This window comes from Lysinibacillus sp. JNUCC-52, assembly GCF_015999545.1.
Taxonomy (GTDB): Bacteria; Bacillota; Bacilli; order Bacillales_A; family Planococcaceae; genus Lysinibacillus.
In genome coordinates, this window is sequence record NZ_CP065546.1 from 571553 (window position 1) to 686895 (window position 115343).

134 protein-coding genes and 1 other annotated feature (2 of these 135 running past the window's edge) are annotated in these 115343 nt (G+C 34.3%); of the genes, 40 read left to right on the plus strand and 94 right to left on the minus strand.

Annotated features, from left to right (window positions below; translation table 11 throughout):
• The 8 genes from JNUCC52_RS03120 to JNUCC52_RS03155 all read right to left on the minus strand — a co-directional run.
• Positions 1-144: the 5' portion of a hypothetical protein gene (locus tag JNUCC52_RS03120; RefSeq protein WP_173478017.1), read on the minus strand. Its footprint begins 93 nt before the window's first position; the window shows 144 of its 237 coding nt (coding positions 1-144); its start codon is at positions 142-144; the stop codon falls past the left edge of the window.
• A gap of 1 nt (position 145) precedes the next feature.
• Entirely contained in the window at positions 146-2173 is a 2028-nt protein-coding gene (locus JNUCC52_RS03125) for a hypothetical protein (RefSeq protein ID WP_337981368.1), read from the minus strand.
• A 296-nt stretch (positions 2174-2469) separates the two neighbouring features.
• Positions 2470-2751, minus strand: a complete 282-nt coding sequence (locus tag JNUCC52_RS03130; RefSeq protein ID WP_337981369.1) for a hypothetical protein — start codon at positions 2749-2751, stop codon at positions 2470-2472.
• Positions 2752-2938: 187 nt separating this feature from the next.
• Positions 2939-3205 (minus strand): hypothetical protein, encoded by a 267-nt coding sequence (locus JNUCC52_RS03135; RefSeq protein ID WP_337981370.1) that lies wholly within the window; start codon positions 3203-3205, stop codon positions 2939-2941.
• On the minus strand, positions 3193-3492 hold the full coding sequence (locus JNUCC52_RS03140; protein ID WP_337981371.1) for a helix-turn-helix domain-containing protein: 300 nt from the start codon (positions 3490-3492) through the stop codon (positions 3193-3195). Before JNUCC52_RS03140 ends, JNUCC52_RS03135 begins: the two co-directional genes overlap by 13 nt.
• Positions 3493-3668: 176 nt before the next feature.
• On the minus strand, positions 3669-3983 hold the full coding sequence (locus JNUCC52_RS03145) for a hypothetical protein (RefSeq protein ID WP_337981372.1): 315 nt from the start codon (positions 3981-3983) through the stop codon (positions 3669-3671).
• Positions 3980-4759 carry a phage antirepressor gene (locus tag JNUCC52_RS03150; protein WP_337981373.1) on the minus strand — a complete coding sequence of 260 codons (780 nt, stop codon included), beginning with the start codon at positions 4757-4759 and terminating at the stop codon, positions 3980-3982. Before JNUCC52_RS03150 ends, JNUCC52_RS03145 begins: the two co-directional genes overlap by 4 nt.
• 40 nt (positions 4760-4799) lie before the next feature.
• A complete protein-coding gene (locus JNUCC52_RS03155; RefSeq protein ID WP_337981374.1) occupies positions 4800-5033 on the minus strand; it encodes a helix-turn-helix transcriptional regulator in 234 nt (77 codons plus the stop codon).
• 123 nt (positions 5034-5156) lie between these two features.
• Between JNUCC52_RS03155 and JNUCC52_RS03160 the strand changes: the two genes are divergently transcribed.
• The 3 genes from JNUCC52_RS03160 to JNUCC52_RS03170 all read left to right on the plus strand — a co-directional run bounded on the left by JNUCC52_RS03160 (position 5157) and on the right by JNUCC52_RS03170 (position 7336).
• Positions 5157-5609, plus strand: coding sequence for a helix-turn-helix domain-containing protein (locus JNUCC52_RS03160; protein WP_337981375.1), 453 nt, complete (start codon positions 5157-5159; stop codon positions 5607-5609).
• 21 nt (positions 5610-5630) lie between these two features.
• Entirely contained in the window at positions 5631-6071 is a 441-nt protein-coding gene (locus tag JNUCC52_RS03165) for an ImmA/IrrE family metallo-endopeptidase (RefSeq protein ID WP_337981376.1), read from the plus strand.
• 101 nt (positions 6072-6172) lie between these two features.
• A complete protein-coding gene (locus JNUCC52_RS03170) occupies positions 6173-7336 on the plus strand; it encodes a site-specific integrase (RefSeq protein ID WP_337981377.1) in 1164 nt (387 codons plus the stop codon).
• A gap of 358 nt (positions 7337-7694) precedes the next feature.
• Here JNUCC52_RS03170 and JNUCC52_RS03175 read toward each other — a convergent pair whose 3' ends face one another.
• The 7 genes from JNUCC52_RS03175 to JNUCC52_RS03205 form a co-directional block, all read right to left on the minus strand.
• A complete protein-coding gene (locus JNUCC52_RS03175; protein WP_337981378.1) occupies positions 7695-8144 on the minus strand; it encodes a hypothetical protein in 450 nt (149 codons plus the stop codon).
• A 542-nt stretch (positions 8145-8686) separates the two neighbouring features.
• The gene (locus JNUCC52_RS03180; RefSeq protein ID WP_337981379.1) at positions 8687-9232 is read right to left on the minus strand and encodes a collagen-like protein; all 546 of its coding nucleotides are present in this window, start codon (positions 9230-9232) and stop codon (positions 8687-8689) included.
• A 490-nt stretch (positions 9233-9722) separates the two neighbouring features.
• The gene (locus JNUCC52_RS03185; RefSeq protein ID WP_337981380.1) at positions 9723-10157 is read right to left on the minus strand and encodes a GNAT family N-acetyltransferase; all 435 of its coding nucleotides are present in this window, start codon (positions 10155-10157) and stop codon (positions 9723-9725) included.
• Between the two features lie 200 nt (positions 10158-10357).
• Entirely contained in the window at positions 10358-11269 is a 912-nt protein-coding gene (locus JNUCC52_RS03190) for a D-alanine--D-alanine ligase (protein ID WP_337981381.1), read from the minus strand.
• 4 nt (positions 11270-11273) lie between these two features.
• Positions 11274-12722 (minus strand): MocR-like pyridoxine biosynthesis transcription factor PdxR, encoded by a 1449-nt coding sequence (pdxR, locus tag JNUCC52_RS03195; protein WP_337981382.1) that lies wholly within the window; start codon positions 12720-12722, stop codon positions 11274-11276.
• A 410-nt stretch (positions 12723-13132) separates the two neighbouring features.
• Positions 13133-13357 carry a hypothetical protein gene (locus tag JNUCC52_RS03200; protein ID WP_337981383.1) on the minus strand — a complete coding sequence of 75 codons (225 nt, stop codon included), beginning with the start codon at positions 13355-13357 and terminating at the stop codon, positions 13133-13135.
• Positions 13358-13714: 357 nt separating this feature from the next.
• Positions 13715-14128, minus strand: coding sequence for a WapI family immunity protein (locus tag JNUCC52_RS03205; RefSeq protein ID WP_337981384.1), 414 nt, complete (start codon positions 14126-14128; stop codon positions 13715-13717).
• A 305-nt stretch (positions 14129-14433) separates the two neighbouring features.
• Here JNUCC52_RS03205 and JNUCC52_RS03210 point away from each other — a divergent pair, with 305 nt between their 5' ends.
• Positions 14434-15396: an alpha/beta hydrolase family protein gene (locus JNUCC52_RS03210; protein WP_337981385.1), complete on the plus strand. Its 963-nt coding sequence runs from the start codon at positions 14434-14436 to the stop codon at positions 15394-15396.
• Positions 15397-15715: 319 nt separating this feature from the next.
• On the opposite strand, the gene JNUCC52_RS03215 is transcribed toward JNUCC52_RS03210, so the two are convergent.
• The 3 genes from JNUCC52_RS03215 to JNUCC52_RS03225 form a co-directional block, all read right to left on the minus strand.
• The gene (locus JNUCC52_RS03215; protein WP_172771365.1) at positions 15716-15958 is read right to left on the minus strand and encodes a hypothetical protein; all 243 of its coding nucleotides are present in this window, start codon (positions 15956-15958) and stop codon (positions 15716-15718) included.
• 412 nt (positions 15959-16370) lie between these two features.
• Positions 16371-16673, minus strand: a complete 303-nt coding sequence (locus tag JNUCC52_RS03220; protein ID WP_337981386.1) for a hypothetical protein — start codon at positions 16671-16673, stop codon at positions 16371-16373.
• Positions 16674-17175: 502 nt separating this feature from the next.
• Positions 17176-17469 (minus strand): hypothetical protein, encoded by a 294-nt coding sequence (locus JNUCC52_RS03225; protein ID WP_337981387.1) that lies wholly within the window; start codon positions 17467-17469, stop codon positions 17176-17178.
• A gap of 343 nt (positions 17470-17812) precedes the next feature.
• Here JNUCC52_RS03225 and JNUCC52_RS03230 point away from each other — a divergent pair, with 343 nt between their 5' ends.
• The 3 genes from JNUCC52_RS03230 to JNUCC52_RS03240 all read left to right on the plus strand — a co-directional run bounded on the left by JNUCC52_RS03230 (position 17813) and on the right by JNUCC52_RS03240 (position 20249).
• Positions 17813-18331, plus strand: coding sequence for a hypothetical protein (locus tag JNUCC52_RS03230; protein WP_337981388.1), 519 nt, complete (start codon positions 17813-17815; stop codon positions 18329-18331).
• Between the two features lie 587 nt (positions 18332-18918).
• Entirely contained in the window at positions 18919-19212 is a 294-nt protein-coding gene (locus JNUCC52_RS03235; RefSeq protein ID WP_217270104.1) for an ArsR/SmtB family transcription factor, read from the plus strand.
• Between the two features lie 38 nt (positions 19213-19250).
• The gene (locus tag JNUCC52_RS03240; RefSeq protein ID WP_337982175.1) at positions 19251-20249 is read left to right on the plus strand and encodes an NADP-dependent oxidoreductase; all 999 of its coding nucleotides are present in this window, start codon (positions 19251-19253) and stop codon (positions 20247-20249) included.
• A 1385-nt stretch (positions 20250-21634) separates the two neighbouring features.
• Here JNUCC52_RS03240 and JNUCC52_RS03245 read toward each other — a convergent pair.
• The 3 genes from JNUCC52_RS03245 to JNUCC52_RS03255 all read right to left on the minus strand — a co-directional run bounded on the left by JNUCC52_RS03245 (position 21635) and on the right by JNUCC52_RS03255 (position 23093).
• Positions 21635-22480 carry an MBL fold metallo-hydrolase gene (locus tag JNUCC52_RS03245; RefSeq protein ID WP_337981389.1) on the minus strand — a complete coding sequence of 282 codons (846 nt, stop codon included), beginning with the start codon at positions 22478-22480 and terminating at the stop codon, positions 21635-21637.
• Between the two features lie 69 nt (positions 22481-22549).
• Entirely contained in the window at positions 22550-22690 is a 141-nt protein-coding gene (locus tag JNUCC52_RS03250) for a hypothetical protein (RefSeq protein WP_337981390.1), read from the minus strand.
• A 193-nt stretch (positions 22691-22883) separates the two neighbouring features.
• A complete protein-coding gene (locus JNUCC52_RS03255) occupies positions 22884-23093 on the minus strand; it encodes a hypothetical protein (RefSeq protein WP_172771360.1) in 210 nt (69 codons plus the stop codon).
• Between the two features lie 160 nt (positions 23094-23253).
• Here JNUCC52_RS03255 and JNUCC52_RS03260 point away from each other — a divergent pair, with 160 nt between their 5' ends.
• From JNUCC52_RS03260 to JNUCC52_RS03270, 3 genes are all read left to right on the plus strand, one after another.
• Positions 23254-23763 (plus strand): DUF3231 family protein, encoded by a 510-nt coding sequence (locus JNUCC52_RS03260; protein WP_172771359.1) that lies wholly within the window; start codon positions 23254-23256, stop codon positions 23761-23763.
• A 27-nt stretch (positions 23764-23790) separates the two neighbouring features.
• Positions 23791-24648: a manganese catalase family protein gene (locus JNUCC52_RS03265; protein WP_172771358.1), complete on the plus strand. Its 858-nt coding sequence runs from the start codon at positions 23791-23793 to the stop codon at positions 24646-24648.
• 295 nt (positions 24649-24943) lie between these two features.
• On the plus strand, positions 24944-25165 hold the full coding sequence (locus JNUCC52_RS03270) for a gamma-type small acid-soluble spore protein (RefSeq protein WP_172771357.1): 222 nt from the start codon (positions 24944-24946) through the stop codon (positions 25163-25165).
• A 132-nt stretch (positions 25166-25297) separates the two neighbouring features.
• Here JNUCC52_RS03270 and JNUCC52_RS03275 read toward each other — a convergent pair whose 3' ends face one another.
• The gene (locus JNUCC52_RS03275; protein ID WP_172771356.1) at positions 25298-25777 is read right to left on the minus strand and encodes a GNAT family N-acetyltransferase; all 480 of its coding nucleotides are present in this window, start codon (positions 25775-25777) and stop codon (positions 25298-25300) included.
• Between the two features lie 350 nt (positions 25778-26127).
• Here JNUCC52_RS03275 and JNUCC52_RS03280 point away from each other — a divergent pair, with 350 nt between their 5' ends.
• From JNUCC52_RS03280 to JNUCC52_RS03295, 4 genes are all read left to right on the plus strand, one after another.
• Positions 26128-26271 carry a YjcZ family sporulation protein gene (locus JNUCC52_RS03280; RefSeq protein WP_172771355.1) on the plus strand — a complete coding sequence of 48 codons (144 nt, stop codon included), beginning with the start codon at positions 26128-26130 and terminating at the stop codon, positions 26269-26271.
• 224 nt (positions 26272-26495) lie between these two features.
• Entirely contained in the window at positions 26496-26615 is a 120-nt protein-coding gene (locus tag JNUCC52_RS03285; RefSeq protein ID WP_172771354.1) for a YjcZ family sporulation protein, read from the plus strand.
• 340 nt (positions 26616-26955) lie between these two features.
• Positions 26956-27231: a translation initiation factor 2 gene (locus JNUCC52_RS03290; RefSeq protein WP_172771353.1), complete on the plus strand. Its 276-nt coding sequence runs from the start codon at positions 26956-26958 to the stop codon at positions 27229-27231.
• Between the two features lie 566 nt (positions 27232-27797).
• Positions 27798-28268, plus strand: coding sequence for a hypothetical protein (locus JNUCC52_RS03295; RefSeq protein WP_228134483.1), 471 nt, complete (start codon positions 27798-27800; stop codon positions 28266-28268).
• 45 nt (positions 28269-28313) lie between these two features.
• Here JNUCC52_RS03295 and JNUCC52_RS03300 read toward each other — a convergent pair whose 3' ends face one another.
• Both JNUCC52_RS03300 and JNUCC52_RS03305 read right to left on the minus strand, forming a co-directional pair.
• Positions 28314-29054 (minus strand): lysozyme, encoded by a 741-nt coding sequence (locus JNUCC52_RS03300; RefSeq protein WP_337981391.1) that lies wholly within the window; start codon positions 29052-29054, stop codon positions 28314-28316.
• Positions 29055-29163: 109 nt separating this feature from the next.
• Complete coding sequence (locus tag JNUCC52_RS03305) at positions 29164-29982, minus strand: LysR family transcriptional regulator (protein ID WP_337981392.1); 819 nt, start codon at positions 29980-29982, stop codon at positions 29164-29166.
• A gap of 131 nt (positions 29983-30113) precedes the next feature.
• Between JNUCC52_RS03305 and JNUCC52_RS03310 the strand changes: the two genes are divergently transcribed.
• On the plus strand, positions 30114-31067 hold the full coding sequence (locus JNUCC52_RS03310; RefSeq protein WP_172771350.1) for a TDT family transporter: 954 nt from the start codon (positions 30114-30116) through the stop codon (positions 31065-31067).
• 128 nt (positions 31068-31195) lie between these two features.
• Positions 31196-31729 carry a hypothetical protein gene (locus JNUCC52_RS03315; protein ID WP_337981393.1) on the plus strand — a complete coding sequence of 178 codons (534 nt, stop codon included), beginning with the start codon at positions 31196-31198 and terminating at the stop codon, positions 31727-31729.
• 39 nt (positions 31730-31768) lie between these two features.
• Here the strand turns inward: JNUCC52_RS03315 and JNUCC52_RS03320 are convergent, their stop codons facing one another.
• The 12 genes from JNUCC52_RS03320 to JNUCC52_RS03375 all read right to left on the minus strand — a co-directional run bounded on the left by JNUCC52_RS03320 (position 31769) and on the right by JNUCC52_RS03375 (position 40232).
• The gene (locus tag JNUCC52_RS03320; protein ID WP_172771348.1) at positions 31769-32434 is read right to left on the minus strand and encodes an ABC transporter ATP-binding protein; all 666 of its coding nucleotides are present in this window, start codon (positions 32432-32434) and stop codon (positions 31769-31771) included.
• Positions 32435-32542: 108 nt separating this feature from the next.
• Positions 32543-33241, minus strand: a complete 699-nt coding sequence (locus JNUCC52_RS03325; RefSeq protein ID WP_337981394.1) for a hypothetical protein — start codon at positions 33239-33241, stop codon at positions 32543-32545.
• A complete protein-coding gene (locus tag JNUCC52_RS03330; protein WP_337981395.1) occupies positions 33241-34041 on the minus strand; it encodes a hypothetical protein in 801 nt (266 codons plus the stop codon). Before JNUCC52_RS03330 ends, JNUCC52_RS03325 begins: the two co-directional genes overlap by 1 nt.
• The gene (locus JNUCC52_RS03335) at positions 34019-34807 is read right to left on the minus strand and encodes a hypothetical protein (RefSeq protein ID WP_337981396.1); all 789 of its coding nucleotides are present in this window, start codon (positions 34805-34807) and stop codon (positions 34019-34021) included. Before JNUCC52_RS03335 ends, JNUCC52_RS03330 begins: the two co-directional genes overlap by 23 nt.
• A 264-nt stretch (positions 34808-35071) precedes the next feature.
• A complete protein-coding gene (locus tag JNUCC52_RS03340; protein WP_337981397.1) occupies positions 35072-35281 on the minus strand; it encodes a hypothetical protein in 210 nt (69 codons plus the stop codon).
• Positions 35282-35518: 237 nt separating this feature from the next.
• The gene (locus JNUCC52_RS03345; protein WP_337981398.1) at positions 35519-36403 is read right to left on the minus strand and encodes a DUF3298 and DUF4163 domain-containing protein; all 885 of its coding nucleotides are present in this window, start codon (positions 36401-36403) and stop codon (positions 35519-35521) included.
• Between the two features lie 6 nt (positions 36404-36409).
• Positions 36410-36964, minus strand: a complete 555-nt coding sequence (locus JNUCC52_RS03350) for an RNA polymerase sigma factor (protein ID WP_172771342.1) — start codon at positions 36962-36964, stop codon at positions 36410-36412.
• Positions 36965-37059: 95 nt separating this feature from the next.
• The gene (locus JNUCC52_RS03355) at positions 37060-37893 is read right to left on the minus strand and encodes a polysaccharide deacetylase family protein (RefSeq protein ID WP_172771341.1); all 834 of its coding nucleotides are present in this window, start codon (positions 37891-37893) and stop codon (positions 37060-37062) included.
• Positions 37894-38061: 168 nt separating this feature from the next.
• Positions 38062-38409, minus strand: a complete 348-nt coding sequence (locus tag JNUCC52_RS03360) for a YhjD family protein (RefSeq protein WP_172771340.1) — start codon at positions 38407-38409, stop codon at positions 38062-38064.
• Entirely contained in the window at positions 38402-38743 is a 342-nt protein-coding gene (locus JNUCC52_RS03365; RefSeq protein ID WP_172771339.1) for a YolD-like family protein, read from the minus strand. The genes JNUCC52_RS03360 and JNUCC52_RS03365 overlap by 8 nt, the downstream gene beginning before the upstream one ends.
• 11 nt (positions 38744-38754) lie before the next feature.
• Complete coding sequence (locus tag JNUCC52_RS03370; protein WP_172771338.1) at positions 38755-40014, minus strand: Y-family DNA polymerase; 1260 nt, start codon at positions 40012-40014, stop codon at positions 38755-38757.
• Complete coding sequence (locus tag JNUCC52_RS03375) at positions 40011-40232, minus strand: transcriptional regulator (protein ID WP_172771337.1); 222 nt, start codon at positions 40230-40232, stop codon at positions 40011-40013. The genes JNUCC52_RS03370 and JNUCC52_RS03375 overlap by 4 nt, the downstream gene beginning before the upstream one ends.
• A gap of 445 nt (positions 40233-40677) precedes the next feature.
• Between JNUCC52_RS03375 and JNUCC52_RS03380 the strand changes: the two genes are divergently transcribed.
• From JNUCC52_RS03380 to JNUCC52_RS03390, 3 genes are read left to right on the plus strand one after another with little or no spacing between them, the layout of a single operon-like run.
• Complete coding sequence (locus JNUCC52_RS03380) at positions 40678-42198, plus strand: spore germination protein (protein WP_172771336.1); 1521 nt, start codon at positions 40678-40680, stop codon at positions 42196-42198.
• A 16-nt stretch (positions 42199-42214) separates the two neighbouring features.
• Complete coding sequence (locus JNUCC52_RS03385) at positions 42215-43336, plus strand: GerAB/ArcD/ProY family transporter (RefSeq protein WP_172771335.1); 1122 nt, start codon at positions 42215-42217, stop codon at positions 43334-43336.
• Positions 43323-44444, plus strand: coding sequence for a Ger(x)C family spore germination protein (locus tag JNUCC52_RS03390; RefSeq protein ID WP_337981399.1), 1122 nt, complete (start codon positions 43323-43325; stop codon positions 44442-44444). Before JNUCC52_RS03385 ends, JNUCC52_RS03390 begins: the two co-directional genes overlap by 14 nt.
• Before the next feature lie 31 nt (positions 44445-44475).
• On the opposite strand, the gene JNUCC52_RS03395 is transcribed toward JNUCC52_RS03390, so the two are convergent.
• From JNUCC52_RS03395 to JNUCC52_RS03420, 6 genes are all read right to left on the minus strand, one after another.
• On the minus strand, positions 44476-45486 hold the full coding sequence (locus tag JNUCC52_RS03395) for a nucleoside hydrolase (protein WP_172771333.1): 1011 nt from the start codon (positions 45484-45486) through the stop codon (positions 44476-44478).
• A gap of 244 nt (positions 45487-45730) precedes the next feature.
• Entirely contained in the window at positions 45731-48334 is a 2604-nt protein-coding gene (locus JNUCC52_RS03400) for a cation-translocating P-type ATPase (protein WP_337981400.1), read from the minus strand.
• Positions 48335-48727: 393 nt separating this feature from the next.
• Positions 48728-49435 carry an ABC transporter permease gene (locus tag JNUCC52_RS03405; protein ID WP_337981401.1) on the minus strand — a complete coding sequence of 236 codons (708 nt, stop codon included), beginning with the start codon at positions 49433-49435 and terminating at the stop codon, positions 48728-48730.
• A 13-nt stretch (positions 49436-49448) separates the two neighbouring features.
• Entirely contained in the window at positions 49449-50144 is a 696-nt protein-coding gene (locus JNUCC52_RS03410) for an ABC transporter ATP-binding protein (protein WP_337981402.1), read from the minus strand.
• 66 nt (positions 50145-50210) lie between these two features.
• The gene (locus JNUCC52_RS03415; protein WP_172771330.1) at positions 50211-50765 is read right to left on the minus strand and encodes a PadR family transcriptional regulator; all 555 of its coding nucleotides are present in this window, start codon (positions 50763-50765) and stop codon (positions 50211-50213) included.
• A gap of 449 nt (positions 50766-51214) precedes the next feature.
• On the minus strand, positions 51215-51658 hold the full coding sequence (locus JNUCC52_RS03420) for a hypothetical protein (RefSeq protein ID WP_172771329.1): 444 nt from the start codon (positions 51656-51658) through the stop codon (positions 51215-51217).
• Positions 51659-51827: 169 nt separating this feature from the next.
• Between JNUCC52_RS03420 and JNUCC52_RS03425 the strand changes: the two genes are divergently transcribed.
• A complete protein-coding gene (locus tag JNUCC52_RS03425; protein WP_337981403.1) occupies positions 51828-52031 on the plus strand; it encodes a hypothetical protein in 204 nt (67 codons plus the stop codon).
• 603 nt (positions 52032-52634) lie between these two features.
• On the opposite strand, the gene JNUCC52_RS03430 is transcribed toward JNUCC52_RS03425, so the two are convergent.
• The 8 genes from JNUCC52_RS03430 to JNUCC52_RS03465 all read right to left on the minus strand — a co-directional run bounded on the left by JNUCC52_RS03430 (position 52635) and on the right by JNUCC52_RS03465 (position 59908).
• A complete protein-coding gene (locus JNUCC52_RS03430; RefSeq protein WP_172771328.1) occupies positions 52635-53033 on the minus strand; it encodes a hypothetical protein in 399 nt (132 codons plus the stop codon).
• Positions 53034-53108: 75 nt separating this feature from the next.
• On the minus strand, positions 53109-53480 hold the full coding sequence (locus JNUCC52_RS03435; protein WP_337981404.1) for a hypothetical protein: 372 nt from the start codon (positions 53478-53480) through the stop codon (positions 53109-53111).
• 17 nt (positions 53481-53497) lie between these two features.
• Positions 53498-54397, minus strand: coding sequence for an SAR2788 family putative toxin (locus JNUCC52_RS03440; RefSeq protein WP_172771326.1), 900 nt, complete (start codon positions 54395-54397; stop codon positions 53498-53500).
• A gap of 19 nt (positions 54398-54416) precedes the next feature.
• Positions 54417-55112: a S8 family serine peptidase gene (locus JNUCC52_RS03445; RefSeq protein WP_337981405.1), complete on the minus strand. Its 696-nt coding sequence runs from the start codon at positions 55110-55112 to the stop codon at positions 54417-54419.
• Positions 55113-55724: 612 nt separating this feature from the next.
• Positions 55725-56771, minus strand: coding sequence for a phosphotransferase family protein (locus tag JNUCC52_RS03450; protein ID WP_337981406.1), 1047 nt, complete (start codon positions 56769-56771; stop codon positions 55725-55727).
• 11 nt (positions 56772-56782) lie between these two features.
• The gene (locus JNUCC52_RS03455; protein WP_172771323.1) at positions 56783-57559 is read right to left on the minus strand and encodes an SDR family oxidoreductase; all 777 of its coding nucleotides are present in this window, start codon (positions 57557-57559) and stop codon (positions 56783-56785) included.
• Positions 57556-58791, minus strand: a complete 1236-nt coding sequence (locus JNUCC52_RS03460) for an acyl-CoA dehydrogenase family protein (RefSeq protein ID WP_337981407.1) — start codon at positions 58789-58791, stop codon at positions 57556-57558. Before JNUCC52_RS03460 ends, JNUCC52_RS03455 begins: the two co-directional genes overlap by 4 nt.
• Positions 58792-59017: 226 nt before the next feature.
• Complete coding sequence (locus JNUCC52_RS03465) at positions 59018-59908, minus strand: LysR family transcriptional regulator (RefSeq protein WP_172771321.1); 891 nt, start codon at positions 59906-59908, stop codon at positions 59018-59020.
• Between the two features lie 128 nt (positions 59909-60036).
• Here JNUCC52_RS03465 and hutG point away from each other — a divergent pair, with 128 nt between their 5' ends.
• Both hutG and gltS read left to right on the plus strand, forming a co-directional pair.
• Positions 60037-61002 (plus strand): formimidoylglutamase, encoded by a 966-nt coding sequence (gene hutG, locus JNUCC52_RS03470; RefSeq protein WP_172771929.1) that lies wholly within the window; start codon positions 60037-60039, stop codon positions 61000-61002.
• Entirely contained in the window at positions 60999-62183 is a 1185-nt protein-coding gene (gltS, locus tag JNUCC52_RS03475; RefSeq protein ID WP_172771320.1) for a sodium/glutamate symporter, read from the plus strand. The genes hutG and gltS overlap by 4 nt, the downstream gene beginning before the upstream one ends.
• Before the next feature lie 81 nt (positions 62184-62264).
• Here gltS and JNUCC52_RS03480 read toward each other — a convergent pair whose 3' ends face one another.
• The 5 genes from JNUCC52_RS03480 to JNUCC52_RS03500 form a co-directional block, all read right to left on the minus strand.
• Positions 62265-63530: a polysaccharide deacetylase family protein gene (locus tag JNUCC52_RS03480; RefSeq protein WP_337981408.1), complete on the minus strand. Its 1266-nt coding sequence runs from the start codon at positions 63528-63530 to the stop codon at positions 62265-62267.
• Between the two features lie 114 nt (positions 63531-63644).
• Complete coding sequence (locus tag JNUCC52_RS03485) at positions 63645-64202, minus strand: hypothetical protein (protein WP_337981409.1); 558 nt, start codon at positions 64200-64202, stop codon at positions 63645-63647.
• A gap of 10 nt (positions 64203-64212) precedes the next feature.
• Positions 64213-65049, minus strand: a complete 837-nt coding sequence (locus tag JNUCC52_RS03490; protein ID WP_337981410.1) for a D-alanyl-D-alanine carboxypeptidase family protein — start codon at positions 65047-65049, stop codon at positions 64213-64215.
• 123 nt (positions 65050-65172) lie between these two features.
• Positions 65173-65784: a histidine phosphatase family protein gene (locus JNUCC52_RS03495; protein WP_337981411.1), complete on the minus strand. Its 612-nt coding sequence runs from the start codon at positions 65782-65784 to the stop codon at positions 65173-65175.
• 353 nt (positions 65785-66137) lie between these two features.
• Positions 66138-67826: an AAA family ATPase gene (locus tag JNUCC52_RS03500; RefSeq protein ID WP_337981412.1), complete on the minus strand. Its 1689-nt coding sequence runs from the start codon at positions 67824-67826 to the stop codon at positions 66138-66140.
• Between the two features lie 93 nt (positions 67827-67919).
• Between JNUCC52_RS03500 and JNUCC52_RS03505 the strand changes: the two genes are divergently transcribed.
• On the plus strand, positions 67920-68348 hold the full coding sequence (locus JNUCC52_RS03505; protein ID WP_337981413.1) for a DUF5301 domain-containing protein: 429 nt from the start codon (positions 67920-67922) through the stop codon (positions 68346-68348).
• Between the two features lie 133 nt (positions 68349-68481).
• Here JNUCC52_RS03505 and JNUCC52_RS03510 read toward each other — a convergent pair whose 3' ends face one another.
• Together JNUCC52_RS03510 and JNUCC52_RS03515 are read right to left on the minus strand one after the other, a co-directional pair.
• Positions 68482-68922, minus strand: coding sequence for a GNAT family N-acetyltransferase (locus JNUCC52_RS03510; protein ID WP_337981414.1), 441 nt, complete (start codon positions 68920-68922; stop codon positions 68482-68484).
• A 96-nt stretch (positions 68923-69018) separates the two neighbouring features.
• Complete coding sequence (locus tag JNUCC52_RS03515) at positions 69019-69204, minus strand: transmembrane Fragile-X-F protein (RefSeq protein WP_337981415.1); 186 nt, start codon at positions 69202-69204, stop codon at positions 69019-69021.
• Between the two features lie 121 nt (positions 69205-69325).
• Between JNUCC52_RS03515 and JNUCC52_RS03520 the strand changes: the two genes are divergently transcribed.
• Together JNUCC52_RS03520 and JNUCC52_RS03525 are read left to right on the plus strand one after the other, a co-directional pair.
• Positions 69326-69637, plus strand: a complete 312-nt coding sequence (locus JNUCC52_RS03520) for a hypothetical protein (protein WP_337981416.1) — start codon at positions 69326-69328, stop codon at positions 69635-69637.
• A 234-nt stretch (positions 69638-69871) separates the two neighbouring features.
• A complete protein-coding gene (locus tag JNUCC52_RS03525; protein ID WP_172771311.1) occupies positions 69872-70657 on the plus strand; it encodes a hydralysin-2 in 786 nt (261 codons plus the stop codon).
• Between the two features lie 102 nt (positions 70658-70759).
• Here JNUCC52_RS03525 and JNUCC52_RS03530 read toward each other — a convergent pair whose 3' ends face one another.
• Complete coding sequence (locus JNUCC52_RS03530) at positions 70760-71185, minus strand: hypothetical protein (RefSeq protein WP_337981417.1); 426 nt, start codon at positions 71183-71185, stop codon at positions 70760-70762.
• A 94-nt stretch (positions 71186-71279) separates the two neighbouring features.
• On the opposite strand from JNUCC52_RS03530, the gene JNUCC52_RS03535 reads away from it, so the two are divergent.
• The gene (locus JNUCC52_RS03535) at positions 71280-71510 is read left to right on the plus strand and encodes a hypothetical protein (RefSeq protein ID WP_337981418.1); all 231 of its coding nucleotides are present in this window, start codon (positions 71280-71282) and stop codon (positions 71508-71510) included.
• 321 nt (positions 71511-71831) lie between these two features.
• Here the strand turns inward: JNUCC52_RS03535 and tsaA are convergent, their stop codons facing one another.
• The 3 genes from tsaA to JNUCC52_RS03550 form a co-directional block, all read right to left on the minus strand.
• A complete protein-coding gene (tsaA, locus tag JNUCC52_RS03540) occupies positions 71832-72293 on the minus strand; it encodes a tRNA (N6-threonylcarbamoyladenosine(37)-N6)-methyltransferase TrmO (protein WP_337981419.1) in 462 nt (153 codons plus the stop codon).
• 94 nt (positions 72294-72387) lie between these two features.
• Positions 72388-73323, minus strand: coding sequence for a PD-(D/E)XK nuclease family protein (locus tag JNUCC52_RS03545; RefSeq protein ID WP_337981420.1), 936 nt, complete (start codon positions 73321-73323; stop codon positions 72388-72390).
• A gap of 11 nt (positions 73324-73334) precedes the next feature.
• Positions 73335-74075, minus strand: a complete 741-nt coding sequence (locus JNUCC52_RS03550; protein WP_337981421.1) for a sulfite exporter TauE/SafE family protein — start codon at positions 74073-74075, stop codon at positions 73335-73337.
• A 90-nt stretch (positions 74076-74165) separates the two neighbouring features.
• On the opposite strand from JNUCC52_RS03550, the gene JNUCC52_RS03555 reads away from it, so the two are divergent.
• On the plus strand, positions 74166-74669 hold the full coding sequence (locus JNUCC52_RS03555; RefSeq protein WP_172771306.1) for a DUF1648 domain-containing protein: 504 nt from the start codon (positions 74166-74168) through the stop codon (positions 74667-74669).
• 1886 nt (positions 74670-76555) lie between these two features.
• Here JNUCC52_RS03555 and JNUCC52_RS03560 read toward each other — a convergent pair.
• Positions 76556-76804 (minus strand): hypothetical protein, encoded by a 249-nt coding sequence (locus tag JNUCC52_RS03560; protein WP_172771305.1) that lies wholly within the window; start codon positions 76802-76804, stop codon positions 76556-76558.
• A gap of 258 nt (positions 76805-77062) precedes the next feature.
• Between JNUCC52_RS03560 and JNUCC52_RS03565 the strand changes: the two genes are divergently transcribed.
• The gene (locus JNUCC52_RS03565; protein ID WP_172771304.1) at positions 77063-77257 is read left to right on the plus strand and encodes a hypothetical protein; all 195 of its coding nucleotides are present in this window, start codon (positions 77063-77065) and stop codon (positions 77255-77257) included.
• A gap of 76 nt (positions 77258-77333) precedes the next feature.
• Here the strand turns inward: JNUCC52_RS03565 and JNUCC52_RS03570 are convergent, their stop codons facing one another.
• The 7 genes from JNUCC52_RS03570 to JNUCC52_RS03600 form a co-directional block, all read right to left on the minus strand.
• On the minus strand, positions 77334-77696 hold the full coding sequence (locus JNUCC52_RS03570) for a hypothetical protein (RefSeq protein ID WP_337981422.1): 363 nt from the start codon (positions 77694-77696) through the stop codon (positions 77334-77336).
• Positions 77697-78067: 371 nt separating this feature from the next.
• Complete coding sequence (locus tag JNUCC52_RS03575; protein ID WP_172771302.1) at positions 78068-78745, minus strand: ABC transporter ATP-binding protein; 678 nt, start codon at positions 78743-78745, stop codon at positions 78068-78070.
• Positions 78746-78748: 3 nt separating this feature from the next.
• Positions 78749-79534, minus strand: a complete 786-nt coding sequence (locus JNUCC52_RS03580; RefSeq protein ID WP_337981423.1) for a hypothetical protein — start codon at positions 79532-79534, stop codon at positions 78749-78751.
• Between the two features lie 3 nt (positions 79535-79537).
• Entirely contained in the window at positions 79538-80320 is a 783-nt protein-coding gene (locus tag JNUCC52_RS03585) for a hypothetical protein (RefSeq protein ID WP_337981424.1), read from the minus strand.
• The gene (locus JNUCC52_RS03590) at positions 80310-81125 is read right to left on the minus strand and encodes a hypothetical protein (RefSeq protein WP_337981425.1); all 816 of its coding nucleotides are present in this window, start codon (positions 81123-81125) and stop codon (positions 80310-80312) included. The genes JNUCC52_RS03585 and JNUCC52_RS03590 overlap by 11 nt, the downstream gene beginning before the upstream one ends.
• A gap of 83 nt (positions 81126-81208) precedes the next feature.
• Positions 81209-81610, minus strand: a complete 402-nt coding sequence (locus JNUCC52_RS03595; protein ID WP_172771299.1) for a hypothetical protein — start codon at positions 81608-81610, stop codon at positions 81209-81211.
• Between the two features lie 59 nt (positions 81611-81669).
• Positions 81670-82269, minus strand: coding sequence for a hypothetical protein (locus JNUCC52_RS03600; RefSeq protein ID WP_337981426.1), 600 nt, complete (start codon positions 82267-82269; stop codon positions 81670-81672).
• Positions 82270-83026: 757 nt separating this feature from the next.
• Between JNUCC52_RS03600 and JNUCC52_RS03605 the strand changes: the two genes are divergently transcribed.
• Entirely contained in the window at positions 83027-83503 is a 477-nt protein-coding gene (locus JNUCC52_RS03605; RefSeq protein ID WP_172771297.1) for a DUF4871 domain-containing protein, read from the plus strand.
• Between the two features lie 268 nt (positions 83504-83771).
• Here the strand turns inward: JNUCC52_RS03605 and JNUCC52_RS03610 are convergent, their stop codons facing one another.
• The 9 genes from JNUCC52_RS03610 to JNUCC52_RS03650 all read right to left on the minus strand — a co-directional run bounded on the left by JNUCC52_RS03610 (position 83772) and on the right by JNUCC52_RS03650 (position 89656).
• On the minus strand, positions 83772-84011 hold the full coding sequence (locus tag JNUCC52_RS03610; protein ID WP_337981427.1) for a hypothetical protein: 240 nt from the start codon (positions 84009-84011) through the stop codon (positions 83772-83774).
• Between the two features lie 9 nt (positions 84012-84020).
• A complete protein-coding gene (locus tag JNUCC52_RS03615; RefSeq protein WP_337981428.1) occupies positions 84021-84146 on the minus strand; it encodes a hypothetical protein in 126 nt (41 codons plus the stop codon).
• Positions 84147-84525: 379 nt separating this feature from the next.
• The gene (locus JNUCC52_RS03620; RefSeq protein ID WP_337981429.1) at positions 84526-85161 is read right to left on the minus strand and encodes a response regulator transcription factor; all 636 of its coding nucleotides are present in this window, start codon (positions 85159-85161) and stop codon (positions 84526-84528) included.
• A 136-nt stretch (positions 85162-85297) separates the two neighbouring features.
• Positions 85298-85429, minus strand: coding sequence for a hypothetical protein (locus JNUCC52_RS03625; RefSeq protein WP_337981430.1), 132 nt, complete (start codon positions 85427-85429; stop codon positions 85298-85300).
• A 252-nt stretch (positions 85430-85681) separates the two neighbouring features.
• Positions 85682-85849, minus strand: coding sequence for a hypothetical protein (locus JNUCC52_RS03630; protein WP_172771295.1), 168 nt, complete (start codon positions 85847-85849; stop codon positions 85682-85684).
• Between the two features lie 4 nt (positions 85850-85853).
• On the minus strand, positions 85854-86027 hold the full coding sequence (locus JNUCC52_RS03635; RefSeq protein WP_337981431.1) for a helix-hairpin-helix domain-containing protein: 174 nt from the start codon (positions 86025-86027) through the stop codon (positions 85854-85856).
• A gap of 180 nt (positions 86028-86207) precedes the next feature.
• Complete coding sequence (locus tag JNUCC52_RS03640) at positions 86208-87056, minus strand: helix-turn-helix domain-containing protein (RefSeq protein ID WP_337981432.1); 849 nt, start codon at positions 87054-87056, stop codon at positions 86208-86210.
• A 365-nt stretch (positions 87057-87421) separates the two neighbouring features.
• Positions 87422-88645, minus strand: coding sequence for an MFS transporter (locus JNUCC52_RS03645; RefSeq protein WP_337981433.1), 1224 nt, complete (start codon positions 88643-88645; stop codon positions 87422-87424).
• Between the two features lie 6 nt (positions 88646-88651).
• On the minus strand, positions 88652-89656 hold the full coding sequence (locus tag JNUCC52_RS03650) for an ABC transporter substrate-binding protein (RefSeq protein WP_337981434.1): 1005 nt from the start codon (positions 89654-89656) through the stop codon (positions 88652-88654).
• A gap of 618 nt (positions 89657-90274) precedes the next feature.
• Here JNUCC52_RS03650 and JNUCC52_RS03655 point away from each other — a divergent pair.
• From JNUCC52_RS03655 to JNUCC52_RS03680, 6 genes are all read left to right on the plus strand, one after another.
• Complete coding sequence (locus JNUCC52_RS03655) at positions 90275-91141, plus strand: S8 family peptidase (protein WP_217270101.1); 867 nt, start codon at positions 90275-90277, stop codon at positions 91139-91141.
• 15 nt (positions 91142-91156) lie between these two features.
• Positions 91157-91975, plus strand: coding sequence for an SAR2788 family putative toxin (locus JNUCC52_RS03660; protein WP_337982176.1), 819 nt, complete (start codon positions 91157-91159; stop codon positions 91973-91975).
• Positions 91975-92427, plus strand: a complete 453-nt coding sequence (locus JNUCC52_RS03665) for a hypothetical protein (RefSeq protein ID WP_337981435.1) — start codon at positions 91975-91977, stop codon at positions 92425-92427. The genes JNUCC52_RS03660 and JNUCC52_RS03665 overlap by 1 nt, the downstream gene beginning before the upstream one ends.
• A 159-nt stretch (positions 92428-92586) precedes the next feature.
• Positions 92587-93039, plus strand: coding sequence for a hypothetical protein (locus JNUCC52_RS03670; RefSeq protein ID WP_172771287.1), 453 nt, complete (start codon positions 92587-92589; stop codon positions 93037-93039).
• Positions 93040-93192: 153 nt separating this feature from the next.
• Positions 93193-93645: a hypothetical protein gene (locus JNUCC52_RS03675; protein WP_337981436.1), complete on the plus strand. Its 453-nt coding sequence runs from the start codon at positions 93193-93195 to the stop codon at positions 93643-93645.
• Positions 93646-93808: 163 nt separating this feature from the next.
• A complete protein-coding gene (locus JNUCC52_RS03680; RefSeq protein ID WP_172771285.1) occupies positions 93809-94303 on the plus strand; it encodes a hypothetical protein in 495 nt (164 codons plus the stop codon).
• A gap of 165 nt (positions 94304-94468) precedes the next feature.
• Here the strand turns inward: JNUCC52_RS03680 and JNUCC52_RS03685 are convergent, their stop codons facing one another.
• From JNUCC52_RS03685 to JNUCC52_RS03705, 5 genes are all read right to left on the minus strand, one after another.
• Positions 94469-95155 carry an MBL fold metallo-hydrolase gene (locus tag JNUCC52_RS03685; protein WP_337981437.1) on the minus strand — a complete coding sequence of 229 codons (687 nt, stop codon included), beginning with the start codon at positions 95153-95155 and terminating at the stop codon, positions 94469-94471.
• Between the two features lie 124 nt (positions 95156-95279).
• Positions 95280-95558: a CPBP family intramembrane glutamic endopeptidase gene (locus JNUCC52_RS03690; RefSeq protein ID WP_337982177.1), complete on the minus strand. Its 279-nt coding sequence runs from the start codon at positions 95556-95558 to the stop codon at positions 95280-95282.
• Between the two features lie 51 nt (positions 95559-95609).
• Entirely contained in the window at positions 95610-95915 is a 306-nt protein-coding gene (locus JNUCC52_RS03695; RefSeq protein WP_337981438.1) for a hypothetical protein, read from the minus strand.
• A gap of 415 nt (positions 95916-96330) precedes the next feature.
• Positions 96331-97314: a hypothetical protein gene (locus JNUCC52_RS03700; RefSeq protein WP_337981439.1), complete on the minus strand. Its 984-nt coding sequence runs from the start codon at positions 97312-97314 to the stop codon at positions 96331-96333.
• 15 nt (positions 97315-97329) lie between these two features.
• Entirely contained in the window at positions 97330-97602 is a 273-nt protein-coding gene (locus tag JNUCC52_RS03705) for a hypothetical protein (RefSeq protein WP_337981440.1), read from the minus strand.
• A 785-nt stretch (positions 97603-98387) separates the two neighbouring features.
• Here JNUCC52_RS03705 and pdxR (JNUCC52_RS03710) point away from each other — a divergent pair.
• Complete coding sequence (gene pdxR, locus JNUCC52_RS03710) at positions 98388-99788, plus strand: MocR-like pyridoxine biosynthesis transcription factor PdxR (protein ID WP_172771279.1); 1401 nt, start codon at positions 98388-98390, stop codon at positions 99786-99788.
• A gap of 39 nt (positions 99789-99827) precedes the next feature.
• On the opposite strand, the gene JNUCC52_RS03715 is transcribed toward pdxR (JNUCC52_RS03710), so the two are convergent.
• The 11 genes from JNUCC52_RS03715 to JNUCC52_RS03765 all read right to left on the minus strand — a co-directional run bounded on the left by JNUCC52_RS03715 (position 99828) and on the right by JNUCC52_RS03765 (position 110182).
• Complete coding sequence (locus JNUCC52_RS03715; RefSeq protein ID WP_172771278.1) at positions 99828-100142, minus strand: TIGR04104 family putative zinc finger protein; 315 nt, start codon at positions 100140-100142, stop codon at positions 99828-99830.
• Positions 100143-100246: 104 nt separating this feature from the next.
• Positions 100247-101470 carry a GNAT family N-acetyltransferase gene (locus JNUCC52_RS03720; protein ID WP_337981441.1) on the minus strand — a complete coding sequence of 408 codons (1224 nt, stop codon included), beginning with the start codon at positions 101468-101470 and terminating at the stop codon, positions 100247-100249.
• Complete coding sequence (locus JNUCC52_RS03725) at positions 101467-102198, minus strand: AAA family ATPase (protein ID WP_172771276.1); 732 nt, start codon at positions 102196-102198, stop codon at positions 101467-101469. Before JNUCC52_RS03725 ends, JNUCC52_RS03720 begins: the two co-directional genes overlap by 4 nt.
• Positions 102199-102235: 37 nt before the next feature.
• Complete coding sequence (locus JNUCC52_RS03730) at positions 102236-103147, minus strand: DMT family transporter (RefSeq protein WP_172771275.1); 912 nt, start codon at positions 103145-103147, stop codon at positions 102236-102238.
• 58 nt (positions 103148-103205) lie between these two features.
• Positions 103206-103407: a binding site (T-box leader), on the minus strand.
• A 215-nt stretch (positions 103408-103622) separates the two neighbouring features.
• Entirely contained in the window at positions 103623-104018 is a 396-nt protein-coding gene (locus tag JNUCC52_RS03735; protein ID WP_337981442.1) for a VOC family protein, read from the minus strand.
• Positions 104019-104152: 134 nt separating this feature from the next.
• Positions 104153-104707 carry a pyridoxamine 5'-phosphate oxidase family protein gene (locus JNUCC52_RS03740; RefSeq protein WP_337981443.1) on the minus strand — a complete coding sequence of 185 codons (555 nt, stop codon included), beginning with the start codon at positions 104705-104707 and terminating at the stop codon, positions 104153-104155.
• Positions 104708-104898: 191 nt separating this feature from the next.
• The gene (locus tag JNUCC52_RS03745) at positions 104899-105663 is read right to left on the minus strand and encodes a DUF817 domain-containing protein (protein ID WP_337982178.1); all 765 of its coding nucleotides are present in this window, start codon (positions 105661-105663) and stop codon (positions 104899-104901) included.
• A 204-nt stretch (positions 105664-105867) separates the two neighbouring features.
• Positions 105868-107295 (minus strand): amino acid permease, encoded by a 1428-nt coding sequence (locus tag JNUCC52_RS03750; protein ID WP_337981444.1) that lies wholly within the window; start codon positions 107293-107295, stop codon positions 105868-105870.
• 278 nt (positions 107296-107573) lie between these two features.
• The gene (gene rocF / locus JNUCC52_RS03755; RefSeq protein ID WP_337981445.1) at positions 107574-108479 is read right to left on the minus strand and encodes an arginase; all 906 of its coding nucleotides are present in this window, start codon (positions 108477-108479) and stop codon (positions 107574-107576) included.
• 394 nt (positions 108480-108873) lie between these two features.
• Complete coding sequence (locus JNUCC52_RS03760) at positions 108874-109560, minus strand: DUF421 domain-containing protein (RefSeq protein WP_172771270.1); 687 nt, start codon at positions 109558-109560, stop codon at positions 108874-108876.
• Positions 109561-109627: 67 nt separating this feature from the next.
• Positions 109628-110182, minus strand: a complete 555-nt coding sequence (locus JNUCC52_RS03765; RefSeq protein WP_337981446.1) for a recombinase family protein — start codon at positions 110180-110182, stop codon at positions 109628-109630.
• An 89-nt stretch (positions 110183-110271) separates the two neighbouring features.
• On the opposite strand from JNUCC52_RS03765, the gene JNUCC52_RS03770 reads away from it, so the two are divergent.
• The 4 genes from JNUCC52_RS03770 to fumC all read left to right on the plus strand — a co-directional run.
• Positions 110272-111708 carry a SulP family inorganic anion transporter gene (locus JNUCC52_RS03770; protein ID WP_172771925.1) on the plus strand — a complete coding sequence of 479 codons (1437 nt, stop codon included), beginning with the start codon at positions 110272-110274 and terminating at the stop codon, positions 111706-111708.
• A gap of 858 nt (positions 111709-112566) precedes the next feature.
• Entirely contained in the window at positions 112567-114186 is a 1620-nt protein-coding gene (locus JNUCC52_RS03775) for an ABC1 kinase family protein (protein WP_337981447.1), read from the plus strand.
• 170 nt (positions 114187-114356) lie between these two features.
• A complete protein-coding gene (locus tag JNUCC52_RS03780) occupies positions 114357-114575 on the plus strand; it encodes a hypothetical protein (RefSeq protein ID WP_172771267.1) in 219 nt (72 codons plus the stop codon).
• 290 nt (positions 114576-114865) lie between these two features.
• Positions 114866-115343: the start of a class II fumarate hydratase gene (gene fumC, locus JNUCC52_RS03785; RefSeq protein WP_337981448.1), read on the plus strand. 911 nt of this gene lie beyond the right edge of the window; the window shows 478 of its 1389 coding nt (coding positions 1-478); its start codon is at positions 114866-114868; the stop codon falls past the right edge of the window.

Genomic DNA, 115343 nt, shown 5'->3' on the forward strand with positions numbered 1-115343 from the left:
AACTAAAGTAAGATTTTCACCGTCTACTGACTTCACAAGGAAAACACGGTCATATTCTTCACCATCTACATCGTGGCCTTTAATGTGTACTGCCTTACCTGCCAGTTTTGAATTAAAAACGGTCGTTTGTTCATATAATTCCATGTTAAATTGCCTCCTTATATTCGATTGGTTCTAATTCAACTCGTAACTGCTTGTCCTTTTCAGAAACCACTAAGCTAATAAGTTGAGTTTCCACATCTATAAACTTGGTTACAGCCTCGGCATTGTCTACGAAAATAGGTGCTAGGATGCCATAATGAGCTGATAGTGTATTGATGATGTCTAAGCCGACATTGATTTTCGCTGCATTGTTAAGGCCAGTGCCGTATGGTACGCCCTTAAATGTCGTTTCACATACTTCGTTTAATCCACCATTTACTTGTGTATCAAATAGCTTGAATCGTGCGTATTTGAACTTGCTGTTAATACGTTCAGTGAGCATGTTTACTTTTGTTCGGATAAATTCTTCGATAAGGAATGTAGTTTGCTCTAGTTTTTCGTACTCTTGAGCAAGTTTCACCTGTTGATCTTCAAGCTCAATGATTCGCTCTTTACTCGCTTCGATGTTTGCATGTTGAGATAAAGCATTGTTGTAGCCGTTACGAATGAACTTTAATTTTTCTATTTCTTCATCAATACCAGCAACAGCTTCATAAGCATGTTCATTTAACTGCTTAATTTCAGCCTGTAACCCTTCAATTTGTAGAGTGATAGATTTGTATTCATCAGTGACTGTCACATCTGGCACCGATGTCTGAGCTTGTTGTAATTTTTCATTAAACTTTACAAGCTCTTTTTCTGCTGCGGCTAATTTATCGTTTAGCTCCTTAGATTTAGGGATTAGAACAGAATTGAGCTTCTCGTTCTTTGTTTGAATTTGCGCTTGAATTTGAGTATTCTCATCGGCGAATACTGGCCCCTCTGCTTTAATTTCAGCCTTACGCTTAGAAATGCGCTCATTAAACTGCGCTAAAGCCTCAGCGCGAACAGCCTCAACTTGTTCTTTTGGCAATGCCTGTTTACAAGTGGGACATTCGCATTCATCCGAATACTCAAAAGTCAATGCATTTAATGAAGCAAATTCCTCTCGTAACTTCTGCATAGACGCTTCATTTTGCGTAATACGACCAGTAAACGCTTGAATGTCACGACCGATTGCTTGCTTTTCAACCTCATTCATGCGAATTTCAGATTGAATAATTTGCACATTACCTTGCGCTTCCTGCAAACGTACTTGAAGCTTATGAACTTCTTGCAAACTATCAGCTTCAAACGAGCGTTTAAGGTCATTCTGCTTCATTTCTAACTCTTGCAGCTGACGTTGTTTTATAAGAATTGACTCACCATTTTTCACACGGATTTTCTGTTGTTGAAGCTCGTCCATTTCAGCTTCGATTTGCTCAACTTGTTGACGCATTTTTTCAATGTCTACAGTCGTTTCCGGCATCATTTTATTAATTTCATCAATACGTACTGGAATCATTTCAAGTTGGTCATTGATCTGTTTCTTTTGGCTAGCAATGATTTTCTTCATATCTTCCATTGATTTGCCATTAAGAAGTTCATTTAATTTAGCCAGTGATTGATTTGATGCAATCACATCTTCATCTGAAATGTCACCGCAGATTTCAATAAGTAAGGCGCGACGATCTTGCCATTTCATTTGTTCGTTAAAGTAAGTAGGTGATGTTAGAAGCTTGAATACTTCTTCATCTACAATGCTTTCAACTGCGGCCGTATAATCTTTTTTAGACATCGGTACATCATCTACAAAATGTTCAACCACATGCCCTGTAAACTCTGCTACAGCTTGACCACGTTTTTTCGTCCACTTCTCTTTGTAAATCTTCTTTAGAGTAACTAGCACCCCATCGATTAAGAATGAGCCTTCAACCGTATGCTCCAAGTTATGTCGTTCAGTGCCATCACCGTTCAAAGTCTTGATGGCAAAGTCCTTTTTGTTGTTGCTATCCTTATCGAATAAAAGCCATAAGAACGCATCAAATGTTGTAGTTTTACCTGCCTCGTTGTCACCAAAAATCTCCGCGTTGCCACCGTCTAATTGAATATCAAGTGATTTAATGCCCTTGAAATCACGTAATTTTAAAACTACCAACTCAATTTTCTTCATCTTTTTTGCCCTCCTGTGGTATGATGATGTAAATTATTTGTTTTTGAAGCCACTGTTCGCGCAGTGGTTTTTTTGATGGCTTAACCACCAATCTACTTACAAAACTTTCTTCGCAACTGGGGTCTATTGACTGTCGCTCGCTCCTAAAATCAGGTCATGGCGTACTGTGCTAGGTTTTATAAATAGATTGCTAGTCCCATCAAGCAGCTTGTAAATTCCAAAGAGGAAACGGCTAACCAACCATTTACAAGCTGCTTGACGAGAGCGAGTTTCGACTCGCAAACGTCTGAAATTATTTATTTATCTTTAAAGAACGCTTCAATTTTCGCTGCAACGGGATCTGTAATTTCAACCTTTAATACATAGCCTTGTTCTTCAACTAAATTTACTTCTGCTCCACTAGAAACCGCCCATTTTTTTATTTTTTCAAATGCTGAATAGGCACTATTTAACTTTCCGCCAACAGCATTTACTCCATGAATAAAGAATGTATATGGCTCTATTGGCGATATTTTCACACGCTTTACGATGGTTTCAAAAATGGTATTACTAACCTCTAAACCTGCGAGATTTTTCATTTTCATTCTCCTTTTGTCTCTATTAATCACATTTTGTGTTATAATAGATTTGTATAAGTTGTCGCTGTTTAATCACGCCATTGATTAAGCAGCTTTTTTATTGCCATCTAACTTGGCTAATACTTTCTTGTCGCAAAAGAAATGTACATAAATTAACCTCTGTTTTAATGACATGTGTCTCCACGCTCTAGGCTTGATGCGCATATTTCTTCATCGCCTCTCCCAGCAAACCTCTATTTGTTAAATCATTGATTACCCACTGAAAGTTTTGTTGATCTTGTAGATGCGCTTTCAATCGATCAATTTCGTGTGATGTTCGCTTAATTTTTTGCATACACTCTGCAGACAACTGGTAATCACCACGTTTGTTATGCAATCCAATCGCTACTAATAAATCCTCATTACAAGCCTCTAACATTGCTATTTTCAGCTTTAATTTTTCTACAATATCCAATTGAACACACCTCCTATAAACATCGGAACCATAGGCATTAACTGAGTTACCGCGTTCACTGTATCCATTCCGAACAGCATTGCTGCAGCTGGTATTTCCGAACCTGTTACATTAATCCACCTTAGAAAGGTTGATAAATCTAAAGTCTTTCGACCACTTTCATATTTACTAACACATGATTGTGTAACATTTAACTCTTCGGCTATATCCTCTTGCGTCATTTTCGCTTTCTTACGAAAGATTTTTAGCATCTTTCCATGTTCTATTGCATCAAACATTTCGTTCATCGCCCCTCTAAATATTCTGTATTAGAATAAATTCCATTGTGGAATACAAATTTCTTCCAAGTTAACTTAATATAGTGATAAGAGGTAGATTTGCCCCTACCTCTTACTAGATTGGTAGTTTGACGAGGCCATTTGCCCTGGCCTCTCCTATTTAAATTGCACCTGCCCGTGCTTTTTTAATTCCATTCATTCATAATGATATTTTTTATTGTTGTTGCAGTTGGTTCGTATAACCAAACACGTTTTCCTTTAAATCCACGTTGTCTTTCATATTGTTTGATACGTGGATCACACAGGATATGTTCTTCCAAGAACGTTTTTTTAAATGTTGTTGCCCTTATAATGTCATCGATATCCCAAAATAAAATTTCATGTCTTGCTGTTTCGTTAATAAGTTCACGTAGCTCAGATGTTATTCTTTCTTTTGTGATTCCTGACATTTCAAATAAGGTTTTGATTACTGTACTTTCACTAGGTGCTATTCCAATCACATTGCCACCGCCTTGTTTAAAAACTTATTAATAAAGTAGGCTTGTCCTTTACCTGTTATTTTTGAAGTTCTTGAAATACTAATTTCTCCGCTTGTGTGATAAATTGGCGTTTCTTTGATTTCGAACAAACCAAGGTCCATACTCTTTTGAGTCGGTGTGTTATAGTCAGAACCTTTTCGTTTGATTAAATAGCCATTATCTCTAAGCCATTCGAAAAGTCGCTTTTGTCCGATGTCTATACCGTTTTGCTTTAAGATTTTTGCATACTCACCAATAAGAATTGTTGTTTTACTTGCTTGAATAGCTTCTGCGAAAAGAACTTTCGGTTTTTGTTCTTCAATTAACATTTGCTGTTCAACAATTTTTCTTTTGTTACTTTCGATAGTTTTTTGAGCTATTAGAAATCCTTTCGCTAAGATTGTCATTTCATCGTCATCTTCCGTTGTAGCGATGTAGCCGCCATTAAGGCGGATGTCTTTCAAAATGTTCTTAACCTGTTTTTTAAACTGCTTAGCAATAGGTTTTCGTGATTGCATTAATACTTCATATAGACCATCTTCTGTTAGGAACCATGTTTCTTGGGTTCCTCCAAGGGTATAAACATTGTTTAGTACCTTTTCATCTTCATCGATACTTTTTAACATAGAAGAAACATTACTATGTTCAATCCAACCAGCAACATCCTTAGCTAAAAACAACGGATTTTCAGAAGTTCCGTAAACCTTGAAATTTTTATCTAGCAAAACCTGTTCATGTATAACTTGTAATTGAGTCATTATCCAAACCTCCTTGTTTCAATTTATATATAAAAGAAAATCAGACAATTTGTTTCCCTTTTTGTAAACCACGTATAACAAATTCATTAAAAAAAATATCGTTTGGATTTCTATTTAAGGCATTTGCAATTAGTAAACCAAGTCTAACTCCTGGTTCTTGCCCATGAAGTTCAATATTAGTTATAGTTTGGCGAGAAGTTTTAGTACGTCTTGCTAATTCAGATAATGACATACCTAACTCTTGTCTAATTTCTCGAACTTTATTGTTAACCATGAGTAACACCTCCTTGTTTGTATTGTAATACACGCATAACAAATATGTCAACAATGATTTACAAAAGAATTATTTATATTTTTTTACCCTTGATGTAAAGTATGTATTACAGGTGGTGATTACATGAAAACTTTAGGAGAATATTTAAAGGAATTAAGAGGCAAAGAATCTTTACGAGATGCCAGTTCGCGCATCGGTATTAGCCATACTTATTTAGATACAATTGAAAAGGGTTATGATAAACGCTCTGGTAAAATTGTAAACCCGACTCCTGAAACATTAAAATTAATTTCAAAAGCTTATATGTGTGAATATGAAGATTTGATGACTCGCGCAGGTTACTTGGAAAATGAAAATAAGAAAACTCAAATGTCAAAAGATGAGCTTGATATAGCTAAACGAATGGCCGAACTACGCGAGGATTTATCATCTGCAACCGGTCTACTATTCGATGGTGAACCGATGAGCGATGAAGCCAAAGAATCTTTATTAGAAGCAATGGAATTTGGTGTGCGTCTAGCAAAGAAAAACAACAAAAAGTATATACCAAAGAAATATCAAAATGATGAAGAATAATTATGATTCGAGGGGTTGCGGATGGGGTGGATCAAAAAGAAGGTCGAGTATTTATATGCGAAGTATAATACTAGAAATCCATTTACATTAGCTAAATATTTAAAGATAGAAATCTTTTATTGGGATTTGCCTCCCGATATAAAGGGTTTTTATCAATATGAAAAACGTAATCGATTTATTTTTATTAATAGCCACTTAAGTGTAGAAGAACAACTTATTGTTTGTGCTCATGAAATAGGTCACGCAATTTTACATACTAAACTAAACACCCCTTTCATGAGAACAAACACGTTTTTCTCTGTTGATAAAGTAGAGATTGAAGCAAATACCTTTGCTGCCCATCTATTAATACCAGATGAAAATTTGTTTGATTACGATGAACAAAAAACATTTTACGATATAGCTTCATTACATAACGTACCGCTAGAGTTGGTAAAACTGAAATGTAAGGGGCTATTTTAATACATAAAAAAAGAACATATATTCTGTTTGAAAGGAGTGATGCAATCTGATTACCCTATATTAATTGTCACCTGCCCGTGTAATTCTATGGAGGTAATCTTATGGCAAGGTATAAAATGATTAAAACAAAAAAAGATTGTATTTACTGGTATAAGGATTCGAATAACAAAAAGAAGTTTGCTTTTCGTTACAAGTATTATGATCGTTTTGGAAACCGCAAAGAAAAAACAATGTTAAGATTCGATACTGAATCAGCAGCTGAACGTGCATTAATCGAAGTCAAAGCTAATGTATTAGATGGAAATGATAGATTTGTAGAGAGTGCAAATGTTACTGTGGCACAGTGGATGGAAATTTGGTTTGAGATGAAAAAGAAAGTTTGGCGTCCAGGCACTTACATTCATTATCAAGAGTCCTACAAAAATCATATCAATCCTCTAATCGGGCACTATAAGCTGCAAAAATTAACAAAAATGACTCTTCAAAGAGAGTTAATTGATAAGTTAGTGTCCTATGGATTAATGAGAGCTACCGTACAAGGCGTGTTTCGGGTTTTCAAATCAGCTGTTTCCTATGCTGTTGAGGAGGAAATACTTCTTCGAGATCGGTTTAAAAGAATGGATTTTAGTGCTGCACCTTCTAGTGACAAAGAAAACTACCTAACTGAAGAAGAGTTAGAATTATTCTTGCAATGTGTTAAAGACAATGACCCTTCCACTAGGTACTCCTCTATTTTAACTTTGGCAATGACAGGTATGCGAAAAGGTGAAATGATGGGGTTAACATGGAATGATATTGACTTTAAAAATAAAATAATAATTATTAATAAAGCTCGGACACGCACAGGGCTTGGTCCACCGAAAAGTGATAATGGCTATCGAAAAATTAGTATGAACAATGAATTATACGCGCAATTAAAGAAGTACAAAGCTTGGTGTATTAAGAAGAAGTGGGACAGAAGTATGAAACATGAAGATACTGATTATGTATTTATTTCTCGCCAAGGGTGCCGCCCTATTGGCTTAACATACGTTGAGGATGCAATCGATATGATTTGTGAAAAGTACGAACTAAAAAGAATTTCCCCTCACGGTTTAAGACATACGGTAGCATCTATTTTACTTTCACGTGGAGAAACACTTGTAACTGTCGCGAAAATCTTAGGTGACGATCCGAATACTGTTCTAAAAGAATATGTTCACTCGTTCGAAAAAGATGAAATTAAATCTATTGAATTGATGAATAAGTTCGCAACTGGAGGATGATTTTTTAAAAATAGAGATATTTTGATGTATTTGGGGTACAAATTGGGGTACATCAGTTTTTGTACCCTCTCATACCCTTATATATCAACGCTTTCCCTCTAACTCCAACCAAATGATGTAGTTTGCGTGGTAGACAACGCCCATTTGGTCCGTCTCCGCATATCGAATCTCAATCTGTTTTTCACTCACAAACATTTTCTTCACCTCGTCCTACATTATAGCGTAAAAATATTGACTTGGCGGGGTTTAGGCTTGGGAGATTTCGATAGGTTGTTAAATGAAGGTTAAAAAATTTTGAAATTAACTTAAAATATCAATAAATACTCTACGCCATCTAAACACATATATGTTATTTGCTTTACTTCTGATGTAATGATGTACCACAGTATTCACAATGGTTTTCTTTCGGGTTTAATGCTGCAGCGCAATTTGGACAATTTAAAGCTTTAACCATCTCTACATCGCTACCATTCAAAATGTCCAACTCCATAGTGAGACCCGCCATATGCTTTACTTGTGTACAAGTATCTGCATTTAGTTTTTGTTGACGAGCCTTTGAACCTGGAATTTCACTTTCCCTTTCAAATCTCTCAGCTGCTGTTACTCCTTGATCAATAGTTTTGTTATACTTCATAGACTTTTTCCATAAGTAAATCCCTAAGTATATAAATATACTAATAATTATTAGAAAAATAAATATCTGTCCTATGTTGTAATTAGTTTGAATGGCAACTATAACTCCAGCCATAGAAAAATTAAATGCCCAAAACCATAAAAATAGTGACACAAGACGCAAGAAAAATTTCACTATTATCCCTCCTCATACACAAATATACAGAATTTAGAGGGATTTAACTATATTAATTTTGCATAATGGGTATATCGTTTTCTCTTCCCCTTGCCATTACCACTTCGTTTAGCCTCCTTTTCAGCCTTCATCAGCAGCAAGTTTAATTTGCACAGCAGCTATAACGAATGCTTTTTCGTATTTGGGTAATGTATCAAATTCTGACAGCCACTTATGAAGTTTGTGAAAGCAATAATACGGCTGTTTGATGCAGTTTTCAAAGCAAAAAAAACCCTCGAATCGCTCAGGGGTCTTTCATTCGTCTATTATTCTACTGTGGTAAAATTGTCGAGTTAGCTCACTTTTAGCAACCGTGGTAGAGCTACACCACGTTATTATTGTAATCAAATTGTGTTCGTGCATTTCCGTGCACGTTTAGTAAGTTTGACTGATCAAAATGGAAAGTGGACGAAGTTCACATGATAACCACTCCTTTCAAATTACAAAACCAATCTATAAATGTAAAAAGCCACACCTATTAGATGTGACTCACAATAATACACTTATGCTAATCTTAAAATAACAATAGACGCGCTGATAACCTGAGCGCCAGGAATTGTTACATTTAATAAAGCTGTTGGGTTTGGATCAATATTTCTCAAAGTAAGAACGTCCGATGCATTTAAAGTAGTGATTACTTGACCATTTTGCGGATTGGAACCACCATTGCCTCCGTAATTGGAACCCGCTATTTGGTTGTCGCCATTGAATAGGGAAAATGCAAAAGGGCCACCAGTAACGAACACTTCATAGGTAATAAGATAAATCCCTGTTTGATTTATAATGATAGGTGCTGTTCCAGTTACATGAGTTACAAATCCTTCAGGTATAATATTGCCATTTGTATTGAAAGTAACCTCACCATTATTCGGAATACCTGGTTGAGCAGTTGTATCATAAATATAAGCAAACCCTGGAAGACCTGTACCTACAGGTTGTTGAGGTACCTGTACTCCTTCTCGGTTATTTTTGTTAGTGCAACTTTCTTCACAATCGTCATGAATTCTGCTAACTCTTTTTTCAGTTCTATCAAATTTGTCAAAACTCACTTTTTTCACTCTCCTTGTTTTATTACATTATTCAATGAGGTGACAAATGTAGACACTTATACTAAATATATACGTACGTTTTAATGGATATATTGATTTAAAAAAGATCACTAAATTAAGTGATCTTTTGAACAAGGAAATGAATTAATTTTTAACATATTATACTTAACAAAACATATGAGCTAGAGCATTGCCTATTCTCTTAAAAAATATGGGCCGGCCATGTATGTCTTGCCTCGAACAAGTTTATGAGGCACAGTTCGGTCGTCGGTCTGTCTTTCCCTAATATTTAGGTTTTTATAAATACCAAAGAAGAAAAACCTTACCGCCACCGAACCTACCTCCGAGTTTACAGTACACATTTTCAATCACAAACTATCGTACATGTTTTACATTTGTTCTTTTTGTTACATCTGTTTCATTTGTTACTTTTGTTCCACAATCGCGCCCGATTGTTGAAGTTTTAAAACTGTTGAAGATTCCATAGATATTATTCAGATTGAGGCAACATTTTAACGAAATATTTTGGGGCTTCCGTAAACCCTTGTCTTATATAAAATCTATGAGCATCAGTTCTTCTTGAATGACAATGTACTTCAACTCTATCGCAATTTCTTTTTAGAGCTAAATCATTACAATACTCTTCAAGCTTACGCCCTATCCCCCTACTTCTTATGTTTTTATCAACTGCAAAATAACTAATTCTTGCAAAATCACCTTTTACAGCTAATTGCGGCATAAAATGAACGGAAATGAAAGCAATAATATTCTTATCCTCTTCAAACACTAGTAATTCCTCATTTGGTTCCGTAAGAAGTATTTCAATTTTTTCTTTAAGAAAATGTTCTGTATCTGGGTAATCCAACTGTGTTAATAACAATGAAATCTGTTTGTAATCCTCGACTTTTGCTGTTCTAAGCCCCATTTATTTCACTCTCCCATCTTTATTTATGACTGTTTATTTCAACTAAACTTCTTCGGATTTAAGAGTAACGCTTCGGAATTTAGATTGAGATCCATAACGATCCGCTTCTACTACCGCTATTATTTTGGAGGAATTAGGTATTACTTTTTGAAATGCACACATGTTATGCAAAATATTCACAGGACTAACTTTAGCACATTCTAAATACCATTTCTCCTCACTTTAAGTGAATATTCAATGATTAAGTCAAGTAGCTTATGATAAGGAATATTTGCTCCCTGAGCACTTTTTGGCAGTAAACTATTTTTCGTCATCCCTGGTAATGTATTAACTTCCATCACATAAGGGATACCATCTTGAATCATCATGTCGATTCGGGCGTAAACACTACATTTCAATGAATTATAGCAAGTCATAGCAGCTAAAGAGACACGGGCCTGTGTTTCGGGAGGAAGCTGAATCACCTCTTCAATCGTAGCCACATCATTATATTTGGAGGTATAATCAAAAAACTCTCCCTGATGACGAATCGAAATTACCGGTAAAAGCTTTCCATCCAAAATGGAACAAGTGATTTCTTCACCCATAATTAGCTTTTCAATTATCACTTCAGAATCCCATTTGAATACTTCTGCAATAGCAGGCTTTAGTGTTTCTTTATCATAAACAATTTTTACTCCCACACTTGAACCGCCTGAATTAGGTTTCACAACTAGCGGGAAACCCATTTTATCTAGTTCATCCATTTTCAGTTCTTCCATGTTCGTAAGGTGAATCCAATCCGGTGTTTGCACGCCTTCAAAGCGGATGATTTTTTTTGAGATATTCTTATCTATGCATAAGCTACTGGACAGTATGCTACTCCCTGTATAAGGAACTCCCATGGTTTCAAGCGTACCTTGAATAGTGCCATCCTCACCGAATTTGCCATGCAAAGCCAGTAGTGCAATGTCAAGATCGTTTACCTTTTCCACTAATTCTTCTTTGTTCTCTATGTGAATCGGTACAATTTCATATTTATTTTTATCTAAATGTGCGATCATTTCTTCACCTGTCATAATCGAAACTTGTTTCTCGGAAGAAACCCCTCCCATAATTACGCCAACTCTCATTTTTCTAGCCCCCATAATTATTTTTTAACGTATCCCCTATAATTTTTATCCCCTGAATAATCTCTCTTTCATTCAGCCTAGAAAATCCTAATCGTAAAGTATGTTTTCCACTGCTGTCCGTGTGAAAAACATTACCAGGTAAGAAAACAACGCCCCTTTGATAACATTTTTCTAAAAGTTTTTCTGAATCAATATGGTCTTCTAGTTCTATAAAAATATGAAGCCCTCCGTCACCAGTTATTCGTTTGAAAGGAATAAATTGCTTACAATAATGAACGGTTAATTCATACTTTTTCTTATAGACTGATTTAGCTTTTTTTATATACTTCTCAAAGTATCCATCAATCAAATATTGATATAACACAGCTTGGTCTAATGTAGACGTATGAATTGTTCGAGCTCTTTTCAAACTTTCTAAGTAATTAATCAAATCTTTATCTGCCAATATCCAGCCAACCCGCAAACCAGGAAAAAGAATTTTAGAAAAGCTGCTAATATAAATAACATTATTACCTTGGCCAGCGAAGGCTACCAATGATGCGAGATGTGAACCTGAATAACGTAATTCTTCATTAAATCCATTTTCAATGATAGGAAGCTGGTATGACGAAAATAAATCCATAATTTCTTTCCTTTTTTTTGAAGACGTTACGATTCCAGTAGGATTATGGTAAGACGGAATTAAGTACGCAAAATCATATTCATTTTTTGATAGGAGTGTTTCCAGCTGACTAATATTGATACCATCATTATCCATCTCAATCCCATCAATTTCGAAGCCATGTAATCGAAAGAGCTTAAGAGCAGAGTCATTGGTTGGATTTTCACAAATAACACGGCCGCTCTTTTTATTTAAAGAGGATAAAATGAGATCCAGACCTTCCGTGAATCCATTGGTAATTAAAATATCTTTATTTCGAGTGTCTACTCCTTTAATTTCCATATAGCGAAGCAAGTATTCGATAAGTGGTTTATAGCCCTTTGCATATCCATAGTTAAGAACGATGTCTCCTTCAATAGACATCCGATTTAAAAAAGCTCGTTTAAAATTTTCTATATCAAATAGCTTTTCATCGGGTGCGATACTATTGAATGAAATAATTTCCTTATTCCAGCGTACACCATGTTTTTTAAAGTCCAATTCATCCGCCAAAAAGGTTTGCTCGTTAACTTTTTTAGTCCAATTTAACTGGATGGATGGGGATTTGATTATCTCCACATGACTGACAAAGTTTCCCTTTCCCTTTACCGCATAGATAAGCCCTTCTTGTTCCAGATCCGCATAAGCTGTTAGAACGGTGTTTCGGCTAATGGATAATAAAGAACAGAGTTCACGAGTGGACGGAAGCTTTTGGTGCTCAAGTAAATGCCCGTTGGTTATCATTCTTTTTAAATATTCCTTAAGTTGTATATATACAGGACGACCTTCCGTAATCTTAAAATCGTTAAACAATCCATTCATCTCCTTGCTAACATTTTTACATTCCTGCACTGATTTCAAAAGGTCCACACATTATGTATTTTTACTGTCTTGTGGTAGTTGTGTGGAACTATCATGTTTTTAAATATGCATTTGTTCATTTTATTTTAATACAATATATCGAAGCTTGAAATTTAAAGTAATTGTTATTACAGTGTATCAAGTGAAATTGGAAAAACTTTAATATGCCATCAAGTAAATAATGCTAAAATTTGCAGAATTCTCACTAAACAATCTGACCTTCTTCATGAAGAAAGACCCTTTTCTTATCCAAGGAAAGCGCGCGTTTGTTGAACAAGATATTTTTTGATTTCTCCTTTTTGTTCAACAATTAAAATATCTCCTCGTTCTTTGGTGGAAAAAATCTTTATACCAACAGGAAGTTAATTCGACATCTCATTTTTAAAATCTGTTTTAGCATCATTTTTTGTTTTTATTTCACCGATTTGAACATCTTTTGTTAAAGTCAATTCTTCAACCCAAGCAATATTAGTTTTGTAGATCACTCCATCATACTGGAAAATGTCAGCATCAGAATCTAATGTTAAAACTTCTTCGGCATCAATACTATCAATTGATACTATTGTAGTTCCCCTTGAATATTGCATCTTGTAAGCATGAATAAAGACGCTTTCCTTATTACAGAAAAGCGCCCGATTGTTGAAGAATGTTTTTGGACTAAAGCACTCCGTTAGTACAATAAGAGGGCTAGTCAGATTTATGCGGATCTACAACGATAAGACTTCAATTTTATACACGATTTTATTCATCAAAGAAGATGGTGCAACATTACTTCAAATACTTCAAAACCTTTGCTATTACTGACTTTTATCAAAAGTGCATAAAACAACGCTTAAACAATATTCATAAGAAGAGCCCCGAACGTTGATTTAACAACATTAGTGGCCTTAAAGTTCGTCTCCATACTTTTGTTTGGAATATTTTGAATGGTAGTGAATAAAATACTACCCTTTAGATTTTAGTTCAATGTATGGTTTAACAATCTTTTTCATATCCAACAATGTTGCAGGCAAATGACTCTGGTCTATCATAAATTCAAATTCTAGTTTATTTTCTCGACTAGGAAACTCTTGGAATTTTCCCTCTAGACTAATTTGTCCAAATGAATTAAATTGAAGCGTGAACTGCAACGTGTTATCCAAATTCGAAAATATAATATTTCCTTTTAACGTTTTATAAGCTTCTTGTAGTTGTGTGTATAACGTAATAAGTTCATCGATCGTAATCCAAATCTCTGCATTCATTACATAGTAATTCCCACTTTGAATGGACACTGTTCCTTGATTTTGCCAATCTGTTATATCTTCTAAATTAATTTCAATAAAGCCTTGATTTTCACCAAGTTTAATTTTATTCAAAAATCATCACCTCATAACTAAAATACTACCATAAAAGCTACGAAAGCTTAGTTTTGTTACCTAACTTGCGTTTGGGAACGTTATTTTAAAATCCACGAGCAGCAACGAGATTGAGTAACCTGTACTGTTCATCTCATTTGTTTTACTCAATAACCAAAAGGACATAAACCAATTTACTTCCCTAGTTTGTTCGTAAAGGAACCTCAACAATATCCGCTAATATTTTTTAGATATTTATATTGATTAACAACACGAAATAATAGATAATTACAATCGTACTAATAATTGAAAGTTGAGGGTAAGTTATGCTTAAAAAATTAAGTTTTACAGTTTTACTTTCTGCTATCCTACTAGTTACATTTACTTTGGGAACAAGTAAAGCACAAGCAGGTTATGCAGATAACCCTAGTAAGTTATACTATGATTTAGCGGACCAAGTTTACAATGTCGGAAAGAAAACAAATGCTGAAATCCAACATGCAATCAATCTAGAACATGGTGCAAATAAATTTAAAGTAATTGATTCAGTAGACATTAATTCTAATCCAAATCATCCGATGGGTGCACCTAGTTACAATTTAGACCGAACTGGCTTTAAAGCACTGGCTGTTGTTATAAACCCAGATAATCCGAACGCTAGTAAAAAACTATTCATTGCCTTTGCAGGTTCAGAAGATGGATCCGATTATGCAACAGCAGCATCGTCATTATTGAATGGTAGTGTTCCAGGACAATTACATCAAGCACACCTTTATTTAAACTACATATATGATAAATTTGGTTATAAAGATTATCAATGGTATTTCACAGGACATTCTTTAGGTGGATGGCTAGCAGCAAAGTCATTTTTAGATGTTCGTGCTGGAATAACGATAGTTTCTAACGCAAAATTTACACATTATGGTCCTATCAAAAAGAAAACAATTAGCGGAGTATATACTTTCAATGCTTTATCAGTAGCTAAGACACAGATGACTGATACACAATGGACTGCAAATAAAAACGGGACATATGATTCGGATGTAAAAAACCTATACATTGAAAATGAATGGTTAAATTCCATATATGATATGCATAGTGACAAAATAGCATATATTGGGGTTAAAGGCGGTGTAGATAAGTCTATTCCTCATTATAGTACTTTTGGCTATTTACAATTTGGACTATTACGAGATATTGTGGCATATCGAAATTATTCAGACTCATTTTATCCAAATATCAATAAGTATCATAAATTAACTTATCTTAATGGTTCTGTATTTCATTAAAATGCCAATATAGAAAATGAATTTGAAAATCTGCCCGAATATCATTATGATATTCGGGCATTCCTAGTTCTGAATATCTCATCTTACCCTCCCCTCCCTCTTTCCTAACAACTAACACCACTATTAATAGGACTCAGTTTCTTATCGTAGAACGATTATTTCGACATATAGCTTTCTTAATTGAATCACTTTTCATAAATATATTTAATCGCCGATGTAAGTATCCATCGTAAATTCACATTCTTTCAAGCAAAAGAAAAAGCATCCTCCTAAGAGAATGCTTTTTTGACATTGTATTTCCAGAACTATCGTTAAGATTTTATTGAAAATTAAATGTCCATGTCATTGTCCCAGTAACACCATTACTACCAGTATAGTCAAAAGTGATATTAACTGGACCTGAACCAACTTTTTTCACATCTAAATACACATGTCCCGAAGGATTAGGTCCAATAATTGTTGCAGTTGCTATACTTGTGTTATTACTTCTAGGGTTGCTATAAGTAGCAACTGTACCGTTTTGGCCTGGTATCGCTACGGTCAAGTTTACATTTGTAGACATAGCAAAATTCCCAGGTATCGTTCCTCCATCATTGTATGGTGCCGAAATACTTACATTTGGTACGCTATTCTCGTCTTATACCTTCTATATTTCTCAGTTTTATAGCGAGCCTTCACCGTACAGGCGACTTTCATCGCATACGGCGATCCATCAATAATAGATTTTAAACTTATTTCCCCACATTTAATTATATGTTTAATTAAGGAAGGTCAATACTGACAAATGTTAATACGAATGTTAGTTCATGAAAATTTTTTCTCTTAATAAAAGAAAAAGTCATGCAAAACTTCAGATATTTTTATATCTTGTTTCACATGACTATTTCAAATTGTAATTTACATTCTATAAAACTACTGAAATCATTATTTCAAGCTTCAACAATTAATAGAACTTTCAATTCTTTACTCTAATATTATTGAATGATAATTGATGACCACCCTAGCCACCCAAACTTCCCTATAGGATTTCCGAAATTATCGAGTAACCCTACTCCTGCTGCATTCACCATGTTTGTTAAATTCGATTTAATGATAACATACTTACCAACTACAAGAGGACTTTGTGTTGTAAAAGTAGCAGTCTTTCCATCAACACTCCATGTTAAATTAGATACAAATATTTGTGAAATATGGACTGAACTTGTATTCGTATCGGTATTCCATAGTTCAAAATCTGTTCCACTTAGAGTTTTTGGCATAGGATCATTAAATTCCACAATTATCGTTCCTGACGTAGCGTTTGCAGTTGCGCTTTGAATTGATCCACTATTCTCGTCTTATACCTTCTGTATATCTCAGTTTTATAACGAGCCTTCACCGTACAGGCGACTTTCATCACATACGGCGATCCATCAATAATAGGCTTTAAAACTTATTTCCCCACAGATAATTTTATATAAATTGAAGGAAGGTCCATACTGACGAATGTTAATACGAATGTTAATTTTTAAGTTTTTTGTACTTAACAGTAATGGAATACACTACATATACAGCTCTAAATAATGCAACTAATTTAATTTTTTATAAATCGCGTGCTGTGTTCATTTCTAGAACTTCACTCAATCGCCACCTCTACTTTTGATTTTTCCAAATACACTGAGATAAAAAACTATTAGAGCAACGAGATTCACTATTTCCATCTTGATTGCTCTTACAACGCATAATTAAAAGCCCTCCACCGCTAGTGGAAGGCTTTCTAACTAAAGTTTCTTTACGTTTTTAATAATTATTAGTTGTAACATTAATAGTGTTTGTATAATACACATTACCATCCTTAATTCCAACTATTTTCACTTCATATTGAGTACCACTATTCAAACCATCAAACATTACTGATGTATCACCAGGTTCTAATATATTATTATCACCTTCAGAATTATCAGTACCTAGGATATTTTCTGGATTAACGACATTCCAAAACTCTTCATTTTGTTCTTTAATATGAATCTGAACATTATAGAATCCTGTTGGTACATTGATACTTAATTGTAAACCATTTGTATAAGTATTCAATATACTACTTATTTCAAATGGTGTAACCAGTATACTATTCTCGCCTTATACAATTTTCTGCTTTATAACGAGTCTTCACCGTACGAGCGACTTTCATCGCATACGGCGATCCGTCAGCAAAGAATTCTAAACTTATTTCCCCGTCAAACATAGTAATTTTATTTCTAAATTAAATCAATAGAATTTAGAGAAGGTAAAGAAATCTTAACCTTCCTCTATTAGTATTTTTCTTTTGCAATCGAAATCATAATTTTTGTTACAATTTTGTGTTTTTTATTTTATATTTTATATTTTTTATTTAAAATAATAGAAGAATCAGAATATTAAAGGAGGCGTTTTACAAATGAGAAAATTATTTTTTATGTTGGCTTGTTTGGTTCTTTTATTCTTTTTCACGGGAAATATAGCTTTTAATGCTTCAACTGTAGTTGCAGCTGAACAGAGTGATGATTTTGCCATTACCATTTTAAATGAAAGTACGATGCATTTAGAATTATTAAATGATGAGACAACAATTGAAAACGATGAAGTTGGAAATATAATTGTTAAAAAAGGTGAATATTCAGAGGTATTGCCAACCCAAGCAATAGATAGTAATGGGCATGATGTTAATTTAATTTATAAATCAGTTGATAATGGACTGATTATAGAATTACATAACGGTGAACAACCGACTCAAACGACTACTTTAGCTCGTTCTAAATGGAAATGTGCATTAGGCGTTCTTGGTGGTTATTATCTTGGTGCAATAACTGGTTTAGGGGTTGGTATTGGTGCTGGAACTGTATTACCTGGTATTGGAAATGCGGTTGGTGCTGCGGGTGGAGCTATGTCAGGTGCATCATCCTCTTGTTTTGATTAGCGTATTGGAGGAATTGTATGTTTGATATAGATAAAGTTTTTTGTTGGCCGATGATATTTGCTTATTATGTTTGCATGATTTTGTGGATTCTATTACTTTTAGCATTAGAAACAAATTTACTTTGGGTTTTTTTGAATCCGCTAAATTTCGGATTAATTTTTAACATAGTGTTTGGAATTACTTATCAGATTAAAGCTAAAAAAGAATAAAATGAGTAATTTTCATAAAACATTTATATATAATTAGCTCATTTATCTGCTTATAAAATATATGTTTTTAAGAGGATGAACAGGTTGTCACTAAAATATCTCGAGGGTGCTTTTCTCGGGGTATTTTTTTGTGGTTAAATTCAACTTTCCTGAGTGTTTATGTGAAAATCATCTCTTGAAAGAACAATTATTTTTAGCATTTTTTTCTTCTAAAGGGCATTCGTCTCGATTTACTTTCTCAATATTGCAGAGGTTATCGCATTAATATATTGTTGTATTCAATAACATGGTTCAATAACTTAAACTATTCAACTAACAATCGGAGGTATTTAATTGATAAATAAAAAAGACCAACTAAACACTATTAAAGAAGATTTTATGAATTGTCAAAAAGTACTATTGGCTATCGGTGATGAAACACGTCAATCGATTTTGTTAGTTTTAATGGAAACAGATTGTCAAACAGGATTGCGTGTAGGTGAAATTACGGAACAAACACACCTTTCTAGACCTGCAGTGTCACATCACCTAAAAATTTTACGAGATGCAGGAATTATTTTAATGCGAAAAGAAGGTACAAAAAACTTTTATTATATTGATATTCGGACAAAATTAAGCCTATTAAAAACGCTTATTGTGGATATTGAAACATTGTTAAAGCAATACGATTGAAAATAGCTTATTAATACAATTATGGAGGAATGAACACAGTGAAAGCTTTGGTTATTGATAAATATGGTAAAGCTCCGATGCGTTTAACAGAAATACCTACACCTGAAATAACTGATTACGAGGTACTCACAGAAATACATGCGGCTAGTATTAATCCTATTGACTTTAAAATACGAGATGGAAAAGTGAAAATGTTACTCAAGTATGAAATGCCGTTAATTCTCGGAAATGATTTTTCTGGCGTTGTGATGAAGGTTGGACAAAAAGTAACTCGATTTAAGGTGGGAGATGAAATATATGCACGCCCACGCAAGAGTAAAATCGGTACTTTTGCGGAATATATTTCTGTTCATGAAGATGATATTGCTCTAAAACCAAAAAATTTGAGCTTTGAGGAAGCTGCATCTATTCCCCTCGTTGGCCTAACTTCATACCAAGCCTTACATGACATTATGCACTTACAAAAAGGACAAAAAATTTTAATACATGCTGGTGCTGGCGGTGTTGGGACATTTGCTATTCAACTGGCAAAAGTTATGGGAGCCCTTGTGGCAACAACAGCTAGTGAAGCTGGTGCTAAACTAGTAACATCGCTTGGCGCAGACGAGGTAATCAATTATAAAACAGAAAATTTTGAAGACATCCTTAAAAATTATGATGCAGTGTTTGATACGCTTGGCGGACAGACACTTGAAAAATCGTTTCATATTATTAAAGATGGTGGGAAAATCGTTTCCGTTTCAGGTACGCCAAATGCTCGTTTTGCTAAAGAATATGGCGCAGGGCTATTCAAAACAATGTTATTTTCTGCAGCAAGTTATAAACTGACTGCTCTTGAAAAGAAGCATAATGCTCAATATTCGTTTTTATTTATGAAGCCAAGTGGTGATCAATTACGTATTATCGCAGACTTCATTGAGTCAGGTAAAATTATACCTATAATTGATCGAATCTTTTTATTCGAAGATGCACAAAAGGCAATGGAGTATGTAGAATCAGGAAGAGCTAAAGGGAAAGTAATTTTAAAGATTAGATAATTTCTATAATGCCTTATCGTATTGAACTGTTATTTCTATTTATGAACAAATAGAAACCTCACCGAAAAAATAGTGAGGTTTCCTCTTGCTTCAATTATGGAGCAATAACAGTAACTTTTTGAACAGTTTTAGAACCATCTTTCATAATAGAATAAAGAGCATATGAAACCCTAGTTCCTGGACTATACGAATCACCAAAACCATCGTTACCTTTATAGGTAATATCCGCATACTTTGGACTGCTCTCGTCCGCTTCATTAGTATTGGAAACTAGAATATACATTGTATAGTGTGACCAATTTGGATCACTATTGCCGTTCCAAGATACATCTATATCCCCAGAGCCTATCGCTCCAGGTGTTGCCTGTAAGTTAATTGCTGGATTGACTGGTACTACATTTCCGCTATTCTCGTCTTATCTTCTCAGTTTATAACGAGCCTTCACCGTACGAGCGACTTTCATCGCATACGGCGATCCGTCAGCAATATCTTTCAAACTTATTTCCCCGTCAACATCTTAGATTGATTTCAAACTTTAATCAATAGTATTTGACCAACGTAAAGAAATCTTTACTTTCGTATGTTTCTTCTCTTTTATTAAACAATGTAGTTCAATCAATGGTACCCTCCTAACTAGCGGACAAAAAAAAAGCCATTTCCGATTTGGAAACGACTTGAATACTTAATCGCACGAACCTCCTGAAGAACCACTGTCACTCGAAGTGGTATCCGAACAATTCGTATTATCTGTATTTTGTACCGAAAAGAAAGAACTTGTTGTAATAAAATCAGTCGTATTATCATGGGAATTGCTAGAAGATTTCAAATTATCTTGACTTGTCTTTTTCGATGTAGTTAGAATCCCCATTAGTAGAATCAAAAATATCATTACAATAAAAAACGCAATCATTACACCTCCTATGGAATAACAATTTCATTTTATCACTTAGTCACGATGAGCATCTCCCTATCTTACTTTTAAAACCAGACTACTAGTTTCTATTTCAAATTCATCACTCATATGTATTTCCAATGTCCTTTGGAAATATTTTCAGATGAGGAAATAAAAAAATTTCCCGGGTAAGCGCAAGAAACGACAAGTTTTACTACTAGCAGAATTCTTGCGCTTGTTCATTCATTAAGTGCGCTAGTTGGAATACTAATAAAACTCTGATGCTTATAACTATTCTCACCGACGTAATCTTTCAAAAAATGACTTATATGAAGGAAATGAATTGTTTAAAACAGGAACATATGTTTCTTGTTTAAGGAAATAAAGTTAATCAATTATTTAATCGGAACCGTGCAAGGTAAAGACTTTTACGTACTATCCACTAATTGTTGCGGAAATTGGAATTGGCTATACCCCTTGAATAATATATGCATTAATTTAAATATTTCCCGTGCTTAGGTAGAGCGATTTCATCAAATTTTTCTACAAGTTTCTGAAGGTTGTTCTGAAGTTCTTCACCTTTCATTGCTAATCCATGACCAGTAATAGCAATGAGAGGTTTTAATGCTTCTAACTTCTCAACAGATTTTCGCGCTGCCTGCCAATCCGTTGTTAAATATTGAGGCGGACCACTAATTTCTTTTGTTTGTGTTAAAACTTTATAAAGGGATTCTTGTTTAACTGTAACAAATGCATCACCAGTAATGAGCACTCGATCCTTTTCACGAAATAAAGAAATATGTCCTGGTGTATGTCCTGGTGTGTGTATCCAGCGAAAACCAGGCATATAAGGAATATGACCATCCTCTGGAACTGTTTTAATATTGTCTCCTATGTTAATCGCTTCCTTAGGAAAAAAAGGTGACATTTTAGCTACTAATCCATCACTAACAGAAGGATCTGGTTCTGGATAGTTTTGTTTTCCTGTTAAGTAAGGAATTTCTAAAGCATGGGCATAGACAGGGACATTCCACCGTTTTATTAATTCTATAATTCCTCCAACATGATCAAAATGGCCATGCGTCAAAATTATTGCTTTAGGACGAGAATTAGGCCCAAACCGTTCCTCTATTACTGAAATTATCTCTTCTGCGCTTTTTGGCATGCCTGCATCAATAAGCACGAAATCTTTTGTATTTATATTACCATAAAGCACAATATTTACAATTTGAATTGTATATTGATATAAATCAGGTATTACTTCAATACCAACACCACTTCTAACTGAAGTAGCAGGTATGAACTTATAATCTTCACCATAATTCAAATCTTTGTCCATATTAACCCCTCTCTCTTCGCTTGCTTATGAATGCAGAAGAGCCACAACCCAAAGATTGTGACACTATTTTTATTGCTCTTCTTTTTTATTGAATTGTTGTTCTTTCTGTTGTTGTTTTTCTTCTTCTTTTTGTCCCTCTAGCTCTTCAGGTAAAAACTCATTTGCAAATTCTTCTTGCTCCAATTCATTCTTTTTCTTTTCTTTAGTCATACGAATCACCTCCAATAGACATTAATCTATCCTTATTAAGAGGTTCTATACTTTTTACCAGTCCGAATACTTCAAATGAAGTATAAATAAACCACATACAGCCACAATAATATTTCGTAGTGTTTCACTACTTATAGGGCTGCAGTGATAGTAATCGCTGTAGCTTTTTATCTATAAAATAGCGTGTCGTTTACTAAAACATCAATTTTTCCATTATAGCCCAGACTTTATGATAAGTTGGGTTTTTAATCGTTTGTAATTTTTCATTTAGAATACCACGCCTTACTAAACGGAACCCTCTTGCTTCCAGATCAGCAATGGCAATATCCAACTCTTTATTATTTTTGCGCTGAATTGGTGGTAATCGAAATACACCATTTTGTGCAGATAAGCGATTGAACATCCAATCATCCCCTTTAAAAATATTCAGCTTATCGTGAGCAAAATGGATATGTTTTATGCTAAAACAGCATTTTTTAATTACTATTTTATTAACATAAATCTAATTGCAGTAACCCATACTATCCTTGTTTGAAAAAAAACTAAAGAAGGAAGTGTCACGATTGGGCATTTTAGGTGGAAATCCAAAAGACGAGCCATTGCATTACGGTGAGGTTTTCGGGGTATGGTCAAATTTAATTGCAAATTATGGTATGATTTCTGGTTACCAAACGTTTTATAATCACGCAGGTGATGAAGATTTAAAAAAAATTATCGAAGATTTAATTGAAACAGGAAGAGAAGAAGTAAAACAATTAGAAAAAATTCTTAAAACGAATGGTATTGCTTTACCTCCTGCTTCACCTGAAAGACCTGTAGCAAGAATGGAAGATATCCCTCCAGGTGCGAAATTTAATGATCCTGAAATAAGCGCAGCTCTATCTGCTGACGTTGCAGCTGGATTAGTTGCATGCAGTCAAGCAATGGGGATGTCAATTCGAGAAGACATTGCCATGATGTATGGTCAATTCCATACAGCCAAGGCACAACTTGGTGCTAAGCTTTTACGATTGAATAAAAATAAGGGCTGGCTTGTACCTCCACCATTACATGTGAACTATCCTGAAAAATAAATTATTTTTCAAGAATCGAGGAATTAAATGTATTACTATAAAGAAGAATTACTAAACATCATAAAGCCTGACAAACCAGATCCTCAGGCAGCACGTGTAATGCAGGAAATACTAGGTGGGCATTATGGTGAAATGAGAACGATGATGCAATACTTCTTTCAAAGTTCCAATTTTCGCGGCAAAGAAACACAATATCGTGATTTGCTTCGTGGGGTTTTTTTAGAAGAAATTGCTCACGTAGAACTAGTACAAAATACGATTAACCAACTACTAAATGATTCTGGAGAATCTTCTGCACCAGGGAATAATGGTATGGACGAAGCGCCTTTAGATGAGGCCGTTAGACATGCAAATCCACACCATTACATTGTGGGCGCACAATCTTCTTTACCTGTGGATGCTGCAGGTAATCCATGGAATGGTTCGTGGGTGTATGCACATGGAAACTTAATAGCGGATTTATTAGATAATTTAGTACTTGAGTCAACTGGGGTTCTTCAAAAAACACGGATATATGAAATGAGTTCTAATCAGACCTTCAGAGAAACACTTGCTTTTCTAATCGTTCGAGACAATGCACATCAAAATGCATTTGCTAAAGCTTTAGAAACGTTAGGTGTAGATTGGGGAAAACTATTCCCAGTACCGAACTACGATATTAACAAATATCCTGAGTGTCGGAAGTTTGTTGAAATGGGCTATCACAATGCTCAGTTTAACTTTAGATTAGACCCAACACGTATCGGTGAAATTTTCCAAGGACAAACTCCTAGTAGAAATGGTGGAGAACTAAAAGTGACCCCTCCTCCTGAAGGTTTCCCAGTACCACTTATGCCAGACATGCCAAATGAACACAGTCCAGGTCTTAAGGATATGAATAACTAATTATTCAAGCTGTAACGGTGACGACGTTACAGCTTTTTAATGTATAAGTAACCTTTAATTACACACATTATTATTGAGTGTATCGCACGCACTTATTAGGTTGTGGCGCTAGTTGACAGTCACTACCTCCCTCAATTCTTTCTGGGTCACTTAATAGTGACCCCTTTTTTATTTGTAAATATCACTCTGGTAAATCTTTATAATTTCCCTTCATATTTTTCCATTAAAAAGAGAAAATATATGAAGGATACAAAGGCACCTTCTGCACAAACTATAATTCAGGAGGTGATTTTCAATGGCAAACAACTATGATAATAAAACTGATGTGAATCATGTTAAACAACAAAACCAACAAGCGGAAGCGAACAAACAACAAGCTTCTGGTTCAGCAAACTCAATGAGTCAAGAATTCGGGATGGAATCTGATGTAAATCAAATTAAACAACAAATCCAACAAGCAGAAGCAAACAAAAAATATGCATCTGGACGATTTGCAAATGAAAACAACTCAAAATAAATTTTTCTAAACCGACAATCTTTTGTCGGTTTTTTATTTTTATCGCTTCATTTGGCTTGTTACCTTTCCACATAAAAAGAGTTGATCTACAAAATGTAAAATCAACTCTGGTAATGACAATCGGGCGTTCCTTTATTTTATTAATTGGCTCATGATGATTTCTTCCCCAATACGTCCTGTTAGCCGCTTATTCGTATCTTCAAATCCGACTTTTAAATATAGTTTCTGCGCAGGTACATTATCTTCGTCTACCACTAAAACGATTTCATCGCAATTCGGGAATTCTGCTTTTACAAACTCAACAAGTAATGTCATTCCTTGTTTTGCATACCCTTTTCCTTGCTCACTATGATTAATGGATAGCGCAGTTAGTAACAAAGCATTCACATTACTTGAATATTTCTTTACTCGTTCGTTTGCATTTAGAAGAAAGAAACCAACTGGTGTATTGTCACTTAAAATTACTACCCGATACTGTCCTTCATTAATTTCTTCAAATTTACTTGGAAGTGAAGAAAACTCTTTTTGTTCTTCTGTCAGTACGAAATCATTTAGTTCTTTCGTGTATTTACTTGAAAAATGCTTTAATTCAACCTGTTTAATTTTTTCCATATGGTTATTCTCCATTTTTATCTATATTTTACCATCAGTTGATGACTTGGTCATTATTTATGTGAAATATTACATGCATTTATGAGTTGAGTTCTCTTTCCGCGCTAAACTAAGGCTTACGAGCAAATGGTTGTTACAAAGAGAATTTATTACAGAAGGCCGAGGACTGTTTTATCGCATTTATAGGTTTTTACTTCGCAAACTATCTATCTCCTCTCACAGATAACACGTATGTTTTTCCAACCTGTGTTTTATAAGTATTTTCAAATTGATTGTTCTAAAGGGTTGGATAAAAACCTCTACACTTTTTAAAACTATACATATTATAGAATTAGAAAGGAGGGATAGTCATGGGATACCAAGGAAATGTTGGAAACTACAACAACAGTTGTTATTATGGAGGCAATGAAGGCGGAGGTTATGGTTCTACATTTGTTTTAATCGTCGTTTTATTTATTCTATTAATCATTGTTGGAGCTACTTTTGTGTATTAATTTTTTTTAGTTTTACTAACAGTCTATTTTTAGCTAACAAATTTTATTGTAAAATCAACAAAAAAACTCTTACCCTTCTCTGAATGAAATCTCCAAGTTGTAACTTTCATTTTCAATTTATAAATTATATTTAATAGAACAAGATATATATCGCAAACTATTTTCACACTCTTTCATATAGTAATTATAGAAATAAATAAATTATAGAATGGAGGGAAGTAATTATGTCTCAAGAATATTATGGTGGTAGTGGTAATGGTTATGGATCAGGTTCATCATTTGCGTTAATTGTTGTACTATTTATCCTTTTAATTATTGTTGGTGCTACATTCATCTCATATTAATATTTATAATGTTCACTGATTCTGTGCTCGCATATGAGCCCATAATTTTTCGGATAGCGTAAACTTATCCTTTGCCTACCATTCTTTCTTTTAAAGGTCACTGTTTAGGTGGCCTTTTTTTCATTCCCACCAGCTCTCATTACAATCTTAACTTTTGTTAGCGGTATGAGCTGCAACTGGGTGCTGTCTTAATGACTCAGTTCAAAATAATTCATAATTGTCCATGTATATTGTCCAATTAACGCTTAGAAAGCCCTCTCTAATCTTTTGCTTTAAATACCCGTATTAAATAAAGGTCCCAGAATAAGATATAATAATGATTAGCTTAGGGGGGAATAATTTGAGTAAAAATAAAGATATTACTGATCTTTTCTCAAACAATGAAATTGATGCTGCTAAGCTGGCAGTACTTGCTGGAATTTTTTCTACATTAGGTGATGGGCTAGCTACAATATCAGCAATTATGGCATTAGAGGGCGCGCAAGAATCAAATAATAATAATAGCAACAACAACAATAACAATAATGATGGCAATTCAAACAAAATAGATGAATTAGAAAAGCAAGTTCAATATTTAACAAAAGAACTAAATAAACTAAAAAACTCTAGAAAGTAAGCATTTTTCGATACTACATAATCTTACTAATACTCAATCCTACAATTTCGATTATTAATCATTCCGAATATAATTGATATACGGTCATTTCAACACCGTGTGGATGATGAAGCAAGATGAAAATCCTTTTATCTTATGCCAATAAAGTAAAAAGATAAATGATGTTGCAACCGCATTAAGGAATATAAAAACTTTTTCAGTAGTTATTTTTCCTCTGCATTCATCAACACGGTGGTGTTATTTTGCGTCCAATAACAAGGTTGCTATCTAACATCATGCCAAAATTCTCAACTTCAATTGTAAATTCTTATTTAACATATATTTAATAAGTAGTTATTTGAAGAGATTTTTATTATATACTTTATAGAATCGTTCCAATAAAATGTAAACAATAGGACTGGCTCGTGCGAAACGGAGGAATATTATCTAATATGAAGAAATTATTTGTATGCTCAATCTTACTATTTTCACTATCTTTTTTACTTGTTGGATGTGGTAGTAAAAATGTTCCTTACGACTATGAATATGATAGATAAAATGGTGTCAGGCACTCAAACAATTTAGAATTGTTTGAGTGCCTGCTACTTCGAGGGGGAGATTTTATTAGTACACGCAGACTTCATATTTGGCAGCCCGTAACATGTTTACAAAGGGCTCAAATCGTAAATGCTCAATTAAATTATAGTGATCGTGGTTTATATTTAACATTAACAGATATTAACGGATCTGAAGTTGATATTATATACGATAAAATTTCTCCAATACAAGATTTTGTTTGGTCTTTCAGATATGCTGGCGAAATCCCAAGGTCGGACCTATTCCCACTTGTTAACGAATCCATCGAACAAAATCCACCTACTAATCCATGTGCTGAGTGGTTTTACAAAATGAGCAATTCAGATTATATTGAGTGGTTTGATCAATTACCTTGGATAGGAAGTAAAGAGATACCCAACGTAGAACATCATATCTATTGTTACAATGATGGAATTTTTGAAGTTATTAGTGATTACGAACCTCGTTTTGTTATTAAGTGACAGGCACTCAAACAATTTAGAATTGTTTGAGTGCCTGTCACACTTCTATTGCGCGGTACCACGAATCGTTGCGTAGTTTAATTTACCTGCTATAATAGCCCTTTCAGCAATTATTTTTGCTTCTTCTTGTGTGTTATACCAACCGCTAATAAACCGCCAACCATTTACATTTGAACTATCTTTCACTTGTTCTACGTACGATAAATATTTCTGTTTTATTGCCTCATTCATTGCCACAACCATTGCTTCTTGACTACTGTATTTCCCACTTTGAATACGAAATTTTTTTGGCTCCCTATCAATTTCGACATATTCGATTTTTTTACTTACATCAACTGTCGCTATAGGCTTTAAAAAAAGTGCTATTTCGTCCATACGACGGTTAACAAGCCCTTGAAGCTTTTTCCCTCTTGCGTAGATGTATAACAACATCTCTTTGGTTACTTGTTCCCATTGCCTATTATTCAAGTATTCTAATAGCATACTGTTTCTTAGAATGTAGCGTCCTAAATTATATTGGAAACTTGCAAGGGCATCATACTGATTTTGGTTAAGAGGAACATTAACATAGTATTCTATTGTATTTGCATGTTCTTGTGCTTGCTTTCTCAGTAATTCCCACGCTTCTTCTCTGGAAATCGTCTGTCCCTTTTCTACTAATTTTCCACTTGGCCATTTTGTTGTACCATAACCAATTGTCCAAACATTATCTGAACCTACATATGCATCGGCGCGAAACCCTTCCCATTTTGCAATGAGCGTTAGTGCATTATTTGAAATCTCCATATTAAATCCTCCTCTCACTATTTTTAATTTCTGCACCTTCTCTAGCATATTCAATTCCCGATGTAATGGAATGTGCCTGACACTCAAACAATTCTGAATTGTTTGAGTGTCAGGCACCCCTATCCTTAATAAACTTTTCTAACTCGTTGATTCTTTCTTTTAATTGAGTTTCTTTCGCCAAAAAATAAAAATTTCGAGTATATTTTGGGGATAGTGGTTGCCAATTAACGCCTTCTGGTACAACTTTTTGTGAAATAACGGTTTGCCCAATTCCCTCCTTTAACAGCGCCGCTATCATCTCATTGTTATTAAGATAAATATGTATCGGTTTCAAATTATTTTCTTTTACATACATATCCGAATAAAATTGTGTCCCCGAATCCTCTTCACGGTTTAACCAGTAACTAGATTCAGGATTACCAGCTAACACAAGTTGATCTATATTTAATAGGCTTCGTTTCAAGCTACCTGTATCCACTATTTTTTCGATAAACCCTAAGTCCGCTTCGTTTTGTTTTAATCGCTTCACTACTTCTTCTGAATTCATCAATTGTAAGGAAAAATCTATATCTGGAAAGTTCTCTAAAAGAGACTTCATTATATTTGGAAGAAAGTAAATACCACACGTATTTGAACAGGCAATACGGCATTTTGTTCGGACGATTTCTTTTTCTTTGTTATTAAGTGTTTCTATCGTATCTTCCCAGTTATCTAGAATACTTTGCGCTCGTCTATAAAGAAAATCAGCATCCCTCGTTGGAATAATTTCGTGTCGCCCTTTTCTAGTAAAGAGAGTTACATCTAACTTTTTCTCTAAATTAAGTATTTGAGTAGATATTGTTGGTTGTGATAAATATAATTCTTCCGCTGCCTTTGTAAAGTTTTTCAATTCATATACTTTCACAAATGTTTTTAAACTTTGAAACATTAACGACCCTCCAATTCAATTATTGGATTTCTTAATAATTGATATCCAAATTATCAATTTCACAAATAGTATAATCCGATTTACAATGTTTATACAAGGTAAAATTGAATTAAACAACCGGAGGGAACATAATGAAAAGCTTTCTTAAAAACATTCCGATACCTATTTGTGGCTTAATTTTAGCACTCGTTTCTTTAGGAAATCTTATAAAAACTGATGGCATGCCGAGATTTGGTATTTTAGTAGGCCTTATAGGAATGGCGCTAATGTGCTTAGTGATATTTAAACTGATCTTCACATTTAAACATACACTTTCTGTTTTAAAAAATCCGATTGTAGCTTCAGTAGCTCCTACTTTTACAATGGGATTAATGATTATTTGTACTTATTTTCTTGAAGTTGATTGGCTTACACCTTATTTGTCATATATATGGCTAAGTATTGTTATCGTACATTTTATGTTAATGGCTTATTTCACATATTTTTTCTTAATAACACAATCAGTAAAAATCCATCACGTCTATCCTAGCTGGTTTATCACTTATGTAGGGATTGGTGTTATTACGGTCACATCATGTAATTTTTATCCTGCATTTGGTCGTTGGATTTTCTGGATTGCATTATCTTTATATTTAGTGTTATTACCGATTATTTTGCATCGTGTCTTTACTATAAAAAATATGGAGGATTCTACACTTCCTCTCATTACAATTATTGCGGCGCCTGGATCTCTTTGTTTAACAGGCTATTTAAATGCCTTTGATAATAAAAATATCCTGATTGTCACATTGCTATTTGGTTTATCCCAAGGCCTATATTTTCTTATTTTGACACAGCTTCCTAAATTACTAGCAATTGATTTTTACCCAAGCTATGCAGGATTTACGTTTCCTTTAGTCATTTCAGCAACTGCCATCACTGCAGCTACCAATTTTTATAACCAACTAGGATTTACTTCAGTACTGTTCCATTGGGTTTCCATTCTTGAATCGATTATCGCGTTTATTATAGTCTTTTATGTTTTATATAAATATGTAATTTTTCTTACAAAACAATATATTGATACTAGAACAAATCCGATTTAACTAGTATTCCTATTAGGTCATACAAAAAAAGCAACCCCATAAGGTTGCTTTTAATTTTCCCGAGGGCCAATTTTTCGCACATTAATTTCCAAATGTAGTATGATTTAAGCAGGGAGTGTGATAATATTTTGTTGGTAAAAATGAAAAAACACGATTTTAATTTAACGACTTCTGACTTAAGTAACAAATGCTTTGAGCCCCTTATTTATCTTTATAAAATGGGCATATCCAATGAAACGGATACCATCCATTTTAAAGAACAATTTTACATGCAATTATCCCAAGGACAAAAGGCTTTATTTGTATTTTATACGTACTATAATCACGCCAGTAAATCGCTGATTGAATTTTATTGGTGGAGTGCCTATTATTACGCCCAACCTAAAAGTTGGCTAGCGCTCAAAGCCAGTGCTAAATATTTTGAGGATGAGTCCTTGCTAGCACTTTTTGAAAAGATTGAACAAGTTTTTCTACAAAATAATTATCCGAACACTTTAGAAAACTTTACTGTTATACGTGAAGACCTAGATAAAAACAAAGAAATTCAAGCTTCTATTATTCCGCTCCATACTATGTTTGACCAAATCACACCATTAACAGTTAGAAAGATAAATGACCTTATTGAAAAACACATACAGGATTTTGTTGAATTGATAGATTAGATTGCCCATACAGCATCCTTCTCCAAGGATGCTGTATTTTTAAATAAGCTGTGTCGTTCTATTTGTATTAATAGTATGAAGAGCTAACTCCCCTGCATCCATTTTGTAAACCTCATCGCAAAGTAAAGCAATATCTTCAGGATTATGGCTCGCTAAAAGAATGGTTATTTCCTGCTTTTTAAAGTTAAGAATCATCTCTCGCATTTCCGATACACCTGATTCATCCAGCCCATTCATCGGTTCATCCAATAATAGTAATTTTGGTTTCTCCATAATCGCTTGTGCAATCCCTAATCTTTGCCTCATGCCCAAAGAATATTTACGAACTGGTCCTTTATCATTAAAATCAAGTCCAACCAGTGTCAGTACATTCTCAATATCCTTATCATTAATTTTGTTTTGTATCGAGGCGAGTATTTTTAAGTTTTGAAAACCTGAATAATGGGTCAGAAATCCTGGCGTATCTAACAGTGCACCAAAGGATTTCGGAAAATTACCTTTCCCGATAATGTCACCAAACACACTTACAGTGCCACTACTCGGAACAAAAAGTCCTGCAATCATCTTAAATAATAGACTTTTGCCTGAACCGTTTCTACCGACAATCCCATAAATTCCAGGTTTATCAATGACTAATGTTATATTTTTCAGCAGCTCACGGCCCTTTATCTTTTTATACAAATTGTGTATTTCGAGTATTGTCATTTATACAACCCCCTTTTATATCAAATACCAACTATTTTTTCTCGTAGATTAATAAAAAGTATAGAAAGCACACAATAGGACAAAACGATACATAGCAGGATTATACTATTAGACCAAGCAGAAGTTACCTCCCTGCATTTCTCTCAAACCGAGCAGGAAATACGTTAACGGTAAAAATTTTAGTAAGGATGGAAACAAATAACCGATAGTAGCCGATGCAATCATACTAATAATAACGGTGAACATTGCGAAGGCAGCATTATGAATAATAAACGAAAAAATCGTGTGGACAATAAGTAATAACAATAACGTCAAGATAAATAGCGTAAAATGATTCAACAGCTCTTGCCATCCATTCGTGCTTAGGAACAACGATAATCCTGTATTACTTTGACCTTCGATTTGACTATTAAAAAAGAAAATAACCATTCCCGTAACCCCATAAGCTATTCCAACTGTTCCAACTAAACTGATGCATATTGCAATAAACATACTATGAAAGCAATGACGATAGCTTTTCATTCTTAGAATGAGGTACGTTGGATGATCACGCAACTCACGCAAAATAAACGAACTAAAAAATAGAAGGATAGGGATAATAATTAATAACCAACGTAACAAGTCGAATTGGATATTTAAAGGCATATAGAACATAAATACAATCCGATTTGCATAGCCATTTGGGATGAGATCTCCATATGTGGTATGAACAAGAATACCATTCAGTACAAAAACGCCAACGATACATAGAACATACGTAGGTTTAAAGAAAGAACATAAATAATAGAAAATTAATTTTTTTAGCATTATTTTCTCTCTCCAATATACATATCCTTATGATTGATACAGCAATACCCAATTAAATAAAGTATGAAAATTAACACAATCCAATATAGTAGAATTGGATATGGATAATCGGTTATGTCAGAAATTGAGCTAGTGGTATATTGAAAAACATTGATATGGTCATAAAATAAATAAGAAGAAATAGGCGTTATTTTTGAAAGGAACACACCTATATTCAACATGTTGACTAAAAGAACGACTAAACAGGCTAATAATATCCGTCCTGTAAACAAGTAGCTTATGTAAAAAAGCATTCCGAAAAAACATAAAAACAACCATAATAGTACGACTGACATCGTAGTTAAGAAAATAGGTGTGCTATTACTTAATAGCTCAGTATGATGTTTATAGTAATGAACACTATAATTACTCCATTGATTCTTAAAATCTAATACAAATACAGCTTCGAGTACCATTATTGCCACAAGCATTAAACAGAAGTATGTAGCTGACTTTACCACTCGTAAAAGGTTTGCATGATACCATTGCCGTTTCGTATAAAATCGAATTAACAAATAGTTTTGCACATTCCCTAATGAAAATAACGATATAAGAATCATTAAAAATGCAGGCAAGATAGAATAAAAAAGAGGATGAAACTCCGTAAGATGAAGTAATAAATCAAAGATATTTCCTTCGACTAATTTTGTTGATAGCAACAGATTATAGAAATATAACATCAACACAATATAAACGAAAACGATACTTTTATTAGCTGAATATAGCTTTAATCGTTTTTTACTCTTTAAACCGCTCTTCAATCTTTGTTGCCCCTCCTATAAAAAATAGTGTCATCCCCACTACAACAAGCACTACGCCGTATAGAAAAGTTTGGTCAATATGATATTGGTCAATGATATCCACATCAAACAATGCCATCGCATTTAAAGCAGGGTGAATTTTCGCCAATACTGTCACTGAAATAATAAGATAAATAAACGGTATAAATATCGCAATATATTTATTTTGAATTACCGCAGATATTCCTAAACCTAGAGTTGCAAATATCATCCCACAACAAAACATAATTCCGATCATTATCATCATCATGAGAATTGGTGAACTTACACCGATACTTTGAAAAAAAAGCACCGGTTCCAATCTTTGCTCGATTCTTAACATTGGTACATTTAATAGAAGCTTTAAAGCCATTAAAAAAATAAAAGCAATAAAAGGGCCAATTGCAACAGCTACTCCTCCTGCAAGTGCATTTACAGCTAAACGAATTGTCATATAGCGGCTTTTTTTCATACGATATTGTATATAATGATGGAAGCCTGTTTGAATATCTATTCGATAAGAATTCGCGAACGGCATACATGCAATAATAGGAAACGCAATAACGATAAAGGATGCCGTTCCAGCATTATAGCCCTGTAAAAAGGCATATAAAATTGAAATCACCCCGCTATTAATCCATATTAATGCTTCCAGCATACCAATAAAAACGAGTAGAATAGAGGAGGCTATTGTGATAAGTCCCATTCTGGATAATAATGCTCTTTTAAACTCTTGCCTAATATACATAATCATCTCAACACCTCAACTTTCACCATTTCCAATCAATTGATTGAATGACCAAAAATTGAGTATCTTTTATCAAATCGATTAATTAGGTGTCCACGTTCCTGCAGTATCGACTGTTTCTAACGTACCTGGAGAAGTTGATATATTTAAATAAACATTCTCCCCTACTAAAGAACTAGCATTTCCTAAATAATCCATTACAATAACTTTGCGCTCTTTGTATGCTTCTTTTTTTGTAACATTTCTAGTCCCCTTTTCAACCCATTATACCAATTTGCCTTTCTGAATATACGACACTAAATTGTAAGCACTGCCCGTAGTTTCTTTAATAGCATCATTGGTCTCTAAATCATTTATAATTTGAACTTTCCCTGAATATTGGTGATATGTTGGGGACGCATTTGCAAATGAACCAAACCCTATAGTCAACAAACTAACAGCTACAATACTGGCAAAAAGTTTAAACTTCTTCATTTTGCTCTCCTCCGGATTGTAATGTGGTTCTCACTATTTTCGGTCATTCAATTATTATAATTTTACTATTATTCAGTTTATTTCGTAAAGTATTTATTGTTAAAATCGCTATATTTAATTGATATTTCATTAGTATACAAGGTAAAGTTACTATTTTCACCGCTGGGTGTTATACAAGAAGACCAACTACTTTTTATTTATAAGTAGCTGGTCTTCTTCTATATGTTTCAATATTGTTTATCGTTCTATCTCAAATTCCTGTGGTCCTGCATATGGTGGGGCGATGTTATATTCATAGAAAAAGATGACAGGGTTTCCTTGTTCATTAATATAGAAGTTTTTAGATGTAAACTCGTCTATTCCTCCAGCACCCTTTGAAGCGTAATATTCCTCATAATACCATAATAGATTTTCATCAGCCTTGGCACGCTCCTTCACTTGACGTTCAATCTCAGGATCTACTATTTTCTCGTAATCGGGACCTAGTAAATCAACAAGTGTTAGTTCCTTTCCTGTTGTCAGATCAATATTATAAAAATATTTCGTGACAAATGTTAATCCGTTCGTTGTTTCTGTTTCACTAATGATAAATGACAAAATCTGTTCATTTGAACTTTTCACTTCATAATCAAATTTGTATATGCTCGGCGTATATTCAATATCCTCCGAATACTCCCCATCTCCAAGGTAGTTTTTTTTGAATTCCGCTGAGTCTTGCCTTGCCTTCTCAGCAAGACTCTCAATTTTTTTCTTAATCATCGTATTGATTCGATTTTCTATCGATGGATTACGCATATCAGTAAATTGTGGAATTTTAATATGCGCATCAATATAATCGGTTTTCTCTATATATTCATCTATTGTAATTACTTTAGCTACTGCCCCTAGTACAGGAACTTTTGATACTGCCAGTGCAAATGTAGGGCTTAAGTTTACAAAGAACATAAATATAAGACATGCCGTTAAAGGAATTGCAATAGATTTCATTTTCATAATTGTTACTCTCTTCTTCGGAGCCATCTCATTTTCAGCCTTCGTTAATACTTTTTTTCGTATCAATTCCTTATTCGCTAAGTTTTCTTCAATAACACGTTTTAATACTTTTCGTTCATGCTCTCTCATTTAGCTTCAACCGTCCTTCCCAAACTTTTTTCGTATTTCGTGAGTGGTGCGGTAAATATAGTTTTTTATCGTCGATTGGTTTAAATGCAGTAATTGAGCAATTTCAGGAATTGATAGTTCAGCATAATAAAATAAATAAAACACCTTTTGTACCTTTTGTGGTTTTGATTGCAAGAAGCGCCAAATAGCCGATAGCACTTCTTTATTTTCTAATGCAATTTCTATTTCATTTTCGTATAGTTCACTATTTATATCAGCCTGATTATATTCTTTATCTTCTTTATTTATATCAAACAACGGTATGAGGCTTTTTACTTTTTCCTTTAAAGAATAATGGTTGTAGATTTTCGATTTAGCGATGCGTATTACATAGGCCTCTGGATTTTTAATATAATCGTGTCCCTTGTTCTTTAGTATTTGATAAAGTGCTAAATATGTTTCTTGAATAATATCAGGAATAACATTCGTATGATTGCATTTACTAATGACATATATTAAACATTGATGATAAGTTTTATCATATATTTCGTTAAATTTTTCTTCGACTACTTGCGTATCCAAAGACTCACCTCCCTTTAATGATACGAGGGGATGCAATCTACGAATGATTGAACAAATATCCTAAATGTTTTAATTAGTTTTGTTTTTTGGCACAATTAATTGCCAAAATAGGGATCGACTTTTTCTTCTTGTAGTGTTAAAAGTTCCGATACTGTTACAAACTCATATCCCTCTTTTTTTAACGTTATTAATAACTCTGGTAAAGCTTCTGCTGTTGCAGTATGAATATCGTGCATTAATACGATAGATTTATTAGAGACATTATTTAAAATTTCTTCTTTTATCGTTGCTGGATTACGACTTTTCCAATCTAGTGAATCCACAGACCATAGAATGGTAGTATAATTATTTGCATTTGTATAGTTTAAAATATCTTGATTGTATACCCCATATGGAGGTCGAAACAAAGTTGCTGTTATACCTGTCGCCACTTCAATAATATTGTTTGTTTTATCGATTTCTTCTCTCATTTCTTTATGCGTCAATTTCTTTAAATTTGGATGACTAAATGTGTGATTTGCTATTTCATGACCTTCAGCAGCTACTTGTGCCGCAATATTTGGATACATTTCAACTCTGCTTCCTAGCATAAAGAAAGTTGCTTTTGCTTCATGTTGCTTTAAAGTTTGCAATACTCGTGGTGTTACTTTTGAGCTCGGTCCATCATCAAAGGTAAGCGCTATGTATTTTCCATCTGGACGCAATACAGTTGTTTCTACTTCTTCTATTACTTCTTCCACGTTAGCTTCATTTTCTTCTGCTATTTCTTCGGTTTCTACAAGCCTTGCCGCATTACTAACAAGATTTTCAGCTTGTCCATGATCCTCTATTTTTCCACCTATTAAGTAATAACTAGCTCCTAGCATTATAGTAAAGAACACAATGACCGCCACAATTCTAGTCCATCTAATTCTTTTCCTACCTTTCATTCCAATACACCTTTCTTTTCTAAATTTAATCTTTATAAAATAGAAGAGAATAAGAGAGTTGAAAAAGTTTCAATGAACTTTAAAAAAATATATCTTTTTTGTAGCATATGCTATAGCATTTTTCTACTTAGCCAATCTATAAAAAAACAGGTCTCTCAAGAGGACCTGTCATTTGTTATTGCTTATATGATTAATCAACAGTTTTTCCACTTGTGATTTGAGAGCCTGATTAGCATAACGGAGTACTACATCATTACCTGCCGTCGCGACTTGCACGTCACTAAAATATTCATCTACAGGCTGCCATCCTACTACGCGTATGCGATGCTGTGCAAGCTGACGTTTGAGGTTAAAATATTCTTGACGTAGTTCCTTAAGCAATGAATCCATTAAAGGAAGAAAGACTATTTTCATTTTAAATTGTTCCGCTTTTTGATAATCAATTTGCAATGATTTCACAGCTAACTCCAACAATAAATATTTGTGTAATAATTGTCTTTCATCGGCTTTAATCATAATAATCAGCTTCCAATTGTGCTGATTGTATATGCTGTAATGGAATGCGTATAGTCCTCATCAGTGTTTCCAGTATAAGTTCATTTGTATTGAAATTAATTGATTTTATTAATCCAGTCCATTGCGTAGTTTTACTGTCCGTCCATACTTCTAACTTAACGTCGCTTTGCTGATGATAGGCTTGATTTATTGTTTGTTGTAATTCTTCTAGCTCCCAATCCGTTAGCTCTCTTGGTGGCTCTATATATTCTGTTTGCTTACACACTCTCAGCAGCTCCAAATGTTCTGGCAACATCATCGATGCCCATTTAATACTCCCTCTATCCTTTATCATTTCATTCACTCCTATGCCAAATGACCACCAACTAAGCGATCTCGTTTAATAGCTGTACCAGCTCTTGTATAAGACACGGCTCTTAATATAGAGGTAGCTCCAAACCTATTGCGTATTGCATCCATTGTAGGCCCTATGATTTGTCGTTGAGGTTTACGTTCATCAAATAAATCCAACTGAATGCTATGTTCTTTCTCTAGGTTGGATATTCGGACTGATAATTGTCTTGCTGGCTCTCCAGCAAAGTGCTCATCCAGTAATTCAATACAAGCTTTATACATCACAAGCGTTTCACTTGTTGGTCCTGCAATGGTTTTAGAGCGATGAAACCCTTTGGTCATGGCATTATGACTATATGAAAGACCTAAGCTAATTGTACGCCCAACAAACCCTGCATCACGTGCGCGTTTCATTACGTCTTCACACATTTCTAAGAGCACTACAGAAATATCTTTACGTGTGTGATAATCTCTCATCAGCATTTGACCCTTACCAAAACTTAAAGCGCCGTTTGTTATTAACGGCTCCCCTAATTTGGATAAATCTATTCCCCATGCATGGTGATAGAGTTGATTGCCCATTACACCAAATCGCTCTTCTAATTCTTCTAAATCTGCATTAGCCAAACCACCAACTGTTTGTATTCCCATAGCATTTAGATTTGCTTCCATTCGTTTTCCTATGCCCCACATTTCGGATAAAGGTCGTACAGGCCATAATTTCTTCGGAATATCCTCATACGTCCATTTGGCAAAACCAGTTTTCTTGGCATCGAGGTCTAAAGCTAATTTGGCTATTAACATGTTTGGGCCCATTCCGACTGCACTTGGTACATTAAATTGGTCCAGAATAGCTCTTTGTATTTCCTTCGCCGTTTCCTCAGGCGAGCCCCACAGCTTTTCAGTACCAGTTAAGTCAACAAAGCTTTCGTCTACACTATACACATGTATAGCCTCAACTGGTACGTAATTAGAAATCAAATTGGTAATTGTCATCGACATTTGAATAAAGAAACTCATTTTAGGCTCAAACAATCTAATGTCAGGATGCTTCGGTATCTCATAACGACGACTTCCAGTTTTGATTTTAAATTTTTCTTTCATCAATGGTGATGCAGCAAGTACAACGCTGCCTGGTTGGTCAAAGTTTGCTACTACTGCAACTGGATTTTCAAGAATATTTAACCCGTGTAACATTGCTACACAGCTGGCATAAAAGCACTTCATATCAATACACATAATAGGTCTATTTGGCATACCTTCATAATTCATACAACTTCACGCCCCTTACGAACAATAGGAATAACGGCTAGAACATTACTGATTAAAAAAGTACGCCTTGCATGTCTTGTAAAACAAAATGCTTGAAATGAATCGCCAACAATTTTAATGACTTTCACACGCCTTTTTGTGACGGAACCATCTTTCGCTATATACATCATGTTCACTAATTGATTGCGTTGCATAGCTTTAATCAGTTGCTCTCTCATCTTCGTTTTCCTCCTCAGTGCCAGTCATTCAAAAAATTTTGCTCCACTAGCAACATCTAATGGCACAATAATTTTCCCTTTCCCTATCTTATGTAAGAACACTTGTTTGTATACATATTAGAACAAATGTTTGTATCTTGGCAAGATTAAATTTTTGGAAACAAAAAAAGACCAGTTACTCAAATGAGTTCCTGACTTAACCTTAACTTGCAAATAATTGGAAAATAGCTATGCATCAGTGCATGATGCAGATCGTTTGCAGCACATAATATTTCACTTCTAATAGCTAGCTAATAAATCGTGCTCATCTCATGTTTGTATTATTCTCCAGAACTCTCCTGCTTACTAATAGGAATGATTGAAAATTATTGAAATAAGTATAGAACATCTTATTAAAGTCTATTCTAAAAACTAAGCAATAAATGTGAGGAGCCTACAATTCAACATGAAATTTAAACTACCTTTCAGGAAAAAAAAGACTCCTGTAGAAGTACCTATGCCTAAAGAAAATCGTGAGAAAATTGCCCAATCAACAGATTACTTTATTCAGTCAATAAAAGACGCTACGAATAATCCATCTGATTTAATTATTAAGTCTGTTCCTCCCAATATTAGTCTGATTTATATAGATAATTTAGTCGATAAGCAGACATTAAACAATGATATTATAGCCAATTTACAAGACAAACCAAATGAAACACCAGAAAACATAAAGGCTAATCTTTCGATACCTGAACTTACTGTAATCAGCCATCTAGTGGAAGCAACTGAAGCAATAGTAGATGGATCTGTTGTGATTCATGTAAATGGCTTCGCACAACTAATAGTAGCCAATATTGCGAGCCGAGAATCTCGATCATTGTCTGCTCCTGAAAATGAATCACAAGTGATTGGAACACAGGTTGGCTTTAACGAGAGTCTTCCTACAAATATTTCTTTAGTTCGTCGTTATATAGTCAATACTGACCTATGTATTGAAGAAATAAAAGTGGGAAAACGTACAAATACTTCCGTCACGCTTTTATATATGAATGGTATTGCCGCCGATGAAATGGTGAATACGTTACGTCAAAGAATTACAGAACTTAACATAGATGCACTACTCGATAGTGCGGTTCTAGCTGAAATGATTGACGATAACTCCATGTCCGTCTTTCCTCAAATGTTGTTGACTGAAAGGCCCGACAGATTTTGCGATTGTCTATTAGATGGAAAACTGGGTATTATCGTGGATGGTAGTTCGATGGCTATCGTTTGCCCTCAATCTTTTACTGAATTTTTTCATAGTCAGGAAGATCAAAACTTAAGATGGCAAATTGCTACCTTTGTTCGGATATTGCGCCTTACTGCATTCTTTATATCTGTTTATTTAACACCGATTTATGTTGCAGCATTAACTTTTCATTATGAGGTTATTCCTCAAGCTTTCTTAATTCCACTAAGTGAGTCTAGAGCATTAGTGCCTTTCCCACCAATATTCGAAGCATTACTCCTTGAGTTTATTATTGAATTACTGAGAGAAGCTGGAGCAAGATTACCAACAAAAATCGGACAAACTATCGGTATTGTGGGTGGTATTGTAATTGGAACCGCAGCAGTACAGGCAGGTATTACAAGTAATATATTACTTATTATTATTGCATTAAGCGCATTGGCATCATTTACTTCACCAAGCTATATGATGGGTAATGCAATCAGGCTTATTCGGTTCCCAATTATTATACTTGCAGGATTTTGGGGTTTTTATGGTATCATGCTAGCCTTTTGTTTTATATTAATTCATCTAATCCGTCAATCTAGTTTAGGTGCTCCGTATATGTCTCCACTTTACCCACCTAGAATGAGAGGCATGCTAGATAGCGTGATTAGAATGCCTAAACCGTTAACGGCAAGAAGACCCGCCATGACAAGGCCTGCGGATGAGGAAAAATTTGCCCCTGAACCTGTAAAACCCGAAGAAAGCTGAAATGAAGGTGAAATGAATGAAAAATCCTATACAAATTGGTCCTCAAAACATGATAAATGCTTACTTGCTTTTTTTTGTCATTCACAGTGCACAAATAGGAGTCGGTATACAGGGATTTCAACGTATTATATATAAAGATGCGGGACACGATGCATGGATTTCAGTTCTATTGGCTGGCATAGCCACACATATCGTTGCTTTTTGTATGATAAAAACATTAGAAATATACGGTTCAAATGATTTATATGGGATTCAACAAGATATCTTCGGCAAGTGGATAGGCAATTTTTTAAACGCCATCTATATAGCTTATTGCTTTGTAGCATTTTTGTCTGTGTTACGTAATTACATGGAAGTGATTCAAGCATGGATTTTTCCTAGTATCGGTGCATGGTTTCTATCAGCTACTTTACTAATAATCATTATCTATGCTTTCACGGGTGGACTTCGAGTAATTGTGGGTGTTTCTTTTTTTAGTATCGTACTCTCTTTATGGATTTTACCTATGTTACTATTTCCAATGAAGTTTTCAACAGCAGATAGTTTACTTCCTGTTTTAGAAACGAACTTTAGCTCAATATTAAAAGGTGCACAATCGATGACCTTTACAATTATTGGATTTGAAATACTTAATATAATTTATCCTTTCATAAAGGACAAAAAAAACGTCCGTAAGTATACACATTTAGGTTTGTTGGCTACCACCATCATATACCTAGCAGTGATGTTAGTTTCCATTACTTACTACAGTGAAGGAAAGCTACTTAAAACAATATGGGCAACACTGACATTATTTAGTTTTATCAGTTTTCCTTTTATGGAGCGATTTGAATTTGTAGCAGTTTGTTTTTGGATGTTAATTATTTTACCAAATCTTTGTCTCTATTTATGGGCTGCTTATCGAGGAACTCTACGACTAATAAATATAAGTAGCACGAAATTTGTATGGATTTTCTCTTTTCTTATTTTCACTGTCTCACTACTGATTCAAACTCGTACCCAAATCGATACGATTAACACGTATTTTGGAAAAGTAGCTTTTTATATCATCTTTGTATATCCAATTATCTTATTTTTCTTCGCGATACTTAAAAAACATTTCAAATCAAAGAAGGAGCATAAAAATGAAAAAGCATAGACCAATTATTATCCTTCTTTTATTATTACTTTTTTTATGCGGCTGTGCAGAGACCAATATTTTAGATCAAGTCGGCTTAACGACTTTAATTGGCTACGATGTAGGAAAAGAAGAGGAAATAGCTACAACAGCCGTTATTCGTGAAGTAAATCCTGAGTTTCAGAGTAATGTTGAAGTCATTACAACAGAGGACGCAACGAGTAAAGGAAGTCGGATGAAGTCTAATCGAAAGCTGTCTAAAAAGATTATGGTCGGTCAAATGAGGGTCATATTGTTTGGCGAAGAATTAGCGAAAGATAAACTGCATTATTACATTAATACAAACCTTGAAAATGCAAGCGTAAGCAATAGTTTGTATATGGCTGTTGTAGAAGGTAAAGCAGAATCATTACTTAAATACGAATATAAAAATATTGATGATATTGGTCAGCATATATATAAGCTTTTAGAACAAAACATTAAACAAGAGTATACAATTTCTCCAACACTTCATGAAATTGCTCACGATTATTATACGACGGGTAAAGATATAGCCATGCCTATAATAAAAAGAGATGAAGAACTTGTTGAATTAAGTGGAGTAGCCCTTTTTAAAGATGACAAAATGGTCAGTACACTCCCAGCGAAAGATAGTTTTTACATCAAAGTTGTTAGAGATACATTTAAGGTAGGCATATTTGAAACAACATTAGAAGAAGAGGATCTCCCCCCATCATTACTGAAGAGCAAAGAAAAAGTCCCTGTAGCTTTTGATGCCATTCAATCACAAAGAAACATTCAGTTAGTAGATGCTTCTAAAACAGAATTTGACCTAAACATTAAAATGAAAGCACGCGTATTAGAAATACACCAAGATATAAATTTAGGCAACCCTAAAAAAGTAGCAGAACTTGAAAAGGCAATTAGTAAAAAACTAACAAAGGATATATCGAGAGTGATTGCACAAAGTCAGGAGGTCCAATCCGATATCTTTGGATTTGGAGAGCAATATAGAAGCACTGTGCGAAACTCGAATTTGACAAAAGAAAAATGGCATGAAATTTATAAAGACATCAAAGTGAATGTGAATGTCGACTTTGTTATCGTAAGGAATGGCGTTTTCGAATAAATGACTAAGATTCTTCAGAAGTTAAAGTCAATTATTTTAAATCGCTGTTTATTTGTTGGCCAGTCATAACGGACAAAAAATTGTGAAAAAACTTTTCATAATTTATATCGAATGCAATCCGATGCTTTTTTTGCCCAGTATTTAGGTTTTCATATGTTAGGGTCTCTGCAATACTTTGTCCTCTTGCAGGACCGTCCAGTTTGTCGATGACGGTTACAGGATATGACTCATATGTGAACATGTCAGGGTTCATAACAGCCATAAGGGTAAGTGCATCGTGAAGAGGACTCCCTAGAAGTGAGGGGTCCCTTTCTTTATAAAAACGCGTATAATACTCCATTAATGGTTTGAAAATTTTTGCCTTCCCAAAGTGGTCGATATAGTCCACCATGCCAGGTGTAACAATAGCTTTTTGTGTTGCATTTAAAGGAATGATTGTCACATTTTTAGCATAGTTGAGTACAATGTTTACCGCGAAAGGATCTCCGTGAAAGTTCGCCTCAGCGATGGACGTTACATTTCCTGGAACCCCAAAAGCGCCACCCATAATATAAATTTCCTTTACATTTTTCATTAAATCTTTGTAGAAGATAAACATTGTAGCTAATGAGGTAAGCCGACCGATATTTACGATAATCAGCTCATCCTTATATTTTTTTATGATATTTACGATTTCTAAAAAGTTTTCCGTTTTAAAATCGTAGTCTTCATTTAGTATAATTGGTCCAAGACCATGTTCTCCATGAATTTCTGGAAAGTATGTTGGCTGTTCCCCAGTTAAAGGTACTTCTGCCCCTAAAATAACAGGAATTTCCTTAGGGAAATTAAACAATTTCATTAAATACAAAATATTCGCAACTGCAACTTCTCTAGATACGTTTCCGTAATCTGCAATTAATCCAACAATTTCTATTTCTTGATGTAATCTAGCGTAGATTAATGCAGCTGTATCATCAATGCCAATATCCCCGAATAAAAGCACTTTTTTCACGAAAGAACCCCCTTTTATTTCCACGAAAGCTATCCTTATAGAAGCATACATAGTATATGAACAAAAGAAGTGATTCGTTATTAATAAGGATTTTCCAAACGTTTGAGATCTAAAAACTATCCAAAATTCGAATAGATTCAGAATGGTTTAAAAAACAAGAAGGCAGACTATGTCCAACAAACATTACACAAATTAAAGAAGACATACCTATTACTCATCCTGAAAACAAAAATGCCCGCTATTGAATAGCGAGCATAAATGTCAATTGATATTGCGTGCCAGACACTTAAGTGTATTATTTGCTTCTCACAAACAATAGTTTGTACCATTGATTAACTAAAAACGGCAAGAACGATAAGCTATAAATAAAGCCTAATTGTGCGCCAGTTAATGGGGCAACTTCAAATATATTCGTAAACGATGGTACAAATAATACAACATGTAAAGCAATAAAGCCGATTAAAAATGCTAACCAAGTATATTTATTCGAAAATACACCGATAGCAAAGATGGACTGTTTGGATCGGGAGTTAAAGCCATGAATAAGTCTTGATAAACATAGCGTTGTAAATGCCATTGTACTTGCTGTTAAAGTATCTCCTGTTGACAATCCTATTTCGAAAGCAACCGCCGTAGAAATAGCAATTAATAATCCTTCAAGTATCACTTGGGTTGTAAATATTCTATTTAGTAATGGTGTGTGAATATTTCTTGGCTTGTCCTTCATTGTATTTTTATTATTTGGTTCCAACCCAATGGCAATTGCTGGCAAACTATCAGTAAGCAAGTTAATAAATAATAGATGGACAGGCGCAAATGGAACTGGTAAACCTAAAACAGTTGCATATAAAACTACAAAGATCGCCCCTGCATTGCCTGAAAGCAAAAATAAAATGGCATTTTTAATATTTGTATAAATACTTCTTCCATTTGATATTGCTTTGACAATCGTTGAAAAATTATCATCCGTTAAAATCATAGAAGAAGCATCTTTTGCCACCTCGGTACCAGTTATCCCCATCGCTACACCAATATCAGCTTGCTTTAAGGCTGGTCCATCATTAACACCATCTCCTGTCATAGCAACGACGTTTCCTTTTTCCTGCCAAGCTTTTACAATACGTATTTTTTGCTCAGGTGTGACGCGAGCATACACTGAGTAATCTTGCACTTTATCTTGCAGTTCTCGATCAGTTAATTTTTCAATTTCAGCTCCTTCAATCGCTTCTGTTGGATCCTGTAAAATACCAATTTGCTTAGCAATTGCAGTAGCTGTTATTTTATGGTCACCTGTAATCATTACAGGTTTAATACCTGCATTAATACAGCTTTCGACTGCCGCCTTTGATTCTTTTCTAGGAGGGTCCATCATTGCGATTAATCCGACAAAGATTAAATCTCTTTCGTCTACAGCAGAGATTGCCCGTGGTTCATATACCGCCTTGTAGGCAATAGCCAATACTCTTAAACCATTCATCGAAAAGTCTCGGTTAACTTCTTCGATTTTTTTCTTATGCTCATGAGTAATAGTTAATAAACCATTAGAAGTATGAATTTTCGTGATTTTCGAAAGTAAAACATCTAATGCTCCTTTTGTAATCATAATATTTTGCTGATTTATACGATTCACCGTACTCATAAGCTTTCTATCAGAATCAAAAGGAAGCTCTGCCACCCTTGGACAATTTTCTCTGACGAGTAATTCATCAAAGTCATATTGCTTTCCTAATTTCACAAGCGCAATTTCAGTAGGATCACCGATTTCTTTATGATCTCTTTCCAACGCATCATTACATAATATTGCCTTCCAAATAAGATCTTTTTCGATTGTGTTTCTCATATTAAGTTGATCATGCGGAATAACTTTTTGATCAACATATAAATGCTGCACAACCATTTTATTTTCAGTTAAAGTGCCAGTCTTATCAGAACATATAACAGAGACACTCCCTAAACTTTCAACAGCAAAGAGTTTTCGTATAATAGCATTTTCCTTTGCCATTTTTTGAGTCCCAAAAGCCAATACAATGGTCACTATTGAGCTTAACGCCTCAGGTATAGCAGCAACTGCCAATGAAACAGCGAACATGAAGGATTCTACCAACTCACGCCCTCGAACAAGGTCAATCGTGAAAATAACTACACAGATCATCGTAATTCCTAAAGCTAATTTTTCCCCAAACTGATCTAGACTAACTTGTAGAGGTGTCTTCTTTTCTTTCGCAGTATCTAGCAAATTGGCTATTTTACCAATTTCCGTTTCCATTCCAATAGCAGTAACAATCACAATACCTCGACCATTCGTAACAAAGCTCCCTGTAAAAACCATATTCTTCTTATCAGCAATCGTTACATCTTCCTTGATGGGGTCCGCAAATTTTGCAACGGCCAAAGATTCACCAGTAAGAGAACTTTCATTTATATGAAGATTATGGCTCTCTACTAATCTTCCATCAGCATTTATATAGTCACCCGCCTCTAAATACAGCAGATCTCCTACTACTATATCTTTAGACGGAATCTCGATAATCTGATTGTTCCGCATCACTTTCGCAATAGGCGAGGACAAAGCTTTCAAATTGCCTAAAGATTTTTCCGCCTTTACATGCTGTACAGTACCGAGAATAGCATTTAAAATAATGACAATTAAAATGACAATTGTGCTTTCTACTTCACCTAATAGAAATGAAATTATAGCAGCTATCATTAAAATGATAACTAATAAATCCTTAAACTGACCGAAAAAAACGGCAAGTGTACTTATCTTTTTAGCTTCCTCTAATACATTAAAACCATACACTTCTTGCCTTTTTTGAACGTCAGAATCACTCAATCCTTTATTGGTCACGCTCAATTTATTCATGACTTCTGCGGACGACTGCTGATGATATTGTGTCATTTCATTTAGTTCTCCTTCCAGTGTAATTTTATTAGACGATCATACTCATGACGAAAAACGATTGCTGCTATTTTACAAACAATAGCGTCTCGCAAAACTCAAATAGACTTTTTTAACCTATGTGTCATTCATCGTAGAGTTGACTATTTCAATAGAAGGAAAATGTCTATTAAATAGTCTTTTAGCTACCAAATTTCAATTTCCATCCTATCTACTCCATCTCCAAATATTCGAACTATAACAATCTATTCCTTGTCCTAATCCAGTATGATAATAATTAATATAGAGATTTAAATTTTTGTCCTATCGGTGACGTAAACTTGCAATCGTTACTTGCTCGACAAAAAAGACACTCCCTAACATTCAGCATCAAAGGGAGTGTCCATTACTTTATCAAGTACTATATTTAAATGATTTCAATGATAGGCAAAGTGCTAAGACGAAGCATCCAATTAAGATAAATAAGGACTGGCACCAACTAGTCAAATTCATTAGTAAAGCCCCTTTAATTCCATGTAAAAACCATTCAAATGGATTGATTAAACTGATATATTGGACCATTTTAGGAGATTTATCCATTGAGAAAAATGCATTACTACATAGTAGCATTGGTATCATGAGCGCATTAGCCGACATACTTAAATGCCCTTCATTTTTTACTAAACTTGAAACAAAAAAACTAAGAAATACAAAACTTAAAGATGCTATTAAAATAATGGGAGTCATGAAAAGGATCGTGTTGAACGAGAGATGTAGTGGATGAATGACTTTGTAAAAGAAAAGCACGATATATGAAAGTATTATGGCGATGAACGACCATGCACAAGAAACGCTAATAATATACTTCCATAAAGGCAAAGGAGTTGCGTGAAGCAAATTGTAAACGCCTCTCTTGCGTTGTGATAAAGAGACAAAAGCAGTAGTCATAAATGAATAAAAGAACACACTAGTTGCAATAATTCCATTCACATAGTTTTCAGCATAGCCTGGGGTAAATATTTTTATGGCAACAATCGCAGTAAACGGCATGATAATTGACCAAAAAAGTAGGTACATATCTTTTATTGCAACTTTCAAATTTAACATGAAAATAGCCTTCATTGAATCCTTCCCCTCACTTCGTTAATTTTAAAAATAAATCTTCTAAATTTTGAGTATGATATTTCGCTAGTAAATCATGGTGAGTACCGACCGCAACAATTTTACCTTTATTCATCATAATGATTCGGTCAGCAATATTGCTCACTTCCAACATATCGTGAGAAGCAAAAAGCACCGCCACACCTTTTTCCTTTAAACTTTTCAGCATGCTTTGAATGTCCTTTTGGCCTCTTAAATCTAATCCAGCAGACGGCTCATCCAAAATTACTAATTTGGGATTATGCAACGTTGTCACAACAATGGCTAAACGCTTTTGTTGACCTAAAGATAATTTAATGGCAGGCGTATTTTTTACATGTAATAAATCAAAAGAAGCAAGTTTTGCCTCAATCATTTTATTGGAAAGAACAACATTATAAAATGCAGCGAATAGTTTAATATTATCCTCTACCGAAAAGCCTTCAAAAAAAGGAGTAGACTGGAGCTGGGTGCCAATTTCTTTTTTATAATTTGGCGTCCAGTAATGAATCGTTCCAGCATCTTGAGCAATAATGCCAAGAAGCATACCGATTGTTGTTGTTTTACCAGCGCCATTCGACCCTATTAGTGCAATTGTTTCCCCCTCTTCAATCTCGAAATTTATAGCATCAACAACACAACAATCTTTATAGTATTTTGTTAAATTACAAGCACTTATTAGTTTTTTCACTAGCTGCCCCCTATTCAACATTGTATACTCAACTTTGACTATAAACGTATTTTTTAACTCCCTCATTCATTCGAGAGAGTTATTTTGATCTTTTTGCATTATCTTTATAGCTTGCTGGACAAATTTTTGTTGAACTTTCACAATTTCCAACATATTAGCAAATGCTAGTTGCGTTAGCTCTGGAATTTCACCTTGCATCGCATGCATTTTCGCCTGATAACCGACTGTTATAGCTTTTTCTTCATCGTCCAAAATTTTCTTTTGCTTTTCCAATGCACAAATAGCTTTTTCATTAGGAAGCTTAAATGCAAAGGACACACCCGAGTACAATGTCGTGGGATACACAACAGAAGATTGTTCTAGCGCTTCGATAATTAATTGCTGTTCATATGCTTTGCCCTTTTCAGTAATTTGGTAAATAGCCTTTTGTCTAAGTCCTGTCGATTCAATACTGGCAACCTCGATATATCCATCTTTTTCAAGCTTTTTCAGAGCATTGTAGATAGAGCCAATAAGAACGCCACCCCATCTTTCGGCATCATTCAATTCAAGCATTACTTTAATATCGTAGCCAGTCATCGGCTTTAAGCCCAGCATTGCAAGTACTAATAATTTCGTCACAATAATCACCTTTTTATATTCAACGTTGAGTAAATTGAATATAACTGGAAATTCATTGTTTGTCAATAGATGCTTACCTACTGTGATGACGCATCTCCATTGATTTCAAAAGATTTATAATACATAAATACAACTTTAATTTTTATTTTTGTGGTATACTACTTTGAGTAGCACCATCAAAGGGCACAACCAATTCTCTAGCTGTAGCGTATTTCATACGTTGCAGCTTTTTTAGCTCTAATTGAATGCTTAGGCTTGAGTGTGCGTAGGTCTGGCACATCTAAACGCTTTGTAAAGAAGAAATGGTACATAAATTAGTATTATATCTATATAAATCCAATCAATACATTAAAGTAAATATAATCGTCTTGAATAATATACAGTTTTAACAAGAAAAGCCACGCTCATATAATTGAACGTGGCTTTTCTTGTTATAGCAAAACCTTCTTTTAGTTAATAAATGTAGAAATCTTTCCACTATAGGTAGCTAAATAACCCTTTCCCGCTGGCATAGCTCCTTGTAATCTTAGATTTCCTCTATATAAATAACCATCAATCCATTTTTCATAAGGATACAATGTTGGTATAGAACTATTAAATGTATAGTACACTTGATGTGATGCATCTGCATAAAGATAAAAACCTCGCGGATTAATATCAGATTTAGTGATTGTCTCTGATATTATTTCTCCATCTTCATATTCTTTATTGATGTCGAAGCCAAGTGGTAGTTCTTCAGGTTCTGCTACAGATTCTGCTATAGGCTCTGCTATTGGTGTAATTTCCCTAACATCATTAGAGCTTGTTTCCTCGGCAGCTAAAGAGATTGCCGAAAATGCAAAAATTCCAAAAACTAATGTAAACGCGCACAACAAAATACTTAGTCTCTTCATTTTCTTCATCATCTCCTTAATATTGAAAATCACTTTAATTATAAAAAACAAACACATAATATTCAATATTTTTTCACAATTCAAACTACTAAAATTAAAAAGTTCAGGCTCAATATTAATGAAGTAACTAGACTTTTAATAACGGTTATTTATCCAATGACAAGATGACATGTACAGATTACTACTGTGTGCTGGGGGTTATTGGAATAAGGGTATCGCCACTGTCAAAAAATGGATTTTTGAAGAAAACTTATTAAGACAAGCATCTTTCTGGTCTGGTGAAGGAATTATTGATTTAGAAATTCACAGCACACAGCATCTTGCAAGAGGATTACGATGGCAAAATTCTTATCTAGGCAAGCACTCTATATAGGAATAACCCCGTTTAGAGTGCTTGCGCGTTTAGCTGAATGGCGTTTGTCACTAATTTTAGAATATACCTAATTATTTTCTTTATTTTTCAAAATGTTTTTAAGCTCTAAAAATCCCGAGATTAGCATTAATATAGCTAACGGTATAAATAAGAGTACAAACACTTCTTGGTTTATGTTATTTGTAATTAATAGAAGTAAGGCAAGGATTGTGATTACAGTAATAAAGCCTACATATTTATAATATTTGTTGGAAGTACATTGCACCCTTTCTAACTTTTTAATTATTTGATTTTTCGGTTATTCCTAGTATATAAATTAGGTAGTTCTACATATGACATTTATTAGTTCCTTCAGCAACAGATAATAGCAAAAGGGAGGTGAATTTTGTGAAAAATAAAACTATTTTTTATATTTTTTTAACATTATTCGTCATTTTCTGTCTAGGGATGCTATCATTCTATAGTCTTAGCAATGAATAGCAATGTTTATCTATCATCATTCGTATCCAGGCAAACAGCCCAATCTATAACCATTTTAATGCAATAAAAGTACTCTAAACAGGTGTAGCCTTGTTTAAAGTACTTTTATTGATTAGTACAATCTTATGATTTCATTTCTTGCCATTTCCAATATGCTTCATATAGCATATCGTGTAGAAATTCCTCATACTCTCGTTCCTCATCTAGACCTCTCTGTTCTAGTTTTAGCCCTAACCACACCGTATCATCATTTCTAAATTTAGGATCACCAACACCATCTATAATACAGAAAAAGTGAAAAAAGGTTGAAAGCATCCGATCGCGAACAATCTTTTCAATGCCACATATACTATGAAAATCAAATTCATTTGCTTTTAACGCTTTAACTTCTTCATCAGTTAATTTTAACTCTTCCTCTACGCCTATTATCGCATTTTCTGGATGACGTAAACTATCACCCATTTTAGAGTATTCTTTAATTAATTCATGAACCTCCATTAGTAAACTCATTTGACTATCCATCTAAATCACCACTTTTAAGTTAATTTAGAGAAAAATCCTCAACTATCATTTCTGAGCTATTTTCTTAGTGGTAGCTTATTTACTTACGCCATACAGTTTAAAAAGTTCGCCGGATTCATATTGTTCAAGAACTATGCTTGCATGAAAACTGGTCATATTCTGTCCCATTCCTGCAATCTTTTCAAGCATTTTTAAAGCATCCGCTCTGCGATAGTCCACTACAATTGCATAAATACTGCAAACATATAAAACAAAAGTATTTTCATGTAGAAACAACTCATCTAACACTGCTGTAGCAAGTTCGGATGATTGCTTTAGTTGATCCAAAATAACTAGCAATGCCCTATTGGATTTATTTCCTCTTTTATAATCTCCAGTCATCTGCGTTTCTTCTGCTATCAAGCAATGATTGATAAATGTTTCAACTAATATTTTCTCATCTTGCACATTATCACCTCATATTATTATCGTAGACTATCCATAATTTTTATACCATAATCATATTGATAATCCCAACTCTTTCCAGCTATCCAATCCCTTACTCGTTTACCTTCCGTATGAGGTTGAATAGAATTATAGTATCCTGTAATTCTTTGATGATGTTGTATATCAATGGATACGATATTACGAGTATTGTGAATAGATGTTTTACTAAAGCCAGACTTTGCAATTTGTGATTGTTCAACAATATGATGCCATTGTCTATTTGTACCAGCATTCCCTAAGAATTTTCTTAAAGAGTCAAAACTATTAAAGCCTCTATGAGATAAGTTTTTAATTGGTACTCCAAGAACATACCTGGCAGTTGTTCGAATTGCAACTCCTCCAACAACATACACAAAAACCGGTAATACAGAAGCATTTAATTCAGTTGAATCAATATTGTAAACTTCACCTGTTTCAATGTCTTGTAAACTTGCTTTAAATACATCGTCTTTGTTTTCATGCACAACTGCCGCGAGTTTTTTATGAATCTCTTCACCTTTATCGTCTATAAAGGTACTAGTTAAGATAATTGTATCGCTTTCTGGATACATATCTAACTCAAATCTAGCATCGAAATCAGTTGTTTTTAAATTAAGAGTTACAATAATTTGTCCATTTTTAAGGAATTCGATGCCTAAATCCAAAGATTCAATATCTTCAAGTGTTTCCTTTCCATATAAATTTTTAATTTCGTTTTCTATCTCTTTCCTTATTTCCCTTTCTACATCTTTAATTTCTGTATCAATATCATTTTGCAACTGTTTTTCATTATTATTTTCAATATTATTTATAGGTATAATCGTACTTGCACCTGCAGGCGGGATAGTTACACCGAAAATCAAAAAAATAACCATTAATATAGAGATAATCTTTTTCATAAATAATCTCCTTTCGTTATTAATTATCTTCTATAACCCCATATCCATATTCACGATCCAAACCTTCTTCACCTAAATCTTTTGCCTGTTGCTTTAACAGTGCCACTATTGATTCCTTACTTAACGATTTCTTTTTTGCAGCCATTAGGCTGGCAATATATTTAGTAGCTTTGGCAGTTGCATAGGACGTCCCAGTAAATTTTCTGTAATATCCATTTTTGTCTATAGCTACGACATCTTCTCCCACAAAGGCGAAATCAATTTTTCCTTTTCCTGTTGAACTAAGTCGTCTCAACTCAGTATCTGTAGCAGTAATAGATATCACTTCATCATATTTTGCTGGATAATCAACACCAAAACCGAAAGTGTTGCCAGCAGCTGCAATAATAAGGATTCCATTTGCAACGGCTTTACCAATAACAGTTTTGACAGCTAAATTTTCCGTTTGGTAACCAAAGCTGATATTGATAATATCTACTTCTTGCTCAATACACCATTCGATGGCTTTAACTAAGTCTTCTGCCTTCCCCTTACCGTCCTTGTCCAAAACTTTCACATCAATCAAGTCAATCTCACTATTTTCAATAATATTAGCAATTGGAGTTCCATGACTCATTTCATCAATAGTGGGCGATGTCGGGTCTATTGCATTAAATTCATCAACAATACCACTTTCCAAAAATTCTTCATTAATACCACTATCTAAAATTGCCACCTTAAACCTTTCTTTTTGGACTTCCTGATTTTCTGATACAACATGATGAGTAAACACTAAGATAATGATTAAGGTAGCAAATACAAAAAAAGAAACTTTTTCATATATACCTCCTTCAATACATTTCAGAAATTAATAGTTTTGTCTTTCTCGACAATTATATATTAATTGAATATTTAAAAAAATTGAATACATTAAATACAAATTTACTCTTAAAATTCATTTTTTCGACACTTTTTTCAGTTCGAGTACAAAGGTTACTTAAATATTTCGACATTAAATTTGATAGTTTTATTAAAAAGGAATTTAATAAGAGAGTTCAGAAAGACTTTGATGAGTTTTTTCGTAAAAATACTGATTTTGCTATATATGTATGAGTCATTTTACTCCAAAAAAAGAACACACATTCCCCCCTCTTTAATTTCTTTATCGTGAATATTTAGTTTTATACTAAGACAATGGTGCGAGAAGATAATTTAAAACTAGAAAATATAGTGTCGGATAATCTGTTGGTATTTTCTAACAATTATAGACGCAACCAACAAAAAAAGATTGTAAATGCCCCCGAAAATTAGGAGCATCTACAATCAAACAGTCTCTATTAACCTACTTTTACTTAATACTTTTAGCAGCTTGCTGAATAAGTGCAGCTACCATCGTATCCATTTGTGCAAAACGATCATCCTTCGTTTGCCCGTTTACATAGCGGTAATAAATCTGTTGGCAAATCACCGCTAATTTAAAATAAGCAAATGTTATATAATAATGGATTGCTGAGACATCACGGCCACTTTTCTCCGCATAGCGTGCGATAAACTCTTCTCTTGTATAAAAGCCAGGTAAAATCGTAATCGGTGGCTCCCCTAGCGCATACAACAACATTTTTGGGTCATCTGCATGCATCCAGTAGCTCATGGCAACACCGAGATCAGCTAAAGGATCCCCTACTGTTGTCATTTCCCAATCAAAAAGCCCAATCATTTGTGAAAAATCGTGTGAAAACATCGCATTATTGAATTTATAATCATAATGAATAATTGTCGCTTCAGCATTTGTCGGTATATTGGCCTTTAACCAAGCCGTTAGCGCTGCTACCTCTGAAAGCTCCGCTGTTTTTGCTTTATCGTAACGATCAATCCAGCTATGCACCTGACGTTCCATAAACCCATCAGGCTTGACCATGTCTATTAAGGGCGTTTCCTTATATGGTATGGCATGGAGTGCTACTAATGAATCCACCATTTTTTCAGATAACTGACGTGCTAGTTGTACTGTCGTTTCTGTACCAGGTGGAAAATGGGTATCCAATACAATGCCCTTTTTTCGTTCCATTATGAAAAAATCACTGCCGATAATGCTATCATCATCGACATAAACATATGGTTTTGGCACAACGGCTAAAAAAGGATGAAGCGCAGATAAAATGGTAAATTCACGCTTCATATCATGCGCCTTTTTTGCCACTGGTCCAAGAGGAGGTCTTCGAAGTACGACTTCAAAATCCGCTATTTTCAAACAGTAAGTTAAATTAGAATGGCCAGCACTAAATTGAGAAATTTCTAGTTTCCCCTCTGGTAGATCTGGGAATTGTCGCTTTAAAAAAGCATGTAATTGCTCTGCATCAATCCGTTCACTTCTTCTTACTTGCATTGTATCCATAGGAACCCCCCTTAAATGATTGCGCTCATACCACCATCTACGACAATAACCTCACCTGTAACATAATCTGAAGCTGCAGCTGCTAAAAATAGTGCAACTCCCTTTAAATCATTTTCAGAACCTAAACGCTTTAAAGGTGTAGCGCCCATTAAATAATCTTGTCCTCTTTCAATTAAGACATTCGACATTTTCGTTGGGAAAAATCCCGGGGCAATAGCATTGACGTTTACTCCAGCAGGTCCCCATTTCACCGCTAAATCTTTCGTTAACGTAATGACTGCGCCTTTACTTGCATTATAGCCGATCGTATCCATAAAATCAGGTAGTGTCCCACCAAGCCCTGCAATGGAAGCAATGTTAATAATTTTCCCAGCGTTTTGTTCTAGCATCACTTTGCCAACTGCCTGTGTCATTAAAAATGTCCCATTGACATTCACATCAAATACCTTTTGCCAAGCCTCGTACGGCATGTCAACAGCAGGCGTACCCCATGAGGCGCCACTATTATTTACTAAAATATCAATCTTGCCGAACGTCTCCAACGTTTTCGTTACGACATTCGTAATCTCTTCTGGTTTTGTCACATCACAGGCAAGTGCTAGTGTTTTGACACCCAATTTCGCAAGCTGTCCAGCTACCTCTTCACAAGCCTCCACTTTTCGTGAGCAGAGCACAACATTAGCACCAGCCTCAGCAAAGCCTTGGGCAATTTGCGCGCCGAGTCCGCGCCCACCACCAGTAACAATAGCGGTTTTCCCTTTTAAGCAAAATAAATCTAGTACACTCATTTCACCAGCTCCTTTTGCTTATTGGCATGTTTTTTCAGTTCCAACTTCGCTACAGTATTGCGATGTACCTCATCTGGTCCGTCTGCTAAACGCAAAGTTCGCGAATTGGCCCATTGTGCAGCTAATGTTGTATCGGGTCCCACTCCAGCAGCACCAAATGCTTGAATTGCACGATCGATAACACGCAATGCCATATTCGGTGCAACAACCTTGATCATCGCAATTTCAGCCTTCGCCTCTTTATTACCTACCGTATCCATCATATAGGCAGCCTTTAACGTAAGTAGTCTTGCCTGTTCAATATCAATGCGTGACTCGGCTATACGTTCACGCATTACGCCTTGGTCTGCTAATGGTCGATGGAAAGCATGGCGCTCCTGTAAACGGATACACATTTCCTCTAAAGCACGTTCGGCTGCTCCAATTAGGCGCATGCAATGATGAATCCGTCCTGGACCTAAACGACCTTGTGCAATCGCAAAGCCTTTGCCTTCACCCCATAAAATATTTTCCACAGGTACTCGCACATTTGTAAACGTAACCTCACCATGTCCTTCTGGTGCATGATCATAGCCAAAGGCAGTTAACATGCGCTCTATTTTAACGCCAGGTGTATCCATCGGTACTAAAATCATCGATTGTTGTTCATGTACAGGTGCCGTAGAACCCTTATGTTTTCCCATAAAAATAGCGACTTTACATCGTGGATCTCCAGCACCCGTTGTCCACCACTTATGACCATTTAAAACGTAATAATCGCCATCACGTTCAATACTAGCCTCAATATTTGTGGCATCACTTGAAGCTACTGCTGGCTCTGTCATGGCAAAGCAAGACCGAATCTCCCCACGTAATAGCGGTTCTAGCCACTCTTTTTTCTGCTGTTCAGAGCCGTAGCGTACAAGTACCTCCATATTCCCCGTATCAGGTGCATTACAATTAAAGACTTCCGGTGCTATTAATGAACGCCCCATAATTTCACATAAAGGAGCATATTCTAAATTCGATAAACCTGCGCCATACTTGCTATCAGGTAAAAACAAATTCCATAGCCCCGCTTCCTGTGCTTTACGCTTTAATTCTTCCATAATAGGAGGAATCGCTCCCCAACGATCCTCCATTGCCTCCACCTGTGCCGCATATACTGCCTCATTTGGATAAATATAGTGCTCCATAAAGTTCGTCAGTTTTTCTTGCAGATCTACTACTTTTTCACTATAAGAAAAATTCATATAAACGCCCCCTTTGATTGACAACGTGAATGGAAAATGAATGATTGTTCATTCTTATTCTTATATTAAATGTTACCGCTATATGCCATGTAAATCAATCATCAATTCCATAAAAAATAGAATAAACGAGATAATACGTTCACAAAACAGCTAAAACAAGCTCCATTTTTTCCTTTATTCCATAAAACCTATTCAAGGTATTAACTATTCTAGAAAAATATAATTATTATTTTTCGCTGTCAAAATATTGTATAACACCATCAATAAATTGGCGGATTGCAGAGGGAAGATGCCGATTTTTCAAATACACTAAATAAACATGTCGCTGTAAATTCGGGCAATCAATTTCTTTCTGAACAATTGTTTTTGCAGTTGGTCCCTGTAAATAATTTTCTGGCAAAATCGTAATTCCTAAATTTTCACGAACGAGTGATACAGCAGTTTCAAAACGCTCGATTTCAAATTGTACATTAATCTCTTGATTTGCATTTTCAAATGCTTTCAAAATATCTTGGCGTGTTTGAAAACCGTCTGTACTAATGATGAAAGGTTCGTTACCTAAATCCGCAATAGATAAAACATCTTTTGCCGCTAACGGATGGTTTAAAGGCAACACTGCTACTAGTCTTTCCTCATACAAACACTTCACTTCGAGCTCTTCATCATCTATTAACTGATTTGTAATAATAACATGTGTTTTATAACCTTTTAGTGATTTTTTAACACGTTTGCTGCCTAAAATATCTACTAAATGGAACTTCATCTGTGGATAGACCTTTTTATATTCAACAATCGCTTTTGGTAACCAATGCTTAATTGATTCCATCACACCTATAGTCAAATCACTTGTACCATGTACAATGACCTCGTCCATTTCAATTTTTAGCACTTCCATATTTTTTAATATAACTTTTGCTCTTTCATATAGAAGCTCACCCGCTTCAGTTAAGTGCAAATTTCTTGTATTTCTTTCAAGCAAAGCAGAACCCACTTCTTGTTCTAATTTTTTAATTGCATTACTTAAAGAAGGCTGAGAAATATGCAATTTTTCGGCTGCTTTCGAGTAATTCATGTGCTCTATTACTGCGATAAAATATTGTAATTGTTTTAAATCCAAAACAACATACCTCCCTATTTATAGTTTAAAACTATAGATTAATAATAATTATATATTAGTAAATATAATTATGTGAATATATAATAAATTAACACTACATGAATAATGTTAATGGAGTTGATAAAGAGATGTATACAATGACAGATCAAAAACAATGGAAAGGTCGAATAGATTCAACTACAAATACTAGCAGTTTCCGTTTACATCAAAAAGTAAAAAGAATAGCTATTAATGATGTAAGCGCTTCAGAACAGAAAAATGCTGGTATTGTAGGTTTTATATGTGATGAAGGAGTACGCCGAAATCAAGGGCGTGTTGGTGCTGCCAATGGCCCAAATGCGTTGCGTGAAGCGTTAGCAAGCTTACCGTGGACATTTGAAGACCAACAGGAAATTATCGATGTAGGTAACATTCTTTGCCTAAATCATGCGTTAGAGGATGCGCAACGTGAGCTTGGTGAAATCGTCCAAGGCTTACGAGCAAAAAACATGAAGTGTATTATTCTTGGTGGCGGTCATGAAACATTATATGGACATTATTTAGGCATTCGTGCAGCATTACCAAAAGATGCTAGCATTGGAATTATTAATATTGATGCGCATTTTGATTTACGCCCATATGATGAACAACCTTCATCAGGTACAATGTTCCGCCAGATTTTAGAACAAGATCCACATGCGGATTATTTTGTACTTGGTATTCAGCGTTATGGAAATACAAAAGAGCTTTTTGACAAAGCACATGAGCTACAGGTGAAATATGTATTAGAAGAACAAATGACAGCAGAAAATCACACGAATATCATGAATGATTTACAGCACTTTATGGATAATCATGATACGATCTTACTTACTTTATGTATGGATGTCGTCAACACTGCATTTGCACCTGGCGTAAGTGCGCCATCACCTTTTGGACTCGATACAAAAACTGTTCGCTCTTTAATTCAAAAAGTAGCATCACATCCACACACACATTCGTTTGATATATGTGAAGTGAATCCGTTACTGGATGAAAATGGTCAAACAGTCAAATTGGGTGCTTACTTTGTCTACGATGCACTCAATCACTTAATTAGGGGGAACGGTTCATGATCGAAATTAATCAAATCACTACTATATTTCTCGCAGTCGCTCTATTCGCATTCGGAAGCTTTCTTATTAATAAAGTAAACTTTTTAAAGCGTTTCTGTATTCCAGCACCAGTTGTTGGTGGCTTACTGTTCGCAGCCTTAGCAACCATTTTAAAAACAACTGGCGTGCTAGAAATATCTCTTGATACGTCATTACAAAGCTTATTTATGATTACGTTTTTCACAACTATTGGATTAGGCGCTAGCTTTAAACTTGTAAAGCTTGGCGGTAAACTACTTGTCATTTATTGGTTAGCTTGTGGATTCCTTGCATTAATGCAAAACGTCATTGGTGTATCACTCGCTTCACTTATGGGCATTCATCCACTAATCGGTATGATGGCTGGTGCTGTTTCAATGGAAGGTGGTCACGGCGCAGCTGCTGCATTTGGACAAACTTTAGAAGATTTAGGTATTTCATCTGCTATGACAATCGGTGCTGCTGCTGCAACATGTGGCTTAGTAGCTGGTGGACTAATCGGTGGACCGATTGTAAAATATTTAGTTGGCAAATACAATTTAACACCAGATGAACAAGAAACTGAAGCAATTGAATATGAAAATAAAAATGAACAAATTACATCTGATTCATTCTTTACACAGGTAGTTATTATTACATTTTGTATGGCATTAGGAACATATGTTGGAACTTTATTCTCTGAAGCTACAGGTTTCGTTCTTCCAGGCTACGTCGGTGCAATGTTTGTCGCTGTATTCGTTCGTAACATTTTAGATAAAGTAAAACCAAATGCGATTAACATGAAAAGTATTTCTTTAATCGGTGACGTAACACTTGGTGTCTTCCTGTCAATGGCATTAATGAGCATTAAATTATGGGAAATTGCCGACTTAGCATTACCACTATTTTTAATCGTGTTTGTACAAGTACTATTCATTGTTCTATTCTGTATATTTGTATTATTTAAATTACTCGGTAAAAATTATGATGCTGCCGTTATGGTTGCAGGTTTCGCAGGACATGGTTTAGGTGCAACACCAAATGCGATGGCGAATATGTCTGCCGTAGTTCAACGTTTTGGTCCTTCTACAAAAGCTTTCCTAGTTGTACCAATTGTAGGCGCATTTTTAATCGATGTTTTTGGTATCCCTATTATTATTACAACAATTAACTTATTTAAATAACATTTAAAAAGCCGTGCACAGTCTTAGTATGACAGTTGCACGGCTTCTTCTATTATTATAGTAAGATGATACGAGATTGATTTAATGTAATATGTCGCTAACGGTTACGCATTCATAACCTTGTTTCTGTAAATAAAGAATGACATTTTCTAACCCATTTGCTGTCGTCTGATGAATATCATGCATTAAAATAATGCTTCCATCTTTCACAGATGCTTTAACATATGTTAGAATTTTGTCGGCATTGCGATGCTTCCAGTCAAGTGTATCTATAGACCATAAAATAGAAGGCACCGTTATGACAGATCGAACTTGGTCATTTGTAGCGCCATAAGGTGGTCGGAACACAGTTGGATATTGACCAATCGCATCATAAATAGCATTGCTTGTTCGATCAACTTCTTGTTTAACACTTGCTTTCGATAAGCTAGTTAGCTTTGGATGATTCCATGTATGGTTACCAATTTCATGACCTTCTTTATATACTTGCTCTACAATTTTAGCGTTGCTTGACGCATTTTTTCCAACCATAAAAAATGTCGCCTTCACATTGTGCTTTTTTAAAATCGCTAATATTTGCGGTGTTACTTTGGCATCAGGACCATCATCGAATGTTAAAGCGACTCGTTTTTTAGCTCCTTTCGCTACAGCAACCCCTTTATTATAAACTTTATTATCAATAATTGTTAAATCAGTTAGCTCAGAAGCCTTTATGTAACCTTTTTGTTCACCTGCTTCAACATATGCCCAACCTGCCACAATTGTATATTGCTGAACAATCGTTTTGTTAGCAAGCGTACCTAGCACTTCACCGCTTGGACTCGCTGTTAAATGAATCATAGCCCCGTTAGGAGCATCTACCTGCTTTTTGATCGCTGTCGGCTTTTTAAGCGTATTTGTCGCTGCATAGCCGTATTGATGTCCGTATTGAACATACGACCAACCTCCAGGCGCTGTACCATACACAAAGAGCATACTATTTTCATATAGCTGTCCAGCCTTTTGTGCATTTGGACTTGGATATGTAAATAAATTGGTGCCACCTTTTTTTGCGACTAATGCTTTTTCAGGTGTAACTACGGTTAAAGCTGTTGCTTCTACATATCCCTCTAGCTGGGACATTTGGATATGGACCCACTCTTCATTTAAAGGTGTGGCTAACACAAAACTGCCATTTGTTACATGACCACTAACATTACTTTCAGTTGAAGCATCTACATAGACCATTGCATCCTTTGTAACTTGCAGGATGGTGGCCACATTTTCTGTCTTTGCAGAAGCTTGCCCTACCATCACAATGCTACAAAAAAATGCCCAAATCAAAGCAAAGGGTACTAATTTTTTCATTATTCTACACCGCCTTTTACAATCTCTGATGTCATCTCCCGTGTAAAATATGCTAAAAACATAGGATTTGATTTTAATTATAGATGAAGATTTCTCTCCAGAAAATAGTAATAATCAACCAGATTTGCTAATTGTAAATTTAGCTAACAATGCTTTTTGATAATCTGAATCAACAGCATACTGCTGAATTGTTTGCTCATGTGTTTGCAAAAATGCCTTTACCTTTGTTTTATCAAAAAATTCATTGCCATTAGGTATTGTAGAAAATAGATTTTCCATCTCATCTATTAAGACATCTCTAGAAATTTCATACCCTTCACCATCCACTTCAAAACCATAACCCTTCGCGTTTGGTACTAAAATGGCACCCATCATAGCGTTATAAACGATGGCTTTATCTTTAGATATAGATGACGAGAACCATTCACTTAATGCTTGATCATCATTTTTATAGATAACGCGTAGCACCTCCCCTCGCAAATCAAAGTGGTCGATTGTATCCCCATGTAAAAAGACTGTATTCGCAATTTTGCCAACATTCATCGCATCCCCCACATATGTGCCAATTAAAGGCTCCCAAGTGGCCTGCTCCTCTTTTACTTCAGGCGCTTGAGCAGTGCATCCTGTAATTAAAACTAAGCAAAAAAGAAAAGAAGCTATTATTTTTTTCATTATTTTCCTCCTATAGTGCTTGATAAGCTGCCATGGCATCTTCAACATGAAATGGAGGTGTCCAAACATGCCCTTCTGCATTCGTCGTAACGAAAATAAATACTTCACCGTTCTTTTCCATTAAAGACGCTAAGCACAGTCCTGCCTCAGGTGTATAACCTGTTTTCCCACCAAGAATTGCACCTTCCACACCATCCATTTTTGTAAATAATGTGCTGGATATCGTTAATTCATTTGGCACTAATGTCGTATAACTTTTTGTAGTCAAAATTTGATAAAATGTAGGATTCTCCAGTGCATATTGAAAGAGCTTACTAATATCACGAACACTTGATACATGTGCTGGATGATGGAGCCCACTAACATTTTCGTAATGCGTATCATTTAATTCTAGCTCCTGCACTTTATCGTTCATCATAGCAACAAATGCCTCCTCACTACCTGCGATAGCAATAGCAAGCGTAGCAGTTGCATCGGCACCTGATGCCAGTAATGTACCGTATAATAAATCCTCAATCGTCACAAAATCTCCACCTTGGAAGCCAGCCATCGAAGCATTTTGGGCAGTATACTTTGCAATTGTTTGTGGCGTAACCATCGTTTGCATTTGAAGATCTTTACTCGCCTCAATCGCTACGATTGCCGTCATGATTTTTGTTAACGATGCAGGATAGATAATGGCATCTGCATTTTTTTCATATAACACATCGCCGTTATCGTTTAATAATAAAGCATTTTTACTATGTAACGATGGTAGCTCAATGTCCACTACTTGTTCGTTTGTTTTATTAGTATAGAAAAATATTGCAACCGCACATATACAACAAAATAATACAAATTTTTTCATAAAAAAACGCCTCCCACACATTATAATAGGAGGCAATTATGAATATTCCTGTAGGAAATTTATGAAGAAATTCTTAAGGATTGTATATCACTTCACATTATGTAATAAAACAACCGCTACTTTTTAATAAAAATCATCGAATGCTAATGAAATGTTTTGGATGTTTTTATGTGTTAATTTAAAAAATACATCTTGTGAAACATCTAACTTCAATGCATCTTCTTTTGCAAGACCAGCATAGATGCCCCGTAAAATTCGCCCTGTTAGACCATGTGAAATGACAATTACTTTTGGTACATCTTTTATACTATCAAGCCAATCCGTTAGTCTACTTACAACGGCGTCGTAGCTTTCACCATTTGGCGCATTGAAAAACCAGTTATAATGATCTGTTTGATCTAAAAGAGTAGGCCAAGTATGTTCGATTTCTTTCGTCGTTAAGCCCGCCCAATCCCCAACAGCAACCTCAGCTAGTCGATTGTCCTGTTGTACATTGTTAAAATCATAGCCCATCGTATTGCATATTATTTCGGTGCTCTGCAAGGCCCTTCCTAAAGGGCTTGAAAATACTTGCCACTGTTGCGAATCACCAATTAAACTTTTCAACATATCCGCATTTTGCTGAACTTGTTCGATGCCAATAGCCGTTAATGGTGAATCAAGCTCGCCTTGATATCGTCCTTGAGTATTTAAAACTGTTTCTCCGTGACGCAATAAATAAATTATTTGATTCAAACATTTCCCCCCAATCCAAAAAGACATACACTACCGTATGTTTAATTTAGAATATGGTTTTTTCTAAATTTCGTCAATTGAAAGAACATAAAAAAGCCCCGTAACAGATTGCTAGGGGCAATGAGGTGATACGCCTAATCTTGTGTTTTATTCCCTTTATGAACATCGATGTTGTTATTGATTGTAATCTTAATGTGTAAAAATGTTGGTAAAACACACGCAAGAACCAACAACCATGGCACTATTTTCTTCATCAAGCTCTCCCTACTAGATAAAAATTATCTATTTTCTATATTTTCATTTCTTATATATATGATATTTATATAGTTGCCATGCATTGTGATGTTAAGTTATTAAAACGTACTATCAAAAAGATCTTCAGAAATCGCTTGGACAATATCTGCCTCCGCAAATTCCATCAGTTCACTTCTCGTAATATTTTGCTGCTGGATTAAACGATTTGACTGAATTGTCACCAGCTTTTCAAATACATTTCGAATATAACGTCCGTTTGAGAAATTCGGGATTGTTTCAACAGGTATCTGGTTTAATTGGGATTTCATATGCTGTGCAAAAGCATCGCCATAACGATAATCGTTATTTTTACATAGCATCGCAAATATTTCATATAACTCATCTGTGCTAAAGTTATCAAATTGCACAAAATGATTAAAGCGCGATTTGAATCCTGGATTAGCTTGTAAAAATTCCTCCATGAGCTCTGTATAGCCTGCCACAATGATAACTAAATCATCGCGTAAATCTTCCATTGCTTTTAATAAGCTATCAATCGCCTCTTTACCAAATGCATCCTGCTTATCATTAATTAATGAATAAGCTTCGTCAATAAATAACACGCCACCTGTTGCCTTTTTCACCACTTCTTGTACTTTTAGGGCTGTTTGACCAACATAGCCCGCTACGAGCCCTGCACGATCTGTCTCAACGAAATGGCCACTGGACAATACGCCAAGATGTTTGTAAATTTGACCAATAATGCGAGCGACCGTTGTTTTTCCAGTTCCAGGGTTTCCCGAGAATACGAGATGATACGTTATAGGGAAGCTCGTTAAGCCATGGTCAACACGTAAGCTTTGAATTTTAATAAAGTTGATTAAATTATGTAATTCCTTTTTTGCATTTGGAAGCCCTACAAGCCCATCTAATTGCGCCTGTAGTTTAGCTATTTCTCTCTCTATTTCTGGTGTAATGCGCAAACGCTCACCGTTGATAAATTCTCCACTATAAATGATTTTGCCTTCTTCATTATAATAATCGCCACGACCATGCTTTAGCCCGTTGACAAGGTCGCCATTATAGGATGCTTGTCCATTGCTATAATAAAGTGTGCCTTTACCTGTCATAACATCCTCTTTAAAATGCCCTTCCGATTCAAGCACACCTTGTCTTGAAAAGACTTTCCCTTTTCCATGCTTCATATCTTCAAAGAAATAACCTTCAAAGTGTAAAGGCGTTACACCCGATTGAAGCTCCATCTCGGTAGGTGCCTCTGGAACATAATACAGCTTACCTGCCCCTTGCATATGGTTCCACATAAAATCACCTTCGTATTGTAAAAAACCACTTGGATAATATTGTATACCCTTACCCTTTTTCATACCATGCACAAAATCCCCCTCAAATTGCGGTCGATTTAAGTGCGGATATTGCTCACGACAATCTTTAAATGGTGCAATGACATCCTCTTCATAATATAAAATGCCATAGCCATCCATTAAGTCATTACGAAAATGTCCCTCATAATAGACCTTTCCGTCTTTATATAAAATACCTGTACCTTGTTTTTTATTTTGGATAAATTCGCCTTGATAAACTTTTTGACCTTTTAAATACATAATGCCGTTGCCTTGCTTCATATGATTGACGAATTCTCCCTCGAATAACACCTCTCCCTCCTGATCAAAAATAGTCCCCTTGCCATCATAAATATCATGGCCAAAATCGTTTTTCTTAACGCCACCACGGTACATTATTTTCCCATCTGGGTAAAAAAGCTCTTTTTCTTGATGATTATAGTTCATTTTATTGCCTTCCTTTATCAATTCAGTATATGCTCAATTATAGCGTGGAACAGAATACATATGTGTGAATTTTTAGAATTTAAGGAGAGTACCATGAAAAAAATTTATAAACTAATTTTAATTGTCCTATTCCCCCTAATTATCTTGTTTGTGACGACATCATTACTAACTCGAGATTCTACTTTCAATAAAGAAGTGATCGATCGGCTTGATATCGAAGAGATTAATGAAATTGAAATTATTCGAGCATCTGATGAAAAAACAATTACGGTAACAGATGCAGATAATATCAGTAATATTATGCAGTTATTTAAGAACAAAGAAATTCGAAAAGTATTTTTTGCGAAGTCAGATTTTAAAGAGGCATACTGGTTAACATTACGAATTAATGATAATCGTGAAGTCGGCATTCGCCTTGATGATTCAACACATCTATTTGTTTATTTATACGAGGAAAATTACATGAAAGACTATAAATTATTAGACAAACTGGATACTAAGTATATTGAAGAATTATTTTAATATACGATTAAAATTAGAATGAATCCTCAGTAAATCATGTGGGAACAGTACATGTTGTAAGACGCAAAAACCGCGCATTGAATATTGCGTCTTACACTGTGCCCTAAAGTAGTTTTATTGGCAAATAGCATTATTAAACTAAATGTTTAACCATTGTGTAATAGCTACTTCCAGGGGGATAATCTTTTATTTCCCCAACAACTATATAGCCTCTCGCTTCATAAAACGAGCGAGCTTGAAAGTCATATGTAGTTAACAATGCCTTTGTGGCCCCCATCCTTATTGCGGTTGCTTCCGCTTGTAACAACAATTTTTCACCTAATCCTTGTCGACGATATTCCTTACTAAACCAAAACTTATTAATTTCGAGCCAATCCCAATAAACCTCCGCGGTTAATCCGCCAATCCATTCATTATCATTTGAAACAATAACATTTAAAGGCTGCACAGCTCCCACTTTTCTTATTTCTTTATGGTATCGAGAATGTTCATTATTAAACTCTCTTAAACTAGTATTTAGAAATGTGACAAATGCTTCATGATTTTCTAATAAAACTTCTACATTATAATTCATCGTTTTCCCCCTTAATACACTGCAAAGCTATCTCTCCTTCGTTTATCGTCCGATATTTCTACTAATTAAACTACCCTAGTCTTCATTCAACACCTATCATTTTTTACGTTTCTTCACCGTCACTATCGTTGCTATAACGATGGCTACCTTTCCTAGTAAAAGCAGTACGTAAATACTAAAAGAAATGAGCGATGGTAACAGCACTATCCACCACGACCATGTAATGACTTCAGTTAGCTTTAGCACAATAAAGACAATGGTTAAAACTTCTGCTACTCCCACAATCTCACCACCATTAATCACTTATTTAGTACAAAGTATAGCCGATTCAACTTATTTATAGGAAGGCATTCTATGGAACATAGAGGTAAAAAATTCGTTTAAATAAAACAGGAGGGAATGTATGGAAATAACCTTAACTATATGGTCACTGATTTTATTAATAGGTACCATTATTATATTTCTTATTGTCAGTTCATCCGCAACATTTTTAAACTTTTTTATCGTACATTTTCATTTTCATCCTTTGAAAGCTATATTGCTCCTAACAATAGGATGTTTCTTTCTAGCCCTTATTGGGATGAAAGATGTTAAAAATAGGGCTACTTTAATTATTAGCTATATTACGATTACGATAACTAACGTTAGTTTTCATGGCAATTATCTCTTTTATATTGATTATTGGGCACTTGTTCAGTTAATTGGTTCTAGCTAGTTGTGCAACCGCAGATACAATCATATGAATCGCTCGTTATTAAAACATATTAAAAAATGTTAATAATCCAATTATTAACATTTATCAGTATTTCATTGTCCCTTATTGTTTTACAGTTATAGTGAGGTACTTACATAAGTTGAGTATCAAAATAGAAATGAAGGAGGTTTACTTTTAGGTTAAGGTAGAAACTCAATTTAACTAAAAAGCACCACTATACTAGGAGGGAAATAAATGCAAACTCAGCTAATACGAGAGAAATTTTTATTTTCAGATTTACCTGCAATGAATTCAAGTTATGACAAAGTGAGAGAAGCATTCAAAGAAAAATTCAAAGTAAATCCAGATGGTATTGCAGTAAATAGCGAAACTTATTTTAAAGGAGTTACGCCTGCAATCACTGAGCAATATGGCCACCCTTGCTACAAAACACTTGGTGACTTTACGTATACTAAGGGAGACGGGGCACCCCCTAAATCTGTCATAGTCGGTAGTAATATTGCTGTAAATCATGGGGATGAAGCAGCCACTATGACTTTAGAAGTTCAAGGCAGTTGGCAAAGTCAACAAACATGGTCTACAGAAAGTACAACAGGCTTAACTTTCGCTTCTAAATTTACAATAGAGGGCTTTTTTGAATCAGGGATGGAATTCTCTGTTAGTACTACTATAGGGGAATCAAAAACTGAAACAGAATCAAAAACGGCAACTGCCAAGATAGAGGTAACAGTACCACCAAGAAGTAAGAAGAAGGTTGTAATAGTTGGGACATTAAAAAAAGAGACGATGCATTTTCGTGCACCGATTTTTGTCAATGGCATGTTTGGTGCAAACTTCCCTAAGAGAGTACAAGATCATTATTTTTGGTTCCTTAATGCGACAAGTGTACTCAAAAATACTTCTGGAGAAATATCTGGAACAATTAAAAACTCCGCCGTCTTTGATGTTCATACGGAGATTGGTAAAACAGAGCCTTTAACAGCTGAAGAATTAAGTGAATTTATGGCATTAACTAAATAGCTTTACTTTATCGGTGGGTTAACTCATACCCACCGATTTTACTATGACTTAGAATAAAGAGAAATCACTGATAGGACCCTTCAACAAAAATTCAGGTCTACATTAGGACAAAGCTTCGTTAAAAATTTGTCCGCCATCTTTTATATTAATTATTTTTAAACGATTCGTATTTTTAATAAAAATAGATTTATAAAGCTTTGTGCCATTTTCATCGATAATTAATAAAATACGTTTATCACGGGTATCGGTTACCTTTTCAAAGTGAATGTCGTCTTTATTGTCGATTTGTTCGGTAATTTTGCTATATTCAGGTAATGAAGTCCATTCACTAAGGTCAATATTTTCCTTATCTTCACCTTGTACATTTTGTTCTGGCTGTACTGGTTGTTCAACCTGGTCTTTTCCTTGTTGATTTTCCTGTTTCTCCTGCTGTTGAGAGGTATCCTGTTTTGTAGCCTCATCTTCATTATTGCTGCAAGCTGCTAACATTGTTACAACAGCACTTATTACTATCAATTTTTTAAACACGCTGCATTACATCTCCTTGTAGTCTCATAGTTTACGATAATCGCCTAATTATGCTATTATTTTTTTGTATTTTTAAGCATAAGGAGGAAATATTATGTCAAATAACACAATGAAGTGGACCATTATTACTGCTGTTTTAACAGTATTTGTTTACATTGATGGCTTCTATTTGTGGGACATCTTTTATATCACTATTCCTTTAGCAGTTTTATCATCGATCATTGCGATGATAGTCACGTATAAAGAACTACGACCTGTCTATATGCTTTTAAACGTTTTATTCACATTTATTGCGATTGTCGCTTTTTTTGTTTTAAACAAATGACCTTACTATAGCTATCATTGATTTATGTTACACATAGTTCTTCTATCTGCTGTTTACCCAAAATCCATCTAGTTTACTTGCCCGTTTCAGCTTGAAATATAATTATAGCTTCCATATAGTTTAAGTGTAAATCAAAAGCTCTAATTAATAATCGTTTTAGGTCACCTATTAGTCACTTTTAGTAACAATAGCAAAAGACCCCCATCACTGAACCGCACCCCCGATTGTTAGACACAATCTATCAATTAGGGGGCAGTTCATCACGGGGGTGGTCTTTTTTCAATACTACAAAATAGGTAAATTACGTTAGAAAAAATTAATTTAACCCCAATATTTATCCATTAATGACGTTGACCAATTTGGCTGTTTCACATCTCCTTTTGGTAAGAACTCTCTCATTACAGGTTTAATATCAATAATCGGAGTTCCGTCTATCGCATCTAATCCTTTAACAATTAATGTTTTTTGTTTTATTTCTATTAGTTCTACAATAGTTACCCCCAATTTATTAGGTCTATTTTTTCCTCTTTGTGCAAAAATACCAACCTCAGGATAATTTTTATTGTTTCTAGGATGCCTTGCATCGTACTGAATTTTTTCATCAGCAACCTTATCAAAATAAAAAATGATTTCCAAGTGAGAAAACTCGTCAACACCCTTTAAAGACAATTCATTAAAATTTTCTGTAAGTTCAATTGTCGACATTATTGAACCCCAATTATCATCCTCAATTTCTTTTCTATTATTATTTACAATCGCTACTGGCTGTATAGAGTATTGCATAGTTAACTCTCCTCCCTTGAGACTTTATTTTGATAATTTCCACAAAAAAATCATTTCGATGATTAATGATTGGTCACTTGCTTAGTTTTCCAACTCATTTGTTGGCACATAACTCTTTAAAATTACATCTCAAACAGCGCCATTTATCTTGTGTTTGCTCAAAATCTTCAAGATCTACAGGCTCGTTTGAAAGTATATCGGCTTGAAACTTTTTCATTTCTAAAACACTGTGTCGAAATGTATGTAAAATATTGTCCATATCGAACGATGTAAACATATATTGTTTGCGTTCCCCTGTCACTAAATATTCATTATAAACTTCGATTTTTTCTAATGAAACACCGTATTTTTGTTGGATATAATAAGCATAAAGTGCTAATTGCTGACGATCATCGTCTGATTGGCCACCTGTTTTCCAGTCAATAATAATCCATTTATCTTCTATATCATCGTAATAATGAAAGTCCATCACGACAAAAACTTGCGTATCCTCAATTTTCATCGAGCGAAACTGTTCGGGCTCTCCAATTCGTAATGAGCCTGTATGCGCAGTAATTTGTAAAAACGTCTCACTTAAAAGGAAGTTCGTAAATACCGCTTCTAAACGATTTTTATAGTCCGTAATTAGTTCAGCATTTAGCTTTCCTTCATAATAGATTTCCTGCATCATGTAAAACTTATTAGGTTTATGTCTCCATAAATCCACGTGGCGAGTCGAATCAATAAAGGCAGCATTTAACTGACCACGCGCACGATTTACAAGCTCTGACACAGACGGTACTGTCTTCGTTTGCAAATAATCGATAATCGTTTGCTCGATTAATCGATGGACAATTTGTCCAAATAATATAGGCATCGCTTGCAGCTTTTTTAAGCGATATACATGCTGGTGAAATGGTTCCACCTGATGGCTCAGCCATCCATTATGAGAAAAATAGTATTCATAGCCATATTTTCTGGCGCAGCTTGTTAATGTTTTATGGCGTGAAAGTGACCACGAAAATGTTGGAAAAGGTGAAATTTCAAACATGCGAACCCTCCTTATAACTGTTGGAAGAAATCATAAATAAGTTGTAAAATAAGCACTATTGTTACAACACGTAACAGTATCTTGACTTGATTTGCCTTTACCTTTCTTGCAAGGACAATGCCAATTTGTGCACCAATAATGGATCCAAGCATTAAAACGATTGTGAGCGGCCATTCTATTTTTCCAGTGGCAATATACGTAATGGCTGCCCCTGAGCACATCGCAAAAACGCCAACACGAGACAAGCCTACAGCTTTTATATAGGAAAGTTTTTCATGCGCATACGTATACAACGCCAATGTACTACTACCAGGGCCAAATAAGCCATCATAAAATCCTACGCCCAGCAAAATGGGTCCGTTTTTTCTATTCATTTTAAAGCTTTCTACTTCACCGAAATCAGCACCACCGATAAACGACATAATGAGTGCGAAGCCAAGTAAAATAATAGCAATAAGCGTTAACGTCTGACCGCTCATAAAGGAAGCAAAGAGCCCACCCAATGTTCCACCAATCAAAGATACAAGCAGAACTGAACGCATTTCCGACCAAGACAATTCCTTTCTTTTAAAAATCGTATAAAAGCTAGAAAAAGCACTTACCATATTGGAAACTTTATTCGCTCCAATTGCTGAGTGAACTGGTACACCCATCAGCATCATTGTTGGTAATGTAATTAATCCACCACCGCCAACTAATGTGCCGATGACATTCCCTGCAATACCGATCACTAAAAATAAAACGTATTCCATCTAATCCTTCTTTCTAACCACTTGATATCAATCTTATGTTACAGTATAACAGAATCCTATTTTGAAAGAAGTCAATATCGAGGTGATCGTATGCATGAACAACTAAAAACACCTACCCCAAAACTGTGTAAACAACTAACAATAATTGTGGCAACCATTTTTACAGCTGGCATTACCGCAACTGTACTTCAATATCATAAACTCCCCTCCTCCATTCCAGTTTTACAAAGCTTTACGACGGACCATGCACAGTTCGGGCCTAAAATCGCTATCTTTTATTTACCATTTGTAGCGTTAATGCTCTTTTTACTTTTGCATTACTTGGAAATAAAAGCGGCTTATCCATTAGTACGTAAACATAAGCCTACCTTATCTCATATCGAGCGACAAAATGGGATAATCACCTTCTGCCTTATGAAAAACAGTATTTTGCTGTATTTTACATACTCACTTTTCAATGATTTATCAGTGGCAATGGGACACAATCGTATTTTACAACAATGGCATGCGTATGGATTTCTTGCCTTGTTGTTTATCATCTTTATTGCGGGTATTATCCGTGGACTATACCTCCAACATAAAACAAAAAGCTAGCTGCACAATCACCTTTGTGCAACTAGCTTTTTTTATAATAACACAGTGCCAAATTGCTGATTGTAGCGCCCCTTTTCCATCATCGACTAATAACAAAAAAACGATAAAATTCGCCCATAAATCCATTGACTGAGAATTATTCTCAATGATAAAATTTTTGTAAATACACGATAAAATGACAAAGGAGGACGACTTATGTCGAGTTGGGGAACAACAAAGGAACAACCTTCTACTATTCGAAAAATCCGCAACTAAAGATTAGGCAAATCCTCATTTACGAATCGACCCTACAACTATGAAATTAGGTATTTGGCATGTAAGAATTTTAGTTAGTAATATTCTCGTGCAAAAAGTACCATTCAAGTTATCAACCATTTCGTACTTCAAGGAAAGTTGGTGAAGTATTATGTGGTATTATCAATCGCTCGCATATTTTTTGTACTTTACGCTAATTATTTTTATTCCTTCATTTGTAAGGGGTTCTCCTTACAAGGAGACCCCAAAGTCTTCTTATACAAGAAGATTACTAGCCTCTATGGTAGTGGCTCTTATCATGACATGTATTGTTACTCTTTTAGATATAAGATTTCCTTTTGGATTTGATTAGACTTTTCTTTACTTCGTGTGAATGGTAAATAAACTATACAATATTTGCTCCATTCCCTTTTAATAGGAATGGAGCATAGCAACTGAACCTACTACCTTCTTATGCTGGAATACAATTTACCGTTTCATTCTTAATAGAAAGTTGGTGACGATTCATGTGGTATTATCAATCACTCGCCTATTTTTTGTACTTTACGTTAATTATTTTTGTATCTTTGTTTGTAACGGGTTCTCCTTACAAGGAAACACCAAAATCCTCCTATACAAGAAGGTTACTAACGACAATGGTATGGGCTCTTTTCTTAACATGTATTGTTACACTTTTGGATATAAGATTTCCTTTTGGATTTGACTAGTACTTCTATTACTAATGGAGTTCGGTGGATAGGCATTCATTCATATATGAACCTCTTCTATTTAAATTAAATGACTCTTCCTCAAAATATTCAGGAGGTGTTCTCCATTAAAGATAATACAAAAAAAGATAAAGCATTAATCGCATCTGGCTTTTTCTTTATCGCTTTTTTCGTTAAGTTATTGAAGGATCTGGAAGATTTCAACCTAAAAGATTTACTCGCTTATACACTTTTTGCTGCAATAGCTACTGGGATATTTTTTATTTTAAAGTACCCATTTAATAGCAAATAATTTTTATTAAATACATTAAACTGGAGTGATATTATGATAAAAAATAGTCCATATACATTATTTAAAGGAACTATGGTCGTTGTTATTGTAATGTTTTCTATTCATGGTGTATTTACAGAATAAACGGTTGCGAACGAATACCCAAATGACGAAGAGGTTCTCGCTTTGCAGAAGAAATAAATAAGAAATTCCCTGGAAAAAGTAACTGTGAATAATTAAAAAGTAGATTAGGTAGTAGCATCTTTATTTTTCTCTAGTAGTATTTTCATCATGATAATTGTGAACACTGATATATCAGTATATCCAACCTAATAAGCTCAATTATTTTTGCGGTATTTGTAGGTGTCATATTTTTCATTCTAAACTACCCATTTAAAAATAAGTAAGATGCACATTTTCAACTCATAAAATTCAAATCATATGCTCTTTATTAAGCGTTGAAAAGGTAGAATTAACTTTTATTGTAAAGGAAGAGGCAGAACTAGATATTATCAAAGTATTTTCTGTATAGAACCACAATGTGCCTATCTAATCGTTGAAATAGTCTGGATTCTTTGAAATAAACCCAATTGTAAGATCACATATAAAAAGTCGATTGAATCCTAATATTTCGGACCAATCGACTTTACCATTTATATCACATCGTTCACTTTCTTTTTATTGTGAGAAAAACTACTTTCAAAGTACAAATTCATTAAAATAAGCCCTAAAGCAAAGGCAATAAGTCCTCCACTAATAAATGCAAGTAACAGTTTATAAAATAAGCCAAAATCAGCTGTATATTGATAATAATCTAATATTAAAAAAATAGCGATTGTGCCAATAATTGAAGTAACACTAGAAATACAATAAGCCCAGATAAATTGTTTTCTGCTGTACAAAATACTTCCCACTTCCTTTCGATGTGCTTGTATATATTAGAATGAGAAAAATCAAATGAAAATATGCATATTTTAAACATTTATTTGTAAATTATCACAGAGCTTTTCTTTATTAATTTATACCCCAGAAATAGATTTCTTAGCCATGTATGTTACGAAGCTAAAATTCCGTTTATTGTACTGAGTTTCACAAATTACGGAAAATAGATTATACTGGAACTAACTATTAACAATCATATTCAAAAAGGGGAATCTCCTATGACAGAAAATAATCAGACTGAAGCACCAAAAAAGAAAATGACTCTGCAAGAAGCCGTGAAGCAACAGCTTGAAAACAAAAAGAACAAAAATGCTACTACTAAGGGAAAAATGAATGGTGACACTTCAACAAAGAAAATGAAAAGCCAACAAACGAAAAAAACAAGTAATACACGTAGAAAAATGGGCGTTTAAGAACGGATTGAAAAAAATTCGTTTAACGCAAAAAAGCATCCAAGGAATCGTCAATTTTCCTTGAATGCTTTTTACTTTATTTAACCTCTTGGCGTAATGCTTGTAACTCTTCAAATGATAAGTTAGTTAAATCTATAATCTCTCTATCACTATTCCCTTTTAAAATCATCTTTTTCGCAATGCCTTCTATCCCTTGTTTTATTCCTTTTTCTATTCCTTCTTGTTCCGCGTAGTATTTTGCATCTTCCATTTTAGCCTCTTCATCTAGCAAATACTTGACCCGTGATTGGTAAGCGATAATATTATCTGGATCTTGACTGATTTCTTCCCATGCTTGAAGTGCTTCACGTATATTTTCATCGGTCTGCGCTATTTCCTCCAATACTTTATAGATATCCTCACGCACAATCTTTTTACCGTCATCTACCTTACCAAACATCAGCAACCACCTCTCTAAATTAATATTGAATGATTAAAGTTCTTTATTTATCTAAACCTTAAACATTTATCCATTTCAATAAACTGAATTTCTACCACATCATCTGTTCTTTGTACTCAGTGTAAAGTCTTATCACCGCTGAAATTGTGAGCAACTTTGTGAAATTGCCTTCATTTAATAAGTTATTCGACACCATATTAAAGGAAGTTTTTATTTAAAGGACCACAAAGTACTAAAAAAACAGAGAAAACATTTTTAATCATACTCCTTTCTAAAATACTTAACTTACTTTCATCGTATCTCGCACATAACAAAATTTTAGTCGGTAGCCTTCATTTACAGCATTATGAACGGTTGAAACTTTGATGATGTCAAAAATGTTCGTCTTCATTGCTTAATTCATTAACCTTTAGTTTTTTTAATTTTTTATCATTAAATTCAAAAACCTCATCGCATATCAATTCAATATCTTTTTGCATATGGCTTGTCAGAAGAATCGTTACTCCTTTTTTCTTCAGTTCAAGCAATAATGTACGAATGTTTTGGACACTTGTTTTATCAAGTCCATTAAATGGCTCGTCAAGAATAAGTAAAGAAGGTCCCTCCATAATCGCTTGTGCAATCCCTAATTTTTGTTTCATACCTAAAGAATACTTTTTTACAGGTTGCCTATTTTTAGGATCTAACCCCACTCTCTCAAGTGTAGCCTTAATCGTAGTATCGCTTATTTTATTTTGAATGGCTGCTAAGTAACGCAAATTTTTAATTCCAGAATAGTCTTCTAGAAATTGAGGTGTCTCAATGATGATTCCTGTATTTTTAGGAAAATCCACTTCATTTCCAAGTTTTTGTCCAAATACTTTAATTTCACCACTATCAGGGGCAATGAGGCCACTAAGAATTTTAAATAAAATGGATTTTCCACACCCATTATGACCAATAAAGCCATATGCTTTGCCCTTTTCTATAGACAAAGATACAGAATGGAAAATGATTTGCTTTTTAAAAGATTTAGATACATCTTTTGCTTCTAAAACTAAATCGTCCATCGTTTAACCCCTTTCCGAAAAGAATAATGTATTCTTCTTGCTAGTGACATAAAGATATCCTACAGAAATACCAATGATCACAAATTGTATAAATAGAAAGTAAAAGTACGTTCCATGATTTTTTAGAATGTTAGCAACAAATGCATGCTGACCTAAAATAAATGGAAAAACTAATTGAAAAAAATAGAGGAATACAACGAAAATAAAACCACTGCTTAGTCGGTTAAATTTAATTGAAACTGCAAGCTGTACACATGAAATACAAAACGCACCTATAAATTGTCCAAAAAATGCAGGAAGTAAAAGCCTTTGAAGTATGTCCTCCTGTGGGAGGTCTAGCCAAGAGAAAAATGCCTCAGTGATCTGCGTAGTTCGTTCATATAAAGAAAACGAACTAATCAGCAACATTAAATAATAGATATATAGCATTGCAAAGATAATCAAATAGAGGGACAAAACATGGAGAACTATAAAAAGCACACGCTTCTTAATTCTTAATAAACAATTGATTGCATGCTTCCCCATCATTTGGGCTATGTATATATCTACAATTATCGCCATTGCGATATAGGGAAGTAACAATATGAAAATTTGAATAAAATGTAAATTTTCAAGTGGCATAAACCCAATACTTACTAAATAAAAATCCATCGCAGAATGATACAAGTCACTCCGATTAAATAATGTATGAAAAATGAAAATCCCTGTCATCCAACCTAAAATGAAGAATGCTTTCTTGTAAATAAAGCAAAGATTGTATCGAATAATTGACAGTAAGCGGAAAGTCATTCGTTAGTAATTCACCCCTTTAGACAGACGCACAGAAAAGAATAAGAAACCTAGACTTAATATAATAAAAGGAACATACAACATGAATGAACGTAGCAAAAGTGTATTTTCATGTGGGTTTAAATAATAGATACTTACAAAACTTAAATCTAGTAGCTTTAATATAGGGATATTGTATAAATTTACAATTGAGTTAAAAAGTAGTAGGAAAAAGTTTATACTCATACCTAAACTCTTGTACTGTCTTTTCGTTATACTTTGCCAATACAAATAAAAACTCCCTATAAAAAAAAGTGTCACAAAAAACTTCACTGCAAAAAGACTAATTACAATAATTGGTGAGAGATCGAGGAAAAAAAGCGTATATGGATCAAGTCCCCATTCGGTTTCTTTGCTCCATTCGGATCTTCCTCCAAGCACTAAAAAAGCTTCTATAATAACTACGCCAAACACATATATCGGTAGAAATACGCTTAGGAAAATCATTGCCATTATTTGAACTTTTAATAAAGTAGCTTTTGTATGTAGTCTCCCTGCGCAATATCGCAGGTTACCTTCATTCGCAAGATCATAGAGACAAATAAGAAACACTGGAGCAATTAATAAAAAATAGATATACCTATTGCCAAAGATAAAAAACACACCATTCCAATTGTTACTATCAACAGACCAGTCATTCATCAATAAAACAATGAACGGAAGAATTAGAAAATAAATTAATATACATAGAAACTTTCTACTCTTTAAAATTCTTTTACAAGTGATTTTTAAGAAATTAGCTTCCATTTTTCAACTCCCATTTATTATTTAGATAAAATGCTACTGTTCCTAGTAAGATTAAAAGTAGATTAATCATGACAACATCACTACCATGTAATTCTATATTTGATATGACGTAATAGATTTTAGTTAAAGCATATTTTTCTAGTCCATAAAAATTAGAAATGAAAATATCAAATGTTAAGTAAAGTGCGAAAGAAATAGCATAAACATAAACAATTTTTGAAAAGAAACTTGTTATTCCCATAGTGAAAATAGCTATAGAAAAACCTAAAGCAAAATGAATGGCTAAAACAAACAGGATATAAAGCAAAGGAGTCAAAGCAAATAGATTATCTAACAAACCGTCTGGCTGAATTTCAAATGGATAAAGAATTTTATTTTCAAAAAAAGCACTCATTACTAAGAAAAAAAGAACATTCGGTATAATTAATGCCAAACCACCAGCAACGCCATTGGCAAATAATTTATTGAAACGATATTTAAAATGACCCATACGAATAATAGAAAAATAATGAAAATTTCCCCTTTTCTCATCTACAAAAGAGGCAGCGTAAGGATAGATTGCCGCTAATACAAATACTATTTGTGTATAATGGAAACTATCAAGCCAAATATGATATGTATTTCCACCAACTTCAAGTAGATATTTTAGATTTTCAGGAGTTAAGTCATCTGCTTCCCTATCAATAAAAAAGTGAGAACTTAATAAAGAACCATAAGCTGAAAAATAGGACAAAATGAACATAATCACAATAACTAAAGCCATTCTTTTATTGTAGATAGCCCGCATTAATTCTCTCCTTATCATTGTCATCACCACTTATTCTTAAAAAATATTAAACTAAAAGGTTTCCCTCCATAACAATATGGAGGAAACCTTTTCAGTAGATATTAATAGGAATCGGGGTTCCAAGCTCCTCTAACATTGTATCTGTTATACCAACTTCCATCATCAGTTTGTATGCTCATACGATACTGATGGTTTTGTGCCATTCCTAGATTATTTAATAAACTTGAAGTTGCTGAGCGAGTTGTCAACGTTGAGCTTCTGGCATCACCATTGGAGTTTACTACCATAAATTTTGTGCGTACACTGGATTCAATATAATCAACTTGAAGAAATGGATCTTCATCTTTTGTATACTTGTACGCTGGAGTTGTAAATACCTTTCCATGGAAGAGGCCAGTATTCATATCAAAGCTAAATTTGGCATTATATGCACTTACCCCTGTTGCTCCCAAAACCATCATTAAAAATAATCCTAATACTGATAAAGCTTTCATCTTTTTCATGAAGACTCCTCCTTATTAGCAAAAATTATATTGATAGCATTTCTATTAATATATAGTTGTCAGCTAATTGAAGAATGGCTATAAAATTCATTTTTTATTCTGTCTAAATATATATTAGGGTCCTCCCCATCCTCTCGGGGGTATCGCTCTAGTAAAACGGGCATTAATTTATCCCATAACGTGTCCATAACATAAAAATCTCGATCAAAACTATAATCTAAATCATAAAGCGATATCCCTAATGCCTTAGCATAGCGTTCTTTTTCGGGCAACACGACATCTGCAACATTTGTATCGATATAATGATTTACTTCCTCTTGCGTAACACTTACACCATAAATCTCTTCAGCGATTCGAATTGCGTCTAAATATCTTTCTGTTTCCTCTATAGCGACTTTTTCCAAGTAAGCATTATCATGTTTCAAATTACTCATTTCATTATGGACTTTTAATCGAAACTCTGCTTTTTTGTTATCTAACGATTCTACTACTGAGGCTAAATTTAAATCATTATCTTTAGTTACTAGAAGTTTATATGCTATCTCAGGCATTTCATCTAACACTTTACCTACAGCATATACAAGTTCAATCCTATCACTGCTTACTGCATAACTTTCTTTGCCTAATACAATTAGGCACCCAAAAACTACCGTTAACAAAAGTGCAAAAACAGCAAAAATAATTCTATTAATTTTAGGGCATATAAATTCTCCTTTCGATAATCTGTTAATTAAATTTTATCTTGTCCATAACCGACATTTCAACCGACAATATTTTTGTCGGTACCGTCAAGAATTCTATCGGTTGCAACCTATTTCTCATCTGATATTTTACTCAAAATATTAACGCAAAACGGAATTGGAAAAAGAATATTAAATGTTTTTCATCACAATCTCAAATGCTTCGATTATCAAATGTTTATCGTTCGCTTTAATATTGCTTAAGTTAGTCTCCTCGCATTATTATTACCATCTTCAACCTTAAAAAATTTCTTATTTACATAACATTCTTTGAATAGAAAAATGATTATAGTGATAGTACCCCCATAGTTTGAATTTAGTCAGATAGCTACTACTTGGCGTAGCGTTCCAAACCTCAAAAAACCGAGATAATACAGATACATTTTATATTTTGTTGAGTAATCCCAAGATTATGAGCTATTTTTGTCTGAAGTCGAATATCCTAAATCATTATTAATAGCATTTTTAGAATTAAATGAAGATTACTGCTTTATTTCATCCTTCCTTTCTCAAACGCATAGTTATTGCTTTATCCCATCACATTAGAGATTCGGCATTTATTCTGTCTCGCACCGTAAATTTTACAATTGTTAGAAAACAAAGAAACTATTTCTATAACCATTCGTCTAGTTCTTTAAAGGGGGAAATTAAAATTAATATGATAAGGAAATTACCGATGATGTTAGTTTTTTTAAGCTTATTATCCTTAGCAGCTTGTACATCAAATGAAACAAACAAAAAGATATCGCTACCCGAAGGCATTCCTAATTTTGTTGAAGTAAGTGATTTGGAAAAGATTGATTGGGATAAAAAAGCGGTGACATTCAATAACAATATTATTGGAAATGAAAATAAGTCAGGCGTTATAGGTGCAGGCGCGCCAAGCTTAAATGTTCAAAAATGGATGTGGCATCTTTGGGGAATTGAAAATCCTACAGAAACAAAGTTAACGGTGGTAGGTTATCACAAAGAAACAGGAACGGTCCATCAAATATTAACAACTGGCTGGACAATAGACCTTGGAGGAGCAAATAATGGAGCAGATGCCCACGCCCCATCAGGCGTTAAAATACCAGAAAAAGGACAATGGGCGATACTACTTTATACAGATGAAAAATTGTTTGATATCTTGATTTATGACATAAATGAATAAGAAAAGAATATTAAAAGTTTAGTTTTAAAGTGCAAATTCAAATTACTAAAATTGTTGGCTAACTTGCTCAAAGCCTTCTTTTCAGCAACTTGGATTTTTACTACTTATATTTTGTTCATATAAGTTAAGCTGGAATAGCATCTTTAACAGTTTTTATTGCTTGAAAAGTAAGTACATGATACCAGACGCTCCTCATTTGATAAACATATTTTTAATCTGTCTACCTAATGAGGAGCATATCAATGTGAAGTTGCTTGTTTAAATTCTATCATTCATTATTTGCTAGATTCCTTCTATTTTTGAAGAGAATGATTAATATAACGGTTGTACTAATAATTATTCCTGCATAAGGAAAGAACAACGGTAGGTGAATAATATCAAGTAAAGTTAAACCCACTAAAAGCCCACAAATCATAATAATCAATGAAAAAATATTTTTAATCATAATTAGAATAACACCTCTTTTTGGAAATTTTTCATCATGCATTTGCTCTGACTTTAAAAGCACAATAAGCTACTACTCCTTCAGAGCTAAGCCAGCTCCTAACAAGCAAGGGATACACCCAACACCTGCTGTACCTATACATGCTAATCCACATGCAACCGATAAAGCTGTTATTGCCCCAGCAGCATTTTTAATCATATACATTTCCCCTTTACTTTGTTTAATATAATGTATAAAAAATATAACTATATGTCTTAGTTCCAACAATTGCCATCTGTGTATAAAATCAATTTTCGTGGAAATCAAGATTTTTTACTTTATTATGATATTATCTGCTATAGCACACTTCTACTCGAGTTAAATTAATCATATCCCCTTACCAACCGACATTTTAACCGACAATATTATTGTCGGTACCGTCAAAATTTCTGTCGGTCACGATTACATTTCCTTACTTAACAGTCTTCTAAATACCCCAAGTTCGAGCTTTTTAGCTTCTAGTCGTTGCCAATGACAAGTGATTTGTGTAGCTGAAAAGAAATTAAAAAAGTGCCGATTTACCTCGACACTTTTATCATCAAATATCTTTAAATTCATCAAGCAATTGTTTCTCTTTTGCAACCTCAACCGCTTCTAGTCTTGTAGATACACCTAACAGGCTAAAAAGTTGTGATAAATGGCGTTCTACCGTACGCACAGAAACATTGCATATTGCTGCGATTTTCTTATTTGGGTAGCCCTTCATTAGCATCTGCAGTAATTTTATTTCTCGATGTGTTAGCTTTAAATTAGCATAACGATCATTTAGTTTTTCATTTATATAATCTAAAAAATCAGTTGGAACCACGATTTTCTCTTGAATGCTTAAACGAATTGTTGAGATGATTTGCTCAATAGGAGCTGTTTTTACAAGAATGCCCTCCACTTTTTTCTCAACTAGTAGGGAAAAATACGAACAAACATCATTTGTCGTATATAAAATAATAATGGCTTGTCCCTGCTTTGCTTTAATTTCTGTCGTAAGTTCTAGATTGTTATTTGTAGCAATACAAGCATCAATTAAATATACATGGAATTCTTCCTCTTGCATTCTATCAATAACTTTATGTGAATTCTTCTCGATTTCAATATTTATATCTTCTATCTCCAGAGACAACGTTTTTAAACCTTTTAAAACAATTGGATGATCATCCACAACTAAAACTGAAATCAATCGTATCCCTTCCTTCGAATAGTTTTCATTTATAGTTACGAAACATTTATAGTATCAACCACATTTTTTAAGTTGTATTTCTAATACTACTTACCATACTTCCTTAAATAGTATCTAGCATTTGCAAAAAAGATAGTTAAGAAAAAGAACAAGAAAAAATAATCCAACTAGCAATGGCTGAATAACGACCACTTAAAATAAATTCACTGATTAAATTTACAAAAACAATTAGCATCATCATTACATATAAAGCGATTACATATTTCATTTTTTCCCTTCCACCTATTTTTTCTTAAACATCCTTATACCATGTGATTTGAGAAAACGTGAAACGCAATCAAAAAAAACAGTCAATTGAAGGTTCTTTACCTTTTCAATCGACTGTTTCCTTGTTATCACATGTTATCTTACAATGTTTAGACATGGTTTATAGTACTTTTCCAGCCTATTGATTGAAATGAAATTGTGAATACCGAACACACCTATGTACTTATCTAAACTTATTTATTACGAACAAAATCTACTGTAATTTCTTCCGCATCCTTCTTGTAAATATAAACCCTGCACCTATAAAGAAAACAAGCATCAAAACCTTAATAATTGGAAAGATAACTAGCTTACTGACAACAAAAATAACAAAGATATAATAGATGGCCATTGCTAATAAAAACAATCTAAGTTTATTCAATATGTTACCTACTTTCTTTTAATGCTGCTTCAATTGCAGCGAGCGCCTTGGGACCCATTCCATGCAAATTTTTTAATTTCTCTAAATCGACCTCTTTTAGCTGTTGCAATTGTGTATATCCAGCAGCTTTCAATGCACGAATTGCAGGCTTAGCAACGCCTTTTGGCCATTCTGTCATATCAGCACATCCTTTCTTCTTCAAAAATTCTCAATTTCTTATTAGTTTTACTTAATAGAAGTATAACTAGTGCTGTACAATCCTAATCAAGGCTTAATAGAAGTAAATATCTCGGTTGGACTACTCCCCTGCTTTATTATGCAAGTGGTGGTGATGAAATGCAATTCCTCATCTTCTAGTCTAGTACTGTTTTATTTCTTCTTCTACCATTTCTAATAATGTAAATTGCTCGAGTGTTATTAACATATTTACTCCCTTCCTAATCCACTTTTCACCCAAAAGACTAAGTTGATTCAAACAGATACCCTTCCTTACATAACAAATTGCAAGAAGGATAAAATCATGCTCTTTTTTGCATAAATATATAGCGTTTAAAATTTCTCTTTGGGCTTTGGAAAACTTATTATCTTTCATTAATAGTAAAGCAATATTCATTGAAATATTAATTTGTAAGCGAGACACTTGACGAAAGTTTCCATATAAAGCGAGATGTCGTAAAGCAAATTGTTTTATTTGAAGGACTGTTGGTAAAGGGAATAAAAATAATATCGCATTCAACATATATAAATCAGTAATATAGAGCTGATTACGTTTAGATAAGTCGCGCCAAACGGGTTCAACCATTTTCTTCGCTCGCTCAAAATCGCCCGTTTTAGCTAAAATGATGAGTGCTTCTAAAATAATCGAAATATGAAAAACTTGTTGATCTTCCTTAAAATCTCTTAAATACTGTTGGCACTTCTCTGATAGCCCTCTAAGTACTGTTTCTTCGTTAAACGATAACCGATAAAATTGAGTGATGATTTCATCACGTGTACTATATTGATAGCCATGTTGTATATAAAAGAATTCCTCAAATGTAATACCTAGACGATTTAATATCCCATGCATCGTTGCCAAGTTGATGTCGGTATTTTTATTTTCAAACTTGGAAAACGCACCTTGTGTTAATAAGTTAGCTGCCACATGTTTTTGTGTATACCCTTTGCCAATCCTAATTTGTTTTGTTGTTTCACCATAGCCTTTCACGTTGACATTCACTCCTTTACAAAATATTCTTTTATGAATATTTAGCTAAAACGATTGAAATGTATGCAATCATATAATTTACAAGGGGGTGATTAAATTGAATGATGTAGGAGATTTCAAAAAAGCAACTTCAACACTTTGGTTAGTCGGCACTGGGACAGGAAGCTAATTTAAAGACCATAAAGCCCCTCTCCCCTGGTTAGAATGAAAGATTGAGCAACTGATTACATCATCATCGATGACCAGTTTTCCTTTATTGTACAATTGGCGTTTTTTTGTTGTCCATAGCTAAGAGCTTTGCAAACCTCTATAAAGTAGAGGCTTGCAAAGCATATTAATTACATGAAGTACTTTACGCAACACAATCAAGCCGAATGTCCAATATTATTCTTTTGTTCTCCACTTAATATTTTTAACGAGACTAATGCAGTAACAACAGTTAGTAAGCCCAATATCCCCATAACAAGGTTTGGATTTTTAGAATCCAGTAACACACCCGTCATGACTTGTCCGACTGGAATGGATATTAATAAGGCAGCACTTAAAAATCCAAAAAATCTTCCTTGCTTTTCAACAGGAATTTTTCTTCTATACATTATGCCAAAATAGGTATTCCCCATACCAAATGCTATACCAGATAAAAAGTAAAAAATCGTTAGCACAAGTGGCGTATTAGCTAGACTCATCAATATATTAAAAAACCCCATGACGGCACAACATATAAACCCGTAAATAAATATGTTGGATTGTACTTTCAATTTCATTGACATAACAGCCCCGATTAGCACCCCAACAGGTGAGCCAACAAAAATAATGCTCCACCATAATGAGCTTACTTCCATATTAATAACAATTACACGTAGTGTTAATATAATTGTTGCACCTAATATATTGATTATAGCAGCGCTAAAAAGAAAGGTTTTTAATATCCTTTCTTGAAAAAGAATAGACATTCCTTCCTTTAAATCTACAAGAAAAGATTGTTTTGATTTAGCTTTATGCTGTTCTGTAATTTTTGAAGTCAACAATATAAGAAGAGAAAGAACGAAGCACAATCCATTAATAAGAAAGAAGTTACCAGGACTAAACACACTAAATAACAGCCCACCTAACATTGGCGCTAAAATACCTTCCAGTTGATTTGATGTTTGTCTGAGAGCTACAGCCTCCTGTAGCTCGTCTTCATTGACAATAATTGTAAGCGCAACATTGGCTGCTGGTGAATGTAACGTACTGCCAAATGAATAGACAATAAAAATAAGGAGTATATACAAAAACTCAAAATAGCCCAAAATAGTAATAACGGCAAGTAAGATTAATAACATACATCTTATACTATTTGCGACAAGCATTAAACTTTTTTTATATAATCTATCGACAAATGTCCCCATAAAAGGTGAAAGAATTATGATAGCGATTGTACTACTAGCACTTAAAATGGATACGAAGATGGATGATCTAGTTACTTCTAAAATCCAAAGAGGTAAAATAAAGAGTATAATTTTATCTGCAAGACCTGATAGAAATTGGGCATAAAAAACTTGTGTAAACTGTTTATTAATAAAATAAACTTTTGGAATGAATTTCATTCTTCCTCACTCCTCGATTTTCTCTAATTCATGTATATTCCATAAAACTCCTCTAGGATCTGGCCTAATATTTCTTATCCGTTTATTAATAATTTGAACATCGTATGGGCTACATATAAAAAGAACAGGTAATTGTTCGCCAATATATTTAGACCATTGTTTGAAATAAATTGGGTCTATCTCCAAACCTTTTTTAATCCAGTTAAGATTCTCCTCGTCTTCCCACCCTATAATCTCGTTAATGATACCCTTTTCACCAAAAGCATATGATGGATCAGGATGGAGCATTAAAGTTTGTGTGATTATAAACATATCTAGCTTATTTTCTCTAAATTCATTTATCCAACTATTCGAATCAAATTCTTTAAGAATAATGTCTATACCTTTAACTTTTAAGTCTTTAACCAATTCTTTGGCTATTAATCCATGTTCTTCATTATTAATAAAATAACCAAGTTTTAAAGTTAATGGATATTCATATTTAGTATATCTCGTATCCTCTTGATAGCATTCATTTTTATATCTTTCCAATAATTTAGGATAAAATTGATTAACATTTTCCGCAAATCCCTTGTACACATTGTTTATTATTTTTTTCTTGTCAATAAATCTGTAAATATAGTTTCTATTTTCTTTACTACTGAAAAATTCAGTTCTATGATTTAATGCTATATAAATGATTTCTGGTTTTGTTAACGGGTAGAAATTATAAGTTGAATTTATATATATATCTTTTTTAGATAAAAATCTGATTGGAAGGGTTGTAAAATCTAATTTTTCTTCTAATAACAGTTGTTCTAATACCTCTATATTTCCTGTTTGAATAACCATATTTCTAATTTTGGGGGCACCTAAATGAAAAGTATCATTTCGGTCAAAGTAGTATTTATTGCCTTCTATTTTTGTTAATTTATAAGGACCACATCCTGTATAATTTTTATTATATTTATTAGAATAAAATGATGCTAAATCAATATTTTCAAAAATATGTTTAGGAAGAATAGGTAACAATAGGCGTTGTTTAAAAAACTTATCAGGTACTATTCCAAAGTGTGAAACTATCGTCAGTTTTTCGAGATTCCATTTCTAATTTTTCTATATCCATTAAATCTCCCCCAGATAGAAAAACAAATTCACATAAAGTGAATTCGTTTTTCAAATTTTTAAAAGTTTTCATACATTAAGAAACTCTTATATTATCATCACAACCATAACTTGTACTACTTGTTCCTTTTTGAGAAAGCTCAATTGTCTCTATTTCTTCAACTGTTATCTTCATTATTTCACCTCCTTTGATTAAAAATAAATATACAATATTTTTAGAAAAATCAAACAAAATATTCCTAAAAGAATACTAAAAATTCAAAATAAAAGATCTACTTCAACATTTCATCCTAAGTTCTAATAACCAACAAGAAAAAATCGTAGAAACTATTTTAAATATTCTTTTACGCATATTTTAAAAAATTCAAATAATGACCGTTTAATATAGAAGTATTAAATTAGGATATTAGTCAAATCACCAATATCCAAGTTTATTTAGTTTTAGAAGCCAAATTTCAAAATAGTATACGGACATGAAAGGGTGATGAAAATATTAAAAAACGCATTGCAGTTGTGCTTTTTATATTGTTACTAGCATTCCTTATAGGTTATTCCATTCTAAAATTTAAGGGATATGAAGACAGTGCAATTTGGGGGTATCATGAGGTTCTATCAACTTCTGTAAATAGTGAAAAACCAACTAATAAAAAGGTTAAAGTGGCCATTTTGGATAGTGGTATTTCCCCTCATGATGATTTGAAAAATAAGATAGTTGCTTCTTACAACGCTATCCAAAGTGATCAAGATCCAATTGATGATTTAAACCATGGTACAGCAATTGCCGGAATTATCAGTTCATCTCAAAATAAAATGGGCTTTTCCGGAATCGCAAAGGACAATGTAGAAATTTATAATGTAAAAGTTTTAGATAGCCAAGGTAAAAGTGACTTTCAAACAGTTATCAATGGTATCGAATGGAGTATCAAAAATGAGGTCGATATTATTAATATCAGCTTTGGATTTGAGACAAATAATCTGGAATTTGAAAATGTTATAAAGAAAGCTTTAGCAAATGGAATTATTATTGTAGCTGCTTCTGGAAACACATTAGGATTAAGGGTAGATTATCCAGCAAAATACGAAGGTGTCATTTCAGTTTCTGCATTAAAATCTGATTTCACAATCTATAGCTACTCTGGTAAGGGTAAAATCGATTACGCCGCACCAGGAAAAAACATCTTATCTACTGATAAAAATGGTGGCTACAGCATATTTAATGGGACATCTTTTGCTACAGCTTTCGTTACGGGCTCTATTGCTTATATACTTGGAAACACTAATGAAAAGATTAATAGTACTAATTTAAACAGCCTTTTAGCACCTTATGTGAAAGATTTAGGACTACCTGGATTTGACGAAGAATATGGACATGGTTTTATACAACTTAATTAGGAAAAGGAGTAATGAATAATGAAAAAATTCTTAATTAAATTAATTGTAATAACAATGCTAATTTCTCTTGTGCCAAGTGTTGATCCACTCAAATCTTACGCAAATGATGAAGCAAACACGATCGAATATAATACGTTTGAAGTAGAAAATGAAATATTACAAGAGCTCGGGATAGATGATACTGAACAATTAGATTTAAATGTTGAAGAAGATAATAATTTGGTCACAATATATACTGACATCTACACAACAGATGTTCATGTATCAACGGTAATATATTATGATCTATTGACTGAATCCATTTTATTGCATGGTACAGTAGAAGAAGATGGAGAAAAAATCTCTCATGAATATGAAGTAATCGTACATACAAGTGAAGGACAGGATTTCTCAGCAACTTTTGTTGATCAATCTACTGGCGATATTTATGATATCGATACTTTAGAAGCACAATCTTCTGCTTTACCATTTGCCATTATAGCCGCCGTAGCAAGATATGGTATTTCTTATGCGATTAAAAGATATGGTAAAAAAGCTGTAACTAATGCCATTCGCAGTAAAAGTTTTGATAAAGTATTACCTTCTGTAGCAAGATTAGATAATAATAAACGCCATCACATTATGGCAGCAAAGCATGATTGGCATAAAGTAACTAAGAATAATTGGGATGACATAGCAAAGGTCATTTCTCAAGTGATGCGATATGGAAAAGAGGGTCCGTATGGGTTATTTGCAAGAGAGAAGACATTAATGTTGAATGGTAATAAAATTACAGTAACATTTGTTAGAGAAAATGGAAAAATACACATTAGTAATGCGTGGGTGAATAAATAATGTCTAAAAAATTAGAAAATTTGATTTTAGCTTTCAAATTTATAGATGCTGAAGAGTTATATCACACAAACGATTTACAACATTTTCATGATGAACTAATATCAAGTGCTTATGAAAATGGTAATATGATTAATTATACCTTTCTACATTATTTATTAATGAAAGAAGAATCAGCGGAGTTACACAATCTTGTCTTTTCTTTATTTGTAAATGCTTTAACACATATCGAAGGTGCCTATCATTGTGCTCTCTATCACGCACAAAGAGCTGTTGAACTAACCAATGAACAAGATACATTTAGTTTAGAACATTTATTATTCCTTAATATCGTTCCTGATAAATTAGTGAGTGATGAACAAGCAATTGAAATTTGTCATAAAATATTGGCTCTAGACCCTTCGAATAAAACCGCGAAAAGTTCCCTTAATGAATTACAACGTAAAACTAAATAAAATAACGATTACATTTGTGAATAGATGGATTTACAAGCACTAGGTTAAAACGTTATAATTCTTCGTTTTAACCTAGTGGTATTTAGTTTCAAGTGCACTTCTTATCTATTGATGCTATTTAAATAGCAAAAAAATCAGTAATATGTAGGTGATGAATCTATGCTAAAAAATCTAGAGCAACTTATTCTATCTGGCAAATTTAAAGAAATTGAAGCGTTATATCACGAAATGGATTTCCAACAATTTGAAGATGGAATCATAATTAGTGCTTATGACAACCGCAATATACTTTACTATACTTTTTTACATTATTTATTAATGAAAGTAGAATCAGAGGAATTACACAATCTTGCCTTTACTTTATTGATAGTCCCTTTAGTGCCTATTGAAGGTGCCTATCATTGTGCTCTCTATCATGCACAAAAAGCTATCGAATTGACAAATGAACAAAATGTAGGAGATTTAGAACTTATATTATTTCTATATGAGGTGCCAGATCAAGTCGTAAGTGATGAAAAAGCCCTTGAAACTTGCCATAAAATTTTAGCGTTAGAGCCTTCTAATGAAATTGCTAAAAATAAACTTGAAAAGTTGCAACGTAGAATGAAGTAAACGGTCTTATGCACTTGTGAAAAAAGTAAAACGCCTTTCTTATCTAGCTCTCTACCCTATTAATAAATAAGCGTAAATTTTAAAAAACTAAAAAGCTCCTAGAAACTATAAAATTTTCTTCGTTACGAAATTATAACAAAAGGAGAATGAAACATGTTAAAAAATTTAGAACAGCTCATTTTATCAGCCAACTTTAAAGATGCTGAAGAAATCTATCATAAAATGAACTTCCAACAATTTCATGATCAGTTAATATCTATCGCTTTTGATAACCGCAATATGATTAATTACACCTTCTTGCTTTATTTATTAATGAAAGAAGAGTCAGCGAAGTTACACAATCTTGCCTTTTCATTATTTGTCATCCCTTTAACACCTATCGGCAACCCCCATCATTGTGCTCTCTATCACGCACAAAAGGCTGTCGAGCTAACAAATGCACAAGATACACTTAGCTTAGAACATTTATTATTCCTTAATACTGTGCCCGATCAATTAGTAAGTGATGAAAAAGCGATTGAAATTTGTCATAACATATTGGCGCTAGACCCTTCGAATAAAGCCGCGAAAAGTTCCCTTAAAGAGTTACTACCTAAGACAAAATAAAATTTTATATACTTATGGAAAAAACGTACAAGCCCTAGGTTAAAACGTTATAAGGATTTGTTTTAACCTAGTGGTATTTAATATGGTTAAGTGCCCTTCTATCTATTAATGCCATTTAAAATGTTTAAAAAGCTAAAAATCAGTATATGTAGGTGATTATTCCATGTTAAAAAATCTAGAGCATCTAATTCTATCAGGCAACTTTAAAGACGCTGAAGAGTTATATCGTAAATGTGATTTTCAACAATTTAATGATGAACTATTATTCCGCGCTTATGACAACCGCAATATTCTTTACTATACCTTTTTGCACTATTTATTAATGAAAGAAGAATCTGTGGATTTACACAATTTGGCATATTCATTGTTTATATGTTCATTAACTCCTATTGAAGGTGCCTATCACTGTGCCCTCTTTCACGCTGAAAGACTAGTAGCTTTAACACATGAACAAGATCCCGACGCCTTAGAACACTTATTATTCCTTAATGAGGTGCCCGATAAATTAGTGAGTAATGAAAAAGCCCTTGAAACTTGCCATAAAATTTTAGCTTTAGACCCTGCTAATAAATACGCTAAAGAAACATTAAAAAAATTAACAAAAAAAAATAAAACTTCTCTTAAAGTGCTACAACGTGAGCTTAAGAAAAAGTTTTAATACAGTTTTCATATGCATTTTTAGAAAAACGTACAAGCCAAACACTTTAGATTATAGAGTCGGTGACTTTTTTCATCCAGTCACCGTTTCCATTTTTAACTTTAACAATGATTCTTAAAAGTGTATTTTTAAAGTAATGCGAAACACTCACACAATAATGCCTACCTAAATAGTAAACTTCCCACCATGATAACAATAGTACGTGTCAGCTTGAAGGTTTTGAATCTTACGCAAAGACTGTTTAGCGTTGTCCATGTTTAAACAAAAATGTGGATTGGCAATATCTAATTCTTGATTTTCATTAGCAGCAGCATCCCCTGTAATAACACTGTTTAACTTTGGAAAATATAATGAAATATGCCCTGATGTATGTCCAGGTGTGGCAACTACTCTACATTCTTTATGTAGAATCATGTCACCGTCATTGACCTTGTTATCGATTGCAACATGCTTTAAATCCTTTAATTGCTGGATAAACCATGTGCCAAATTCCTTTTGTTCTGGTGACATATTGTCAAGTAACTCTTCAGCTTGAACTAATCTCTCCGACTTTATTTCTCCACTAATATATTTCGATTCAATTTCACTGGCGATGATATTAATCCAAGGATATTTTTCTTTGAAATTATATAAAGAACCGATGTGATCATCATCATAGTGTGTAATGATGATATTCTTTAAATGTTCCATTTCATAGTCCATTTTTGTAATTTCATGTTCAATCAATGGTAAAAAATTAGTATAGCCTGTATCTACCAACGTTAGTTCATCATTCATTATAATTAAACTTGGATAAATCGTATTCAATTGTCCATTAAATTCAAATGCTATAGGTAGTTCTATAATTTTCATTTTACATCCTCCAAACTTTTGATTCTGAAATAAACAATAATCAAATATTCATAAAATTCATTATACAAGACGATTTGGGATTTTCTACAATAACAAAATTTTCAAACAACAAATCATTTCTATACTAGATTAACATCATCATAACAGCAGCAAGTAGATTAGCAGTGCTATGGATTCCCCAACTCGTCATAATAGAGCCTTTGGATAATTTTTTGTTCATCCAGCCCACTAAATAGCCAGCCACTGCTGTTGCAACAAAGATGAAAGCCACTCCTATAAGCTGAACAGTGGACAAAAACATCAAGCCATGTATGGCGCCAAACAGTAAACTTTGCATTAGATTGCCCTTATAAAATCCCCATCTAGTAATGAACCTCTTTGTTAAAAAACCTCTGAAGAACAGCTAAATAACAGGACTAGTTTTATTCTCAAGTTTCCCACGTGTACATTCCTTTCAATATCCTATTCGATCTAATCCGATTACTATAAGAATCATAATCACATCAATAATAGCCAAGACTCCAGAGATTTTCCCAACTGTAGCCCCAAACCAAATGGTAAAAACAGATGTGAAAATGGCTATAACGCCTATAATAATTAAGAGAATACCGACTCTGTTCCCTAGTCTTTCTTCATTAATTGGTTGCCACGTATCCCCAAAACCAGCAAGAAATACAAATACCTTTTTTGTCCGAACAATATTACCAGCCCATATTATAAATACTCCGAAAACTAGTCCGAGCACCATTTCAAGTCCCATTTCTTTTGTCCTCTCTTTATATCAGCAGTTTTTAAAAATTTATGTAAATGTAATACAATTATTTTAATATTTACCATATACAATGTTATACGGAAGTCGAGTAATAAAAGTTTCATTTTTTTTGTTCCCAAAGCATCATTTGAGAACTTCAATTGCTTAGCATTAGAAAATACAAATCAGCACTTCTACCAGTGTGCTCCTCGCATGTTTTTGATAGCACGCTTACATATCTCATAAATTCTCTTTATCTATGTATCTCGCATTAAAGTTGTTGGATTTTACATATTTCATATTTTCATATTCTATTTACAATAATATTTTAAGACAAAAAAATACAGCCTTTTATCTGTATCAAGACTGTATTTGGTGGTTAACTTTTAAGTTTTAGTAAGGTTTCTTACCTGTAAGCCCTCTGTTAATTTCTTTTAAAAATTTTCACTTGCTCGAATTTATGAACATAATCTTCTGGTAATGGAAGTCTCCCGTTTTCATCCATTTTATATTCTTTCCCTTGGATTAAAAATACTGTATGTTCGTCGTGACCGTATTTGCGCCAATCTTTTTCACGCGTCGCTTTACTTTCTAAATCAACATTATGCAAAATACCGTAGGGACTAATTCTATAGCGTTTAGACCCATTATTTATAGTAAATGGTTCTTCGGTCGTAATACCAAAGCTTTCAAAGCCCTGTAAAATCTCACTATTATCCCTTGCTGTGTGTAACCACGAAGAACTACCTGTATGAATAAAAGTTTGTATGTCCTGTAACAATTGCCGCTTTCGCTCTAAATGAACACGTTTATGATCGGATATTTGATTATCATAATGTAATAACTTTACATATCTAGATGACCCATCATCAATAAAATGATAATTAATAATCCCATAATCCGTTGGAATACCATATATTTGATTGTTTTCTATCGTCAAATTAAAATTTTGATCAACATGAAGAATTTTTGCTTTAGTTTGTTTGTGAAAATTACTATTTTGTACAGGAGATTCTAAACTATTTGAATTAACTGTAGTATGTTTTTTTTGACTATAGTACTTCATTTTTTTCAAAGCAGAAGCTACACTTCCTAAACTCTCTAATCCCTTCAATAACTTATTCTTATCAATTACATTGGAAAGATAAGCAGGATTCCCTGTATGAATATAAGTTTGTATACTTCCTAACAAATTACTTTTTTGCTCTAGGTATACTCTTTTATAATTAATTGGATTACCTACAACTTGATTTTTCTTGAAGGTCAAACGATTATAGTGCTGTACTTCACGTTGCGACCGCAATAAATTTGGTTTTGTCGGAGCCTGTTGATTTTTACGTGCTATTTTTTGATAAGCTTGAGAGTCGAAAGTTTGTCGCTGAGTAATTGAATGTAGGGAATGCCACATTTTTAATTCCTCCTTTTATTTCATTTCTCGTTTATAGCTTATTAAAACAAATGGTTTTAAAGTATAAGTTCCAGGACGGTTGAAAGAGGCAGAAAATCTAAAAGAGTATGGTTGTTTCACTTTTATTTGTGCATGTTTAGGTACAGCATCTAAATGATTTGGGCTATATAAAGGAAACGTTGCATCCATCCAAGAGAAAGCAGAATTTGGACGTAAACTTCTCTTAATAGAATATAGGCTAACTAAATTACGATTTGTCTCCGTACCACCTATTGTAAAACCTGTCAAAATTGCATCATCTGGAATACTGCTAACATTCGTTAAATCAAAAGATTGAACAGCACTCGTTGTATTTCTTGAAGTGATAGAAGAAGTACGTAAATCAACTCGATAAACAGGATTCGCATAAAGATAGACTGGCTCGCCTACAATTGTTCGTAAACTATAAGGAAAATTATTTCTCCCATCTTCTGCGGGTTTAATCTGAATATAATAATCACCAACAATCCTTGTTTCAAATTCTACTTGTCTATTACCCTCATCCCCAAATCCAGTTCGATATTCGATTGTATCTCCTTTTGGATCAATATTCTCTACATCAAATGTTTTTCTAGATACCAGTGTTAATTTCTCGCTTTTGTTTATACCAAGAGCAATTTTATAAACTTTGCTCTCCTCTGGTCCCTTGACTGATATTAAATCGCTTTTTTCAGGAATAGAAAAGTCGGTTCTATCATTACGCTAAAGTTCAATGGCTTCTTCAGAAAGTTCATTTGCGTTAGTGACCAAGGGCATACATACAAACAAAGAGAAAATAAACAACAGAGAAAAGAGTTTCTTCATTTCTAATCATCCTTTCCTTCTATTCTTTTTTGAAATTAATATACAATATTTTTCGTTTCATTTATCAAAATATTCCTAAAAGAATATTACAAGAATGTAAAAATTCTAGCGGAACCTATCAAAATATTGTCATATCTTTTCTACGTGAATTCCTGTACGATATTACAAAATAAACTGACATACGCAAAGGAACGTTTTTGTATTTTTTCACATGTCAAGGAGGGCTTCATATGAATGATTTTATTTTTCCAATACGTAATGATGAGGCAAAGTATAAACAGATTTATCAGCAATTAAAAACCTTAATTGAGCAAGGAAACTTAAAGTCAGATGACTCTCTCCCTTCTATACGAAGGCTGGCAGAGACGTTACAAGTCAGTCGGAATACTACTTTGACTGCTTATGAGCAGCTTGTAGCAGAAGGATACATACGTGGAGAAGGACGCAAGGGCTATTTCGTCAATGTATTGGAGCAAGTCTTTTTACAGCAAGAAGAGTCCTCCCCGCTTACGCCAAGCGCAAAGCAAGAATGTCCGCCTATAAAGATTGATTTTCGGGCTGGGGCTGTTGATCAAGCATATTTTCCGCTCAAAACCTGGAGACAGTTTGCCAATCGAGCACTTCAGTTAGAAGAAAGTTTTGTCTATGGTGAACCTTTTGGGGAACCTTTATTAAAAGAGCAGCTTGTTCAATACTTATTACAAGCACGTGGGGTCAAATGCGAAGCTGATGATATTATTATTGGTAGCAGTACACAGCAAATGTTACTGTATCTCGGTTGTATGTTAAAGCATGATTTTTCCAGTGTCATTGTCGAGGACCCAGGCTATATCGGTGCACGACGATCGTTTCACGTAAACGGTTTTGATTTGGAAGCACTGTCCGTTTTAGAGCAAGGTGCTCAGCTTCACTTATTGTCAGAAATGCAATCACGACTCCTATATATTACACCTTCTCACCATTTTCCTTACGGTGTTACCATGTCCATTCAGCAACGTCAAACGGTTATCCAATGGGCAAAGAAAGTGGATGGATACATTATCGAGGACGATTATGACAGTGAATTTCGCTATGCACAGCAGCCGTTTCCTGCACTTGCATCCATCGATCATTCACGTGTTATTTATCTCGGGACTTTTTCAAAATCGTTTTTACCTGGTATTCGACTAAGCTATATGGTGCTACCTAAATCACTTCTACATCGTTACAAGGAACAGTTTATTGAGTTTGAACAAAATGCATCCTCACTTCATCAATTAACGATGGCAGCCTTTATGGAAAATGGTGAGTGGACGCGTCATATTAAAAGAATGCGTCTTATATATAAACAGAAAATGAGCTATCTTGTAGAGCAGCTACAACAACAATTTGGTGCCTATATTACGATACTTGGAGAACATTCGGGCCTTTATGTATTGGTAAAGCTGCATGTCCAACAAACGGAAGAACAGCTCATCCAATCTGCAGAAAAATATGGTGTTCAAGTATATCCGACAAGCCCATACTTTCTTAAACAATTCACGGCTGAACCAATATTACAATTAGGCTTTAGTAAGTTAGCTATTGAGGACATCAAGCAAGGGGTTCAACTATTAGTAAAAGCGTGGCAGCTATCTTCAAACAACGAATAAAAAACGCAGGAACGTTATATTTCTGCGTTTTTTTATGTATTATTTTTGTGCGTATTTTTGTAAATGCTTTGGTATTGTACGAAGATCCATCAAGAAAGGCATCATCATAAGTAGTACAATTAAATAGAGCGCAATCCCGATTGCTACAGCGGAGCCTTTCACTTCATCATCAACCACATAAGGCATTGTAATATAAGGTACAAATACCAATAGTAAAATAGAAATGCGTGTCATTGATGTGAACATTTGTTTTTTCGCACAATATGGACAGCTAATGAATCGTGAAAATGTCACAATCGAACGCATCGACTGCTTCCAAGTCCATTTCTCCTTACATTCAATACATTTCGGCATATAATACATCCCCTCCATTCACTAATTATGCCATATTGTGGAGAATAGAAGTACTAATTTAAAGTAAAAAAGAATTTGCACAGGCATTTACTGTACAAATTCTTTTAAAAATAATCAATAAACGTTGGGATTCCTACTGGTAATACTACTTCTAATAGCGCCATTTCCATTGCTTCACCTTGTAACCGTTCAATTTTCTCCAAATAGCTAGGGCGTTTATACCCAAGTAGCATCGTCGCTAATGTTTGAACTGTCAGTTGAATAGCATTCTCGGACAGTTGTTCACTAATCTTATCAACTGCTACTTCTCCGTTTTGTACTGTTACGACAAATGTACCGTTATTCCAAGCAACAATGCGATCACTTACTGCTAAGCGCAGCTGAAAGTCGTTCCCTACAAACGGGTACCGCAGTAAAAATTCCTTTACGTCCACAATACGCGCCATGAAATAAGGAGAAACTTTTTGAATAATTTCACTATCCTCAAGTAAAAATGCTACCGCTTCATTGCCCGTCGTTTTGCCATATACATTGTAAACCATTGAGCTATGTGCTGAGACAAAATTCCATAACCCTTTTCGAGCTTCTTCCTGTAAATAAACGATTTCATCAATATAAAAATTTTCTTCCATAATACGATAGAACATATAGCCTTGAGGCTCATCTTCCTCATCATAATAGACTGCTGCCTGCAGTTTGACATCACTATCTATAAATTTTTCTTCCCAAAAATCTTCTTGAAATTTTTCATTCCAGGCTATGCTGTTTCGCACCATTACACCATGTGTCTTTATTGCATAACGTGCATAAATTGCAACAACATCTTTATCTTTAGGATCGACACGACGAATTTTGCCATTTAAACCACCATAATGAGGAAGTTGTGTATCCTTCACTTGAAATTCCACAACATCACTCATAATTTCCCAGCCTTTTTTGCGGTAATATGGAATAGAATAAGGGAATAAATAAGATATATACCGTCCTTCCTCACGCATTTGTTCTAGACACTTGATAATGAGACTTTCCATTAAGCCATGTCTAGAATATTCAGGGTACGTGCCAACAGCCGTTATCCCACCCATTTCATAAAACTTCCCATGTACATTGATTTGAAAAGGTAAATTTAAAATTTGTGATACTAGTTGAGAGCCATCAAACCACCCAAAAGCATGCCCTTCGTCAAACTGTTTACTTTTGGCATTAACGAAACGACGATCTTTATGAATAGACATAGACATTTGAAATACGTAATTTAACAAATCGATGGATTGGGCCATCTCATCTAGTCGTATTTCTCGCATTACTAAACCTTTCCGTTGATTCATGTTTTTCTCTCCTCATTAAATAGCTCTGCAAAAATGGTTTCAGGAGCATTTAAAAATCTCTTCGTTACAATATAATGTATAGTTTCTTCGTATCGGACGGATTCAATCCCTCCTTCTTCAAAACTGTAAATAGTAGCATTCGGATAGCCGAGTAAAATGGGTGAATGTGTGGCAATAATAAATTGGGCTTCACGCTCTAAATCCTTCATTATTTTAAGAAGACTCAGTTGTCTTGTAGGTGATAAAGCTGCTTCTGGCTCATCAAGTAAATAAATCGCCTTACCTTTAAAACGATTCATAAATAGCGCTAAAAAGGATTCTCCATGTGATTGTTGATGAAGGGATTTACCTCCAAATGCAGCATACTTATTAGGATGATATTCTAACAAATCGATATGGCTTGCAAATTGATAAAACGTTTCTGAACGTAGAAAAAAGCCGTTAGAAACTTTAGGCAACCATGATAACCGTATATAGTCCCCTAGCGCAGCTTCTGCTTTATGTACTTCATAACTGTTTTGCCGTCCACCACCTGCTGTATTAAAATCACAGCGATCTGCAATTGCTTCGAGAAGTGTTGATTTCCCAGAGCCATTTTCCCCAACAAAAAATGTCACATTCGTTGGAAACTCAAGCTCTTGTAAATCCTGCAAACTGGGTATATTAAAAGGATATTGTCGTTTATCCTCTATGTTGTCCTGTAAAACCTTACATGATTTTAAATACATTGTATTGCCTCCTTCATGATAGTATAACTCGCTGATGCTACTCTGAAACGGTCCTTCTTTCTAAATACAAACTAATAATACCAGCTATGAATAATAAGATGATACCTATTAAAGAAATAGGCGACCACGTAAGCCTAGAATCAAATAGTTGGAAGAAAAAAGTGAAAATTGGGACAAAGCATAAACTCATCATCACCATTAAAGGAGAACAATTCCGAATACCTATTTGCAATAAATACATTGGAAGCATGACACCCGTTGCTGTAACAGCAAGTATCCAGCCAATATTTCCTGAGAAATACTTTAAAAATTCATCGTATGTAGCTAAAAAAGATAATAAAATTATGCCATAATAACGATTGGCCAAAATCATAGAAGTTGTCCAGCCAGCCTCATTTAATTTTTTTGAATATACGGTACATAAAACAGCACCAAGCCCACAGCTAATACTCGCTATTAAAGCTATGATGACAGGCATTGTTATGTCCAACTTGACTGCTGAGCTTCCGCTAAGTACAGAGACAATCAGTACACTACACGCAATCAGTGTGCCAATGGCAATTAACCACTGGGACCTTGGAATTGATTCCTTTGCAATGACCGCCAGAACTAGGACAAATAATGGACCGATACCCATCTCAAGTGCACTGACTATGGCTGATTCCACGTATTTTAATGCAAAATAAAAACACATAAAAGCTAGAACGGACGCTCCATTTAATTTCAATACATAGCCGATTGTTCCTTGCCATTTATAAGGTTTTTTATGTATACGTGCAAAAAATGCAAAATAGCATGTCGTCAGAAAAAAACTAATACCTGTAAATAAAAATGCAGGTACTTCTTGTACTTGCTTGGCATAAAACACTTGACTCATTGCCGTCAAGAGCGCTGATAAAATCAGTGCTAGCAGCCCTATCGTTGTAATGCGTTTCTTCGTAATAACCATTCTGTCTCCCACCCCTTGTCATTATTTCCTAAAATAAAAAAACTCCATCTCTAATAAATATAGAGACGAAGTTATCCGCGGTACCACTCTGTTTAGCATATATGCTCACTTTGACTATAACGGTAGTTGCCGTTTATACCTACTTTTTTCAGTATAAAAACTCCTGGACGAGTTCACGAATCCTTTACGATGATTTTCACCAGCCACCATCTCTCTGTAAGTAAATCACATTCGCTACTTTTTCCAATCATTGTTAATTATTAACGTCCATAATAAGTTATTTAATTATTCTCGTCAAGGTTTTACGAAGATTGTGACATCATAATATCAGTTGCATATAACCCTTTAAACGACAACACACCTATAGTTAGCTAATTTTACTTTAGTACATCAGGTACCATTCGATTAAAAAAGTTTCCTAGCTGTAGGCTAGAAGACTTTTTACATCATATGGGATTTTATCAGCTAACCTTTGTTATTTTGCATTTTTATCAGGCTGATGAATACCAAATACATTGCCTTCAGTATCTGTATAATATCCTTGCCATGCCATTCCTGGAAGAGCATATTTAGGAATGGCTATCTTACCACCATTGTTCATAATTTTTGCTTCTGTTGCATCGTAATTTTCCACACCCATTGTACAAGCAAATCCATTCAACGCTTGATTTGGTGCTGGAGGGGGACCTTGCCGTTGCATTAAGGCACCATTAATGCCAAGTTCATCCTCGCCACCTGTTACAGCCCCAAAATACGGCATGCCAGCGTAGTCACTCCAATCTTCAAATGACCATCCAAAAATATTGCCATAGAAATCCTTTGCTCGCTCCATGTCACTTACATGAATTTCAAAATGAACTAATCTCCCCATAATATCCTCCTAAATGCAATAGAATATATTTACTATAATTCATTTTTTTGTAGATAGGAAATATAATGGATTGCTTGTAAGCTTCCAGTTGTAGCGGCTATAATGTTCTATGCTTTAGCTGGCGTAATAATATATTATCGGTTTGTATCTTGCGTTACCTTTCTTCCAGGATAAAACTTCATTTGTTCATCACCTTTATGTTCTTTTGCGGTCATAGTAATTGGTTTTATTTTTAGCACCACCGTTTTACTACCTAAAGAAGATATATATTTATCGACATGCGCTTTCGATAAAGCGACTTCATAATAATTCGGGACATATTTATCAAGCATTTCTTGCATTGCTGCTGTTGCTTCATCTAAATCCGTAACAATTTCGACGTTTCCATTGGCGATAACGCTCATATAAGCCGTATCAGTATTCGCAGGAACTGGATCTGCGATAGTTCCGTAAATTTCACATACTGTAATACAAGCATTCGTATTTTTTTTTAAAATATTAATTTTTCTTCCTTCGTTTGCGCCATGAATATAAAAGTTTCCGTTCTTAAATACAAAATTCAATGGAATTACATATGGCATATTGTCATCCACTAACCCTAGAAAAATGGTTTGAGCTTGTCGTAAAAAATGATTGATTTGTCCCTCATCTGTAAATGTTCTTTTCCCCATACGAATTTTTGTTTCCATCCTTATCACTTCTCCCTATTTAACAAGTATAATAATTTGCTTACTTCTATAGCGAGTCTATAGCAGGATAGCCCTTTAAAAAAGGGACAGTTTGATGAAAACGAATGGGTACAACGTAAATTTTTCATCCTGTGTTATTAGGATTACACTTATCGCTTTAGCAGTTCCTAAACGCTTGCAAAACAATTTCTTCACTGCTCACGGTAAAATAATTTTAGCTGTGTGACTATCATAATACTAATGACGACAAGTAAAAACCAAGAGCTAATTTTTCCGAAATGAACAATCGTCCATCCCATTTCTTGGTTAGGATATGACCAAGCACCAAAAAATGTTGCAATATTTTCAGCAATCCAAATAAAAAACCCAATTAAAAGGAATGATGCAACAATAGGCATCTTATAAATGTTTTGTCGTACTGTAAATTTAACAACTGTTCGAGAAAATACGAGAAAAAGTAAAGCTATTAGCAGCCATCTAAAGTCATATATAAAATGGTGTGTGAAGAAATTTAAGTAAATCATAGCTCCTAACGGAATGGCAATATAACTTCTTGGCCAATTCAAAATCTTCAAATCAAACCTACGCCAAGCTTGGCAAATGTAACTTGCCACACTTGCATACATAAAGCCGCTATATAAGGGCACACCACCAATTTTTGACCACGCCTCTTCTGGATAAGACCAAGAATGAAAGTTCACTTTATATAATTCTAGTAAAAGACCAATAATATGAAACAAACAGATTACTTTTATTTCATCTTTAGATTCTAGACCAAATTTATACATCAAATATTGTGTCAAAAGACAAATAACGAGAATAAAATCATATCTTGAAAGTGGTAAATGGCTAACCTTTGACAGCGCAAGCGTAACAAATATGACAACAGGAAAAATACAAGATAAGGATTGATGGTACGTAAAGTACACTAAGTCTTTAAAAAATTTTTTCAATATACATTCACCTCATGTAACTAAGTACGAGAAAATTTATCATTACTTGTATGAAGAATAAATGATATTTTATTTTATTTCAATGTTTTTTTATCGAAAAACGATAAATATATTTACTTATTTTTGAAACATTTTTTTATAAGTAACGTCTTTTGTAAACCTAAATAAAACAAGAGTAGCCACATGTTTGCAGCTACTCTTGTCCTTTTAAAGAAACATTTTTTGGTCTAATTTTAACTGTACTTCTTGTTGGCTTACTTTTATTACCTTCGTTTTCTTCACTTTTACATAATAAACGATATAACAGCCTATGAAGAATGCGCCTCCACAATATAGAGCTAATCGTTGCGACGGATCAAAGGCTAAGCTTGCCATAACTATACAATTCGCTACTAAGCCTAAAATTGGCACGAGTGGATATAGTGGCGCTTTGAATTTTAAATCTTCCACATTACCACCTTGACGAACATATGAACGTCTAAAGGCAATTTGCGATGCTGTAATCGCAATCCAACCGATTTGAGCACCTAAACCAGCTAGAGATAATAGCCAAACAAACACTGTTTTTGCAGCGAATACACTTGATAATAGAGATAACCCTGCTACAGCAAGTGTAATTAATAATGCATTCATCGGAATGCCTCTTTTATTCACTTTCCCTAAAACAGGGCTAGCCATCTTTTCAACAGATAGAGAGAACAACATACGAGTTGCCGCATATAAACCAGAGTTTGCAACCGATAATAGAGCAGTCAAAATAACAAAGTTCATAATATCAGCTGCATAAGGAATGCCTATACTGTCCAGTACTACTACGAATGGACTTTCAACAACACCTGCTTTATCCATTGGAATTATCGCGGCAAGAATGACAACAGATAGGACAAAGAAGAACAATGTACGCCAAACTGTTTGTTTAATAGATTTAGGAATTGTCTTTTCTGGATTTTCACTTTCCCCAGCAGCAATACCAATTAATTCTGTCCCTTGGAATGAAAAATTCACCGTAATCATTGTAATCAATAATGCTGTTACACCATTTGGAAATAGCCCATGCTCATAAAAATGCGTTAGAAATGGAGCGCTGGATCCGTCTTTCATATCAATAAGGCCAAACATAGCGGCTCCTCCAACAATTAGGAACATAATAATAGCCAATATTTTTATGCTAGAGAAAACAAATTCTGCTTCACCAAATGCTTTCGCTGATAAACCATTTAATAAAAAGAGCAAGGCACCAAATATTAAACACCACATCCATACTGGTGATTCAGGAAACCATCTTTGCATAAGTTGTCCAGCCCCTAAAAATTCGAGGGCAACTGTAACTGCCCACCCTAGCCAATAAAGCCACCCAACGGCAAAACCAGTAGCAGGACCAATAAACTTCGTCGTATATGTTTGAAACGACCCAGATACTGGCATAGCAACAGACAATTCACCCAAACAAAGCATCGTTAGATACATTACTAACCCGCCTACTAAATAAGAAAGAATAGCACCAGTTGGCCCAGCTTGATTTATAGTAAAACCTGATCCAAGAAAGAAGCCAGTTCCAATGCATCCTCCTAGGGAAATCATAAATAAGTGTCTAGCTTTCATACTTCTTTTTAATTCATGTTGTTCTGTTGCCATAAAATAACCCCTTACCCGATTATCATGTAAGCACTTTCTTTTTAAAGTGCCAAAAGATAATGATGATAAATATTAATAGAAGAAATTTTAAAATTACTTCTATTTTGTGAACAGTCAATTTTCTGACAAAGAAAAGTACTTAAATAGTCTAGAGCATTCGTTCCGTCTATTGTAAACTACAATTAGGGAGAGCTATTTTCTTAAATTTGGTTGTCGCGACCTCATTTTACTAAAAAAGTTCTTCCTTATCAGCAAATTGTTTTTCCCCAATCCATTGTTTAAAGTAATGTATCGCCAAATAAAGAGCTAATTAAAGCGACCGCAGCAATAGCTGTTTTATTATACTGATCTAATACTGGGTTTGTCTCTACAAACTCTGCCGAAGTAATAATATTGGCTTCTGATAGCATTTCCATAGCTAAATGACTTTCACGATAGCTAATGCCACCTGCAACTGGTGTTCCTACTCCTGGTGCATCGTTTGGATCAAGGGCATCTAAATCTAAAGATAAATGAACACCATCTGTATGTTCCTTTAAATAATTTATAGTTTCTGACATTACTGTCGTCATACCTAAACGATCGATTTCATGCATCGTGTACACTTTAATGCCAATTTCTTTAATAAGTTTTTTCTCTCCTGGATCTAAATCACGAGCGCCAATAATTACTACATTTTCTGGCTTTACTTTTGGCGCATAACCACCAATATTCGTAAGTGCAGGATGTCCAAGACCTAAGCTTACCGCTAAAGACATTCCATGAATATTTCCAGAGGGAGATGTTTCACCTGTGTTTAAATCACCATGGGCATCATACCAAATAACGCCTAAGTTCTCATAATGTTTCGAAACACCTGCTAATGTTCCAATGGCAATACTATGATCTCCTCCTAAAACTAAAGGAAAGCGATTAGAGGAAATAACTTGATCTACTTTTTGACCAAGCTTGTCATTAGCATCCGCTACCGTTTTTAAATTTTTTAAGTTTGTTGTTGTGTCTATCTTTTCTTCTTTATTTACGAATTCGATATTCAAATCCCCTAAATCATCAATCGCATAGCCGAGCCCTTCAAGTCGATCTGTTAATCCAGCATATCGAATAGCACTCGGTCCCATGTCTACCCCTCTTCTAGTTTGACCCAGATCCATAGGTACCCCAATAATTGTAACTTCTTTACGCATGATATTTTCTCCTCTCCAATAATTACTTTCACAGTATAAAGAAAATGAAAAATTGACTCAACTCGACATTATTTTTAATTTTTATACAGTTTAGATTATTAGAAACATAGATTTCATCTTGCATAAATGAATGCATAAACACAATAATAGTGAATAAAGAAACTTATTTTTACAATTTTATATGTTTTTTTGTCAGAAATATCAAAAATAAAAGATTAAAACTATATAATTTTATTGTTTTTTTAGAAAATTAAAACGTTGTTTACAGGTTTTATATCAATATAATGTAAAATTATTTAAAATATTTCTATATTTGTATAAGAATAATAGCGATATTTTTTAATAATTTAATAAAATAAAACCAGAATCTCATTTTTTTAAAGTGAGTTCTGGTTTAAAATTTTTGTATGAATAATTTTTCATCTGATTGGATTTCCGCATAAAATACTTCTTCGACATTTTTAATTCCTACTTTGGTTAATTCCCTTTTTAGCCATTCTTTATTTTTTCCTACTTCTAATAAATTTCTTTTTAATAATTTGCCGTCTGATATTATTTCTATAGGTAAAAACGGTGGATTTTTAGGTGCAATGTTTAGGTCTATCTTTTGTGTGCCTTGAAATTGAGGTTTCTTCAGAATACTCAGCGTGCCGTTCGGTTCAAGTATTGCAAAATCGATTTCATCGATCGAAAAAACTTGATATTGCCTTATCATCATTGTTAAGTCATCGATATTGACGCCTGTCCTTTTCAATGCTTTTTTATCGATTTTGCCGTGTTTTATTACGATTGTAGGCTGACCATCAAGTATCATCCTTATTTTTCCTGATTTCAGACTTATATAGCCAATAAGTGTTGTTAACGAACACCATATAACCAAGCTCAGTAAATCTTTTGTGTAATCTTTTGTACTAAGAACAATCATATTAGCGGCAATGGAGCCAATTGTTATGCCTGTTACATAGTTAAAAAACGTAAGTTGGCTTAATTGTTTTTTTCCTAAAAAACGTGTTAATGCAAGAAGGACAAAAAAAGTTATGACTGTTTCTATTGCTATTTGTAAGTAACTTACATCTTTCATGCCACCACTCCTATCTATTCAATAGAATGTGTTATGCATAAAATAAAATACTAAAACTCGGCACTAATTAGCGATTTTCATCAGAGTTTTCTAATGATCGGTATAATGTTGATTTACTAATACCTGTTTCATTTTTAATATCATGTAATGTGAAATTTCCCGAATGGTACATCGAAATAGCTTTTTGAATGTTTACATCTGGTTTCCTCGGTCTACCAATTGTCTTACCCTGCTCTCTTGCATTGGCAATGCCGATTAGAGCTGACTGCTTTGCAACATCTGTTTGGAATTGAATATAATGTTTCATCATTTGTTGTAATGTACATGTTAAAGGTTGATTATTAGAAATAGCCTCATTACAAAATTGAATGCTTACGATGTCTTTTTCACAAATGTTAAGGATATCTTGTAGTTGTCTTGTCGTGTCTGCAAGTGCAACCATTCGTTCAACTATAATCGTATCCCCTTGTTGTATTGCCATCAGCATTTCTTCTAGTTGATGTCGCTTTTTAGGTGAAGCATGCGGTTCCCGATATATAGTTTGGCATTTTTCAGATATAGCTTTTAACTGTTCTTCACACGTTTCATCATTATATAAAGGTCGTACATAACCGAAAATCATCAATTTTCCTCCTTATATTGTCTCAAAAAGGTTCCATTTTGGGAATATGAATGGTATGATACTCAAAGAATTTTCATATTAAGGAGTACATCATGCAAAGTTTAAAACAACAATGGTTTGGAAATATCCGAGGCGATCTATTAGCAGGCATTGTCGTAGCACTTGCTCTTATCCCAGAAGCCATTGCCTTTTCTATCATCGCTGGCGTTGATCCAATGGTAGGGTTATATGCATCTTTTTGTATCGCTGTCACAATCGCGTTTGTCGGTGGTAGACCTGGTATGATTTCAGCAGCTACAGGCGCAATGGCACTTGTAATAGCCCCATTAGTAAAAGATTACGGACTAAATTATTTACTAGCTGCCACAATTTTAACAGGCATTATTCAACTAATTTTTGGTATGTTAAAAATAGCAAAATTAATGAAATTCATTCCCAATGCTGTAATGATTGGCTTCGTTAATTCATTAGCTATTTTAATCTTTTTAGCACAAGTCCCTCAAATTATTGGAATGTCTACCATGACATATATCTTTGTCGCATTGACACTATTACTTTTGTATACTTTACCACGTTATATTCAAGTAATACCAGCACCACTTATAGCAATCATCGTCTTAACTACTATCGCGATTTATAGTGGCGTTGATTTACGAACAATTGGTGATTTAGGTGTTATAACGCAAACGCTACCGACATTCGCCATTCCGAATGTGCCGTTCACGTTTGAAACATTAAAAATTATTTTCCCCTATTCGCTTGCATTAGCCATCGTCGGTCTAATCGAATCTTTATTAACTGCCCAAATCGTGGATGACATGACGGGGACGGAAAGTGAAAAGAATAAAGAAGCGAGAGGACAAGGTATTGCTAATTTTATTAATGGATTTTTTGGAGGAATGGCTGGTTGTGCGATGATTGGTCAATCTGTCATTAATGTAAAGTCTGGTGGACGAGGGCGTTTTTCAACCCTTATAGCTGGTTTATTTTTAATTTTTTTAATTCTCGTTTTAGGGGATTTAGTCGTCAAAATTCCTATGCCAGTATTAGTAGGCGTTATGATTATGGTATGTATCGGTACATTTGATTGGAATTCATTCAAGTATTTAGTGAAGGCCCCTCCTAGTGATGCAATTGTTATGCTAGTTACAGTGATCATCGTAGTATACACGCATGATTTATCGAAAGGCGTTATTGCAGGGGTTGTATTAAGTGCTATTTTCTTTGTAGTAAAAATTTCAACATTGAAAGTAGCAAAAAATGGAGATATTTACAAAATAGAAGGTCCATTATTTTTTGCTGCCACACATAACTTCGTTCATTACTTCAAAAAAATTGAAAGCATAGATTCTAAAGTTACTATAGATTTTAGCAATAGTCGACTATGGGATGATTCTGCTGTAGGTGCCTTGCATAAAGTAAAACATTTACTTCAAGCAAAAGGAATTAAAGTAGAAATAACAGGACTCGATACTTCAAGTCAAAAATTAATAACTCGAATAGACAGTATAACTTCTTCTCACTAAAGACCCAAGGAATTCCTGCTTACTTTTGCGGAATTCCTTGTTTATTTTCTTCCGCGGGATTACTCCTTCCTTCCGCGGGATTATGCATCTCTTTCGCGGAATTACACCTCTCTTCCGCGGAATTACTCCTCCCTTTCGCGGAATTACTCCTCAGACGCGGGATTATACTTCCCTTCCGCGGAATTACACCTCTTTCGCGGAATTCTACCTTCCTTCCGCGGAATTACTACTCCCTTTCGCGGAATTACTCCTCAGACGCGGGATTATACTTCCCTTCCGCGGAATTACTACTCCCTTTCGCGGGATTCTACCTTCCTTCCGCGGAATTACTACTCCCTTTCGCGGAATTACTACTCCCTTCCGAGGGATTACACCTTCCTTTCGCGGGATTCTACCTGCCTGCCGCGGGATTACTCCTTCCTTTCGCGGAATTACGCCTCTCTTCCGCGGGATTCTACCTCTCTTCCGCGGAATTACTACTCCCTTCCGAGGGATTACACCTTCCTTTCGCGGGATTCTACCTGCCTGCCGCGGGATTACTCTTCTCTTCCGCGGAATTACACCTCAGACGCGGGATTACTCCTTCCTTTCGCGGAATTATACCTCTCTTCCGCGGAATTCTACCTTCCTTCCGCGGGATTACTCTTCTCTTCCGCGGAATTACACCTCAGACGCGGGATTACACCTCCCTTTCGCGGAATTCTACCCATCTTCCGCGGGATTACGCCTCAGACACGGAATTCAACCTTCCTTCCGCGAATATTAAATAATTACATTCATCTCATTTTTAACAATATTTGGTGTATGATTTAAGTATTGTTTATTAATTACCAAATTGATAAAACTGGGGGATATAGCATGAAAAATAGGAAAAGCTGGTTTCGAATGTGGAAAATCCTATCCTTTGCATTTTCCATGATTATTCAAGTTTATTGGTATCGCTTTAGAAAAAAATCGGATGCACAATGGGAATTGTTATGGGAAAAGCTTGGTCGACAATTTCGCCAGACACTATTTGAGCTGGAAGGTGTATTAATTAAAGTTGGGCAACTTTTAAGTATTCGTGAAGACTTACTGCCAAAAAGTTTTATTAGTCAAATTCAAGATTTAGTTGATCAAGTACCTCCCTCTCCTTGGGAAGATATTCAATGTGTATTGGAAAAGGAATGGGGCAAACCGATAGACAATGTGCTTCTTTCCATCGAGCCAAAGGCAGTGGCTTCTGCCTCTATTGGTGAAGTTTATCGCGGAAGGCTAAAAGACGGAACAAATGTAGCTATTAAAGTACAACGGCCATCCATCCCATCAATTATGCGAACTGATTTTCGTTCATTAGCCATTATTATTTCATTTGCTCAATATTTTGCTCCTATTCCAAAAGGATTTATTAATTTTAGAATGCTCTTTAATGAACTCAAATCTGTTATAGGACGTGAATTGGATTTCAAAAAAGAGTTAGATACAATGAAGCATTTCAGAGAACGCTTTGAAGACATCTATCAGCTTACGATTCCTACTGCTTATCCCGATATTAGTACATCACAAGTATTAGTAATGGATTGGATAGATGGTGTTAGAATAACTGATAGTGTATTTTTATCAACAAATCAAATTGATAAAGAAGTTTTATCAAAGCAATTATTGCGCGCCTTCTTGCCTCAATGGTTAGAGGCGGGCATGTTTCATGCGGATCCACATGCTGGAAATGTTTTAGTAAAGGCAGATGGTACAATTGTACTTCTTGATTTTGGAATGGTAGGCGAAATATCAAGAAAAGATGCAGCTAATTTCCAAAATTTAATGCAGGCCATTTTTCTGAAAAATTATGCACAAGCAGCAGAGACATTAAAGAGTTTAGGTTTTTTACTACCAGGAGCAGATTTGAAAGTCATTGAAAATCTACTTAAGGAAGTACTCTTATTAGATGTAAATAAGGTAAAAGAAATGGACTTATTCGCCGTCAAAAAAGAAATGAACGACATTTTAAAACTACTTCCTATACAAGTACCTACACGATTTATTTTTTTAGGCCGCTCCTTTGTGACAATTGAAGGTTTACTGTTAACCATAAATCCAGAAAAAGAAATTTTAGATATCATTAAACCAGTATTTACTGATTGGGTAAAGCAAGGAAGCTCAAATAATTGGAAGTCTGTATTACAATGGCTCAATGCGTTACCGATTTTTAAAGTATTTCATTCTTTATACGATCTCGTGGAAACACCCCAGCGCTTATTAATCCAAAAGGAAAATTTGCAGTACAGAGAATTTGTCTTTTCCGTCTATGAAAATCAAAAAAGGCAAATTTTCATATTAACTGTTTTAGCATTAGTCGGTATTTTCGTTGGCAAGTATTTGCATTATGCAATAGTGTATAAAGCATCCGCTGTGTTATTGTCACTCTCCATTCCTTTATATATTGTGAGTAGTTGGAGGCAACGAAAATGGTTAAAACGTATGTATAACAAAGCATTGTAAAAAACAGCGCCCATTCGCAGTGCATGAGTATTGCCTCCTAAAGTTTAGGAGGCATATTTTATTTCTGTTCGCCACGTTTTCCTATCTGTCTTTCCCTCTCTATCTATAGTTCTATATTCTTTCAATGTCTCATAAATTGACTAAAATACCGAATAAGGAGAACTGTAAATATGCATGTTGTTCATTTTTATGAAAATAAGTCCTCAATTTTAAATCAGTTATTAATACGCATTCCCACTGTGGATGAAAACCTCCAACTAAAAGGTCGGAAGGCAAAAGTAATCGATGTTATTCAAATCGATGAGCGACAGTATCATGTATTTGTGTTGTTTGAAAAAATACCGAAAAAACAACCTCTATCAAAAGATTTAGGGAAGAAAAAGAGATAATTTCTTCCCTATTTCCATAGGCGAAAAAGTTTATGAGCAGACAAAACGGGTAAGTTATAATATACTCACAAACCACATTGCGATTAATTCTCATTTAATCTAATTTATTAAGCAGAACAATTGACTTTTTAATTGATAACAATTATCATTATCATATAGATTTTTTCTCTAGTTTGTTTATTTCAGAATCCCCCCTTATTTTTTGAAATAAGCATGCATTAAACGGATATTCTTACATCAGACTAAGAATATCCGTTTTTTCATTACATATATCGAAGGAGCTGTTATAAATGGATTTTCGTATCGAAAAAGACACTATGGGTGAAATTAAAGTACCTGCCAACAAAATATGGGGAGCACAAACTCAACGTAGTAAGGAAAACTTCCAAATTGGCACTGAGCATATGCCTATTGAATTAATTCAAGCAATGGCTATTCTAAAGAAAAGTGCAGCAATTGCGAACAATAAATTAGGAAAGCTTTCAGATATTAAGGCAAATGCGATTGTGCAAGCTGCAGATGAAGTTTTAAACGGTCAATGGGATGACCAATTCCCTCTTGTTGTATGGCAAACAGGTAGTGGCACACAATCCAACATGAATGTAAATGAGGTTATTGCGCATCGTGCAAATCAAATTTTACAAGACGCTGGTGAATCAGACCGCATCCATCCAAATGATGATGTCAATAAATCACAAAGCTCCAACGATACGTTTCCTACGGCGTTGCATATCGCAGCTGTACTAAAAGTAGAAGATTATTTACTAC

Coding starts and splice junctions, on each gene's coding strand:
- JNUCC52_RS03125 (WP_337981368.1), bottom strand. CDS start 2,173: ATGAAGAAAATTGAGTTGGTAGTTTTAAAATTACGTGATTTCAAGGGC.
- JNUCC52_RS03130 (WP_337981369.1), bottom strand. CDS start 2,751: ATGAAAAATCTCGCAGGTTTAGAGGTTAGTAATACCATTTTTGAAACC.
- JNUCC52_RS03140 (WP_337981371.1), bottom strand. CDS start 3,492: ATGAACGAAATGTTTGATGCAATAGAACATGGAAAGATGCTAAAAATC.
- JNUCC52_RS03150 (WP_337981373.1), bottom strand. CDS start 4,759: ATGACTCAATTACAAGTTATACATGAACAGGTTTTGCTAGATAAAAAT.
- JNUCC52_RS03155 (WP_337981374.1), bottom strand. CDS start 5,033: ATGGTTAACAATAAAGTTCGAGAAATTAGACAAGAGTTAGGTATGTCA.
- JNUCC52_RS03160 (WP_337981375.1), top strand. CDS start 5,157: ATGAAAACTTTAGGAGAATATTTAAAGGAATTAAGAGGCAAAGAATCT.
- JNUCC52_RS03165 (WP_337981376.1), top strand. CDS start 5,631: ATGGGGTGGATCAAAAAGAAGGTCGAGTATTTATATGCGAAGTATAAT.
- JNUCC52_RS03170 (WP_337981377.1), top strand. CDS start 6,173: ATGGCAAGGTATAAAATGATTAAAACAAAAAAAGATTGTATTTACTGG.
- JNUCC52_RS03185 (WP_337981380.1), bottom strand. CDS start 10,157: ATGGGGCTTAGAACAGCAAAAGTCGAGGATTACAAACAGATTTCATTG.
- JNUCC52_RS03190 (WP_337981381.1), bottom strand. CDS start 11,269: ATGAGAGTTGGCGTAATTATGGGAGGGGTTTCTTCCGAGAAACAAGTT.
- JNUCC52_RS03200 (WP_337981383.1), bottom strand. CDS start 13,357: ATGCAATATTCAAGGGGAACTACAATAGTATCAATTGATAGTATTGAT.
- JNUCC52_RS03210 (WP_337981385.1), top strand. CDS start 14,434: ATGCTTAAAAAATTAAGTTTTACAGTTTTACTTTCTGCTATCCTACTA.
- JNUCC52_RS03215 (WP_172771365.1), bottom strand. CDS start 15,958: ATGTCTACAAATGTAAACTTGACCGTAGCGATACCAGGCCAAAACGGT.
- JNUCC52_RS03230 (WP_337981388.1), top strand. CDS start 17,813: ATGAGAAAATTATTTTTTATGTTGGCTTGTTTGGTTCTTTTATTCTTT.
- JNUCC52_RS03235 (WP_217270104.1), top strand. CDS start 18,919: ATGAATTGTCAAAAAGTACTATTGGCTATCGGTGATGAAACACGTCAA.
- JNUCC52_RS03245 (WP_337981389.1), bottom strand. CDS start 22,480: ATGGACAAAGATTTGAATTATGGTGAAGATTATAAGTTCATACCTGCT.
- JNUCC52_RS03250 (WP_337981390.1), bottom strand. CDS start 22,690: ATGACTAAAGAAAAGAAAAAGAATGAATTGGAGCAAGAAGAATTTGCA.
- JNUCC52_RS03255 (WP_172771360.1), bottom strand. CDS start 23,093: ATGTTCAATCGCTTATCTGCACAAAATGGTGTATTTCGATTACCACCA.
- JNUCC52_RS03265 (WP_172771358.1), top strand. CDS start 23,791: ATGTATTACTATAAAGAAGAATTACTAAACATCATAAAGCCTGACAAA.
- JNUCC52_RS03270 (WP_172771357.1), top strand. CDS start 24,944: ATGGCAAACAACTATGATAATAAAACTGATGTGAATCATGTTAAACAA.
- JNUCC52_RS03275 (WP_172771356.1), bottom strand. CDS start 25,777: ATGGAAAAAATTAAACAGGTTGAATTAAAGCATTTTTCAAGTAAATAC.
- JNUCC52_RS03280 (WP_172771355.1), top strand. CDS start 26,128: ATGGGATACCAAGGAAATGTTGGAAACTACAACAACAGTTGTTATTAT.
- JNUCC52_RS03285 (WP_172771354.1), top strand. CDS start 26,496: ATGTCTCAAGAATATTATGGTGGTAGTGGTAATGGTTATGGATCAGGT.
- JNUCC52_RS03300 (WP_337981391.1), bottom strand. CDS start 29,054: ATGGAGATTTCAAATAATGCACTAACGCTCATTGCAAAATGGGAAGGG.
- JNUCC52_RS03305 (WP_337981392.1), bottom strand. CDS start 29,982: ATGTTTCAAAGTTTAAAAACATTTGTGAAAGTATATGAATTGAAAAAC.
- JNUCC52_RS03310 (WP_172771350.1), top strand. CDS start 30,114: ATGAAAAGCTTTCTTAAAAACATTCCGATACCTATTTGTGGCTTAATT.
- JNUCC52_RS03320 (WP_172771348.1), bottom strand. CDS start 32,434: ATGACAATACTCGAAATACACAATTTGTATAAAAAGATAAAGGGCCGT.
- JNUCC52_RS03325 (WP_337981394.1), bottom strand. CDS start 33,241: ATGCTAAAAAAATTAATTTTCTATTATTTATGTTCTTTCTTTAAACCT.
- JNUCC52_RS03335 (WP_337981396.1), bottom strand. CDS start 34,807: ATGTATATTAGGCAAGAGTTTAAAAGAGCATTATTATCCAGAATGGGA.
- JNUCC52_RS03340 (WP_337981397.1), bottom strand. CDS start 35,281: ATGAAGAAGTTTAAACTTTTTGCCAGTATTGTAGCTGTTAGTTTGTTG.
- JNUCC52_RS03345 (WP_337981398.1), bottom strand. CDS start 36,403: ATGAGAGAGCATGAACGAAAAGTATTAAAACGTGTTATTGAAGAAAAC.
- JNUCC52_RS03355 (WP_172771341.1), bottom strand. CDS start 37,893: ATGAAAGGTAGGAAAAGAATTAGATGGACTAGAATTGTGGCGGTCATT.
- JNUCC52_RS03360 (WP_172771340.1), bottom strand. CDS start 38,409: ATGATTAAAGCCGATGAAAGACAATTATTACACAAATATTTATTGTTG.
- JNUCC52_RS03365 (WP_172771339.1), bottom strand. CDS start 38,743: ATGATAAAGGATAGAGGGAGTATTAAATGGGCATCGATGATGTTGCCA.
- JNUCC52_RS03370 (WP_172771338.1), bottom strand. CDS start 40,014: ATGAATTATGAAGGTATGCCAAATAGACCTATTATGTGTATTGATATG.
- JNUCC52_RS03375 (WP_172771337.1), bottom strand. CDS start 40,232: ATGAGAGAGCAACTGATTAAAGCTATGCAACGCAATCAATTAGTGAAC.
- JNUCC52_RS03380 (WP_172771336.1), top strand. CDS start 40,678: ATGAAATTTAAACTACCTTTCAGGAAAAAAAAGACTCCTGTAGAAGTA.
- JNUCC52_RS03385 (WP_172771335.1), top strand. CDS start 42,215: ATGAAAAATCCTATACAAATTGGTCCTCAAAACATGATAAATGCTTAC.
- JNUCC52_RS03390 (WP_337981399.1), top strand. CDS start 43,323: ATGAAAAAGCATAGACCAATTATTATCCTTCTTTTATTATTACTTTTT.
- JNUCC52_RS03395 (WP_172771333.1), bottom strand. CDS start 45,486: ATGTATGCTTCTATAAGGATAGCTTTCGTGGAAATAAAAGGGGGTTCT.
- JNUCC52_RS03400 (WP_337981400.1), bottom strand. CDS start 48,334: ATGACACAATATCATCAGCAGTCGTCCGCAGAAGTCATGAATAAATTG.
- JNUCC52_RS03405 (WP_337981401.1), bottom strand. CDS start 49,435: ATGAAGGCTATTTTCATGTTAAATTTGAAAGTTGCAATAAAAGATATG.
- JNUCC52_RS03420 (WP_172771329.1), bottom strand. CDS start 51,658: ATGAAGAGACTAAGTATTTTGTTGTGCGCGTTTACATTAGTTTTTGGA.
- JNUCC52_RS03425 (WP_337981403.1), top strand. CDS start 51,828: ATGTACAGATTACTACTGTGTGCTGGGGGTTATTGGAATAAGGGTATC.
- JNUCC52_RS03430 (WP_172771328.1), bottom strand. CDS start 53,033: ATGGATAGTCAAATGAGTTTACTAATGGAGGTTCATGAATTAATTAAA.
- JNUCC52_RS03440 (WP_172771326.1), bottom strand. CDS start 54,397: ATGAAAAAGATTATCTCTATATTAATGGTTATTTTTTTGATTTTCGGT.
- JNUCC52_RS03450 (WP_337981406.1), bottom strand. CDS start 56,771: ATGGATACAATGCAAGTAAGAAGAAGTGAACGGATTGATGCAGAGCAA.
- JNUCC52_RS03455 (WP_172771323.1), bottom strand. CDS start 57,559: ATGAGTGTACTAGATTTATTTTGCTTAAAAGGGAAAACCGCTATTGTT.
- JNUCC52_RS03460 (WP_337981407.1), bottom strand. CDS start 58,791: ATGAATTTTTCTTATAGTGAAAAAGTAGTAGATCTGCAAGAAAAACTG.
- hutG (WP_172771929.1), top strand. CDS start 60,037: ATGTATACAATGACAGATCAAAAACAATGGAAAGGTCGAATAGATTCA.
- gltS (WP_172771320.1), top strand. CDS start 60,999: ATGATCGAAATTAATCAAATCACTACTATATTTCTCGCAGTCGCTCTA.
- JNUCC52_RS03480 (WP_337981408.1), bottom strand. CDS start 63,530: ATGAAAAAATTAGTACCCTTTGCTTTGATTTGGGCATTTTTTTGTAGC.
- JNUCC52_RS03485 (WP_337981409.1), bottom strand. CDS start 64,202: ATGAAAAAAATAATAGCTTCTTTTCTTTTTTGCTTAGTTTTAATTACA.
- JNUCC52_RS03490 (WP_337981410.1), bottom strand. CDS start 65,049: ATGAAAAAATTTGTATTATTTTGTTGTATATGTGCGGTTGCAATATTT.
- JNUCC52_RS03500 (WP_337981412.1), bottom strand. CDS start 67,826: ATGAACTATAATCATCAAGAAAAAGAGCTTTTTTACCCAGATGGGAAA.
- JNUCC52_RS03505 (WP_337981413.1), top strand. CDS start 67,920: ATGAAAAAAATTTATAAACTAATTTTAATTGTCCTATTCCCCCTAATT.
- JNUCC52_RS03510 (WP_337981414.1), bottom strand. CDS start 68,922: ATGAATTATAATGTAGAAGTTTTATTAGAAAATCATGAAGCATTTGTC.
- JNUCC52_RS03520 (WP_337981416.1), top strand. CDS start 69,326: ATGGAAATAACCTTAACTATATGGTCACTGATTTTATTAATAGGTACC.
- JNUCC52_RS03525 (WP_172771311.1), top strand. CDS start 69,872: ATGCAAACTCAGCTAATACGAGAGAAATTTTTATTTTCAGATTTACCT.
- JNUCC52_RS03535 (WP_337981418.1), top strand. CDS start 71,280: ATGTCAAATAACACAATGAAGTGGACCATTATTACTGCTGTTTTAACA.
- tsaA (WP_337981419.1), bottom strand. CDS start 72,293: ATGCAATACTCTATACAGCCAGTAGCGATTGTAAATAATAATAGAAAA.
- JNUCC52_RS03545 (WP_337981420.1), bottom strand. CDS start 73,323: ATGTTTGAAATTTCACCTTTTCCAACATTTTCGTGGTCACTTTCACGC.
- JNUCC52_RS03550 (WP_337981421.1), bottom strand. CDS start 74,075: ATGGAATACGTTTTATTTTTAGTGATCGGTATTGCAGGGAATGTCATC.
- JNUCC52_RS03555 (WP_172771306.1), top strand. CDS start 74,166: ATGCATGAACAACTAAAAACACCTACCCCAAAACTGTGTAAACAACTA.
- JNUCC52_RS03565 (WP_172771304.1), top strand. CDS start 77,063: ATGACAGAAAATAATCAGACTGAAGCACCAAAAAAGAAAATGACTCTG.
- JNUCC52_RS03570 (WP_337981422.1), bottom strand. CDS start 77,696: ATGTTTGGTAAGGTAGATGACGGTAAAAAGATTGTGCGTGAGGATATC.
- JNUCC52_RS03575 (WP_172771302.1), bottom strand. CDS start 78,745: ATGGACGATTTAGTTTTAGAAGCAAAAGATGTATCTAAATCTTTTAAA.
- JNUCC52_RS03580 (WP_337981423.1), bottom strand. CDS start 79,534: ATGACTTTCCGCTTACTGTCAATTATTCGATACAATCTTTGCTTTATT.
- JNUCC52_RS03585 (WP_337981424.1), bottom strand. CDS start 80,320: ATGGAAGCTAATTTCTTAAAAATCACTTGTAAAAGAATTTTAAAGAGT.
- JNUCC52_RS03590 (WP_337981425.1), bottom strand. CDS start 81,125: ATGATAAGGAGAGAATTAATGCGGGCTATCTACAATAAAAGAATGGCT.
- JNUCC52_RS03595 (WP_172771299.1), bottom strand. CDS start 81,610: ATGAAAAAGATGAAAGCTTTATCAGTATTAGGATTATTTTTAATGATG.
- JNUCC52_RS03605 (WP_172771297.1), top strand. CDS start 83,027: ATGATGTTAGTTTTTTTAAGCTTATTATCCTTAGCAGCTTGTACATCA.
- JNUCC52_RS03615 (WP_337981428.1), bottom strand. CDS start 84,146: ATGATTAAAAATGCTGCTGGGGCAATAACAGCTTTATCGGTTGCATGT.
- JNUCC52_RS03625 (WP_337981430.1), bottom strand. CDS start 85,429: ATGAAATATGTAATCGCTTTATATGTAATGATGATGCTAATTGTTTTT.
- JNUCC52_RS03635 (WP_337981431.1), bottom strand. CDS start 86,027: ATGACAGAATGGCCAAAAGGCGTTGCTAAGCCTGCAATTCGTGCATTG.
- JNUCC52_RS03645 (WP_337981433.1), bottom strand. CDS start 88,645: ATGAAATTCATTCCAAAAGTTTATTTTATTAATAAACAGTTTACACAA.
- JNUCC52_RS03665 (WP_337981435.1), top strand. CDS start 91,975: ATGTCTAAAAAATTAGAAAATTTGATTTTAGCTTTCAAATTTATAGAT.
- JNUCC52_RS03670 (WP_172771287.1), top strand. CDS start 92,587: ATGCTAAAAAATCTAGAGCAACTTATTCTATCTGGCAAATTTAAAGAA.
- JNUCC52_RS03675 (WP_337981436.1), top strand. CDS start 93,193: ATGTTAAAAAATTTAGAACAGCTCATTTTATCAGCCAACTTTAAAGAT.
- JNUCC52_RS03680 (WP_172771285.1), top strand. CDS start 93,809: ATGTTAAAAAATCTAGAGCATCTAATTCTATCAGGCAACTTTAAAGAC.
- JNUCC52_RS03685 (WP_337981437.1), bottom strand. CDS start 95,155: ATGAAAATTATAGAACTACCTATAGCATTTGAATTTAATGGACAATTG.
- JNUCC52_RS03695 (WP_337981438.1), bottom strand. CDS start 95,915: ATGGGACTTGAAATGGTGCTCGGACTAGTTTTCGGAGTATTTATAATA.
- JNUCC52_RS03700 (WP_337981439.1), bottom strand. CDS start 97,314: ATGTGGCATTCCCTACATTCAATTACTCAGCGACAAACTTTCGACTCT.
- pdxR (WP_172771279.1), top strand. CDS start 98,388: ATGAATGATTTTATTTTTCCAATACGTAATGATGAGGCAAAGTATAAA.
- JNUCC52_RS03715 (WP_172771278.1), bottom strand. CDS start 100,142: ATGCCGAAATGTATTGAATGTAAGGAGAAATGGACTTGGAAGCAGTCG.
- JNUCC52_RS03720 (WP_337981441.1), bottom strand. CDS start 101,470: ATGAATCAACGGAAAGGTTTAGTAATGCGAGAAATACGACTAGATGAG.
- JNUCC52_RS03725 (WP_172771276.1), bottom strand. CDS start 102,198: ATGTATTTAAAATCATGTAAGGTTTTACAGGACAACATAGAGGATAAA.
- JNUCC52_RS03730 (WP_172771275.1), bottom strand. CDS start 103,147: ATGGTTATTACGAAGAAACGCATTACAACGATAGGGCTGCTAGCACTG.
- JNUCC52_RS03735 (WP_337981442.1), bottom strand. CDS start 104,018: ATGGGGAGATTAGTTCATTTTGAAATTCATGTAAGTGACATGGAGCGA.
- JNUCC52_RS03740 (WP_337981443.1), bottom strand. CDS start 104,707: ATGGAAACAAAAATTCGTATGGGGAAAAGAACATTTACAGATGAGGGA.
- JNUCC52_RS03750 (WP_337981444.1), bottom strand. CDS start 107,295: ATGGCAACAGAACAACATGAATTAAAAAGAAGTATGAAAGCTAGACAC.
- rocF (WP_337981445.1), bottom strand. CDS start 108,479: ATGCGTAAAGAAGTTACAATTATTGGGGTACCTATGGATCTGGGTCAA.
- JNUCC52_RS03760 (WP_172771270.1), bottom strand. CDS start 109,560: ATGAAAGATGTAAGTTACTTACAAATAGCAATAGAAACAGTCATAACT.
- JNUCC52_RS03765 (WP_337981446.1), bottom strand. CDS start 110,182: ATGATTTTCGGTTATGTACGACCTTTATATAATGATGAAACGTGTGAA.
- JNUCC52_RS03775 (WP_337981447.1), top strand. CDS start 112,567: ATGAAAAATAGGAAAAGCTGGTTTCGAATGTGGAAAATCCTATCCTTT.
- JNUCC52_RS03780 (WP_172771267.1), top strand. CDS start 114,357: ATGCATGTTGTTCATTTTTATGAAAATAAGTCCTCAATTTTAAATCAG.